Source organism: Burkholderia ubonensis subsp. mesacidophila (assembly GCF_002097715.1).
GTDB classification, from domain to species: Bacteria; Pseudomonadota; Gammaproteobacteria; order Burkholderiales; family Burkholderiaceae; genus Burkholderia; species Burkholderia mesacidophila.
Genome location: NZ_CP020737.1, coordinates 3563880 through 3678766, shown reverse-complemented (window position 1 = coordinate 3678766; position 114887 = coordinate 3563880). Strand labels below are relative to the sequence as shown.

103 protein-coding genes and 1 pseudogene (2 of these 104 cut by a window edge) are annotated in these 114887 nt (G+C 67.5%); 53 read left to right on the top strand and 51 right to left on the bottom strand.

Going from position 1 to position 114887, the window contains the following annotated elements; translation table 11 throughout:
* Both mreC and B7P44_RS17315 read right to left on the bottom strand, forming a co-directional pair.
* Window positions 1-266 carry the 5' portion of a rod shape-determining protein MreC gene (mreC, locus tag B7P44_RS17320; RefSeq protein ID WP_084906192.1) on the bottom strand. 820 nt of this gene lie to the left of the window's left edge, so the window shows 266 of its 1086 coding nt (coding positions 1-266); the start codon lies at window positions 264-266; its stop codon lies beyond the left edge, outside the window.
* Between the two features lie 126 nt (window positions 267-392).
* Window positions 393-1436, bottom strand: coding sequence for a rod shape-determining protein (locus B7P44_RS17315; protein WP_004189550.1), 1044 nt, complete (start codon window positions 1434-1436; stop codon window positions 393-395).
* Between the two features lie 362 nt (window positions 1437-1798).
* Between B7P44_RS17315 and gatC the strand changes: the two genes are divergently transcribed.
* The 5 genes from gatC (at window position 1799) to B7P44_RS17290 (ending at window position 6930) form a co-directional block, all read left to right on the top strand.
* Entirely contained in the window at window positions 1799-2098 is a 300-nt protein-coding gene (gene gatC, locus B7P44_RS17310) for an Asp-tRNA(Asn)/Glu-tRNA(Gln) amidotransferase subunit GatC (protein WP_042586579.1), read from the top strand.
* 69 nt (window positions 2099-2167) lie between these two features.
* Entirely contained in the window at window positions 2168-3658 is a 1491-nt protein-coding gene (gene gatA / locus B7P44_RS17305) for an Asp-tRNA(Asn)/Glu-tRNA(Gln) amidotransferase subunit GatA (RefSeq protein ID WP_084906190.1), read from the top strand.
* A 3-nt stretch (window positions 3659-3661) separates the two neighbouring features.
* Window positions 3662-5134 (top strand): Asp-tRNA(Asn)/Glu-tRNA(Gln) amidotransferase subunit GatB, encoded by a 1473-nt coding sequence (gene gatB, locus B7P44_RS17300; protein ID WP_084906188.1) that lies wholly within the window; start codon window positions 3662-3664, stop codon window positions 5132-5134.
* Window positions 5135-5246: 112 nt separating this feature from the next.
* On the top strand, window positions 5247-6086 hold the full coding sequence (locus B7P44_RS17295) for a polyphosphate kinase 2 family protein (protein WP_084906771.1): 840 nt from the start codon (window positions 5247-5249) through the stop codon (window positions 6084-6086).
* A 70-nt stretch (window positions 6087-6156) separates the two neighbouring features.
* Window positions 6157-6930, top strand: a complete 774-nt coding sequence (locus B7P44_RS17290; RefSeq protein ID WP_084906186.1) for an exodeoxyribonuclease III — start codon at window positions 6157-6159, stop codon at window positions 6928-6930.
* A gap of 109 nt (window positions 6931-7039) precedes the next feature.
* On the opposite strand, the gene B7P44_RS17285 is transcribed toward B7P44_RS17290, so the two are convergent.
* Window positions 7040-8092: an NAD(P)-dependent alcohol dehydrogenase gene (locus B7P44_RS17285; RefSeq protein ID WP_084906183.1), complete on the bottom strand. Its 1053-nt coding sequence runs from the start codon at window positions 8090-8092 to the stop codon at window positions 7040-7042.
* A gap of 214 nt (window positions 8093-8306) precedes the next feature.
* On the opposite strand from B7P44_RS17285, the gene B7P44_RS17280 reads away from it, so the two are divergent.
* A complete protein-coding gene (locus B7P44_RS17280) occupies window positions 8307-9281 on the top strand; it encodes an AraC family transcriptional regulator (protein ID WP_084906181.1) in 975 nt (324 codons plus the stop codon).
* 36 nt (window positions 9282-9317) lie between these two features.
* Here B7P44_RS17280 and B7P44_RS17275 read toward each other — a convergent pair whose 3' ends face one another.
* The 7 genes and pseudogenes from B7P44_RS17275 to metX (B7P44_RS36380) all read right to left on the bottom strand — a co-directional run.
* A complete protein-coding gene (locus tag B7P44_RS17275; protein ID WP_084906768.1) occupies window positions 9318-10349 on the bottom strand; it encodes a M48 family metallopeptidase in 1032 nt (343 codons plus the stop codon).
* The gene (locus B7P44_RS17270) at window positions 10339-11652 is read right to left on the bottom strand and encodes an AmpG family muropeptide MFS transporter (protein ID WP_084906179.1); all 1314 of its coding nucleotides are present in this window, start codon (window positions 11650-11652) and stop codon (window positions 10339-10341) included. Before B7P44_RS17270 ends, B7P44_RS17275 begins: the two co-directional genes overlap by 11 nt.
* A 119-nt stretch (window positions 11653-11771) precedes the next feature.
* The gene (gene metW, locus B7P44_RS17265) at window positions 11772-12380 is read right to left on the bottom strand and encodes a methionine biosynthesis protein MetW (RefSeq protein ID WP_084906177.1); all 609 of its coding nucleotides are present in this window, start codon (window positions 12378-12380) and stop codon (window positions 11772-11774) included.
* On the bottom strand, window positions 12377-13522 hold the full coding sequence (gene metX / locus B7P44_RS17260) for a homoserine O-succinyltransferase MetX (protein ID WP_084906175.1): 1146 nt from the start codon (window positions 13520-13522) through the stop codon (window positions 12377-12379). The genes metW and metX (B7P44_RS17260) overlap by 4 nt, the downstream gene beginning before the upstream one ends.
* A gap of 272 nt (window positions 13523-13794) precedes the next feature.
* Window positions 13795-16728 carry an autotransporter family protein gene (locus B7P44_RS17250; RefSeq protein WP_084906171.1) on the bottom strand — a complete coding sequence of 978 codons (2934 nt, stop codon included), beginning with the start codon at window positions 16726-16728 and terminating at the stop codon, window positions 13795-13797.
* A 181-nt stretch (window positions 16729-16909) separates the two neighbouring features.
* Window positions 16910-17347 (bottom strand): ISAs1 family transposase, encoded by a 438-nt coding sequence (locus B7P44_RS36385; protein ID WP_231716692.1) that lies wholly within the window; start codon window positions 17345-17347, stop codon window positions 16910-16912.
* 49 nt (window positions 17348-17396) lie between these two features.
* Window positions 17397-17540: pseudogene (gene metX / locus B7P44_RS36380) on the bottom strand (homoserine O-acetyltransferase); the annotation flags it as partial.
* Window positions 17541-17973: 433 nt separating this feature from the next.
* Here metX (B7P44_RS36380) and B7P44_RS17230 point away from each other — a divergent pair.
* The 19 genes from B7P44_RS17230 to B7P44_RS17140 all read left to right on the top strand — a co-directional run bounded on the left by B7P44_RS17230 (window position 17974) and on the right by B7P44_RS17140 (window position 45792).
* Window positions 17974-19881: a hypothetical protein gene (locus B7P44_RS17230; RefSeq protein ID WP_133117974.1), complete on the top strand. Its 1908-nt coding sequence runs from the start codon at window positions 17974-17976 to the stop codon at window positions 19879-19881.
* A 537-nt stretch (window positions 19882-20418) separates the two neighbouring features.
* Window positions 20419-20997 carry a fimbrial protein gene (locus B7P44_RS17225; RefSeq protein WP_084906164.1) on the top strand — a complete coding sequence of 193 codons (579 nt, stop codon included), beginning with the start codon at window positions 20419-20421 and terminating at the stop codon, window positions 20995-20997.
* Window positions 20998-21086: 89 nt separating this feature from the next.
* A complete protein-coding gene (locus B7P44_RS17220) occupies window positions 21087-21815 on the top strand; it encodes a fimbria/pilus periplasmic chaperone (RefSeq protein WP_407923994.1) in 729 nt (242 codons plus the stop codon).
* A gap of 36 nt (window positions 21816-21851) precedes the next feature.
* Window positions 21852-24641 (top strand): fimbria/pilus outer membrane usher protein, encoded by a 2790-nt coding sequence (locus tag B7P44_RS17215; RefSeq protein WP_088511460.1) that lies wholly within the window; start codon window positions 21852-21854, stop codon window positions 24639-24641.
* 38 nt (window positions 24642-24679) lie between these two features.
* Window positions 24680-25243: a fimbrial protein gene (locus tag B7P44_RS17210; protein WP_084906160.1), complete on the top strand. Its 564-nt coding sequence runs from the start codon at window positions 24680-24682 to the stop codon at window positions 25241-25243.
* Window positions 25244-25277: 34 nt separating this feature from the next.
* Window positions 25278-25982: a DotU family type IV/VI secretion system protein gene (locus B7P44_RS17205; protein ID WP_084906158.1), complete on the top strand. Its 705-nt coding sequence runs from the start codon at window positions 25278-25280 to the stop codon at window positions 25980-25982.
* Window positions 25983-25993: 11 nt separating this feature from the next.
* Complete coding sequence (locus B7P44_RS17200) at window positions 25994-27628, top strand: OmpA family protein (protein ID WP_231716631.1); 1635 nt, start codon at window positions 25994-25996, stop codon at window positions 27626-27628.
* 361 nt (window positions 27629-27989) lie between these two features.
* Complete coding sequence (gene tssB / locus B7P44_RS17195; RefSeq protein WP_084906154.1) at window positions 27990-28529, top strand: type VI secretion system contractile sheath small subunit; 540 nt, start codon at window positions 27990-27992, stop codon at window positions 28527-28529.
* A gap of 45 nt (window positions 28530-28574) precedes the next feature.
* Window positions 28575-30074, top strand: coding sequence for a type VI secretion system contractile sheath large subunit (gene tssC / locus B7P44_RS17190; protein WP_084906152.1), 1500 nt, complete (start codon window positions 28575-28577; stop codon window positions 30072-30074).
* Between the two features lie 204 nt (window positions 30075-30278).
* Window positions 30279-30761 (top strand): Hcp family type VI secretion system effector, encoded by a 483-nt coding sequence (locus B7P44_RS17185; RefSeq protein WP_084906150.1) that lies wholly within the window; start codon window positions 30279-30281, stop codon window positions 30759-30761.
* Window positions 30762-30890: 129 nt separating this feature from the next.
* Window positions 30891-31430 (top strand): type VI secretion system lipoprotein TssJ, encoded by a 540-nt coding sequence (tssJ, locus tag B7P44_RS17180; protein ID WP_084906148.1) that lies wholly within the window; start codon window positions 30891-30893, stop codon window positions 31428-31430.
* A gap of 1 nt (window position 31431) precedes the next feature.
* Window positions 31432-32781 (top strand): type VI secretion system baseplate subunit TssK, encoded by a 1350-nt coding sequence (tssK, locus tag B7P44_RS17175; RefSeq protein ID WP_084906146.1) that lies wholly within the window; start codon window positions 31432-31434, stop codon window positions 32779-32781.
* Entirely contained in the window at window positions 32778-34082 is a 1305-nt protein-coding gene (tssL, locus tag B7P44_RS17170; RefSeq protein WP_084906144.1) for a type VI secretion system protein TssL, long form, read from the top strand. The genes tssK and tssL overlap by 4 nt, the downstream gene beginning before the upstream one ends.
* 14 nt (window positions 34083-34096) lie before the next feature.
* Complete coding sequence (tssM, locus tag B7P44_RS17165; protein ID WP_084906142.1) at window positions 34097-37984, top strand: type VI secretion system membrane subunit TssM; 3888 nt, start codon at window positions 34097-34099, stop codon at window positions 37982-37984.
* Window positions 37981-38793 (top strand): type VI secretion system-associated protein TagF, encoded by an 813-nt coding sequence (gene tagF / locus B7P44_RS17160; protein ID WP_084906140.1) that lies wholly within the window; start codon window positions 37981-37983, stop codon window positions 38791-38793. Before tssM ends, tagF begins: the two co-directional genes overlap by 4 nt.
* Window positions 38774-39337 (top strand): hypothetical protein, encoded by a 564-nt coding sequence (locus B7P44_RS17155; protein WP_084906138.1) that lies wholly within the window; start codon window positions 38774-38776, stop codon window positions 39335-39337. Before tagF ends, B7P44_RS17155 begins: the two co-directional genes overlap by 20 nt.
* 99 nt (window positions 39338-39436) lie before the next feature.
* Window positions 39437-41962, top strand: a complete 2526-nt coding sequence (locus B7P44_RS17150) for a type VI secretion system Vgr family protein (RefSeq protein ID WP_084906136.1) — start codon at window positions 39437-39439, stop codon at window positions 41960-41962.
* An 87-nt stretch (window positions 41963-42049) separates the two neighbouring features.
* Window positions 42050-42316: a PAAR domain-containing protein gene (locus B7P44_RS17145; protein ID WP_084906134.1), complete on the top strand. Its 267-nt coding sequence runs from the start codon at window positions 42050-42052 to the stop codon at window positions 42314-42316.
* Between the two features lie 20 nt (window positions 42317-42336).
* Window positions 42337-45792 carry an RHS repeat-associated core domain-containing protein gene (locus tag B7P44_RS17140; protein ID WP_084906133.1) on the top strand — a complete coding sequence of 1152 codons (3456 nt, stop codon included), beginning with the start codon at window positions 42337-42339 and terminating at the stop codon, window positions 45790-45792.
* A 93-nt stretch (window positions 45793-45885) separates the two neighbouring features.
* Here the strand turns inward: B7P44_RS17140 and B7P44_RS17135 are convergent, their stop codons facing one another.
* Genes B7P44_RS17135 through B7P44_RS17100 form a run of 8 tightly spaced genes read right to left on the bottom strand, consistent with a single transcriptional unit; the run spans window position 45886 to window position 54710 of the window.
* On the bottom strand, window positions 45886-47238 hold the full coding sequence (locus B7P44_RS17135; protein WP_084906131.1) for a GlcNAc-transferase family protein: 1353 nt from the start codon (window positions 47236-47238) through the stop codon (window positions 45886-45888).
* Between the two features lie 30 nt (window positions 47239-47268).
* The gene (locus B7P44_RS17130; RefSeq protein ID WP_084906129.1) at window positions 47269-48303 is read right to left on the bottom strand and encodes a fimbrial protein; all 1035 of its coding nucleotides are present in this window, start codon (window positions 48301-48303) and stop codon (window positions 47269-47271) included.
* A gap of 42 nt (window positions 48304-48345) precedes the next feature.
* Window positions 48346-49404, bottom strand: coding sequence for a type VI secretion system protein TssA (locus B7P44_RS17125; protein ID WP_084906127.1), 1059 nt, complete (start codon window positions 49402-49404; stop codon window positions 48346-48348).
* On the bottom strand, window positions 49401-50462 hold the full coding sequence (tssG, locus tag B7P44_RS17120; protein ID WP_084906125.1) for a type VI secretion system baseplate subunit TssG: 1062 nt from the start codon (window positions 50460-50462) through the stop codon (window positions 49401-49403). The genes B7P44_RS17125 and tssG overlap by 4 nt, the downstream gene beginning before the upstream one ends.
* A 3-nt stretch (window positions 50463-50465) precedes the next feature.
* Window positions 50466-52346: a type VI secretion system baseplate subunit TssF gene (gene tssF, locus B7P44_RS17115; protein ID WP_084906123.1), complete on the bottom strand. Its 1881-nt coding sequence runs from the start codon at window positions 52344-52346 to the stop codon at window positions 50466-50468.
* Window position 52347: 1 nt separating this feature from the next.
* Window positions 52348-52869 carry a type VI secretion system baseplate subunit TssE gene (gene tssE, locus B7P44_RS17110; protein WP_084906765.1) on the bottom strand — a complete coding sequence of 174 codons (522 nt, stop codon included), beginning with the start codon at window positions 52867-52869 and terminating at the stop codon, window positions 52348-52350.
* Entirely contained in the window at window positions 52853-53710 is an 858-nt protein-coding gene (locus B7P44_RS17105) for a type VI secretion system accessory protein TagJ (RefSeq protein WP_084906121.1), read from the bottom strand. Before B7P44_RS17105 ends, tssE begins: the two co-directional genes overlap by 17 nt.
* Window positions 53691-54710, bottom strand: a complete 1020-nt coding sequence (locus B7P44_RS17100; RefSeq protein ID WP_084906119.1) for a TagK domain-containing protein — start codon at window positions 54708-54710, stop codon at window positions 53691-53693. Before B7P44_RS17100 ends, B7P44_RS17105 begins: the two co-directional genes overlap by 20 nt.
* A gap of 538 nt (window positions 54711-55248) precedes the next feature.
* Between B7P44_RS17100 and tssH the strand changes: the two genes are divergently transcribed.
* Complete coding sequence (tssH, locus tag B7P44_RS17095; RefSeq protein WP_084906117.1) at window positions 55249-57918, top strand: type VI secretion system ATPase TssH; 2670 nt, start codon at window positions 55249-55251, stop codon at window positions 57916-57918.
* A gap of 77 nt (window positions 57919-57995) precedes the next feature.
* Here the strand turns inward: tssH and slmA are convergent, their stop codons facing one another.
* From slmA to argB, 3 genes are read right to left on the bottom strand one after another with little or no spacing between them, the layout of a single operon-like run.
* Entirely contained in the window at window positions 57996-58673 is a 678-nt protein-coding gene (gene slmA / locus B7P44_RS17090; RefSeq protein ID WP_084906115.1) for a nucleoid occlusion factor SlmA, read from the bottom strand.
* A complete protein-coding gene (locus B7P44_RS17085; protein ID WP_084906113.1) occupies window positions 58640-59431 on the bottom strand; it encodes a pyrimidine 5'-nucleotidase in 792 nt (263 codons plus the stop codon). The genes slmA and B7P44_RS17085 overlap by 34 nt, the downstream gene beginning before the upstream one ends.
* Entirely contained in the window at window positions 59428-60327 is a 900-nt protein-coding gene (argB, locus tag B7P44_RS17080) for an acetylglutamate kinase (RefSeq protein WP_084906111.1), read from the bottom strand. Before argB ends, B7P44_RS17085 begins: the two co-directional genes overlap by 4 nt.
* A 318-nt stretch (window positions 60328-60645) precedes the next feature.
* Here argB and B7P44_RS36375 point away from each other — a divergent pair, with 318 nt between their 5' ends.
* From B7P44_RS36375 to B7P44_RS17060, 3 genes are all read left to right on the top strand, one after another.
* Window positions 60646-60870, top strand: coding sequence for a cysteine-rich CWC family protein (locus B7P44_RS36375; RefSeq protein ID WP_084906107.1), 225 nt, complete (start codon window positions 60646-60648; stop codon window positions 60868-60870).
* Between the two features lie 110 nt (window positions 60871-60980).
* Window positions 60981-62351, top strand: a complete 1371-nt coding sequence (locus B7P44_RS17065) for an ATP-binding protein (protein WP_084906105.1) — start codon at window positions 60981-60983, stop codon at window positions 62349-62351.
* A 36-nt stretch (window positions 62352-62387) separates the two neighbouring features.
* Entirely contained in the window at window positions 62388-62930 is a 543-nt protein-coding gene (locus B7P44_RS17060; RefSeq protein WP_059611872.1) for a response regulator transcription factor, read from the top strand.
* Window positions 62931-62963: 33 nt separating this feature from the next.
* Here B7P44_RS17060 and B7P44_RS17055 read toward each other — a convergent pair whose 3' ends face one another.
* The 9 genes from B7P44_RS17055 to dapF all read right to left on the bottom strand — a co-directional run bounded on the left by B7P44_RS17055 (window position 62964) and on the right by dapF (window position 71577).
* A complete protein-coding gene (locus B7P44_RS17055; RefSeq protein ID WP_084906103.1) occupies window positions 62964-63326 on the bottom strand; it encodes a hypothetical protein in 363 nt (120 codons plus the stop codon).
* Window positions 63327-63508: 182 nt separating this feature from the next.
* A complete protein-coding gene (gene hslU, locus B7P44_RS17050; protein ID WP_084906101.1) occupies window positions 63509-64852 on the bottom strand; it encodes an ATP-dependent protease ATPase subunit HslU in 1344 nt (447 codons plus the stop codon).
* A 10-nt stretch (window positions 64853-64862) separates the two neighbouring features.
* A complete protein-coding gene (hslV, locus tag B7P44_RS17045) occupies window positions 64863-65399 on the bottom strand; it encodes an ATP-dependent protease subunit HslV (RefSeq protein ID WP_006760749.1) in 537 nt (178 codons plus the stop codon).
* Window positions 65400-65619: 220 nt separating this feature from the next.
* Window positions 65620-66036 carry an RNA polymerase-binding protein DksA gene (dksA, locus tag B7P44_RS17040; RefSeq protein WP_010090354.1) on the bottom strand — a complete coding sequence of 139 codons (417 nt, stop codon included), beginning with the start codon at window positions 66034-66036 and terminating at the stop codon, window positions 65620-65622.
* Window positions 66037-66512: 476 nt separating this feature from the next.
* Entirely contained in the window at window positions 66513-67658 is a 1146-nt protein-coding gene (locus B7P44_RS17030; protein WP_084906099.1) for a CobW family GTP-binding protein, read from the bottom strand.
* A 75-nt stretch (window positions 67659-67733) separates the two neighbouring features.
* A complete protein-coding gene (locus B7P44_RS17025) occupies window positions 67734-68942 on the bottom strand; it encodes a class I SAM-dependent rRNA methyltransferase (RefSeq protein ID WP_084906097.1) in 1209 nt (402 codons plus the stop codon).
* A gap of 79 nt (window positions 68943-69021) precedes the next feature.
* Window positions 69022-69942, bottom strand: a complete 921-nt coding sequence (gene xerC, locus B7P44_RS17020; protein WP_084906095.1) for a tyrosine recombinase XerC — start codon at window positions 69940-69942, stop codon at window positions 69022-69024.
* Window positions 69943-69950: 8 nt separating this feature from the next.
* Entirely contained in the window at window positions 69951-70673 is a 723-nt protein-coding gene (locus B7P44_RS17015; protein WP_084906093.1) for a DUF484 family protein, read from the bottom strand.
* 34 nt (window positions 70674-70707) lie between these two features.
* Entirely contained in the window at window positions 70708-71577 is an 870-nt protein-coding gene (gene dapF / locus B7P44_RS17010; RefSeq protein ID WP_084906092.1) for a diaminopimelate epimerase, read from the bottom strand.
* Window positions 71578-71946: 369 nt separating this feature from the next.
* Between dapF and B7P44_RS17005 the strand changes: the two genes are divergently transcribed.
* On the top strand, window positions 71947-72225 hold the full coding sequence (locus B7P44_RS17005; protein WP_084906090.1) for a type II toxin-antitoxin system RelE/ParE family toxin: 279 nt from the start codon (window positions 71947-71949) through the stop codon (window positions 72223-72225).
* A 14-nt stretch (window positions 72226-72239) separates the two neighbouring features.
* Window positions 72240-72542: a HigA family addiction module antitoxin gene (locus tag B7P44_RS17000; RefSeq protein WP_059587760.1), complete on the top strand. Its 303-nt coding sequence runs from the start codon at window positions 72240-72242 to the stop codon at window positions 72540-72542.
* 21 nt (window positions 72543-72563) lie between these two features.
* On the opposite strand, the gene B7P44_RS16995 is transcribed toward B7P44_RS17000, so the two are convergent.
* On the bottom strand, window positions 72564-73448 hold the full coding sequence (locus B7P44_RS16995) for a lipid A biosynthesis lauroyl acyltransferase (RefSeq protein WP_084906088.1): 885 nt from the start codon (window positions 73446-73448) through the stop codon (window positions 72564-72566).
* A gap of 266 nt (window positions 73449-73714) precedes the next feature.
* Between B7P44_RS16995 and metK the strand changes: the two genes are divergently transcribed.
* Entirely contained in the window at window positions 73715-74902 is a 1188-nt protein-coding gene (metK, locus tag B7P44_RS16990) for a methionine adenosyltransferase (protein WP_084906086.1), read from the top strand.
* 101 nt (window positions 74903-75003) lie between these two features.
* On the opposite strand, the gene B7P44_RS16985 is transcribed toward metK, so the two are convergent.
* Complete coding sequence (locus B7P44_RS16985) at window positions 75004-75345, bottom strand: hypothetical protein (protein WP_084906085.1); 342 nt, start codon at window positions 75343-75345, stop codon at window positions 75004-75006.
* Between the two features lie 357 nt (window positions 75346-75702).
* Here B7P44_RS16985 and B7P44_RS16980 point away from each other — a divergent pair, with 357 nt between their 5' ends.
* Window positions 75703-76473 (top strand): phytanoyl-CoA dioxygenase family protein, encoded by a 771-nt coding sequence (locus B7P44_RS16980; RefSeq protein ID WP_084906082.1) that lies wholly within the window; start codon window positions 75703-75705, stop codon window positions 76471-76473.
* A 162-nt stretch (window positions 76474-76635) separates the two neighbouring features.
* Here B7P44_RS16980 and B7P44_RS16975 read toward each other — a convergent pair whose 3' ends face one another.
* Window positions 76636-76842: a DUF3185 family protein gene (locus B7P44_RS16975; RefSeq protein WP_059634526.1), complete on the bottom strand. Its 207-nt coding sequence runs from the start codon at window positions 76840-76842 to the stop codon at window positions 76636-76638.
* Window positions 76843-77025: 183 nt separating this feature from the next.
* Here B7P44_RS16975 and mgrA point away from each other — a divergent pair, with 183 nt between their 5' ends.
* Window positions 77026-78069 carry an L-glyceraldehyde 3-phosphate reductase gene (gene mgrA / locus B7P44_RS16970; protein WP_084906080.1) on the top strand — a complete coding sequence of 348 codons (1044 nt, stop codon included), beginning with the start codon at window positions 77026-77028 and terminating at the stop codon, window positions 78067-78069.
* 90 nt (window positions 78070-78159) lie between these two features.
* On the opposite strand, the gene B7P44_RS16965 is transcribed toward mgrA, so the two are convergent.
* Both B7P44_RS16965 and B7P44_RS16960 read right to left on the bottom strand, forming a co-directional pair.
* The gene (locus tag B7P44_RS16965; protein ID WP_010090370.1) at window positions 78160-78345 is read right to left on the bottom strand and encodes a hypothetical protein; all 186 of its coding nucleotides are present in this window, start codon (window positions 78343-78345) and stop codon (window positions 78160-78162) included.
* Between the two features lie 262 nt (window positions 78346-78607).
* On the bottom strand, window positions 78608-79474 hold the full coding sequence (locus tag B7P44_RS16960) for a DMT family transporter (RefSeq protein WP_084906763.1): 867 nt from the start codon (window positions 79472-79474) through the stop codon (window positions 78608-78610).
* 610 nt (window positions 79475-80084) lie between these two features.
* On the opposite strand from B7P44_RS16960, the gene B7P44_RS16950 reads away from it, so the two are divergent.
* Together B7P44_RS16950 and B7P44_RS16945 are read left to right on the top strand one after the other, a co-directional pair.
* Window positions 80085-80297, top strand: coding sequence for a hypothetical protein (locus B7P44_RS16950; protein ID WP_029226305.1), 213 nt, complete (start codon window positions 80085-80087; stop codon window positions 80295-80297).
* Between the two features lie 49 nt (window positions 80298-80346).
* On the top strand, window positions 80347-81378 hold the full coding sequence (locus B7P44_RS16945) for a serine/threonine protein kinase (RefSeq protein ID WP_084906078.1): 1032 nt from the start codon (window positions 80347-80349) through the stop codon (window positions 81376-81378).
* A 36-nt stretch (window positions 81379-81414) separates the two neighbouring features.
* Here the strand turns inward: B7P44_RS16945 and B7P44_RS16940 are convergent, their stop codons facing one another.
* Both B7P44_RS16940 and B7P44_RS36370 read right to left on the bottom strand, forming a co-directional pair.
* Entirely contained in the window at window positions 81415-82833 is a 1419-nt protein-coding gene (locus tag B7P44_RS16940) for a coniferyl aldehyde dehydrogenase (RefSeq protein WP_084906761.1), read from the bottom strand.
* Window positions 82830-83306, bottom strand: a complete 477-nt coding sequence (locus B7P44_RS36370) for a hypothetical protein (RefSeq protein ID WP_133117970.1) — start codon at window positions 83304-83306, stop codon at window positions 82830-82832. Before B7P44_RS36370 ends, B7P44_RS16940 begins: the two co-directional genes overlap by 4 nt.
* Before the next feature lie 212 nt (window positions 83307-83518).
* Here B7P44_RS36370 and B7P44_RS16930 point away from each other — a divergent pair, with 212 nt between their 5' ends.
* Complete coding sequence (locus B7P44_RS16930) at window positions 83519-85156, top strand: GMC family oxidoreductase (protein WP_084906076.1); 1638 nt, start codon at window positions 83519-83521, stop codon at window positions 85154-85156.
* Between the two features lie 17 nt (window positions 85157-85173).
* Here the strand turns inward: B7P44_RS16930 and B7P44_RS16925 are convergent, their stop codons facing one another.
* Genes B7P44_RS16925 through fliF form a run of 6 tightly spaced genes read right to left on the bottom strand, consistent with a single transcriptional unit; the run spans window position 85174 to window position 91979 of the window.
* A complete protein-coding gene (locus tag B7P44_RS16925) occupies window positions 85174-86532 on the bottom strand; it encodes a flagellar hook-length control protein FliK (RefSeq protein ID WP_084906074.1) in 1359 nt (452 codons plus the stop codon).
* A gap of 31 nt (window positions 86533-86563) precedes the next feature.
* A complete protein-coding gene (fliJ, locus tag B7P44_RS16920; RefSeq protein WP_084906072.1) occupies window positions 86564-87022 on the bottom strand; it encodes a flagellar export protein FliJ in 459 nt (152 codons plus the stop codon).
* Window positions 87023-87028: 6 nt separating this feature from the next.
* The gene (gene fliI / locus B7P44_RS16915; protein ID WP_084906070.1) at window positions 87029-88552 is read right to left on the bottom strand and encodes a flagellar protein export ATPase FliI; all 1524 of its coding nucleotides are present in this window, start codon (window positions 88550-88552) and stop codon (window positions 87029-87031) included.
* Window positions 88546-89229, bottom strand: a complete 684-nt coding sequence (gene fliH / locus B7P44_RS16910; protein ID WP_084906068.1) for a flagellar assembly protein FliH — start codon at window positions 89227-89229, stop codon at window positions 88546-88548. The genes fliI and fliH overlap by 7 nt, the downstream gene beginning before the upstream one ends.
* Complete coding sequence (gene fliG / locus B7P44_RS16905) at window positions 89222-90217, bottom strand: flagellar motor switch protein FliG (RefSeq protein WP_084906066.1); 996 nt, start codon at window positions 90215-90217, stop codon at window positions 89222-89224. The genes fliH and fliG overlap by 8 nt, the downstream gene beginning before the upstream one ends.
* Window positions 90207-91979, bottom strand: a complete 1773-nt coding sequence (gene fliF, locus B7P44_RS16900; RefSeq protein WP_084906064.1) for a flagellar basal-body MS-ring/collar protein FliF — start codon at window positions 91977-91979, stop codon at window positions 90207-90209. Before fliF ends, fliG begins: the two co-directional genes overlap by 11 nt.
* Before the next feature lie 255 nt (window positions 91980-92234).
* On the opposite strand from fliF, the gene fliE reads away from it, so the two are divergent.
* The 6 genes from fliE (at window position 92235) to B7P44_RS16865 (ending at window position 96133) form a co-directional block, all read left to right on the top strand.
* Window positions 92235-92579 (top strand): flagellar hook-basal body complex protein FliE, encoded by a 345-nt coding sequence (fliE, locus tag B7P44_RS16890; RefSeq protein ID WP_084906062.1) that lies wholly within the window; start codon window positions 92235-92237, stop codon window positions 92577-92579.
* Window positions 92580-92751: 172 nt separating this feature from the next.
* Window positions 92752-93186: a flagellar export chaperone FliS gene (fliS, locus tag B7P44_RS16885; RefSeq protein WP_084906060.1), complete on the top strand. Its 435-nt coding sequence runs from the start codon at window positions 92752-92754 to the stop codon at window positions 93184-93186.
* A complete protein-coding gene (locus tag B7P44_RS16880; protein WP_084906058.1) occupies window positions 93183-93515 on the top strand; it encodes a flagellar protein FliT in 333 nt (110 codons plus the stop codon). Before fliS ends, B7P44_RS16880 begins: the two co-directional genes overlap by 4 nt.
* Window positions 93516-93601: 86 nt before the next feature.
* Window positions 93602-94939 carry a flagellar hook-length control protein FliK gene (gene fliK, locus B7P44_RS16875; protein WP_084906056.1) on the top strand — a complete coding sequence of 446 codons (1338 nt, stop codon included), beginning with the start codon at window positions 93602-93604 and terminating at the stop codon, window positions 94937-94939.
* Complete coding sequence (locus B7P44_RS16870) at window positions 94936-95253, top strand: EscU/YscU/HrcU family type III secretion system export apparatus switch protein (RefSeq protein ID WP_084906054.1); 318 nt, start codon at window positions 94936-94938, stop codon at window positions 95251-95253. The genes fliK and B7P44_RS16870 overlap by 4 nt, the downstream gene beginning before the upstream one ends.
* Before the next feature lie 139 nt (window positions 95254-95392).
* Window positions 95393-96133 (top strand): PepSY-associated TM helix domain-containing protein, encoded by a 741-nt coding sequence (locus tag B7P44_RS16865; protein WP_084906052.1) that lies wholly within the window; start codon window positions 95393-95395, stop codon window positions 96131-96133.
* Between the two features lie 21 nt (window positions 96134-96154).
* Here B7P44_RS16865 and B7P44_RS16860 read toward each other — a convergent pair whose 3' ends face one another.
* From B7P44_RS16860 to B7P44_RS16825, 8 genes are all read right to left on the bottom strand, one after another.
* Window positions 96155-97180, bottom strand: a complete 1026-nt coding sequence (locus B7P44_RS16860; RefSeq protein WP_084906759.1) for an XdhC family protein — start codon at window positions 97178-97180, stop codon at window positions 96155-96157.
* Window positions 97181-97481: 301 nt separating this feature from the next.
* Entirely contained in the window at window positions 97482-98885 is a 1404-nt protein-coding gene (locus B7P44_RS16855) for a branched-chain amino acid transporter BcaP (protein WP_084906050.1), read from the bottom strand.
* A gap of 157 nt (window positions 98886-99042) precedes the next feature.
* The gene (gene rqpR / locus B7P44_RS16850) at window positions 99043-99699 is read right to left on the bottom strand and encodes a response regulator transcription factor RqpR (RefSeq protein ID WP_084906048.1); all 657 of its coding nucleotides are present in this window, start codon (window positions 99697-99699) and stop codon (window positions 99043-99045) included.
* 7 nt (window positions 99700-99706) lie between these two features.
* Entirely contained in the window at window positions 99707-100483 is a 777-nt protein-coding gene (gene rqpS, locus B7P44_RS16845; RefSeq protein WP_084906046.1) for a quorum system sensor histidine kinase RqpS, read from the bottom strand.
* Between the two features lie 416 nt (window positions 100484-100899).
* Window positions 100900-101670 (bottom strand): ferredoxin--NADP reductase, encoded by a 771-nt coding sequence (locus B7P44_RS16840; protein ID WP_084906044.1) that lies wholly within the window; start codon window positions 101668-101670, stop codon window positions 100900-100902.
* Window positions 101671-101884: 214 nt separating this feature from the next.
* The gene (locus tag B7P44_RS16835; RefSeq protein WP_084906042.1) at window positions 101885-102532 is read right to left on the bottom strand and encodes a LysE family translocator; all 648 of its coding nucleotides are present in this window, start codon (window positions 102530-102532) and stop codon (window positions 101885-101887) included.
* Between the two features lie 61 nt (window positions 102533-102593).
* Window positions 102594-103418 (bottom strand): endonuclease/exonuclease/phosphatase family protein, encoded by an 825-nt coding sequence (locus B7P44_RS16830; protein WP_084906040.1) that lies wholly within the window; start codon window positions 103416-103418, stop codon window positions 102594-102596.
* A 6-nt stretch (window positions 103419-103424) separates the two neighbouring features.
* Window positions 103425-103907 carry a hypothetical protein gene (locus B7P44_RS16825; RefSeq protein WP_084906038.1) on the bottom strand — a complete coding sequence of 161 codons (483 nt, stop codon included), beginning with the start codon at window positions 103905-103907 and terminating at the stop codon, window positions 103425-103427.
* 325 nt (window positions 103908-104232) lie between these two features.
* Here B7P44_RS16825 and B7P44_RS16820 point away from each other — a divergent pair, with 325 nt between their 5' ends.
* The 10 genes from B7P44_RS16820 to B7P44_RS16775 all read left to right on the top strand — a co-directional run.
* A complete protein-coding gene (locus tag B7P44_RS16820) occupies window positions 104233-105213 on the top strand; it encodes an AAA family ATPase (protein ID WP_084906036.1) in 981 nt (326 codons plus the stop codon).
* A 142-nt stretch (window positions 105214-105355) separates the two neighbouring features.
* Window positions 105356-106465: an NAD(P)/FAD-dependent oxidoreductase gene (locus B7P44_RS16815; protein WP_084906034.1), complete on the top strand. Its 1110-nt coding sequence runs from the start codon at window positions 105356-105358 to the stop codon at window positions 106463-106465.
* Between the two features lie 163 nt (window positions 106466-106628).
* The gene (locus tag B7P44_RS16810) at window positions 106629-106943 is read left to right on the top strand and encodes a high-potential iron-sulfur protein (protein ID WP_084906032.1); all 315 of its coding nucleotides are present in this window, start codon (window positions 106629-106631) and stop codon (window positions 106941-106943) included.
* Window positions 106944-107134: 191 nt separating this feature from the next.
* A complete protein-coding gene (locus B7P44_RS16805; RefSeq protein WP_084906030.1) occupies window positions 107135-108442 on the top strand; it encodes an MFS transporter in 1308 nt (435 codons plus the stop codon).
* Window positions 108443-108686: 244 nt separating this feature from the next.
* Window positions 108687-110315, top strand: coding sequence for an ABC transporter substrate-binding protein (locus B7P44_RS16800; protein WP_084906029.1), 1629 nt, complete (start codon window positions 108687-108689; stop codon window positions 110313-110315).
* A gap of 118 nt (window positions 110316-110433) precedes the next feature.
* Complete coding sequence (locus B7P44_RS16795) at window positions 110434-111444, top strand: ABC transporter permease subunit (RefSeq protein ID WP_084906027.1); 1011 nt, start codon at window positions 110434-110436, stop codon at window positions 111442-111444.
* Between the two features lie 3 nt (window positions 111445-111447).
* The gene (locus B7P44_RS16790) at window positions 111448-112365 is read left to right on the top strand and encodes an ABC transporter permease subunit (RefSeq protein WP_084906025.1); all 918 of its coding nucleotides are present in this window, start codon (window positions 111448-111450) and stop codon (window positions 112363-112365) included.
* A gap of 1 nt (window position 112366) precedes the next feature.
* Window positions 112367-113365 carry an ABC transporter ATP-binding protein gene (locus B7P44_RS16785; protein WP_084906023.1) on the top strand — a complete coding sequence of 333 codons (999 nt, stop codon included), beginning with the start codon at window positions 112367-112369 and terminating at the stop codon, window positions 113363-113365.
* Window positions 113362-114378 (top strand): peptide ABC transporter ATP-binding protein, encoded by a 1017-nt coding sequence (locus B7P44_RS16780; protein WP_084906021.1) that lies wholly within the window; start codon window positions 113362-113364, stop codon window positions 114376-114378. The genes B7P44_RS16785 and B7P44_RS16780 overlap by 4 nt, the downstream gene beginning before the upstream one ends.
* Window positions 114371-114887, top strand: partial view of a TraB/GumN family protein gene (locus B7P44_RS16775; RefSeq protein WP_084906018.1) — the 5' portion only. The gene runs 632 nt beyond the window's last position; the window shows 517 of its 1149 coding nt (coding positions 1-517); it begins with the start codon at window positions 114371-114373; its stop codon lies off the right edge, out of view. The genes B7P44_RS16780 and B7P44_RS16775 overlap by 8 nt, the downstream gene beginning before the upstream one ends.

Here is a 114887-nt window from a genome sequence, read left to right as displayed (position 1 = left end):
AGGTTGCGCGCGCGCAGCTGGTCGTTCTCGTGGCGCAGCGTGGCGCCGCTGGTCGCGATTTCGGCCGCGCCCATGAACAGGTCGCGCGGCACGAGCGCCGCGCGCTGCAGCGGATACAGCACGGTGCCGAGCACCCCGCGGACGATTTCGAGCGTGTTGAAGCGCGCGTCCGACACGAGGAGGGCGATCGCGACCGTCACGAAGAAAATGAGCCGCGCGAGGGCGGGCGGACCTTGCTTGAAGAGGGGCGGCGGACTGTATTCCATGGTCGGCGCCGGGCGCGAATGATCGGTTAAATGATGCTCAGACGCGCAAACGGCGCGGCGGTTCGTTCTAAACGAGCGAGCCGGCCACGCCGCGGGTGCGTCATGTCAACGAAACAGCCTAGACGATCACTCGTACGAGAAGATGCTGCCCAGCTTGTCCATGCGCTCGAGCGCCATGCCCGAACCGCGCACGACGCAGGTGAGCGGATCTTCGGCGACGAGCACCGGCAGGCCGGTCTCTTCCGCGAGCAGGCGGTCGAGGTCGCGCAACAGCGCGCCGCCGCCCGTCAGCATCATCCCGCGTTCGGCGATGTCCGCGCCGAGTTCCGGCGGGGTCTGCTCGAGCGCGATCTTCACCGACGAGACGATCTGGTTCAGCGGATCGGTGAGCGCCTCGAGGATTTCGTTGCTGGAGATCGTGAAGCTGCGCGGGATGCCTTCCGACAGGTTGCGGCCCTTCACTTCCATTTCCTTGACTTCGGAGCCCGGGAACGCGGAGCCGATTTCCTTCTTGATCGCCTCGGCCGTCTGTTCGCCGATCAGCATCCCGTAGTTGCGGCGGATGTAGTTGACGATCGCCTCGTCGAACTTGTCGCCGCCGACGCGCACCGAACCCTTGTAGACGATGCCGCCGAGCGAGATCACGCCGACTTCGGTCGTGCCGCCGCCGATGTCGACGACCATCGAGCCCGTCGCTTCCGACACCGGCAGGCCGGCGCCGATCGCGGCCGCCATCGGCTCCTCGATCAGGTAGACCTGCGACGCGCCGGCGCCGTGGGCCGCTTCCTTGATCGCGCGGCGCTCGACCTGGGTCGAGCCGCACGGCACGCAGATGATGATGCGCGGCGACGGCGAGAACATGCGCGACTCGTGGGCCGTCTTGATGAACTGCTTGATCATCTGCTCGGTGACGGTGAAGTCGGCGATCACGCCGTCCTTCATCGGGCGGATCGCCTCGATGTTGCCGGGCACCTTGCCGAGCATCTGCTTGGCTTCCTTGCCGACCGCCTGGATCGTCTTCTTGCCGTTGGGGCCGCCTTCCTGGCGGATCGACACGACGGACGGCTCATCGAGCACGATGCCCTTGCCGCGCATGTAGATCAGGGTGTTTGCGGTGCCGAGGTCGATCGCGAGATCGTTGGAGAAGTAGCTGCGCAAAAAACCGAACATTCAGAATCCTGTTTCGCTCTGGGCCGGCCCTGCATAGCGAGCGCTGAGGGCGGCAGCGGAAAAAATAACAGCCTCGGATCGTGGCGGAAGCGGCCGCCGCGGCGCTCGAAGCTGCGATTGAAATCTACCGGGCGTCGCTCGAAGCCCGTACGGCCTGCCGACATGGGCTCAACGGTACGGGAAAAGGCTGCCGGGTTTGGGTCGAACGCGTAATGATACCTTATAATTTCGCGGTATTTGAATCGAAACGGACGGTATTTTTCCCGCTTCGTACCCGATTTTTGAGGGTGGGATCGCACCCTCCAACCCCCGCCGCAGCGCCGCATTTCGTGCGCTGCGCCGCCTTGTTTTCCGGTGATTGCATGGCTCTGACCCTGACCGATGTGAAACGCATCGCGCACCTTGCGCGCCTCGAAATGGCCGACGCCGACGCCGAGCATACGCTCGGCCAGCTCAATGAATTCTTCGGCCTCGTCGAGCAGATGCAGGCGGTCGACACCGCCGGCATCGCGCCGCTCGCCCACCCGATCGAACAGATCCAGGAAGTCGCGCAGCGCCTGCGCGACGACGCCGTCACGGAAACGGTGAACCGCGACGACAACCAGCGTCCGGCGCCGGCCGTGCAGGACGGCCTGTATCTCGTGCCGAAGGTGATCGAGTAAGCGTTCGATGACAAGCGTGCGCGCCGTTGCGCGCCGCACGCGCCCCAGAATTCCCAGGAAAACCACTCAATGCACGCAAAAAGCCTGACCGAACTGCGCGCCGCGCTCGCCGCCAAGGAATGCTCGGCCGTCGAGCTGGCGCAGCACTATCTGAAACGGATCGACGCCGCGCAGGACCTGAACGCGTTCGTCCACGTCGACGCCGACCTCACGCTCGCGCAGGCGAAGGCCGCCGACGCCGAGCTCGCGCGCGGCGCGGCCGGCCCGCTCGCCGGCCTGCCGATCGCCCACAAGGACGTGTTCGTCACGCGCGGCTGGCGCTCGACCGCCGGCTCGAAGATGCTCGCGAACTACGCGAGCCCGTTCGACGCGACCGTCGTCGCCCGCCTGTCGGCGGCCGGCATGGTCACGCTCGGCAAGACCAACATGGACGAGTTCGCGATGGGCTCGTCGAACGAGAACTCCGCGTTCGGCCCGGTGAAGAACCCGTGGGACACGAACGCGGTGCCGGGCGGCAGCTCGGGCGGCAGCTCGGCCGCCGTCGCCGCGCGCCTCGCGCCGGCCGCGACCGGCACCGACACCGGCGGCTCGATCCGCCAGCCGGCGTCGTTTGCCGGCGTGACCGGCATCAAGCCGACCTACGGCCGCGTGTCGCGCTACGGGATGATCGCGTTCGCGTCGTCGCTCGACCAGGGCGGCCCGATGGCGCAGAGCGCCGCCGACTGCGCGCTGCTGCTCAACGCGATGGCGGGCTTCGACGAGCGCGACTCGACGAGCCTCGAGCGCGACGACGAGGACTTCACGCGCCACCTCGGCCAGCCGTGGGCGCCGGGCAACGATGCGGGCAAGCCGCTCGCGGGCCTGCGCATCGGCCTGCCGGCCGAATATTTCGGCGACGGCCTCGCCGACGACGTGCGCGCGGCGGTCGACGCGGCGCTCAAGGCTTATGAAGCGCTCGGCGCGACGCTCGTGCCGGTGTCGCTGCCGAAGACCGAGCTGTCGATCCCCGTCTATTACGTGATCGCGCCGGCCGAGGCATCGTCGAACCTGTCGCGCTTCGACGGCGTGCGCTACGGCCACCGCGCCGCCGAATACGGCGACCTGCTCGACATGTACAAGAAGTCGCGCGCCGAAGGCTTCGGCCCCGAGGTGAAGCGCCGCATCCTGATCGGCACCTACGTGCTGTCGCACGGCTACTACGACGCGTACTACCTGCAGGCGCAGAAGATCCGCCGCATCATCGCGCAGGATTTCCAGGAAGCGTTCAAGTCCTGCGACGTGATCATGGGCCCGGCGTCGCCGACGGTCGCCTGGGACCTCGGCGCGAAGGGCGACGATCCGGTGCAGATGTATCTCGCGGATATCTATACGCTGTCGGTGAGCCTCGCGGGCCTGCCCGGCATGAGCGTGCCGTGCGGTTTCGGCGCGGGCGCGAACGCGAAGCGCCCGGTCGGCCTGCAGATCATCGGCAACTATTTCAACGAAGCCCGGATGCTGCAGGTCGCCGACGCGTTCCAGCGCGCGACCGACTGGCACAAGCAAGTTCCGGCGGGGGTGTAAGCAATGACTCAATGGGAAGTCGTCATCGGTCTCGAGACGCACGCGCAGCTGTCGACCGTCTCGAAGATTTTCTCCGGCGCGCCGACGCAGTTCGGCGCGGAGCCGAACACGCAGGCCTGCCCGGTCGACCTGGCGCTGCCGGGCGTGCTGCCGGTGCTGAACCGCGGCGCGGTCGAGCGGGCGATCCGCTTCGGCCTCGCGATCGGCTCGACCATCGCGCCGCGCAGCATCTTCGCGCGCAAGAATTACTTCTATCCGGACCTGCCGAAGGGCTATCAGATCAGCCAGTACGAGATCCCGGTCGTTCAGGGCGGCACGATCACGATCCAGGTGCCCGCGAATGAAAAGGCCGGCAAGGACGCGTATTCGAAGACGATCAACCTGACCCGCGCGCATCTGGAGGAAGATGCGGGCAAGTCGCTGCACGAGGACTACGCGGGGATGACGGGTATCGACCTGAACCGCGCGGGCACGCCGCTGCTCGAGATCGTCACCGAGCCGGAAATGCGCAGCGCGGCCGAGGCGGTCGCCTACGCGAAGGCGCTGCACGGCCTCGTCGTGTGGCTCGGCATCTGCGACGGCAACATGCAGGAAGGTTCGTTCCGCTGCGACGCGAACGTGTCGGTGCGCCCGGTCGGCCAGGAGAAGTTCGGCACGCGCGCCGAGATCAAGAACCTGAACTCGTTCCGTTTCCTCGAGGAAGCGATCAACTATGAAGTGCGCCGCCAGATCGAGCTGATCGAGGACGGCGGCGAAGTCGTGCAGGAAACCCGCCTGTACGACCCGGACGCGCGCGTGACGAAGTCGATGCGCAGCAAGGAAGACGCGCACGACTACCGCTACTTCCCCGATCCGGACCTGATGCCGCTCGTGATCGGCGCGGACTGGGTCGAGCGCGTGAAGGCCGGCATGCCCGAGCTGCCGGTTGCGATGCAGCAGCGCTTCGTCGAGCAGTACGGCGTGTCCGCCTATGACGCGGGCGTGCTGACGTCGAGCAAGGCAATGGCCGCGTACTTCGAGGCGGTCGTCGCGAAGGCGGGCGCCGCGAATGCGAAGATCGCCGCTAACTGGCTGATGGGCGACGTATCGTCGCAGATGAACCGCGACGGCATCGAGATCGATGCGATTCCCGTGTCGGCCGCGCAGCTCGCGCTCGTGCTGCAGCGAATTGCGGACGGCACGATCTCGAACAAGATCGCGAAGGAAATTTTTGCGACGATCTGGGAAGAGAAGGCGACCGACGAAGCCGCGGCCGACCGCATCATCGACGCGAAGGGCCTGAAGCAGATCTCCGACACCGGCGCGCTCGAGGCGATCATCGACGAGGTGCTCGCGGCGAACGCGAAGTCGGTCGAGGAATTCCGCGCGGGCAAGGAAAAGGCGTTCAACGCGCTGATCGGCCAGGCGATGAAGGCGACGAAGGGCAAGGCGAACCCGCAGCAGGTCAACGAGCTGCTGAAGAAGAAGCTCGGGTAAGCGGCGCACGCGCCTGAACCGCGCTTGATAACGGGCCGCCGCCGAACCTGTTCGGGGCGGCCCGTTGCAACTGGTGCGCACGCCGCGTGCGCGCCGTCACACGGAGGAACGCATGGCGAAACAACCGTCGCTCGACGATTACCGGGTGCCGTACCACACGCGCGAGAAGGACGCGGCAGCGTTCTCGCTGGGCGCATACGATCCGTCCGCAAAGCCGTTCTCGTCGGGCGCGAAGGAGGCCGACCGCGAGCGGCTTTCGTCGGTCTCGATGGAGCTCGACGTGCAGCAGGAGCGGCTGCACACGCAGCAGAAGAAGCGCGTGCTGCTCGTGCTGCAGGGGATGGACACGAGCGGCAAGGACGGCACCGTGCGCGCGGTGTTCCGCGAGGTCGACCCGCTCGGCCTGCGCGTCGTGCCGTTCAAGGCGCCGACGCCGATCGAGGCCGCGCACGACTTCCTGTGGCGCGTGCATGCGCAGGTGCCGGCGGCCGGCGAGCTCGCGATCTTCAACCGCAGCCACTATGAAGACGTGCTCGTGCCGCGCGTGCTGGGCGCGATCGACGAGAAGGAGTGCGAGCGCCGCTACCGGCAGATCCGCGACTTCGAGACGATGCTCGTCGAGAACGGCACGACGATCGTCAAGTGCTTCCTGCACATCTCGAAGGACGAGCAGCGCGACCGGCTGCAGGCGCGTATCGACGATCCGGTCAAGCACTGGAAATTCGACATTTCGGATCTCGATGCCCGCAAGCATTGGGATGCGTACCAGGACGCGTACCGCGACGCGCTCGCCGCGACGTCGGCCGAGCATGCGCCGTGGTATGTGATTCCGGCGAACTCGAAGACGCACCGCAACGTGATGATCGCCGAGCTGCTGCTGCGCACGCTGACCGACATGAAGCTGGAATTCCCGCCGGCGAAGCCCGAGCTGGAAGGCGTGAAGATCCGGTAAGCGCGGCCGGCGAGGTGCGGCCGGCGAGGCGCTACGATCCAAACCTGAGAATACTGAACGGAAACCCGACATGATGCGTGTGATTACCGCCAACCTGAACGGCATCCGCTCCGCCGCGAAGAAAGGCTTCTTCGAATGGCTCGGCGAGCAGAACGCCGATTGCGTGTGCGTGCAGGAGATCAAGGTGTCGGCCGACGACCTGCCGGCCGAATTCGTCGAGCCGCACGGCTTCAAGAGCTATTTCCACCACGCCGAGAAGAAGGGCTACAGCGGCGCGGGGCTGTACAGCCGCCACGAGCCCGATGACGTGATCATCGGCTTCGGCAGCAGCGAATTCGATTCCGAGGGGCGCTACGTCGAGGCCCGCTACGGCAAGCTGTCGGTCGTGTCGGTGTACGTGCCGTCCGGCTCGAGCGGCGACGACCGCCAGCAGGCGAAGTACCGCTTCATGGACGAATTCATGCCGCACCTTGCCGACCTGAAGAAGAAGCGCGAAGTGATCCTGTGCGGCGACGTGAACATCGTCCACAAGGAAATCGACATCAAGAACTGGAAGAGCAACCAGAAGAATTCCGGCTGCCTGCCGGAAGAGCGCGCGTGGCTCACGAAGCTGTTCGACGACGTCGGCTACGTCGACGTGTTCCGCACGCTCGATCCGCGCGCCGAGCAGTACACGTGGTGGAGCAACCGCGGCCAGGCGTATGCGAAGAACGTCGGGTGGCGGATCGATTACCAGATCGCGACGCCGGGTATTGCGGGCACCGCGAAAAGCACGTCGATCTTCCGCGACGTCAAGTTCAGCGATCATGCGCCGCTGACGGTGGATTACGACTACAAGAAGTGACGTGCGCCGCGCGTGGCGCGGGTGTCGGAGGCAAAACGGGCTGCGACATGCAGCCCGTTTTGTTTGGCGCGCGGCGGCATGCATGGCGCGCCGCGCGAGGTATGACCGCTTACGCCTTGATCGACGCCATATCGATCACGAACCGATACTTCACATCGCTCTTCAACATCCGCTCGTAAGCCGCATTGATCTGCTGCATCGGGATCGTCTCGATATCCGACGTGATCCCGTGCTCCGCGCAGAAATCGAGCATTTCCTGCGTCTCGGCGATCCCGCCGATCAGCGAGCCCGCAAGACGGCGGCGCTTGAAGATCAGGTTGAACACCTGCGGCGACGGATGGTCGTGCTCCGGCGCGCCGACCAGCGTCATCGTGCCGTCGCGCTTCAGCAGGTGCAGGAACGGGTTCAGGTCGTGCTGCGCGGCGACCGTGTTCAGGATGAAGTCGAAGCTGTTCAGGTGCGCGTTCATCTGCGCGTCGTCCTTCGAGATCACCACTTCGTGCGCGCCGAGCCGCTTGCCGTCCTCGACCTTCGACGGCGACGTCGTGAACAGCACGACGTGCGCGCCCATCGCGCGCGCAAGCTTCACGCCCATATGGCCGAGGCCGCCCAGGCCGACGATGCCGACCTTCTTGCCCGGGCCGACGTTCCACTGGCGCAGCGGCGAATACGTGGTGATCCCCGCGCACAGGAGCGGCGCGGCGCCGGCCGGATCGAGCGTGTCCGGCACGCGCAGCACGAACGCCTCGTCGACGACGATCTGCGTCGAATAGCCGCCGTACGTCACGTCGCCGCTCACGCGGTCGCGGCCGTTGTAGGTGCCGACGAAACCGTTCTCGCAATACTGCTCGAGCCCTTCCGCGCAGCTCGGGCAGGTGCGGCACGAATCGACGAGACAGCCGACGCCGACCAGCTCGCCGACCTTGAAGCGCGACACCTGCGGGCCGGTCGCGCTCACGCGGCCGACGATCTCGTGACCGGGAACGACCGGATAGGTCGTGTTGCGCCATTCGTTGCGGGCCTGATGGAGATCCGAATGGCAGACGCCGCAATACAGGATCTCGATCTGCACGTCGAGGTCGCGCAGCGCGCGCGGCTGGAATTCGAACGGGGCGAGCGGCGACTGGGCATCGGTCGCGGCAAAGGCATAGGTTGTGCTCATGCGGGGCTCCTTGTTCGGCAAAAGTCGCTGCCGTCGCGCCATGTGGCGGCGCGGCGAGACAGGACGCCATCGTACGGAGCATGGTGTCGACGCGAAATACCTGAAGGTCTCGAAGATTTGCCTATTTCTCTCGAAGTGCGGCCAACACCCCGCTAAAACAGCGCCAAAGTGCTACATTGCAAGCCTGATTCTCTTGCCGTCCAGGATTGCGCCGATGAGCTTCCAGCCCCTTTTCGCCGATGCCGGCGACCGTGTGCAGCGCCGCATGATCGACCTGCTCGCGCGTCTCGCGCCGAACGAGGGCTTTACGTATGCGGATATGGAAGGCGTGCGCTTCATCCGCGCGAACCGGCCGGTGCCGCGCATGCCGGTGCTGTACGAGCCGAGCATCGTCGTCGTCTGCCAGGGGCGCAAGCACGGCTATCTCGGCAACCAGTCGTTCATCTACGACGCGCAGCAGTATCTCGTGCTGTCGGTGCCGCTGCCGTTCGAATGCGAGACGTTCGCGAGCGCGGACGAGCCGTTTCTCGCGATCTCGATCCGCGTCGATCTCGCGGTGATCGCCGAATTGTCGATCCTGCTCGACGAAACCCGCGGCGTCGCCGTCAGCGAGCCGCGCGGCGTGTATTCGACGCCGCTCGACGTGCCGCTCGCCGATGCGGTGCTGCGGCTGCTCGAGGCGCTCGCGTCTCCGCACGACACGCGCGTGCTCGGGCCGTCGATCATGCGCGAGATCGCGTATCGCGTGCTGACCGGCGCGCAGGGCGACGCGATCCGCGCGGCGCTCGTTCAGCAGCATCAGTTCGGCCGCATTGCGAAGGCGCTGCGTCGCATTCACGCGGACCTGACCAGCGACCTCGACGTCGACACGCTCGCGCGCGAGGCCGGCATGAGCGTCGCGGTGTTCCATGCGCAGTTCAAGAGCGTCACGGCGACGTCGCCGATGCAGTACGTGAAGACGACACGCCTGCATCAGGCGCGGCTGATGATGGTGCAGGACGGTATGGGCGCGGGCGCGGCGGCCGCGCGGGTCGGCTACGCGAGCGCGTCGCAGTTCAGCCGCGAGTTCAAGCGATTGTTCGGCCGCAGCCCCGGCGACGAGGTGCGCTGGATGCGCGAGACGGGCAGCCGGACGATCGGCGGCGGGGCGGTCGTCGACTGGACGGACGAGCGGGAGGTCGGCGCGTAGCGCGGCGGGCGCCGGCGCGCACGCCACGCGATCCGGTCAGCGTCGCGCGACCTTGCGCCGCTGCGAGCCGATGCCTGCGTAGTCGGGCAGCGCGTCGACGCGCCTGGCCGTAGCCTTCGCGTACAGCGGCAGCAGGTCCGGCAGGCGGTTCAGCAGGTCCTGGCGGCGCGCGGCGCTATACGGGTGCGTGTAGATGAAGCCCGATGCCTTGTTCGCGCGCGTCGCGGCGGCGAGCTTGTCCCACAGCGTGATCGCGGCACGCGGATCGAAGCCGGCGCGGGCGGCGATGTCGCCGCCGATCACGTCGGCCTCGGTTTCGTCGGTCGGGTCGTAGTGCATCGTCTGCAGACGCTCGTCGAGGTTCAGCGGCTGCGGCAGCGGATCGCCGACGCCGAACAGCGGCGGCAGCGCCGCCGCGCGCAGCGATGTCTGCGATGTATCGCTGAAGCTGCTGCGCGCGTGTTCGCGCAGCGCATGCGCGACGCCGTGCGCGAGCAGCACGCCGAGCTCGTCGTCGTTCAGGCGGACGCGGTCGAGCATCCCGCCGTAGACGAGGATCTTGCCGCCGGGCAGGCACGACACGCGGATGTCGCGCGAGCGGATCACGTTGACGTCCCACGCCCACGTCTTGACCCGGTCGTTCCATTTCACCGAATACGGCGCGAGCTTCGCGACGATCGCGCGCAGGCGCTTCACGCGCGGCTGGCTCGCGGGGAGCAGGCGGTTGTCCTGCGCCGCCGCCTGCACGATCTGCGCATATTCGTTCGCGGTCAGCTGCTCGAGGAGCGGCGACGGAATCAGCGTGCGGAACGCCACCGCATTGCCGAAGCGGACTTGCTGCGGCGTCGGCGTGTAGGCTTTCGCGGACGCGGCGGCGCCCGTCGGCTGCGCCGGCTCGGCGGTCGCGGACGGGTTGGACGACGGCGCGGGCGTCGCCGACGGCGCCGAACCGGGCGCCGCCGCGGAACCCGCAGAACCCGTGTCGCCTGCGTGCGCGCCGAGCGCCGCGACGCCGACGCTCAGCGACGCGGCCAGGCGCGCGATGCGGCGCAATCGGTCACTGCGCACGGGCAACCCCGTTGTCGCGCGCGTCGCCGCCCCACGGCGCGACCTTGAACAGCAGCAGCATCCCCGGAATGCCGAGCGCGGCGCACACGAGGAAGTAGTCGAACCAGCCGATCTTCGCGACGATGAAGCCGCTCGCGGCGGACGCGAGCGTGCGCGGCACCGACGCGAGGCTCGTAAACAGCGCGAACTGCGTCGCGGTGTAGCGCGGGTCGGTGGTGCTGGCGATGTAGGCGGTGAACGCGGCGAGCGTGAGGCCGGTCGAGAACGTCTCGAAGCCGTAGACGGCCGCCATCAGCACCGGCTGCGCGCCTGCCTTCGCGAGCCACGCGAAGCCGAGCGTCGACACGATCTGCAGGATGCCGAAGATCCACAGCCCGCGCGCGATGCCGATCTTCACGAGCCAGATGCCGCCGATGATGCCGCCCGCGAGGCTCGCCCAGAATGCGGTCGTCTTCGCGATCACGCCGATCTGCGTCTTGTTGAAGCCGATGTCGAGGAAGAACGACGTCGACAGCGTCGTCGCCATCGTGTCGCCGAGCTTGAACAGGAAGATGAACGCGATCACGAGCAGCGCGCCGGCCCAGCCGTCGCGCAGGATGAATTCGCGGAACGGCAGCACGACCGCGTCGCGCAGGCTGCGCGGCGGCGCGCCGATCACTTCCGGCTCGCGCACGAGCAGCGTCATCACGATGCCCGGCAGCATGAACGCGCCGGTGAATGCGAACACGGCGTCCCACGGCAGGTGATCGGACAGGATCAGCGACAGCGAACCCGGAATCAGCGCGGCGATCTTGTACGCGTTCACGTGCACCGCATTGCCGAGGCCCTGCTCGGTATCGCGCAGCAGCTCGCGGCGGTATGCGTCGATTACGATGTCCGAGCTCGCGCCGAAGAACGCGACGAGCGTGGTGAGCGCGGCGACCGTCCAGATCGAGTCGCGCGGCGACACGAAGCCGAGCGCGGCGATCGCGCCCGCGACGAGCACCTGCGTGAGCAGCATCCAGCCGCGCCGGCGGCCCGGCCGCCAGCCGGGCAGGCGCGGGAGATAGCGGTCCATCAGCGGCGCCCACAGGAACTTCCACGTGTACGGAAACTGGATCAGCGCGAACAGGCCGATTTCCTTCAGCTCGACGCCTTCCGAGCGCAGCCATGCCTGCACGAGGTAGACGAGCGTGAAGAGCGGCAGGCCGGACGTGAAGCCGAGAAACACGCAGATCAGCATGTGCGTGTTCAGGAATGCTCGCCAGCCGGGGTGATCCTCGTGAGCGGTGAGCGCGGGCGCCTCGTGTGGCGTTTTCGACATGGAGTGGAACTGGGTAGCGTTGACGTTATGGCGGCGGCGGCAGCGCGCGGCGGCCGCCCGCGCGATGCGGGCCGGGCCTTGCCTTGCCTGGCAGGGCCGTTCGTCAACGGCGCCCCGGCTCAGCTGCGCTTGACACGGTAGACAGCAAGACTACCACGCCAGTTCGCTCCCCAACGAATCGGCTGCCCTTCGTGCAGCACGACGCGGTCGAGGATCGTGACGCCGACCTCGGGCGCGAGCGCCTCGAAATCCTTGATCGTCAGCACCCGCACGTTCGGCGTGTTGTGCCACTGGTAAGGCAGCGATTTCGACACCGGCATCCGGCCGCGCAGCACCGACAGCCGGTGCGCCCAGTAGCCGAAATTCGGGAACGACACGATGCATTCGCGGCCGACGCGCGCGGTCTCGCGCAGGATCGCGGCGGTCTGGTGGATCGTCTGCAGCGTTTGCGACAGGATCGCGATATCGAAGCTGTGGTCCTCGAACAGGCGCAGGCCGTCCTCGAGGTTCTGCTGGATCACGTTGATGCCGTTCTTCGCGCTCGCGAGCACGCCCGCGTCGTTCAGTTCGATGCCGTAGCCGGAGACTTCCAGCTCTTCCGTCAGCAGCGCCAGCAGCGAGCCGTCGCCGCAGCCGAGATCGAGCACGGTCGAGCGCGGCTCGACCCAGCGGGCGATCGTGCGGAAGTCGGCGCGTGCGGACAGGGAGTTCAGCGCTTGCTGGTTCATGCACCCACCTCGTTGGCGATTCGTTCGTAATACGCGCGGATCAGGTTGTGATAGCGCGCGTCGTCGAGCAGGAACGCGTCGTGACCGTGCGGCGCGTCGATCTCCGCGTAGCTGACGGTGCGCTTGTTGTCGAGCAGCGCCTTGACGATCTCGCGCGAGCGCGCCGGCGCGAAGCGCCAGTCGGTCGTGAAGCTCGCGATCAGGTATTTCGCCTTGGTGTGCGCGAGCGCGGCGCTCAGGTTGCCGTCGAACGCCTTGGCCGGGTCGAAGTAGTCGAGCGCGCGCGTGATCAGCAGGTAGGTGTTCGCGTCGAAGTAGTCGGCGAACTTGTCGCCCTGGTAGCGCAGGTACGACTCGACCTCGAACTCGACGTCGAAGCTGAAGTTGTACGCGTCGAGCGCGCCGTCGGCGCGGCGCAGCGCGCGGCCGAATTTCTCGGCCATGTCGTCGTCCGAAAGATACGTGATGTGGCCGATCATCCGCGCGACGCGCAGGCCGCGCTTCGGCTTCACGCCGTGCGCGTAGTAGTCGCCGCCGTGGAAATCCGGGTCGGACAGGATCGCCGAGCGCGCGACCTCGTTGAACGCGATGTTCTGCGCGGACAGCTTCGGCGTCGACGCGATGTCGATGCAGTGCGCGACGCGCTCCGGATACATCAGGCTCCACGCGAGCGCCTGCATTCCGCCGAGGCTGCCGCCCATCACCGCGGCGAAGCGCTCGATGCCGAACGCGTCGGCGACGCGCGCCTGCGCGTGCACCCAGTCCTCGACGGTGACGACCGGAAAGCGCGCACCGTACGGTTGGCCGGTCGACGGATCGATGCTCATCGGGCCGGTCGAGCCGAAGCACGAGCCGAGGTTGTTCACGCCGATCACGAAGAAGCGGTTGGTGTCGAGCGGCTTCCCGGGCCCGACCATGTTGTCCCACCAGCCGGTGCTGCGCGGATCGTCCGCGTAGACGCCGGCGACGTGATGCGACGCGTTGAGCGCGTGGCAGACGAGCACCGCGTTCGAGCGCGCGGCGTTGAGCTCGCCGTACGTCTCGACGACGAGCTGATAGTTGCCGATCACGCTGCCGCTTTGCAAGCGCAGCGGTTCGGCGAAGTGCATGGTCTGTGGAGCGACGATGCCGATCGATTCCATTCGTTCCGCCTTATGACTGGGCGGCTAAACGGTGTCGGCGATGCGCGGAGTCGAAGAAGCGCGGCTGACGACCTCTTTAGCCGCATTTGTAGTGAACCGCCGGGACAAAGACGAATCAAGGCCCCGGTCGGTTCGCGCGCCCGCAATCGAGTCAGCAAATCGGCGCGCTTCCGACACGCCGCCCAGGTGGCGGCAGTCGGCAGAGTATAGCCGAAGTTCGGGCGGCGGGGCGCGGCGGGCTGCGCGCGCCCCGCCGCGGTGTCCGGGTGCCTTCACCACCGGTACTTCGCTGCGAGCTGCCCCTTCACCGTCGCGTAGTCGCCGAAGTCCGTATCGACACCGATGCTCGCCGACACGCTCATGCGCTTCGTGAATTGCCCGGTCGCGCCGGCCGCGAGCGCGGCGCGATCGCGCGGCACGCCGTAGTCGAACGTGTTGCCGTCGATCGTCAGCGAGCGCGAGCCGGGGCCGTGCCACCAGTTCGCTTCGACGAACGGCCGCAGTTCGCGTCCCGCCGGCATCGCGGTCACGCCATGCACGCGCACGCCGAGCCGCGTCAGCACGTCGTTCGCGCTTTGCGTGCCGACGCGGCCGGACGGCGCATCGTGCGCCGATGCGCGGTAGTGCGAATAGACGAGCTGCGCCTGCGGCTCGACGAAGAAGCGCGATACACCTTGCTCGTAGAGCGGCAGCGAATAGCCTGCCTCGACTGAGCCCGTCACCGTGCTCGACCGGTACGAATCGCCGGCGAGGCTGCCGCCGATCGTGTTCTGGTAGACCCCGTACAGCCACCACGTATCGACGTACGGCCCCGACAGGATGTCCCGATTGCCGTACCACGTGCCGTACAGGCCGGCGTTGTAGCCGTCGACGCTGCCGCGCGCGGTCGCCGGCGCTTCGCGTCGCTCGGCGGCGTTCCACAGCGTGCGCGTCGACCAGCTCGTGAAACTGCCGTACATTCCCATCGCACCGAGGCGGAAACTGCCGCCGCGGCCGTCGTCGAAGCGCAGCAGGTCGGCGCCCGCGTGCACGCGCCGGCCGTTGCCGCGCACGCTGCGCTCGCCGCCCGAGCGCGACGCGAGTTCGCCTTCCGCGCGTACCCAGACTGCGCCGTCGATCGCGCCCGTGCGCGGGCTGTCGGCACGCAGCGAGCGGTCCTCGCGCTGGTGCAGCGAGTGGACCGCCATCATTGCGGCCGCGTCGGCGTTCGCGAGATAGGCGTCCGGCTCCGGAGCGACGGCGGTGGGGCCGGGCGGATCGACGGTTTCCGGATGCAGGGCCGTGTCGTCTTCGCCTGGTTCGGGCGTCGGCGGCGGCTCGACGGGTTTCGCGGCGGACACCAGATACCAGTCTTCTGCACGGCCGCCCTTGCCGCCGCGCGCGAGCATGTAGTCGTAGCCACCCGCGGACAGCGTGCCGAAGCCATTCCGATAGCCGTCCGACGCGGCGTCGAGCGCGAATGCGGCGGCGTCCGTCGTGCCGCCGTTGCGCGTTTCGACGATTGGAATGCCGATCGTCGTCTGCGCGCCTTCCCCGCCGGTGCGCTTCACGACGATGCCCGTATTGCCCGACGCGTGCCCGCCGTCGATCACGAGCCTGTCGGTGGGCGACGAATCGTCGCCCAGCAGCGTATGCATGACCAGCCTGCCGTCGTTCGCCGCATAGTCGCCCGTCACGACGAGCGTGCGCGGCGTGCTGGCATCCGGCGGCGCGAACGCGATCGTCGAATTGTTCAGCGCAACGGAGCCGACCCACGAATCCGCGGTGACGGTCCAGCGGCTGCCCGTGTCGAGCGACAGCGCGCGGATCGCGTCCGTCGCACCGGTCCATGCGGACGCGCGGGACAGCGCGACGTCGGTTACGGCGGGCGTTGGGTTTCCGTCGCCGCTCGGCCGATTGGCGATGTCGCCGGCCGCCTGCGCGCCGGTGTCGAGCGCCAGACGCACGGTTGCGCCGGATTGCGCGTCGACGGACAGCAGTGCGCCGTTGCCACCGACGGCGCGCGCGCCGTTCCGCAGCGTGATGACCGCATCGGACGCGTCGATCGCGCCGTGCCGCTCGCTGACGAGCGAGCCGCCGTCGACGGTCAGCGAGCCGCCGTAGGCCGCAGCGGCCGGCGCGCCGTCGCCGGACGTGCGCACGTCCGTGCGCAGCAGGTCGATCGAGCTGCCTTTGCCCGCATAGAGTGCGGCCGCGTTCCGGCCGACCGTCGTGACGGCGCCATCCGTGATCGAAGCGATCGAGCCTGCGCCGCTCGACAGCAGGCCGTACGCACGCTGGCCGCTCGTCGCGATGCTGCCGCCCGTCATCGCGACCCGGCCGCCGAGCCGCGCGACGACACCGATCGAATAGGCGCCGCTCGTGGCCACGTCCGTACCGGTTGTCCGGATAACGGGTGTCTCGTCGTACTCCTTCGACGCGTACAGCCCATGCGCGCTTTCGCCATGCGTGAAGACGCGCGTGCGCGCGAGTTCGACGTTGCCCTTGCGCGTGTCCACGCCGAGCGCGGTGTAGCCGTCGGTTTCCAGGCGCGTGTCGTTGAAGATGGCCGTGGAGGCCCCCGGCATGAACAGCGCCGATGCATAGTCGCCGGTAGTGCGGACGTCGACGCGATCCAGCGTCGCGCGTATGTCGTCGTAGCTGAGGAATACGCCATAGGCGAAGGTGCCGCCGGTACGGATGAGCGTATCGGCGGCGTTTACGACCGCGCCGGGAGCGTAGTTGACGGCGATGCCGTACGATTCCCGGCCGCGCGTGACGATCGCGCTGCCGGCAATATCGACGCCGTTGCCGCTCACGTCGACGTAGACGCCGTGCGCACTGTTGCCGTCGGTGTCGATGGCGATGTCGTTGGCAAGCACGGTGCCGCCGAAACGGGCGTCGAGGCCGTAGCCGAGCGGGCCTCGGGTCCGGATTTCGGCATTGCGCAGCACGATGCGCGAGCCGGTATGCCAAGCGGAAGCGCCTGCCGCCGAGAACCCCGACGAGAACAGACGCGTCTTGCCGGTGGTGGTCAGCACGCCCCCGTTGACGGCGGAAAGCACCGGTCTGGTGTTGCCGGTTGTCGAATAGTCGCCTGGCGCGACTTCGAGCGCGACGCCATCCGCGCGCTGGGCGCCGCCGTCGGTGACCGCGGCATCCGACGGCCAGGGAATCACCGCGCCAGCGAGCAGCGCGGAACGCGCGAACCGTGCGGCGCGTGGCACAGTCGGCGATACGTGAGACGGTTCTGCGCAGGAGAATGCCTCGCTCGCCCGCGTCCGCAAATGGAAAAGACAAAAATTCACTCGCTCACCTCATTTTATCTCCAATGAGGCAAAAATAAACCGAATGAGTGGTCCGGCGAAAGCGGACGAGTTCGAAATTTGCCGCTCGTCGAAGATGGATTCAGGGCAATCGCACGAACTGTCGCAAACGGAGAACAGCGGCGCGGCAGCCGTCGCTGGCCCCCGCTTTGAGCCGTCGATTCTTGATGCCGGCCTTCATGGTCGTATCCGCTTTGAGCAGGTTCAGGCAGATGCGCCGCGCGATCGCAAAGTTCTGGGTGGCGTTGTTGACGCGAACCCTGCATTGGTCTTCACCGAAGGCCGTGTCCAGCACCCGGTGCATGCTGTTCTCGATACGCCAATGCACCCGCACGGCCTGCGCAATCCGTGCGGCGTCGGGAGGCCGGCTCGACACGTAGTAACGCCGCTCGGTCGTCTTGGTATCACCGATTTCCCGAGTGGCCTCGACCATCACGATCGAACGCAGGCCGGACCATAAGTCCGGATCAGGCTCCCTGCGCGCCAGGACATCGCTGGCGATACACCGGCGCGTTTCGATACGGCCGTGATCCTTGTCGATTTCCTGGTGCTCGGCGGTATGGTCCCGATAGCACCGCGTTCGAGCGCGCGGCGTTGAGCTCGCCGTACGTCTCGACGACGAGCTGATAGTTGCCGATCACGCTGCCGCTTTGCAAGCGCAGCGGTTCGGCGAGGTGCATGGTCTGTGGAGCGACGATGCCGATCGATTCCATTCGTTCCGCCTTATGACTGGGCGGCTAAACGGTGTCGGCGATGCGCGGAGTCGAAGAAGCGCGGCTGACGACCTCTTTAGCCGCATTTGTAGTGAACCGCCGGGACAAAGACGAATCAAGGCCCCGGTCGGTTCGCGCGCCCGCAATCGAGTCAGCAAATCGGCGCGCTTCCGACATGCCGACAAGGAGGCGGCAGAGCATAGCGGAAGATCGGCCGCGGCTCGCGCCCTGCCGGCATCGTGGCCGGACTTCACGCGAACGCTCCGGGAGGACGACCTCCTATGCCGATAAATCAGACATGTACCAGTATTTTGATGCTGATTTGAAATACCCGTCTCATTGTCGATGTCGGCAGGCTTCGCTAGATTTTCGGCTGACATAAAACAGGACAAGTGGGGCGCGCACCGTGGGGCGGTGCGTGGCCGATACGAGCATGATGAACGGAACGGGCAAGACAGGCCGGCGCACGGGAGCCGCAACGATGGAACGGGCGAAGCGAAGCGCGGGCGGCACGGGCGTCGTGACGGCCGCGTTGATGATAACTGCGCCGTATCTCGGTTCGTGCGCGCCGGACGATTCCGGAACGACGCAGACACCGGCGCCTGCGTCACTCGCGTCTCCGGTGCCCGCGTCGTCGGCGAGACCGGCAACGGGTGCGCGGAATGTCGCAGAACGGGCCGAGCCGCCGGTGCGGCCGCCTTTCGACGGGGAGAAGGTGGCCGCTCCCCTCCCGGCCCGGTCCGCGTTTCGCGCGCCGCCGTTCACGCTGGCGCGGCGTTCGGCTATCGCCGTGTGGCTCGACGACCGGCAGCTCGGCGGCTCGTTTCCGGCTGGCACGCTGGCCGACCGGCCGCCGCTGCCGAATGGTCCGCTGCCGGACGAGCGCTTCGATTTTTTCCAGCCGCATCGCGACGGTCCCGTGCTCAGCTATGCGGGCGTCGCCGCGTCGTTGGGCGCGCGGGCGATCGACGGTGCGCGCCTAGCCCGCGTCGCGGCCTCGGATCTGCCGCCGTTGCCGGGCCCGGCTGCCGTCCGGTGGGCTGGGCCGGCGGATTCCCCGTTCTATGCCGATCAGGTGGCCGACGCGCTCGCGCGCCATGCCGAGTTCGGCGGCGCGCCGGCGCAGGGCGAGGCCGGCGCGGTTCGCACAGCGAGCTTCGACGCTGGCGACGCGGCGGGCGCCGGCTTGGCCGGAGCGCCGTTTTACGCGGATCAGATCGCGGAAGCGCGGATGCGCCCGCTGCCCGATGACGCGTTGCCGCAGCTCACGGCCTGGGCTGCCGACGTCGTCGCGCCGCTCGTTTCGCGGTTCTCGTTCGACATTCCCGATCCCAAGCCCGCCGCGTCGCCGAGCATCGCGTTGTCCACGCTGGGCGGGGAGATCGCTTATCACGCGTTGTCCGAGCGACGAGCCGCGTTCACCGAGCCGCGGGTGCTGGCGGGCCTGCTCGATACGCTGAAGCCGACCTTGGCCGCGTTGCCGATGCCGGTGCCGGCGGCGGGTGCCGTCTCTACGGTCGTTCGCGGTGACGCATTGCCGGCCGAAGCGAGGGGGGGCGAGGCCGCCTTCGCGTCCCGCCCGTTGCCGACGATGCACATTGCCGGGCTGAGGCAGTCGCTTGATGGCCAGTGGCCGGTCGGGCCGCCGATGTCGGCGAGCCTCGACGAGCTTGCGGCACAGGTCGCCAGCATCGGCGGCCACCGTCAGGCGCCGGCGGTGGCCGGCGCGCGCGCGGAGCGCATGGCGGCGCTCGCTTCACCAGAGTGGCGCGTGGCGATGCGGGTTCGCACGGACGCGGTGCCCGGCGCGAGTTCGGGCGAACGCAGCCAGTTCGGCCGTGGCGCGCGCGCCAAGGCGAACGGGCGCGTCACCGAGGGGCTTCCGACGATCGTGGCCGATACGCGGAGCGCGCCGCCGTCGTACGAGGCGCGCGCGACGGAGCGTCCGTCCGTCGTCTCCGGCTTGCCGAGTGCGGTGGAGATCGCCGCGGCGCTGGTTCGGCCCAAGGCGGGCGGGCGTGCGTCCGTGGCGTCGCAGAAGTCGTACCGGATGGCGCGCGACGCGGTGCATGCCGTCGACGCCGGGTACGACACCGGCTGGCGCGCGGCAACCTTGACGACGGTGGGACGCGAACGGTACGGCAGCCCGCACCGGGGCGGCGCGATCTACGACAACATCATGGCCCCGGTTGCGGCCGCGCAGGACCGCACCATCAAGGTCGATATGCCGCCGCGCCGCGCATACGGCGACGTCGTGACGAACGTGGCGGTCCTGGCGTCGAACGGGCCGTCTTCCGAAGCCGATCAAAAGCGCGCGACGACGATCGGCTACGTGTTTTGACGCGCGGAACGGGGCCATACCGATTGCCGGCATGGCGATCAGAAGATGGACGATCGAGTAATGGCGCAGCAGGAAGCGCGGGAAATCCCGGCGTCGCCGCCGGCCACGAATCGACGGCATGCTCCGATAGCCGTTCGGCCGTGTTCGCGTTTCGGCAGCGCTGGGAAGCATTTGCCATCGAGAGCGACCGGCTTCATCGACCAGTGCCGGACAGAGTCCTCGCATCCGGCAAACGAAACAGGCTTCGAATTCCAGCTTTTCTCATGGAAAAGCCGTGATGGCCTCTTGCTTCGGTTCGGTTCTTAAACAAGTCGCAGCTTTTTTAACAAATTACACATTTCGTTCGGATTTCATGGGGTAGTCGATCTAGAACTTCCTGAAGGTTTGAACTTGTCCTATATCCCCGATGAAGTTGGATTGATAGTATTTTTCGCGGGTTCGATTAATACGAGATAAACATGGCGTATATGGGCGGCATGACGGCTCGTGAACCTGGCTGATATGTTCGGTGTACTTTTATTTGAGTAGGAGTGTTAAATGAAAAAGAAAGTATTGGGTATTTCCGCTGCGATGCTGCTGGGTTCGTGGGCGGCATCGCCTGCATTCGCAGCGACCACGGGAGAGCCCACGGAGCCCACGGTGCCCGCGGTGACGCAAGGCAAGGTGACATTCGACGGCGAGCTGACCGCGAGCACGTGTTCGCTCAAGGCAGGGGATGAGGACAAGAAAGTGATTCTGCCGAAGATCTCGACGGTCAATCTGGCGAAGCGTGGCGATACGGCCGGCTCGACATCGTTCGATATCACCGCGACGAGTTGCGCGGCTGACGTGAACAAGGTCGCTGCCCACTTCGAGATGACCAACATGGATCCGGATACCGGCAACCTCAAGAACCTGCTCACGGATGCCACGGCAGCAAAGAACGTCGTCGTTCAACTGGTGAACAGCGACGGTACGGGGATTCGCGCTGGTTCGACCGGCCGGTACCACGACGTGGCGGGTAAGGGTACCGACCGTGGCGTGACGATGACCTACGGCGGCCAGTACTTCGCGACCGGCGAGACCACCGCGGGTAAGGTGAATACCTTCGCTCGCTTCACGCTCGCCTATCAGTGATTCCGAGTCGCAAGTAGTCCTCAAGCGGGCTCCGGAGGCTTCGCTGCGAAGCATCCGGAGCCCGCGCGACGATCGATCAAGGAGGTTGCGTGAGGTCATGGAAATGGAAGGGCGCGGCAGCTTTTGCGTTAGGCATGGCGGCGCTGTCGGCCCAGGCGGCGATCGTGATCACGGGTACGCGGGTCGTGTACCCGGAGCAGAGTCGCGAAGTCAATGTGCGGTTGACGAACATCGAGACGGCGCCCGTGCTGGTGCAGTCGTGGATTGACGACGGTGATTCGGATGCCAATCCTGATCAGATCACGGTGCCGTTCGTGCTGACGCCGCCGGTGTTTCGCGTCGAGCCGAAAAAGGGGCAGACGTTGCGCGTCATGTACACGGGCACGAATCTGCCGACGGATCGCGAGTCGCTGTTCTGGCTCAACGTGCAGGAAATTCCTCCACAGCCGGCGAATGCCGAAGACACGAATCTGCTGCAGCTTGCCTTTCGCACGCGCATCAAGCTGTTTTTCCGGCCGGCCGCGCTTCAGGACGGGCCTTCGGGCGAGTTGCTGAAGTGGAAGGTCGTGCACGACGGCAAAGGGCAGAGCGTCCTGCGCGTCGACAATCCGTCGCCCTATTACGTGTCGTTCAGCCGTGTGGAATTGAAGGCCGGTGACAAGGAAATCCGGTTCGACCCGTCCATGGTGGCGCCGTTCGGCCACCTGTCGTTTATGCAGCAGCAGGGTACGCGTAGCACGCTCGCGCGAGGCACAGTTTCTTACAAGCTACTCAACGATTACGGCGCGGAGGTCGCAGGTTCGGCCACGGCGGAATAACCAGCCGACTGTGTCGGAAACGATGAGGATCGAAGAGTGGTTCGAGCAGCAAAAAAAATCGCGCCTGGCGGTGGTCACGATGTTGATCTGAGCGTCTTTCGCCGCCGGCGGGTGGCTTTGGCGGTCAGTCTGGCGTTTGGTATGGGCTTGCTTGGCGACGACGCTTGCGCGGCAGAGCTGGACTGGCGCGATACCGAGCAGCAGGCGGGTGCGGAGCCGGTGATGCACATGGCGGCTCGCGCAACGACGGAGCCGGCGATGTACATGGCGGCTCGCACCATGACAGAGCCGGTGATGCACGTGGCGGCTCGTACGGCGACGGAGCCCGCTGTGGTGGCGTTCAACCCCCGGCTGTTCGCCGGCAGTGGCGTCGATCTGTCGCGTTTCGCGAAAGGCAATCCGGTCGAGCCGGGGAATTACGCTGTCGATGTGAGCGTCAACGGCAAAGGGCGCGGGCGTTACGACGTGCTGTTCCGCGCGGTGCCCGGCAGCGACGTCGCCGTGCCATGCTTCCCGCTCACGATGCTGGAGCAGTTCGGTGTCGACGGCGACAAGGTCGCGAGCCGGCTTCGGCAACCGAAGCCGGAAGGCGATGACGGCGCCCCGGCCGCGCATGAGCCTGGGCCGGACGCCTGCCTGGCGCTCCGCGAAACGATACCCGACGCGACCTATACGTTCGATAGCGCGGATCTGAAGATCGACCTGACGATTCCGCAGGTCGAGATGAGCAAGACGGCCCAAGGCTACGTTGATCCGTCGCGCTGGGACGAGGGGATCAACGTCGGGCTGCTGCAGTACAACGTCAACGGGTACACGAGCGAGAGCAACTTCTACGGGCACAACTCCAGCAGCCTGTATACCGGCTTGCAGTCGGGCGTGAATGTCGGCCCGTGGCGTTTTCGCCACCGCTCGAACCTGAACTGGGCGAGCCGCGGGCCGGGCGTATCCTGGCGTAGCCTCGAAACCTTCGTTCAGCGGGACATCACGGCGTTGCGCAGCCAGATCGTGCTCGGCGACAGCTTCACGAGCGGCGATATCTTCGATTCTTTCAGCGTGCGCGGTGCCCAGTTGTCGAGCGACGACCGCATGCTGCCGAATTCGCTGCAGGCTTACGCGCCGACGATCCGCGGTGTTGCGGACACCAATGCGCGGGTGGTCGTGCGGCAGGGCGGCAACACGGTCTATGAAGAGACCGTTTCACCGGGGCCATTCGAGTTCAACGATCTGCCCGCCACCGGCTACGGCGGGGACCTCGAGGTGACGGTTACCGAATCGGACGGGCGCGTGCGGCGCTTCTCGGTGCCGTTCGCCGCCGTTCCGCAACTGTTGCGGCCCGGTCAGCACCGCTTCAATGTCACTGTCGGGCAGTACCGGGACGGTTTTTCCGATGCGAAGCCTTGGGTCGCCCAGTTGACTTACCAGCGCGGCATCACGAACCTCGTCACCGCCTATGCCGGTGTGTTGTCGTCGGCCGGCTATGGTTCCGGCCTGTTCGGCATGGCGTTCAATACGTCGGTCGGCGCGTTTGCTTTCGACGTCACGTCCGCCCACACGAGTGTGCCCGGCAGTCGCACGTACCATGGCGTCAGCTCCCGTGTGACCTACGGCAAGATGATGACGTCGACCGGCACCAATTTTTCGGTGGCCGCGTACCGCTATTCGACGTCGAACTTCTTCAATCTCCAGGACGCGGTGAATGCGCGCAAAGATTGGAATGGTTCAATTGGTCAGTATAACTATCGGGCCCGTACGCGCTTGCAGATCAATGTCAACCAGCGCCTGGGCGATCGCAGTGCGATCTACATTACCGGTAGTTCGCAGGACTACTGGGGAGGCGAGCGGGGGCGGGATCTGCAGTATCAGGTCGGCTTCAACAGCACATTCCGGCGCATGTCGTATTCGGTGTATGCGCAGCGCGCACGTAACGGCGGCGACCGGACGGTCACCCAGGTCGGCGTCAACCTGACGATTCCGCTCGGCAAGCAGACGTATACGCAGAGCAGCATCTTCAATTCGTTGACCACCTCGGCTTCGCGCGATTCGCGTGGCAACAGTGCCGTTCAGATGGATCTGTCCGGCAGCAAGGGAACCATTGCGCCGTTCAGCTACGGGGTCACCGCATCACACATCGTCGGCGACGCCAACCGTCTCTCTTCGTTCGGTGGCTACGGTACTTACCGGTCGTCTGTCGGCACCTACAGAGCGAACGCGTCGCTCAGCAACCAGATGCGTCAGGCGTCGTTCGGCGCGAACGGTGCGATGGTCGTGCATCGGGGCGGGGTCACACTGAGTCCGCCGCTCGGTCAGGCGGCGGCGCTGATCGAGGCGAAGGGCGCGACCGGCGGACAGATCGTCAACGGGCAAGGCGCATCGATCGATCGTTTCGGCTACGCGGTGATTCCATCGTTGACGCCGTATCGCGTCAACACGGTCGAGATCGACCCGTCCCGTATCCCTGACGACGTCGAACTCGGGAACACCAGCGAGGAAGTGGTGCCGCGCTATAACTCGGTCGTATTCGTGAAGATGAGCACGGTGCGCGGCCGGCCGGTGTTCGCGACGATGGAGAGGCAGAACGGCTCGCCGCTGCCGATGGGCACCCAGTTGTTCGATGGCGCGGGCAAGTCGATCGGCGGCGTCGGCCAGGGCGGCATGGCATTCCTGCGCGGGCTGGAAGGCTCCGGCGAGCTGACCGCGAAGTGGGGAGTTGGAGCCGCCGACCAGTGCAGCCTGCCCTATGCGGTGCCTGCCGCACCAGCGGACGCGGGGAAGATCAAGATGGCGGCGCGCGTGCGCTTGCGCTGCGGCACGACGGCGATGCAATGACGCGCCTGCGTCAAAGTGAGGCAGAGCTCATGGACAGAATGATACGAACGCATGCATTGAAGTGGATCGGGGGCATCGCATTGGGCACAGCGGCCGCGATGTTCGCTTGGCCGGGGGGCATCGCGTGGGGGGCGGGCAATCCCACAGTCAAGGTCACGTTTGCGGGTTCCTATCACTCGGTGACCTGTACCGTTGTGGGCGGCCAGGAGAAGCAGACGGTCAAATTGCCGCGCGTTTCGACGACATCGCTGACGTCGACGGGGCAGACGGCGGGTTCGACGGCCTTCACCATTCCGTTGCGTTGCGACGGCAGCATCGAGGCGGTCCGCGTCTACTTTCAGCGGGGCGCCACGACGAACGCGAACGGCAATCTCGACGTCGAGAATCCGAACGACCCGGCGAGCGCCAAAAATGTCCAGATCCAGTTGATGAACGGCGACGGATCGCCAATTCACGTGGGCGACGCGGCGACGATGAAGACGGTGAACCTCGCCGCGTCGACCACGATGCCGGTTCCCTTCGGTGCGCAGTATTACGCGACCGGTGCGACGAGCGCCGGCTCGGTGCGCACGTATGCGACCTTCGTGATTCAGATGCCGTAACGGCTTTCCGCAGACAGGTTTTTTCGTTATCCGCATGACATTCGATAGTTCAGGTGCCGCGTTGCGCGCGTCGCTTCAAGAGACCGTACTTCATATCGCGCTGCTTGCGCAGGGTGCGTCGATACCGGAAATCCACGTATGGCGCGCGCGCTGCATCGGGCTCGTCGAGCGGCTCGACCAGGCAATGCGCGACGACGGTTGTGCAAGCGACGCCGTGCGAGACGTCGGCATCGCGCAATGCGCGCTGCTGGACGAGGTGACGTTGTGTCATCTGCCGGCGGGCAGGCGGGACGAATGGATGCGCGAGACGATGCTGTTCCGGTTTCATCGCGTGCGCAGCGGCGCGGACCGGATTCGGGCGCGAGTCGAGGCGCTGCTGAGCGGGCCGCATTCGGACTCGCAGGAAGCGCAGTGGCTGAGCATGGTTGCGACGCTGCTTGAGCTCGAACCATCGCGCGAGCACGACGCTTTTCGCGCGCGTCTGAACGCGGTGTATCCCGTTGCGTTGCCAGTCGAGCCGGACGCGTCCCAGGCGGCGGGCGCGCCGGCACTGCCGCGCCCGCGGACCGTTGTCGCGGTCGCGGCGCGCGCACGGGCGGCGCTTCGGCAGGTATTGCTCGCGGCGGCGGTGCTGGCGGCAGTGTGGATCACCTGCGACGTCTCGTTGCGGCGTGCGGTGGAGCGTTTGCCCGACTCGGGGCCGCGCGTCGCGCAGAACGGCGAGGAGGCACGGCAGTGAGCATGCGATCGATGAAGGGGGCCGCGCTGGTCTGGATCGCGATGCCGGTCATCGTGTTTGGTGGCGCGTGGGCGCTTGCCGGGCTGGCGGATTGGCAGAGCGCGACATGCATTGCACTGGCTATCGCGTTGGCCGTGTGTGTCGCCGCGTGGCATGAACGCCTGCGCCAGGTTGCGGCTGCCGCCGAATCTGCTGAAACGATCGGCAGCGCCGCGCGCGAACTCGCGGTGATCGTCGTCGTCGGGCCGTATGCCGCCGGACTGTTTCCGCGCGATGGGGGACGGACGACGCTCAGGCGCGACGATCGGGCGGTGTGGCTGCTGGCCGATACGCCGGAGCGCCTGAACGACGTGATGGCGCAGGTCAAGGCGTCGCGGGGGCGCTTCCCGGACGCCGCGCTGCTGCCCGTGGTGCCGGAGGGCGACGACGAAAGCATGCTGCGCCGTGCGTTTGCGCAATGGCGCATCGCGCTGCAGGCGTCGTACTGCCATCCCGAATGCGTGTTGCCTTGTCATGTCGCGGTTTATGCGTGTTTGGGGCCCGGCGAGGACGGCGTACCGCAGACGCGATGGTTCGGCGATCCGCTCGAGGCCGGCGTCCCGCGCATCGAGGATGCGATCCGGCTTTACGACCGGCTGCCGGCGATCCGTCGTCAGCTTGCCGCGTCGCGGCAAGCGGGGGCGGTCGTCCGGAGCGCACTGGGGCTCTCGGTGTTCGAGTGGCTCGACGAGGCGGCGCTGCTATCGTCGATCTCCGCGTTGGCGAATACCCCGCCGTTTGTGCTTCAGGGCGCATCGCTGGCGGACGTCGGCCATACGCCGGTTCGGCCGGGTGCCTGGACGCGCTGGCTGATTGCCAGAACCGGCCTGCAGCCGCGCGTCACGAAGCCGGTGGCAGGGCCGCTCCCGCTGCCGCTCGTCCACGTGCCGACGTGCGTCGCCGGGCGGCCCGCCGCGCAGTCGCCGGTCGACCGGGGATGGCCGCTCGCGTCGCACGTCTTGCTGTCGAGCGTGGCGGCCGCGACCGTCGCGGTGGCGATATCGGGCGGGGTGAATTACCGGATTGTCGAGCGGATCGCGGGGGACTTGTCCGCCTACTGGAACACGCCAGGCAACCGGATCACCGCGACGATCGACTCGTTCGAGCGGTTGCGCGCGACGCGCGACGAAGTGGCGCGCAATCTGCGCGACGGCGCGCCGTTCGGCGCGGGCTGGGGGCTGTATCCGGGACGCGCGCTGTTGAACCGTCTCGACGCTGCGCTGGCGGTCTACCGACCGCCGCTCACGACCGTGCGGATCGACAGCCTTTCGCTGTTTGCGAGCGGCAAGGCGACCTTTTCCCCGACGCACGCGCGTCGCGAACTGGCACATGTGCTTCGGCTGATCCAGGAGAACCCCGATCAGCGTGTGCTGATCGAGGGGCATGCGGACAGCGAAGGATCGCCTGAGGCGAATCTTCAGCTATCCGATGCGCGGGCGCGGGCGATTCGCGATTGGCTGGTCGCCGAAGGCGGGTTGCCGGTCACGCGTTTCGCGCTCCAGGGAATGGGCGACGTCCGCCCAATCGCGGACAACCACAGTGAGGCAGGCCGGGCGCTGAACAGGCGCGTCGACATTTCCCTGATTCCGGATGGCGTGCGTCATTGACGACGTTGGAATGCGCTTGGCGGAGCGCATCGTTTCGTCTCTGTGGCCGCCCATTCGTTTTTCGCGGCCGCCCCGGTTGCATGACAACGATTCGCCTGCGCAAGCAGCGCAGTCTTCCTGAACATAAATTCATCCAGATCGGGGCGGTGGACCATGCATTTAAATGCATGACTTAATTGAGATTAGGTTTTTTTGTTAAATCAAATTATATCTCTTAATTTTTAGTGAATAAGTTAGTACGGGTCCTATATAAGGGCGGCAACGAGTGCCGTAATATGGCCCAGGTTTACGCTGACAAGGGCGAGACAGACGAGCGTTCGCTCATTGATTTTTACCCAATCCGAATCAATCCGGAGAGCTTATGGCCATATCCAACAGTGCACAGAAATTCATTGCGCGAAATCGTGCTCCACGTGTCCAGATCGAGTACGACGTCGAGATCTACGGCTCGGAAAAGAAGGTTGAGCTGCCGTTCGTGATGGGCGTACTCGCCGATCTGTCCGGAAAGCCGCTGGAGTCGCTGCCGGCGGTTGGCGATCGCAAGTTCTACAACATCGACATCGACAACTTCGACGAGCGGATGAAGGCGATGAAGCCCCGCGTCGCGTTTTCGGTGCCGAATACGCTGTCCGGCGACGGTCAGCTGATGGTCGACATCACGTTCGAGAGCATGGACGATTTTTCGCCGGCGGCGATTGCGAAAAATGTCGACGCGCTGTCGCAGTTGCTCGACGCGCGGACGCAGCTCGCGAACCTGCAGACCTACATGGATGGCAAGTCGGGCGCGGAGAACCTCGTCAGCAAGGTGCTGAAGGACCCGGCGCTGCTGAACGCGCTTGCCAAGGCGCCTAAGCCTGAAGCGCGGAAGACGGACGCTCGGGAATCGCAAGAGCAGCAATGAGGCCCTGGCGGCAAACCAAGATCTAACACAGGTACAAGGGAAAAAATGGCTGTACGTGAATCGCAGGCGCGCGCTGCCGAGGCGCAGCTCGGAGCCCAATCGGATTTCAACGCGCTGTTGTCGCGCGAGTTCAAGCCCAAGACGGAGCAGGCGCGCGAAGCGGTGGAGTCCGCCGTCAAGACGCTGGCCGAGCAGGCGCTGGCAAATTCGGCGACGATGTCGGACGACGCCTACAAGAGCATCGCGGCGATCATCGGCGAGATCGATCGCAAGCTGTCGGAGCAGATCAACCTGATCCTGCATCACGAGGATTTCCAGAAGCTGGAAAGCGCGTGGCGCGGATTGCATCACCTCGTGACGAACACGGAAACCGACGAGAAGCTGAAGATCCGCTTCATGGACGTGTCCAAGGAGGATCTGCGTCGCACGATGAAGCGCTACAAGGGCGTGGCTTGGGATCAGAGCCCGTTCTTCAAGCAGATCTACGAAGAGGAATACGGCCAGTTGGGCGGCGAGCCGTACGGCTGTCTCGTGGCCGACTACTATTTCGACCACACGCCGCCCGACGTGGATCTGCTGGCGTCGATCGGCAAGGTCGCCGCGGCAGCGCACGCGCCGTTCATCACGGGTGCGTCGCCGTCTGTGCTGCAGATGGATTCGTGGCAGGAACTGGCGAACCCGCGCGACCTGACCAAGATCTTCACGCAGAACCTCGAGTACGCCCCCTGGAATTCGCTGCGAAATTCGGAAGATTCGCGCTACATCGGCCTCGCGATGCCGCGCTTCCTTGCGCGGCTGCCGTACGGAATTCACACCAATCCGGTGGACGAATTCGATTTCGAGGAATCGACCGACGGATCGGATCACCTCAAATACACGTGGGCGAACGCGGCTTACGCGATGGCGGTCAACATCAATCGCTCGTTCAAGCACTACGGCTGGTGCACGCTGATTCGCGGCGTCGAGAGCGGCGGCGTCGTCGAGAATCTACCGTGCCACACGTTCCCGACCGATGACGGCGGTATCGACATGAAGTGCCCGACCGAGATCGCGATTTCGGATCGGCGCGAGGCGGAGCTTTCGAAGAACGGTTTCATTCCGCTGATCCACCGCAAGAATACCGACTATGCGGCGTTCATCGGCGCGCAGTCGCTGCAAAAGCCTGCCGAGTACTACGATCCGGACGCGACCGCAAACGCGAACCTTTCCGCGCGTCTGCCCTATCTGTTCGCATGCTCGCGTTTCGCGCACTACCTGAAATGCATCGTGCGCGACAAGATCGGCTCGTTCAAGGAACGCGACGAAATGCAGCAATGGCTCAACGAATGGATCATGTACTACGTTGACGCCGACCCCGCGAACTCGTCTCAGGAAACCAAGGCGCGTCGTCCGCTTGCCGCTGCCGAGGTGGTCGTGGAAGAAGTCGAGGGCAATCCCGGCTACTACCAGGCCAAGTTCTTCCTGCGCCCGCATTTCCAGCTGGAAGGTCTGACAGTGTCGCTGCGTCTCGTCGCGAAGCTTCCGTCGGTCAAGGCTGCTGCCTGACCGCACGGCGCGCGACCGCGGTGGCCGGCTGCTGATCGGGGAATCCCGTCAGCCGCGCCATACATCGCGTCGATGAGGCCGGCGCTCCCGGATATCCCGGCGTGGCGCACTACCCGGGGGAGTGGTGATCAGGCGCTCCATAAATATTTCTGATCATCCGATTAGCTGTACTAAAAACTCAACCAAGACGTAAGGAGTGATGCAATGGCACACGACATTTTCCTCAAGATCAACGGAATCGACGGCGAATCCAAGGATGCCACTCACCAGAACGAAATCGAGGTCTTGAGCTGGTCGTGGAACGTATCGCAGCAATCGAACATGCACCTTGGCTCGGGCGGTGGCGCGGGCCGGGCTACCGTGGACGATCTGCAATTCGAGCATTTCATCGACCGGGCGAGCCCGAACCTGATCCAGTACTGTCTGCTGGGCAAGCACATCGACGAAGCGAAGCTCACGGTGCGTAAGGCGGGCGGGAATCCGCTCGAATACATCCTGCTGACGATGAATGACGTGCTGGTGACGCAGGTGAGCCCGTCGGGCGTCGCGGCCGACGAGTCGCGTCCTAGCGAGATCGTCCGTCTGTCGTTCTCGCGCCTCAAGCAGGAATACGTCGTGCAGAACGCGCAGGGCGGCAGCGGCGGTGCGATTACGGCGACGTTCGATATCAAGCGGAACGCGGCTTAAGCGTCAACGCCCGTAGTTTCAGGGCGGTTCCGCCGGCGCCGGCGGAACCGCGGGCCGTTGACCCGGGTGTCTGCGCGATGCGCGGGGGCCCCGGTCAACGGCTGCCCGGGGTACGACAGGATCTTCCATATGTTTTCTCGATTTTCGCCTGGCACGGCGACGCGCCGCGATGCGATCAAACGCATCGCGGTCGGACTGTCATTTCTGTCGCTGGCTGCGTGCGGAGGCATGCCGGCCCGAATCGAACGGGCCTCCCTGGATCTGAAGATCAAGGTGAGCGACGGCGTCAATCCGGACGAGCTGGGGCGCCCTGCGCCGATCATGGTGAGGATCTATGAGTTGAAGTCGGCTTATACGTTCGACAACGCCGACTTCTTCTCGCTGCAAAGCGACAGCAAGAAGGTGTTGGGCGAAGACGCGCTCGTGATCGACGAGTTCGTGCTTCGCCCGGGAGACGTCCGGGACGTTCGCCGGCGCCTGAATGTCGCGACGACGGCGATCGGCGTGTTGGCGGGATATCGCGAGCTCGGCAAGTCGGTGTGGCGCGGGGCCTACCGCTTGCCGCCTCCGCCGGACGAAGCGTGGCTCCGGATGCTGACGGCGCATACGAAAATCAAATTGAACGTGGATATCGGCCAGCGGGCCGTTCTGGTTACTGAATTGGATTGATATGAGTTGGCATAACAAGGTCGTGTGGAGTGAAGGGCTTTTCCTGCTGCCACAGCTGTTCCAGCAGCAAGAGCGCTATTTCGAACATTTCGCGCACAAGCGCTCCGCACCGCTCAGTCCGTTCTTCTGGGGATTCAGTCAGTTCGAGATCGACCAGGAGTCGCTGGCGTTTGGCAAGCTGGTGTTCAAGAGCGGGGCGGGCGTGTTTCCTGACGGTACGCCGTTCGACGTGCCGGCGCATGCACCGCCGCCGCCGCCGCTGACGATCGCGCCCGAGCATCAGAACCAGGTGATCTATCTGGCGGTCCCGTTGCGCCTGCCCAATACCGAGGAGACCGTGTTTCGCGACGAGACGGCCTCGCTCGCCCGCTATCTGGCGTTCGAAAACGAGCTGCGGGACAGCAACACGATCGGTCAGGGGCCCAAGCCCGTGCAACTGGCGAACCTGCGCCTGCGGCTTCTGCCCGAGAAGGAATTGACGCAGTCGTGGATCGGCATCGCGCTGACGCGCATCAAGACCTTGCGGGCGGACGGCTCGGTGTCGCTGCACGATACCGATCACATTCCACCCGTCAGCCAATATGGCGCCGACCCGCTGCTGCGGGAATGGGCGACGCAGTTGCATGGCCTCGCGAAGCTGCGCGCCGATGCGCTGGCCACCCGCCTGTCGGGCAGCGATGGACGCGCGGGCGCGGCGGCGGAAGTGGCCGATTACCTGCTGCTGCAGGTGCTGAATCGCTATGAGCCGCTGCTCGAGCATATCTGCCGAATTCGCGAGACGCCGCCTCTGGAGTTCTATCGGGAACTCGCGATGATGGCTGGCGAACTGGCGACATTCGTGCGTCCGCAGACGCGTCGTCCACTGCCGACGCCGGGCTACGATCACGCGCAACTGTATGCGAGCATTCGGCCGCTCGTCGAGGAAGTCCACTACCTGCTCAACCAGGTGCTGATACGCGGCGCGCAGCCGATTCCGCTCACCGAGCAGCCGCACGGCATCCGCGTCGCCGCGGTGATGCCGGCCGAACTCTCGGGCTACTCGAGCCTCGTGCTCGCGGTCGGCGCGCAGATGTCGCCGGACGTGCTCCAGCAGCAATTCGCTGCGCAGACGAAGATCAGCCAGCCGCAGCGCCTGCCCGAGCTGATTCGTTCGCACCTGCCGGGCCTCACGATGGTGCCGCTGCCGGTACCGCCGCGACAGATTCCGTTCAATTCGAGCTACATCTACTACGAGTTGTCGCGCAGTGGGCCGTTCTGGGAGCAGATCGCGCAACAGGGCGGACTCGCGATGCACATCGCCGGCCACTTCCCCGAGTTGAAGCTCGAACTGTGGGGAGTTCGCCATAAATGAGTTCCGGTACGTTCGACAAAGACGCGTTCGACTTTCTCGCGAGCGATTCCGGGACGTTGCTCGAGCCGCAGAAGGAGCGCACCGGCGATGAAAGGGGCGCATCGAGTGCGCAGATCGACCCCGGCGAGTTCGATGCGGTCGTGGATATCCAGCAACGTCTCGACGAGGTGCTGGCGGCAGCCAATCCGCTGCTCGAGGCGGCGCGGCCGCTGCTCAGAATGCTCGCCGACATGCCGGCGATGCTCGATACGTCGGAGGCGGTGGCCGGACTGCGGACGCTGCTCGTGCGCGAGGTCAGCCTGTTCCAGAAGGTATGCGACAAGGCCGATCTGCCATGGAAGCACATGGCGGTCGTCCGCTACTGTCTGTGCACCGCGCTCGACGAGGCGGCGAACCGCACGAGTTGGGGCGGGGGCGGCGTATGGGCGGCGCGAAGCCTGCTGATCACGTTCGAGGGCGAAGTCGACGGCGGCGAGAAGTTTTTCCTGCTGATCGGCCGGATGGCAACCGATCCCCAGGAGTACGTCGATATCCTCGAAATCCTCTATCGCGTGCTCGGTCTCGGATTCGAGGGGCGCTACAGCGTGACGGCCGACGGACGCCGTTATCTCGAACAGATTCGCCAGCGTCTGTGGACGCTCATCACCGGCGCGCACGATGCGCTTCAGCCCGAGCTGTCGCCGCACTGGCGTGGCGCTACGCCCGGCAGGCTGCCGTTGTTGCGCAGCGTGCCGGTCTGGGCCTCCGCCGCTTGCGCCGTGCTCGCGCTGTTCGCACTGTTCGTGTTCTACCAGTACCACCTGCTGACCGAGCGCCATGCACTGGAAGCGCGAATTCTCGAGATCGGCAAGGAGCGGCTGGCGTCCGCGCCGCAGCGTCTGCGTCTGTCGCAACTGTTGAGGAACGAGATCGCGCGCGGCCTGCTGACCGTCGACGAGGACGATCGGCGCAGTCTCGTCGTGTTCAAGGGCGATTCGATGTTCGCGTCGGGCCAGAGCGCGGTGTTGCCGGAGATCGTGCCGATCCTGGACAAGGTCGCGCACGAGGTGGCGCGCGTGGGCGGCAACGTGCTCGTGAGCGGACATACCGACAATCAGCCGATCCGCAGCGCGGCTTTCGCGAACAACCTCGTGCTGTCGGAAAAGCGCGCGGCGTATGTCGCACAAATCCTGCAGCGGGACGGTACGCCGGCGGATCGGATCCGTGCGGTCGGCAAGGGTGACACCCAGCCGGCGGGCGACAACGCGACGGCGGCCGGCAGGGCGCTCAATCGCCGCGTCGAAATCATGGTCACCCTGTAGCACCGGAATTCAGCATGTCTTATTTAAAACGTCTTTTCGGATGGTTGTTCTCGTGGCGGATGCTGGCGTGCGTGGCGGTCTGGTTTCTGGGGCCGCTGTTCGTGTTCGGCGAATTGCATCCGTTCGCTGGGGTCGTGATCCGAGCAATCGTGATCGCGCTGCTGGTGGGCCTGCTCGTCCTGTGGCTGATGAGATGGCCGCTGAGCCCGATCTGGGTGATCGGGCTTTGCGTCGCACTCTGGCACGTGGGGCCGTTGTTCGGGCTGGGAGAGCATCATCCGGTCGAGCCGATCTGGGTGCGCGTCCTGCTCATCGCGACGATCGTTTTCTGCTATGCCGTCTATGGCCTGTACAGGTTGTGGCAGGCGCTGCGGTCGAACGACGCGCTGCTGAAGCGTTTCCTCGAGCCGAAGGGGGACCGGCCGGCCGAAGCCGGTCGCGACGAGGTGCGCGCGGTCGCCATGGTGGTGTCCAAGGCCATCGCGCAATTGAAGCGCCTGCGCGGCGGCACGCTGGGATGGCGTCGCCTGCTCGAGGTCGACCGGCACCTGTACGGTTTGCCGTGGTACATGATGCTCGGCACGCCGGGAGCCGGGAAGACGACCGCGATCCTGGGTTCGGGCCTGCAATTCCCGCTGACGGAGCAGATGGGCGTGTGGTCCGCGCATGGCATCGAGCGCACCGCGAACTGTGAGTGGTGGTTCGCGAACGAGGCGGTGCTGATCGACACCGCGGGTCGCTACGCCGAGCAGGACGATGCGCAGGACGAAGCGGTAACGGCCGTCAACGCGGCGGAATGGAAGGAGTTGCTCGGCCAGTTGCGCAAGCATCGGCCGCGCGCGCCGCTCAACGGCGCGATCCTGACGGTTAGCGTGGCGGACCTGGTCAACCGGTCGGACGCGGAACGCACCGCGCTCGCCGCGAGCTTGCGTGCGCGGCTTGGCGAACTGCGCCAGCAACTCGGGATTCGTTTCCCGGTATACGTGTTCGTGACGAAGCTGGATCTGTTGCCGGGCTTCACGGAGTATTTCCAGTCGCTGACGGCGGACGGGCGTACGCAGATCTGGGGATTCACGCTGCCTTGCGACGAGTCGGGCGCGGGGAGCGTCGACGGGCTGCGGCGTCACTGTGTGCGCGAGCTTGCGCTGCTCGAAGCGCGGGTCGACGCCGGCTTGAACAACCGCTTGCTGGAGGAATACGAGGGGGATCGTCGCAAGCGGATGTACCCGCTGGCACAGGAATTCCGCAGTCTGTCGACGCTGCTCGCGGATCTGCTCGAGCTGGTGTTCCTCGATTCCCGTTACGACGACGCGCAGTTGCAGAACATGCTGCGAGGCGTGTATCTCACGAGCGCCGAGCAGACGGATCAGGTGATGGCCGCCGATCGCGAGACGGTGCTGCAGCGTCTGAGACGCAAGCTGGCGCGCCTGCGCACGAACAGCGACGCGGCGGCGCAGGTGCGTGGCGACGGCGCGATATCCGGGCATCGCAGCTTCTTCCTGCGCAACGTGTTCCTGCACGTGATCGTGCCGGAGGCACATCTGGTCCGCGCGGACCTGAAGTGGGAGATCCGCTTCAGAATGATGCGCTGGGCCGGCCATCTGCTGAGCGCGGCCCTGTTCGTCTGGCTCGCGTTCTCGCTCACGGTGAGCTACGAAAACAACCGCGACTATCTGAGCGCGATTTCCGGCAAGACGTCGGCGCTCGCCGCGCGGGCCGCGGCGTACTACAAGTCGCCGAAGGCGGCGGCGATCGGCAGCCTGCTGGACAGCTCGCGGGACCTGCCGCGCCACGGCGATCTCGATCTCGACGCGCCGGGCGGCGCGTACCGCTACGGCCTCTATGTCGTTCCGGCCATCGTCATGGCGTCGGACACGACCTATCTGAGCTTGCTGAAGCAGACCTTGCTGCCCCAGATCGTGAGGCGCGCCGAAAGCGAGTTGAACGCGCAAATCAATGCGCAAAACGCGGACGATGTCTACCGGACGCTGACCATCTACCTGATGTTGTACGACGATGATCGCTACGACGCAAAGGCGGTGAAAACGTGGGTGCTGCGCGACTGGGAGCGCTCCGACAGCGCGGCGGCGATGGGCGGCCGCAACGCGATGGCGCGGCATCTGGATGCACTGTTCGTCGACGGTCGCCCCGTCAAGCCGACCATGGGGCAGGATGCCATGCTCGTGCAGCGGGCGCGACTCTTCCTGAGCCAGAATCCGGCGCCGAAGCGGCTTTACGAGCGGGCAATCGGCGCGATGGAGAAAGAGGCGCCCGACAATTTCACGCTCGCGCAGGCGCTCGGGCTGCAGGGCGCGTCGCTCTTCAAGCTGGTGGATGGCTCGCGCTTCGAGCAGGGCGTGCCGGGGCTCTACACGTACGACGGCTACCACACGCTGTTCAGCCAGCGCCTGCCTGAATTTCTCGCGCGTGCGCAGGACGACGACGGTTGGGTCATGGGGCGCGCCGGCAAGCGTTCCGACTTGACGGTGTCGATACAGGGCATGCGTGTCGTGGGGGCGAGATCGTCGCTCGCCGATGACATTCGTCGCCAGTACCTGATCGATTACGGAAACTACTGGCAGCAGTTTCTCGCGGACATCCGGCCGGCCACGAGCGGCGAGAACGGCCGGGACGGCACGCTGGCGCTCGATCAGGCGACGCTGCGCGCACTCGCCGCGCCCGATTCTCCGCTGGTGCGGCTGGCGCGCGCGGTGGTCCGGGAAACGTCGCTGTCGGTCGTCGATGCGCAGGAGCCATCGTCGCTGAACGATCTCGCGCTGACGGCGGTCGGCCGCAAATCCTCCACGGCGAGGAGCGCGGCGCTCGAGGCGCGGAAGATCGCCGCGCAGCGGCCGGAACAGCGGTTCGAGAAAGAATTCGTCGACAACCGTTTCGCGGCGCTGCGCGAGGTCACGACGGGGCAGGCCGACACCGGCAGCGGTCCGGCGATGACGGATACGCCCGTCGCGGCGGGCGGCAAGGCATTGCAGCTCGACGCGATCCTGACGCTGATCAACGAGCAGTACACGCGCCTCGTCGTCGCGAGCAACGCGTTGTCGGCCAACAGCATGCCGCCCGCGCTCGATATCGGCACGACGTTGCAGACGGAGGCCGAAAAGCTGCCGGCGCCGCTGAGGCTCGTGCTCGGCGGCATCGCGACGCAGGTCGCGGACAAGGTCGGGCAGGAGGTCGGCGGGCTGCTCGCCATGCAGGTCGATACGAGCGTCGGGCAAAGCTGCCGGCGCACGATCGACGGGAAATATCCGTTCGTGCGCAGCAGTCAGGAAGTCGACGTCGAGGACTTCAACAGGATGTTCGCGGCGGGCGGCGTATTCGACGAATTCTTCCAAAAATCGCTGGCGAGCTACGTCGACACGAACGCCAGGCCGTGGCGCTACAAGTCGCTGAGTCCCGGCATGCCGCCGATCAAGGGGCCGAGCCTCGAGCCGTTCGAACGCGCGTCCGCGATCCGCGAAGTGTTCTTCCGCGAACAGGGCGCCAAGCGGATGGCCTGGAAGATGGATGCCAAGGTGGCGGCCATCGATCCCGAGATCACCGAATTGCTGATCGACGTCGACGGTCAGACGCAACGTTACGTGCATGGCCCCGTCACGCCGTTCGCGCTGAGCTGGCCCGGGCCGCGCGGCGGTGCGATGGCCGAAGTCGCGGCCAAGCCGGCGATCCGCCCGGATACGTCGACGATTGTCGCGACGGGGCCGTGGGCGTTGTTCCGCTTGATCGAGCGCGGCCGGCTGACCGGCACGGCGTCGGCCAGCCGCCTGACATTGGCTTTCGATTTCGATGGCCGGCATGCGGCGCTCGAGTTGATGACGAGCGGTCAGTTGAATCCGCTGACGAGCAACCTGTTGACGGGCTTTCATTGTCCTGGGGGGCTCGCGTGACGCGTGGCCTGCCTGCGCTATGGGGGCGGCTCCCCGCATTCGGCGAGCAGGTTCGCCACCGGACGACCGTCGTGCAGGTGCTTCAATGGCAGCACTGGCTCGCGCGCCATCCCGAATTGGTCGCGCGATTGTCCGGCGAACGGGCGACGCATGCGTTGCCGTGGAGTTTCGTGCTGGCGCCCGCCTGTTCGCCGTTCGACGACGGATGTCATGTCGTCGGCGTCATTGCCGCTTCGTGCGACCGGGCCGGACGGCGGCATCCGTGCATCGTTTGCTGCACCGTGTCGCGCCGCTGGCTGCAACGCCGGCTGCGCGAGCCTCGCGGCGTGCTGTTCCGGATGGCGCGGTTGCTGGCGATGCACGTACCGCCGCGTGCGCGGCATGCGGACGCGGATACGTCCGCGGCGTCGTTGCATGCACAACTGGACGAAATGTGGGATGCGGCTCACGCGTTCGCATGGCCTCGCCCGAGCGGCCGCGGCCGGAAGGCGGCCGTGCTGCCGACGACCGGGGACTCGCGACTGGCGGAACGCGGCGACGACCCGGCGCGCATGCTGACGGGCGTGCCCGACGCGCCATGGATGGAGTGGCCGCAATGCGCGGCACGGGGTGATGGCGGATGGTTCTGGCAACAGGACGACCGCGGCGGTTACGTCGATCACTTGTGGATCGCCGGCGTGCCGGCAGATGGCGAGCCGGCATGCGAAGCGGGTGCCGGGCTTGCCGCCGACGAACGGGAATCCGATATGGGCGGGTGTCGCACCGTCGATGTCGAGCAGGGACAGATTCATGAACATACGGGACGCTGATACGTACACGTTCGACAAGCTGCCGAGCGAGCACGAAAGGTGCACGCAGGCACTCGAACGGGCCATTGCTTCGAATTGCACGACCTTGCGCAGCCGGCATCGCGAATACCGCGAGCTGGTCGCCTTTCGCCGCATGCCGCACATCAGGAAGCTCGAACGCGCGTTGTGGCTGGCCGCATGGCAGTTGCGGGGCGTGGACGACGCGCAGGTGGCGGCGCTATGCGGCAGCGGCAATTTGGCGACGATCGCGAGCATGCTCGGCGAGTGGCTGGGCGTGCATGCCATGCCGGTTGGCTGGATCGTGGGCATCGATCCCGCGGACGGAGTGCCGCCGGTTCCGGATGCTCGCGCGGTCTACTGCATGCGGCGTGTCGTTGCATTCGGGCGGAAGGTCATCGATGCGCGCGAGGCGAGCGATCTCGACCTGGCCGCGAGCTATTTGGGCGATGCGGCGACGAGTATCGGCGCCGACTTGCTGATCGACGTGCTGCTCAAGCGCGCGACGGTGCGCGTCCAGTATCCGACACGCGCGGCCGGCACATGATGCCGACCGATTGCGTCACGACGGCGCCGTACGGCGCACATATGGGGCGATGCGCGCGGGCGCATGTTTGTTTTGGGTGAGTGGGAGCGAAAAGACCGCATGTCAATGAACTCTTCGGAAGGACTGATCAATCAAGCGCGCACGGTGGCGATCCGCAGCGATGCGATGCCGCGGCTGCTTGGCCAGCCCGCGCTCCGATTCCTGTCGCTTCGCGGTGAAGAACACCTCGGGAAGCTTTACGCGTACGAGCTGCTGTTGCGCACGCCGGACGATTTTCACGTTCCATTGTCGACCAGCGCGAATCTCGATCTGAAGGCGATGATCGGAACGGAGATGACCGTCAGCGTGCAACTGGAAGGTATCGGTACGGGAGCGGAAGGCGGCGTCGGCGCCGGTGGGCGGGAAATCAGCGGCCTCGTCGTGAAAGCGGGCTTCCTGCGCACGGAGGGACGCTACAACGTCTACCGGATCCTGATGCGGCCGTGGCTATGGCTTGCGACGCTGACGAGCGACTACAAGATCTTTCAGGACAAGACGGTGGTCGAGATCATCGATACCGTGCTGAGCGATTATCCGTACCCGGTCGACAAGCGGCTCGATGTCGACAAGTACACGGTGCAAGGCGAGAGCACGCGCAACGAGCCGCGGGCGTTTCAGGTGCAATACGGCGAGACGGATTTCGATTTCATCCAGCGCCTGATGGAGGAGTGGGGGATCTACTGGTTCTTCGAGCACTCCGACGGCAAGCACCGGCTCGTGCTGTGCGATCACATTGGCGCTCATCGTCGCTCACCCAGCGCCGCCTATCACGAAATCCGGCATCACCCGGAAGGCGGCAAGATCGACATCGAGTATCTCAATTATTTCTCGACGGACGAATCGCTGCGGCCGGGGCGCGTGGTGGTCGACGACTTCGATTTCACGCGGCCCAGGGCATTGCTCGTCACGTCGAACCATCAGCCGCGCGAAACGAACTGGGGCGAGGGCGAGCTGTTCGAGTGGCCGGGCGACTATACGGACAGCAAGCATGGCGACCTCATCAGCCGGGTCCGAATGGAAGAGCGCCGCGCGCCTGGCACGCGTGCGTTCGGCAAGGGCAACGTGCGGGGGGTGGCGTGCGGTCAGACCTTCACGCTGACGAAACACAAGCACGAGGAGGCCAATCGCGAGTACTTGGTCGTCGAAGCGGCGTTGATGCTGACCGAAATCGCCGACGAGTCCGGTAGTGGTTACCGCTACGAATGCAACAACGAGCTGATCGTGCAGCCGACGAGCGAAGTGTTCCGGATGCCGCGCGAGACGCCGAAGCCGACCACGAGCGGCCCGCAGTCGGCGATCGTCGTCGGCCCGCCCGGACACGAAGTGTGGACCGACGAATTCGGCCGCGTGAAGGTGCGCTTCCTGTGGGACCGGTATGCACGCAACGATGCGACGGATTCATGCTGGGTGCGAGTCAGCCAAGCGTGGGCTGGCGTGAACTTCGGCGGCATCTACATCCCGCGGATCGGGCAGGAAGTGATCGTCGGCTTCATGAACGGCGACCCGGATCGCCCGCTGATCCTCGGCAGCCTGTACAACACCGTGACGCCGCCGCCGTGGGATCTGCCTGGCGAGGCGACGAAGAGCGGCTTCAAGAGCAAGACGATCACGGGCGGCCGCGAAAACTACAGCGGCATCCGCTTCGAAGACAAGCTGGGCGCCGAGGAATTCCACATGCAGGCGGAGCGGGACATGAACCGCCTGACGAAGAACAACGAGTCGCATACCGTCGGCGTGGATTTTTCGATCGGCGTGGGCCTGACACATACCCGTGCGGTGGGCGGCATGTTCAGCAGTATCGTGGGCGGTGCCGCCAGCTACGCGGTGGGCGGTGCCGAGTCGACGATGATCGGCGGCGCTTGCGCGCTGAACGTCGGCGGTGCTTATGCGATCGCGGTGGGCGGCGCCATGTCGACGTCGGTTGGCGGCGCCTATGCGCTGAACGTCGGTGGGGCGCTCTCCATCGTGTGCGGCGCATCGGCCATCAATATGACGGCCGACGGCACGATCAAGCTGGTCGGCACGAAGATCCGGATTGTCGGCAGTAATGAGGTCGTGGTTCAGGGTTCGCCGCTGCAGTTGAATCCGGGATGCGGTGATGGCGCAGGTGCGGGCGGCGGTGGCGGTGGAGGGGCAATTCCGCCGATTCCGTTGCCGTCTTTCTTCTTGAGGGTAACCAAGCCGATTTTGCCGCCGCTACCGCCGCCGCCGACCGTTGCGCCGCCGCCGCCGAGTGAGGCGCCACCGCCGAGCGAAACGCCGCCGCCGAGCGAAACGCCGCCGCCGAGCGAAACGCCGCCGCCGAGCGAAACGCCGCCGCCGAGCGAAACGCCGCCGCCGAGCGAAACGCCGCCGCCGAGCGAAACGCCGCCGCCGAGCGAAACGCCGCCGCCGAGCGAGACGCCGCCGCCGAGCGAAACGCCGCCGCCGAGCGAAACGCCGCCGCCGAGCGAAACGCCGCCGCCGAGCGAAACGCCGCCGCCGAGCGAGACGCCGCCGCCGAGCGAAACGCCGCCGCCGAGCGAAACGCCGCCGCCGAGCGAAACGCCGCCGCCGAGCGAAGAGCCACCGGAGTCGGAGTTTTAAATTCCGTGGCCGTAAGTTGTGTGCCGCCGCGCCCCGCACGGATGCGGCGGCAGCAGAGTGATGGGTTTTACTGGGAGAGAAATCACCATGAGCAATCCGGCAGCCAGAGTTGGTGACGCGATAGGCCATGGCGGAGCGATCGTGACCGGTTCGGGTGACGTCTTCACCAACGGGATATCGGCCGCCTATGTCGGCAGCGTCGCGGTATGCGGCGTTCACTGTTCGGCCCAAGCGGTCGCCGTCGGTTCGGGATCCGTCTTCATCAACGGCTCGCCGGCGGCTTTCGTTGCGTGCTGTACGTCCTGCGGCGCCCCGATTGCAACGGGATCGGGCGACGTGTTCATCGGCGGGTAACGGGAGTTCAGGGAGTTCACATGAGTGGAATTGGAGGATTGGGCGGCGTGCTGGCCGGGTTGCAGGGAACGGTGCTGGAATCGCTCGACATCGCGCCGCGCCTCGATCGTCATTGGGGGCAGCCGGGCGATTTGGCTGGCCGCCATGGGGTCGGGCGGGCGTTGTCGGGCCTCCTCTGCGAGTCGGTCGACATGGTCTCGGGAAACAAGGTCTGCCTGTCGCGAAACGAGGTTGATTTCAGGCTGCCCGGCCGCCTGCCGATGGACTGGGCACGGTTCTATTCGAGTGCGCTGTCCGTGGACGGCATGCTCGGGATCGGCTGGCGAACCGGCTGGGAGGCCACGTTGCGACGCCGGGACGACAACCGGCTCGACTACGTCGACGAGCAGGGCCGGATCGTGTCGCTGCCGATGCCCGAACGCGGCAGCCAGGTCATCGTTTCGTCCGAGCAGCTTCACGTGGCCCGCTTGGCGGACGACCGGATCGTGGTCGCCGATCTGACGCCGCGTTACACCGTGTTCGGGGAATTCGACGAGCACGGCGTCGCACGCATCAAGTACGTCGAGGATCTGGGACGCCGCCGGATCGGCTGCATCTGGGACGATGCGGGTCGTCTGCTGCGCATGCGCGGGGGGACGTGCGGACATGAATTGCGGCTGCACTACGAGCGCGACGGGACGCACTTGTCCGGCATCGAATGCGTGGACGGCGGACCGGCCGGCTTTCTCGTTCGCTACGCCTACGACGAGCACGGCCGGCTGGCCGAGGTGCGCAACCGGCTCGGCAACGTCGTGCGCGGCTTTGCCTACGACGAGAGCGGTCGCATGGTCGAGGAGATCGGTCCGCTTCGGCAGACCGTGCGCTACATGTGGCAGACGATCGGCGGAGCGTCGCGCGTCGTCGAGCGCTCGACCTGTCGCGGGGCACGCGAGCGCTGCACGTACGCACTGGCCGAACGCGGTGCGCAGGCGACCGACGTGTTCGGCCATACGGCCCACTGGCAATACGACGCACGGGGCAATGTGCTCGCTTATGTCGATTTCGACGGACGGCGGCATGCGTTCCAGTACGACGGTGCGGGATGGCCGATCGAGCTGACGTTGCCGGGGGAGCGACAGGTGCGCGCCGTCAACGACAATCTGGGCCGGCCGACTCGTGAGGAGGCGCCGTTGAGCGGCGAGCGGTCGACGGTCTACGCGTTCGCGACACGCGAGCTGCTGAGCATTCGCCTGCAAGACGGCCGGACGTGGCTCTGGCAGCGCGATGATGAGTTGCGGCCGACCCAGTTTCAGTCGCCGTCCGATGGCATCACGCAGACGACGTATGCGGAACAGGACGGCGTACAGGTTCGGACCGACACGCACGAGCAGCGCGGCGCTGTCGCGCTCGAATGCGACGCGCGCGGGCTCGTGTCGAAACGGACGGATGCCGCGAGTCGCACGGTGACCTATCGGCGCGATGCCAACGGGCATGTCGTGGCCATCACCGATCCGCTCGGGGCCGTGACGCAGATCGAGCCGGACCTGCTCGGGCAGCCGTTGGTCGTCACGCTGCCGGACGGCAGGCAGGAGCGGCGGATCTGGAACGCCGCGGGTCAGTTGACCACGTCGATCGGCCCTGACGGGCAGGCGCGGCATTGGCATCGCGACCAGTACGGATGCGTGGTGCGCGCGGTGGACGAGGAGGGGAACGTCACTGCACACGAGTTCGATGCACACGGCCGCAGGATTCGCACCGTCGCCGGCAACGGCGGGAATCAGCGCCTGACCTGGGATCCGGTCGAGCGGTTGACGTCGATCGTCGACGCGGACGGCGTGACCCGCTCGTTCAGCTATGCCGCATCGGGCGATTTACTGCAGATCACATCGACGTCGGACGAGCAGACGCGCATCGAAACCTTCGCCAACGATGCACTCGGACGGATGGTCGGCCGCGACACCGAACATGCGCGCTATCGCTACACGTATGTACGCGACGGCCGGCTGGGGATGATCAACTGCCTGCCGACCGAAGCGGGCGCTGCGATCGGCGTCGAACCCGACACCATTCGCTTCGAATACGATTCAGCCGGGCATCTGACGGCGGAGCACGACATGCACGGTGCGCTGCGATACGCGTATGACGACGCGGGGCGGCTCGTCGCGATGACGCTGCCGGACGGTCACATCGTGAAGACAGAGCGTGACGAGGCCGGCGCAGCCGTGCTCACGGGGGTGGGCATCGGCGACGAAATGCGCGGCGTCGCCGCGTTCAGTTACGATGCGGCAACGCGTCAACTGTTGCGCTCCCAAGGGGAACTGTATCTGCGTTCCGTTTATGCGGGTTCGTGGCTCGAGCGCTGGTTTGCGATGACGGTGATTCGGACGCCCGACAACGAGATGCAGCCCGGCAGCGCTGAATTCTGGCGGGAGTTCCACTACAGTCCGGCCGACAATCTCGTGCAGGTCGACGATCGCTTCAACGGCCGCACCCATTACGATTACGATCGCCGCGGCTGCCTGCTGCGCGCCGTCTCGGACGAGCTCGGCATCGAATACTTCACGTGGGACGCAGCGGGCAACCTGCTCGATACGCCGCGCGTCGGATGGCAGCGTGCCGTCTATCCCGATCATCGGCTACGCGAATGCCGAGGATATCGCTATGAATACGACGCCTGGGGGCAGGTCGTCGCCAAGCGTGGCGCGGCGGACGAACAGACCTTCACGTGGGACGCGGATGGCCGGCTGATGAGCGTACAGAGCCGGCGTTGCGTGGTGCGTTACCGCTACGATGCGCTGGGCCGCCGCGTCGGTAAATCGGTCGGGCAACCCCAAACGGGAGGGGCGCCGCGCCCGGAGGAGAACGCCGAGGTCACGCGTTTCGTCTGGCATGGCGAGCGCCTCGTACAGGAAACGACGGACGAGAGCGTGCGGATCTATCTGTATCAGCCGGCACGGGACGGTGTCGTCGGTTATGCGCCGCTTGCGTGCGTGAATCGGCAACGCAAGGAAGACGGTTCGTTTTACGCGATGCACATCTATTACTACCAGACCGATCTCGCCGGCACGGCCGTTGCGTTGACCGACGAGGCGGGCAAACTTGTCTGGAGCGGTCGCTACAAGGCATGGGGGCAGGTGATACCGTGGACCCAGCTGGCAACGCCGGTGCGGCAGCCGTTGAGGTTTGCGGGGCAGTACCTGGACGACGAGACCGGACTTCACCTGAACGGCCGGCGCTACTACGATCCGGACGCAAGCCGCTATCTTAGTCCGGACCGTTCCGCGCCTGCGGGCGTGAGCCCGTATCGCTATGTATCGAGTCCGTTGAGCGTCGCGAACCCGACAGGTTGCGCCGTTTCGCTGAGGCGACCGAAGGGCGACGTTGACGGCGCGTCATGCAAAGACGGCCCGATCGAGTTGTCGAGGCGGTTGACGGGCGACATTGACGAGCACGATGTCGTGCCGGGCAGCGAATGGATGGCGTTGCTGGACCGCTAGGCCGCACAAAGCGTTGAAGGGGGCGAGTCACCCCCTTCGATTTCGGCTAAGCGGGCGGTGCTTTCCTGAAGCCGCAGGCCGCTCGCGCCAGCGTCAGATCGCTCGCTCGAGTTCGCGCAGCAGTGTTCCGTCGCGGTCGAACAATTCGATCGTGTTGCGGGCGGGGACTTGTTCGAATTCAGTTGCGAAGTACAGGTGCATGTCGAACCACTCGCTCTTGATGTTCTTGTGAAACTGGGCGGCATCGAGCGTTTTGACGTACATCACCGTCCCGTCCTGCGCATGGGTGCGCATTCGAAAATGATCGAGTTGCGGCAGGATATCCGTGAACCGGCTCCGATGCACCCAGACGCGAAAGTCATGTGCGCGTAGCAGCATGGCCTTGCATTCTTCCTCTGAGGCCCACGCATGCGCATCGGGCATCGGCGGCTGGCCGTCGTGCGTTTCCCGGCGCACGCCACGGTGGGCGAAGCTGATGCCCGCATAGGCTTCGTATTGTGCGAGCGTGCGTTCGGCGCCAAGACCGAAGGGCCCGAAATCGATACCGTCGCATGACGTGCTGTCGACCCCGAGCAGCGCGCGGTTCCGTTCATACGAACGGGCGTTGCGCACTTCCCAGTTCTCGGTGACGAGGCCGCTGGCTTGCGCTTCGGGCGTGTGGTCATTCCAGATCTTGACGCGGCTGGCACGCGTGTATTCGTGCCAGGCGAGCACGCGATGCGGCAAATACAGATCGTAGCCATGCGTGAACGCGCGAACGGCAATCGAGATTTCCTCGCCCAGAAAGAAGTAGTCCGGATCGTGCCGGACGTCGACGGCGAAATGCCCATCCGCAAAAGCGAAGTGGGCGCTGTAGAACGCGGTCGGAACAGGCTCCTCCAACGCTTGCCAGTTGTCGAGCAGACCCGAACGAATCGTGACTACGCCATCTGGCGTAAAGCGTTGGAAATACAGGCCGGTCGGCGCATTCGTGAGCGTTTCGCGCGGGCTGCCGGGCTGGAATCCAGGCAGGTAGGTGGTGAGCAGCGGCTTCGCGCTGCGCGAGCGCAGCGATTCGAGCATCGAGATGGCCAGCTCGTCCCACGCGTCGGCGAAGTAGTGGTGAGAGTCGAGTTGCAGCGTGTAGCGCTCGTCGCGGTACTGTTGCTGGATCAGGTTGCGCGCCCAGCAGGCGCCTTGGGATTGCTGATGAGGCACATCGATCAGCTCGATCGTGGCGCCTCGATAGGCGAGCGTATGCGTGGCGAACGCGCCATCGTAGCATGCGTGCCAACGCGAGAAACCGTAAGCGAAAAAGGCGCCGACGGTCTCGTCCAGCGCATGCTGCCAGCACACGACGATGCGCAGCCGGTCGGGGTGGGTGGCGCGCTCGATCAGGTCGAGCAGCGTCGGAATCAACTGCGGATCGCGATAGCTGGCGATCTGGACGAAAATGGTGCGTTCCATGGTGTCGATGGGGCGGGTGTCGCGGATGCGTTAGAGGATGCTGAGCGTGATGACCGAGGTCGCGTCGATCTTGCCCGTGGTGGGCGGCTGGTTGCCGACCCGCAGCACGGTGGCTTCGAGATCGAAGCCGGATTCCATCGCACCGTTCGGCTTCTGCACGAGCGTGCTGCTCGCGTCGCCGGGCTTCAGCAGCGCGCCGGTCGTTTTGTCCCGCAGGCGGATCGCGAGGTGCCGGGCGCCGGTGTTCTGGATCAGCGCGGGATCTTCCGTGTCCCGAGGTGCGCTCAGCGTGGCGGTGATCGACGCGGGGGGCGTCGGGCCCGAGCAGAGCACCCGGAAGTTCACGGCGCGTGTCGGGCCTGTCGTCTGTGAAACGTCATAGGGGCCGAACTGGCCGAAGTCGATGTTCAGCGTGCTGCTGTCGACGCGGCAACTCGGCAACACCCGGAGCGACACGTTGCCGGAGTAGATGTTGGTGACGGCTACACCGGGATTGCCGTCGCCGTAGGTTCGCGCGAGATGGCCGAAGGTGATCGTCGAGAAGCTCGGAATATCGTTGCTGGTTTTAATCAGATCGACCCGGTATTTCGCGCCGTCGCCGTAGTTGACCGGCTGCGTGCCGGGGGTCTCCGGGTGTTCCGTCCAGTTGTTCGTATAAGGCACGACGCTGGTGCTGCCGCTGGCGCGCACGTAATTGAGCCGGAAACCAATGCCCGGCACGTTGGTTGCGTAAATCTTGTTGCCGAGCGGAGAAGGGGGGGGAGCGGTCATGAAGTCTACGATGATTGCTCCGCTCGGTGGATCGCAGGCGATGAAACTCATGGAGGGCGTGGGCGCGGACTCGCCGCTGACGAGCGGGCTGCCGATCGGCAGATCGGGGTCGACGTCGACGACGCCGGACGGAAAGGCGATGTTGAACGTCGTCATTATCTGGTTGGGTATGGGGCGCGTCTCGGTCCACCTGGCAGACTCTTCCGGGGTAATGGGCCGACACGCCGCCAGCACGGCCGGCGACGCGGCCAGCAGGAAGGCAGTGGTGAGAAAAGCTCGGGTTCTTTTCATCATGTGACTCTGTGATGAAGATGATGAAATGGGGGAGGGCGGCGCTCAGATGTCGATCGCGTCCCACTGCGCGAGAAGCTCGGCGGGGATCACGCCCGCAAGCTCCGAAAAGCGCTTGCCGACCATGCGTTCGGATTGCCGGAGCAGCACGATGACAGGACTGCTCGGCTCGTTTTGCTCGAACCACAGACGCGTTTCCTGAATCGCCGCGAGCGCGCTCCAGCGATCCGTCGGCCGCGCGTCGGGCGCCGTCCGGGCCGGGGCGCCGGCTTCGCGCGGCGCCGTTTCGGCGGGCGCGCCCGCGTCTGCATCCGGCGCCGATGCCGGCTCCGGCGGCGCATCGGACGGACTGGCGGCGGCCGGCGTGCGGCCCGCGTCGAGGGCCGTTGGCGCGAAAGGCTGCAGCAGTTTCACGATGCCGTCGAGATCCGGCGCATCGGCCTGCAACGCGTCGCGCATCCGCGCGGCAATCTCGGCGACAGCGCGCTGCGCGTCCGCCAGCGCGACGACCACGGAGTCGCGCCGATTCCACAGTTCGCTGAGCAGCCGGCTCGCCGATTCCGGCGCGAGCGCGTCCTTGGCGCGCGGGACCGCGAACGCTTTCTCGATGTCGCGCAACTGCAACTGCAAGCCGGCGGTCTTCGGCAGCCGGATGTCGCGGGCATCCGCCAGCGTCGCGTCGGCATCGGCCAGCGCGGCGATCGCGTTCGAGTAGACGAGCGGATCGCGCTCGCCATCGAGCGTCGGCGTCGGATGCAAGGCCTCGCCGTAGCGCTCGAGCATCTGCTGCAGCAGCGCGACGCCGTCGCGCAGGCCCTCGGCGCCGCTTTGGCGGATACGGCAGCGGGTCAGGATCGTGAGCAGCCGGAGGTCCTTCGTGCGTAGCAGCAGCGCGCGACAGTCGCGCTCGGCTTCGGCCCAGTTCGCCTGTGGCGGGGCATCGACGAAATCGCCGTACTGCGCGTCCGTTCTCGGCGCGACGGCCGCTTGCAGCATGACGAAGGCCGGATCGTATTCGAGATCGGGGCCGCACGGCGCATCGGGCGAAACGGGCTCGAGGAGGTCGGCATAGCGCAGCGCCGCGCCGTGCGTGTTGGCATTCATGCTGCATTCTCCAGTTGATCGCAGTATTTCTCGGGCTCGAACACCATGCCGACGACAGGCTTGTCGTCCATGGATTCGCCGAGCCAGGTCGAGTAGCCGAGCCGGTGCGAGCTGTCGGCGCGCGCGGGCGGCGCGGCGCGCGGCTTGACCAGCAGCTTGATTTCCCAGTCGTACTCGAGACCGACGAATGCGCGGACCCAGTCGACCAGCGTGGGCAGGTCGTCGCCATGGGGCGTGAGGCGCAGGTACTGGTCGAGATCGAGCGGCCCGACCACGAGACGGAACTTGTGCTGGCAATCGGGGATCGTGTCGCCCAGCAGGGCGCCCTCGCCCATGATGGTCGACGGCGCACGCGCGCCGAGCAGGCAGCGTTCCGGGCCGGTAATCCGAATCCAGTGCGGCACGTATTCGTCGACCGCCACGGGCACGCCGAAGTAATGGGACAGCGTCGCGGCCAGACCGTCCGGATTGCGCGCCTCGCGCACCAGGTGTGCGGAGGCCGCATAACGCGCATGCGGCGGCGGGTGCGTGCATGCCGCTTCAGCGGGGTCGGTGCCCATCAGACTGCCGACGTAGAACGAAAAGGTCTCGTCCTCCGGCCGGTCGAGCGAGACGGTCGCCTGCGCTGACGCCCATGCCCGGTAGAACAGCGTGAGCGCCCGGTGATGAAACAGGTTGGCGAACGCGATGAGCGTCTGGTCCTGATGGCTCTCCGCACGGCTGTACGCCAGCTCCGTCATATGGAGCGGCAGCGGGCCCTGCGGCCCCCAGAGCCCGAGCCCGAAGAGCCGGACGTCGAGCCGGCCGCCTCGCACGTCGAGTGCCGCGATCTCGCGCGGCGCGAACGCCATCGACGGCTGCTGACCGACGCGGAACGGCTCCTCCCTTGGCAGGCGGGCCGTGCCGGGCAGCGGCTGGGTCGCGTCGCGCGCGCTGATCGTGCGCAGCAGGCTGAGGAAGCCCGCCTGCCACGGCGTGCGCTCGTCGAACCACATGCGCAGCGAATCGGGGTGCAGCGGCGAGCCGTCCTTGACCGGCATTGAATCGATTCTGTCCATGGGCTACACCGCTCCCCGTCCGCCCATGCGCGGCTTCCAGCGCGTCACGAGGCCACGCTGCATCGAGCGCAGCTCCGTCTCGGTAAAGACGTTGATCGACACGTGCCGCGACAGGTATTGCTCGAGCACGAGACCGAACAGATAGGGGCTCACGCCCGAGAAGCCCGTCTCGTCGACCGTCAGTTCGCAGCGTACGCCGCGCCCGTATACGAGCAGGCCGTGATCGGGCAGGCGCCGCACGACGGGTTCGGTGCGCGCGCCGACGAGGCTTTCGATCTGCGTGCGCTGCTCGTGCTCGCTCGTCCCGACGAAGAGCCGCAGCATGTTGCGCAGCGCCTGGCCGCCGTCGCGATGGTCGAGCTCCGCGAGCGGCATGTAGTTGAAGCTCAACTGGCGAATCAGCCGCCATGCGGTCTCGCCCGTCGCGTACGGCTCGCGCGGCGTGCTCGGGGGATGCACGAGACTCACGCCCTCGATCGGCACCGAGTCCTGCATCGTGAGGTCGTTGAACCCGTTGCGGGGGATCAGGCGCGGCAGGTCGCGATTGGTCAGCCATGCATCGACGGACAGATAGCGGATCGTGTCGGCGTACGGCGCTTCGGCCTGGTCGACGAGCGAGACGAACACCTCGGTGCCGACGTATTGGCTGCGCGTGCCGTACTTGCGCGCATTGGCCGACATCGTGCGAGGCTCGCGCAGAATGGAGAAGTAGCGTCCGTAATTGCCTATATCGCTGTGCAGCGTCTGGTACAGCGGATTGAACGTCACTTCGGTCGAGGTCTCGGCCTTCTGGCCGAACACGCGAGACACCGAGAAGACCTCGTAGTCGAGCGGACGGCTGCGATCCGGAATCAGGTGGAACGCGGTCAGCGCCCGGTTGATCTCGATCCGGTCGGTGCGCCGGGGAAACAGGTTGATGATCGGCGTGCAGAACAACTGGAAGCTCGACGCATCGACATGCGTCGCCAGTTCGTCCGGTAGCCGGTCGAGCAGCAGCACGATTTCCGCTTCCTTGCCGTCGATCGTGGACAGGCCGGCCTGCAGCTGCGTCAGCACGAAGAAATGGAAGCGCTGCCTGCAGGTGAAGTACTCATGCAGCAGGTTGTGTCCGTGGAACGTATTCCACACCTGCGGCAGCAGGCTCTGATCGGGACGGAGACCTTCGAAATCGACCGGATGCTTCGCGACGACCGTGCAATCGCCTCGGGCGGCGCCGTGCGCGCGGACGACCGAGGCGACGCTGCCTGCATGGATCAGTTCGAACAGATGCGAGGCGATCCGTTCGTCGCCGCCGATATAGAGCGACAGCCGGTCGAGCCCGGTGATCTGCGAGAACTTGATCTCGCCGACCGTGCGCAACCGCAGCCGGAGCGCGCCGCGCAGCCGCATGTGCGGCAGCAGGCTGCGCTCCAGGTCGGGAAGATCCGGCGGTACGGCGGTCAGCTTCGCGTCGACGATCTCGATCGGCCAAAGCGTGATTTCATGACCACTGCGGAATTCGCAGGCCGTCTGCTCGCCCGGCGGGATCGACGAGCGCAGCACGCTGTGGCGCGGCACCGTGAAGCCCTTGCTGAAATTGCCTTCGCGCAGGCTCGGGCGCAGCCGCGCCACCGCCATCGACGGCGTCGGCGCGACGTAGTTCGGATACACGACCTCGAGCAGGCGTTGTGTGAAGCGCGGGAATTCGGCGTCGAGCTTGAGCTGGGTACGGGCCGACATGAAGCAGAACGCCTCGATCATCCGTTCCACGTAGGGATCGGCCGTTTCGATGCCCTGCATGCCGAGCCGGCGGGCGATCTTCGGGTGCTGCGCGGCGAACTCCGCGGATAGCTCCCGCATGTAGGTCAGTTCGCGATTGTAGTGGTCGAGAAATCTGGGGTCCATATCAGTGTTCGATGCGAGCGCCCGGATCGAGCGTCACCTTGTTCGATTCGATATCGAAGGTGCTTTGGATCAGGAATTCGAGGGGGTACGGCGACCATTGCATCAGCCCGCGAATCTCGAACGTCAGCTTGTTGTAGCTGGAGGCCTCGCGTCCTGCGACTGGCCGGATTGCGATCGAATCCGGGAGCAGGCGCGGTTCGAAACGGACGATCGCGGTGCGAACGAGCTTCTCGATCGTTTCCCAGTTCCGGTCGCTCAGGTAGCTTCCCGACAGCGGTGGCACACCGTAGTTGACGACCGAGGCGGCGGCCTGCGGGTAGCGGACGGTGTCCAGTTCGCCGTCGAGGTTGGTGGCGTTGAGCAGCAGCGCGAGATCGCGCTGAATGATGCGGCGCATGCCTTCGCCGTTCGGCGCATACGCGCCGGGCGCCTCGTGGCGTGCGTGCGGCGCGTCGTCCTGCAGCCGGTCGAGCAAGGACGGCAGGTAGGCGGGCCGGTGCAGGTCGTCAGGACGCCGTGCCATCTGCGTCTTCATCCGTGAAGCGGCAGCCGCTGATATCCAGCAGGCCCCAGTCGCCGCGGTCGGTCGTCCAGGTCTTTTGTCCAAGCGCGATCACGTTGGTTTCGCCGACGTCCTGCCAGTGGGTTTCGCGCGCGAGCCGAAGCGCGGCGGGGCCGTGTTCCGAGCCCGGGTAGCGGGTCGGCACGTAGCCCCTGAGGACCGTGGCGTCGCGCAGGACGAGCGTGGCCGGCCGCCAGACGAGATCGGTCAGCGTGCCGATCGGGGTCAGCGCCAGCGACTTGATCCGGGCGAATGGAATCCACCGGTAGCCACCTGCCACCGCCATTTCGCAGACGGGGCCGAGTCGTGTGTCGCTGTCGGTCAGCCAGTCGAAGCCGCCCATTTCGGGGCTTTCGCCGCGACTGGCCGGCGCCTCGTCGAGCGCGGTCCGGCGCAGCGCGTCGGCGCCCGCCACGTCTCCGGCGCCGAGGCGCGCATTCGCCTGCAGCAACTGGTCGACCCAGACGGGTGTGGCCTCGTCGACGAAGCCGGGCGTGCGCGTGCCGGCGAATACCTCGGTACGGAACAGCTCGCTCTGGATGAGCCCGCGATGCAGTTGCGCGCGCGACGCGCCCTCGGGCTCGAGGGTCGCCCAGGTCTGCAACTGCTTGAGCGCGCGTTCCCAGTCGCCGTCGATGCACAGCAACTGGAACAGCAGCCAGCGCTCCGACGTGTCGGAGGGCCGCTGACGAACTGCTTCGATGGTTTGCTCTTTCAGGGTGTCGAGCGACCGGGCGTGCAGCAGGTTCTGCGGCGCCGGGCGGTCGGTGGCGGGCGCGGGATCAGGGGCGTTCGTCGTCATGTCGTTCGGTCGTTGAAGTGTCGGTGATGGTATTCAGCATCGGGAGGTGGCTGTCGACGCTGATCAGGTGGTGCTCGCGGCGCGCGAGCAGCGCCGCCGACGAGAAGTGCGGACGCTGCCGCTGCGCCGGCGCGAGCAGGTGGAGGACGTCGTGCCGCGCGTCGTCGACGAAAAGCTGCTCGGCGAGGAACGGATTCATGCCCTCGAGCACGAAATCGATCCGCTGGCGCGTGTCGAGCAGATCGCTCAACAGCGAGCCCGTCCAATAGCGGCCGGAGTCGAGGAATGGATCGGGAGGCAGCGGGACGGCGATCTGCGGCGGCTCGATTTCCTTCAGTGCGTGCGCAGGGTCCCGCTCTCGGTGGATCAGCGCCCGTCGGTATTCGGCGAGCAGCGTCTCGAGCGGATCGCCGCTGTCGGTATCGGGCGAGACCGGCGCGACGACGCCGAGCGGCTCGTCGTCGAATACGGCGAGCCGCTCGGTGTCCGATTCCGCGCCCGCCAGCGCGGTCAGGTCGACGAACCCGGCCGGCTCGCTGCGGGGCAGCGCATTGCCCAGCGCGATCAGGTCGACGGGCGTCGGGGCGTCGTCCTGCGGAACGGCGGCGGACGGCAAGCCGACGGTCAGCTCGTCCACGCCGACCGTGATCGTCGCGCCGAACGGAATCGCACACGTTCCGTGCCGCGGCACCAGGGTGGCGCCGACGCGGCAGGCGAGTGCTTCGCAGTGGTTTTCCAGCCGGATGTCGCCGTTGACGTCGATGGAGAAGACGACGTGATCGGCGAGCACGTTCGCGTTGTCCTGCCACGGAGCGAATGCGCCGGACGACGCCGAATACGCGCAGCGGGCCGGGCCGAGCGCGTGTTGCAGCGGCGTGCGTGGCGCGCGGCCGCCCCGCCGGACGAGCTTCGCGAACGGCGTCGGCGCGGGATCGGCAGGCAGGCTGTCGAGCGGTGCGTAGTCAGGCGCGCAAGCCGCGTTCTCGCTGATTTTCGACATAACGGTTGGCCAGTAAAAAGCGGAAGTCTTTGCGGTGCGGCGGCATCGCGAATTCGCTGAATTAATTCGAGATAAATGAAGGGGCTGCATCGGATTAATTCTGGATAAGCCGCGGATGTCGATGGGGCTGAAAATCTCGACCGATGGTTTAAACGGGAATCTTATCGTGCATTAATTTTGAGGTATATGGGAATTGTTCTAAATATGCGAGGCAGGGTTTCGGGCGCCGCGGCGCTGCCGGTGCGCCAATCAGGGTGGGGGGGCGGCCGCGTTCGCGGTACGGAGCGCATGGCGGCGGGGCTGCGCGCTGGGGCGCGGCGCGCGCGGAGGCCGGCGCGGCGATGCCGGCATGGGGCGGCGCCAGCGGGTTTTCCGCGGAAGGGAGAATGGAAAAATAATACTTGTCCGATTGATTTGTGGGTTGTGTGGAGGTTAATGTCGACCGTTTTTCGTTTGTGTTTGCGACGACGGAATGGGGCGTGACGACATTCGTCCCGTCCTTCATGCGCGGCGCCACTTATATTTCCAGATCGAGCTTATGACAATTTCAAGGCAAGCCCTGTTCGGCAAACTCGGGCATTCGCTATTCCGGAGCGTTGAATCCGCCACGACTTTCTGCAAGCTGCGCGGCAACCCTTACGTCGAGCTGGTGCATTGGCTGCATCAACTGCTGCAGGCCCCCGACGGCGATCTGCAGCGGATCATCCGGCACTGCGACATCGACGCCGAGGCGCTCGACCAGGATGTGCTGCGCGCGCTGGCCGCGCTGCCGGCCGGCGCGAGTTCGATCAGCGATTTCTCGCACCATATCGAGACGGCCGTCGAGCGCGCGTGGGTGCTGGCCTCGCTGGATTTCGGCGACCGGCGGATCCGCGGTGCGTGGCTCGTCGCCGCGCTCGTCAAGACGCCCGAGTTGCGCCGTGTGCTGCTGTCGGTCTCGCCTGCGTTCGGCAAGATCCCGCTCGACAGCCTGAGCGAGATGCTGCCCGCGTGGATCGACGGCTCGCCGGAGGCCGCGGATGCGCCGTACGACGGCACCGACTTCGGTGGCGCGGTACCCGGCGAGTCGGCCGGCGCACTCGCGCCGGCGGCGGCCGGCGGCTCGCCGCTGGAGCAGTACTGCAGCGATCTCACCGCGCGCGCGCGGGCAGGCGAGATCGATCCGGTCGTCGGCCGCGAGCTCGAGATCCGCACGATGATCGATGTGCTGTTGCGCCGGCGTCAAAACAATCCGCTGCTGACCGGCGAGGCGGGCGTCGGCAAGACGGCCGTGGTCGAGGGGCTCGCGCGCGCGATCGTCGACGGCGACGTGCCGCCGAAGCTGGCCGACGTGCGCCTGCTGAGTCTCGACGTCGGCGCGCTGCTCGCCGGCGCGAGCATGAAGGGCGAATTCGAGGCGCGCCTCAAGGGCGTGCTCGAGGCGGCAACGAAATCGGTCGTGCCCGTCATCCTGTTCGTCGACGAGATCCACACGCTGATCGGCGCGGGCGGCCAGGCCGGCACCGGCGACGCTGCAAACCTGCTGAAGCCGGCGCTGGCGCGCGGCACGCTGCGGACGATTGGCGCGACGACCTGGGCCGAATACAAGCGCCATATCGAAAAGGACCCGGCACTGACGCGGCGTTTCCAGGTGCTCCAGGTGCCGGAGCCGGAGGAGGCGGCGGCGATCGACATGGTGCGCGGGCTCACGCGTACCTTCTCGCAGCATCACGGCGTGGTCGTGCTCGACGAGGCGATTCGCGCGGCGGTCACGCTGTCGCATCGGTACATTCCGTCGCGGCAACTGCCGGACAAGGCGATCAGCCTGCTCGACACCGCTTGTGCGCGCGTGGCGCTGTCGCAGCACGCGCCGCCGCGCGAACTGCAGGATGTGCGCCAGCGCTTGCAGGCCGCGCAAGTCGAATGCGATCTGCTCGATCATGAGCGGCGCATCGGTCTGGGCGACGCGGACGCGCTGGCCCGCGCGCAGGCGCGCATCGTCGAGCTGGAGCGGGAGGCGGCGCATGTGGAGGCGCGCTGGCGGGCGCAGGCCGCCGCCGCACAGGCGCTGTTGAGCGCGCGCGAGGCCGCGCGGGAGGCCGGTGACGGCGTGCCGGACGACGGGCTGCAAGCGCTCGAGCGGGCGCTCGCGGAGCAGCAGGGCGAGACCGCGTTCGTGTTCCCGGAAGTGAACGAGGCGATCGTCGCGGCCATCGTGTCCGATTGGACCGGCATTCCGGTGCGCCGGATGGTCACCGACGAGGTCGCCGCGGTGCGCACGCTGCCCGACACGCTCGCGGCCCGCGTGATCGGGCAGCCGGATGCGCTGCTGCAGATCGGCGAGCGCGTGCAGACCGCGCGCGCAGGGCTGACGGACCCGAAGAAGCCGCTGGGCGTGTTTCTGCTGGCGGGCCCGTCCGGCGTGGGCAAGACCGAGACGGCGCTGGCGCTGGCCGAGGCGCTGTACGGCGGCGAGCAGAACCTGATCACGATCAACATGAGCGAGTATCAGGAGGCCCACACGGTGTCCGGGCTAAAGGGCGCGCCGCCCGGCTACGTCGGTTATGGCGAGGGCGGCGTCCTGACCGAGGCGGTGCGGCGCCGGCCGTATTCGGTGGTCCTGCTCGACGAGATCGAGAAGGCGCACGGCGACGTGCACGAGATGTTCTTCCAGGTGTTCGACAAGGGCTACATGGAGGACGGCGACGGGCGCTACATCGACTTCCGCAACACCACGATCCTGCTGACGAGCAACGCCGGTTCCGACCTGATCGCAAGCCTGTGTTCGGACGAGACGCTTGCGCCCCGCGCGGACGCGCTGTGCGCGGCGCTCGGGCCGGCCTTGCTGAAGACGTTCCCGGCCGCGTTCCTCGGCCGCGTCACCGTGGTGCCGTACCGGCCGCTCGCGCAGGCGACGCTCTCGCAAATCGTGCGTCTGCATCTGGACCGCGTGGTCGCCCGCATGGCCGATGGACACGGCGTGGCGTTCAGCTATGCGCCGACGGTGCTTGACTACATCGTCGAACGCTGCCTCGTGCAGGAAACGGGGGCGCGTCTGCTGATCGGCTTCATCGAGCAACATGTGCTGCCGCGGCTCGCCGCGCAGTGGCTCGACGCGCTGGCGTCGAAGCGGACGCTGGCGCGCGTCGAACTCGAGCTGGTTGACGCGGGCGCGGCGCCCGCAGAGGCATTCATGTTCCGCGCGTCGTACCCTCAAGCGGGCGACTGACGAGGGCCGGGGCCGCGCGGCGCGGCGGGTTCACGCGCGGCGGCGGGCCGCGGATGGTTCGCTCGCGGCCTCGTCGCCTACTGCAGGATCAGACGCAGTTGGGCGTCCGCGTGTTCGGTCGGCGGTTTCGCGAAGCCGCTTTTCGCGTAGCGGTGCCAGCGCCCGAGCACGTAGCTGACGACGAGGCTCGCGCGCACCGCCGGGTCGTAACCGGCGGGCAGCGCCGCCGCGCCCGTCGCGGGCGATTCATCGCGCGCGTTCGCATCGAGCAGCGCGAGCCGCAAGCATTGCCTGATCGACGCTTCAATCCGCTCGAGCATTTGCTCGACCCGCTCGGCCAACCGCTCATGCTCGCCGACGAGCGCCTCGCCGGTCAGCACCCGCGTCATGCCGGGGTTCTTCGCCGCGAAATTGAGCAGCATCAGCGCGATCGCGCGCGCCTGCAGCACGCCGTCGGGCTCCTTCGCCGCGATCTGGTTGATCAGGCCGAAGAACGTGTTCTCGATGAATTCGATCAGGCCCTCGAACATCTGGGCCTTGCTCGCGAAGTGCCGGTACAGCGCGGCCTCCGACACGTCGAGCCGGGCCGCGAGCGCGGCCGTCGTGATCTTCTCGCGCTTCGGCGCCTCGAGCATCGCGGCGAGCGTCTGCAGGATGTGCATGCGGCGCTCGCCCGGCTTCGGGCGCACGCGGGTGCGGGTGGGTGTCGCCTGGTCGTCCGTTACCGCTTGGTCCTGCGGGTGAGTCGGCTGCATTTTTGTCGCCCCGATCGAGTGCCCAGTCGGAGCGATTTTAGCGAACGAATCCGCTGGTCGACATAATGCGGGCGGCCGGTGCCCGGCAGGTGGCCCGGCAGATGGCCGGTGATCCACACCGTGCCGATCCCGAGGCGCTTGTAGCGCTTCAGGTGGCTGCGCGTGTCCTCGACGAGGATCGCGTCGGCCGGCCGCGCGTGCGCGGCGCGCAGCGTCCGGCGCAGCATCGTGTGATCGGGCTTCGCGCGCCACGTGCGGCGGTCGCGCATGTGCTCGATCGCGATCACGCGCTCGAACAGCCGCTCGATGCGCAGCTCGCGCAGCACCGCGCGCGCATAGTTTTCCGGCGCATTGGTCAGCACGAACTTGCGGCCGGGCAGCGCGGCGACGATCCGGGCGAGGCCGCGCTCGGCGCGCAGCATCGCAGGGAGATCGGCGAACGTGTGGACGACGCGCAGGAAGTCGTGCGGATCGATCGGGTGGTGGCGGGCGAGGCCGAGGAGCGCCGCCCCGTAGCGCACGGTGTAGTCGGTGCGCAGGCGGTCGGCTTCGGCGCGCTCGACCTGGAGCGCGTCGATGATGTACTGCGTCATCGCGCGGTTGATCTCGGGGAAGATCGCGTGCGATGCGTGGTGCAGGGTGTTGTCGAGATCGAACAGCCACACCGGCGCGCCGGCGCGGGGCCGGCTGCGCGAGATGCGCCGGCGCCGCAGGGCGGCCGGCAGGTCGGGGGAAGGGGGCTGGCGGCGCGCGCTCAATGCGAGCGGATCATCGTGCCGAACGGCTGCTCGGTGAGGATTTCCAGCAGCACCGAGTGCTCGATCCGGCCGTCGACGATGTGCACCGATTTCACGCCGCTCTTCGCGGCGTCGAGCGCCGACGAGATCTTCGGCAGCATGCCGCCGGAGATCGTGCCGTCCTCGAACAGCGCGTCGATCTCGCGCGCCGACAGGTCGGTCAGCAGGTTGCCGTCCTTGTCCATCACGCCCGGGATGTTGGTCATCATCAGCAGCTTCTCGGCGTTGAGCACCGTCGCGAGCTTGCCGGCGACCAGGTCGGCGTTGATGTTGTACGAGAGACCGTCCTCACCGAAGCCGATCGGCGAGATCACCGGGATGAACGCGTCGTCCTGCAGCGCCTTCACGACCGCCGGGTTGATCGCCTCGACTTCGCCGACCTGGCCGATGTCGACGTACTGGCCCGGATGGTCGCGGTCCGGCATCAGCAGCTTGCGCGCGTGGATCAGGCCGCCGTCCTTGCCCGTCAGGCCGACTGCGTGGCCGCCGAAGTGGTTGATCAGCATCACGATGTCCTGCTGCACTTCGCCGCCCAGCACCCACTCGACGACTTCCATCGTCTCCTCGTCGGTGACGCGCATGCCCTGGATGAAGGTGCCTTGCTTGCCGATCTTCTTCAGCGCCTGGTCGATCTGCGGGCCGCCGCCGTGGACGATCACCGGGTTGATGCCGACCAGTTTCAGCAGGATCACGTCGCGCGCGAAGCCTTGCTTGAGCCGTTCTTCCGTCATCGCGTTGCCGCCGTATTTGATGACCACGGTCTTGCCGTGATAGCGGCGGATGTACGGCAGCGCCTCCGCGAGGATTTCAGCTTTCAGCGTGGGGGCGATCTGCGAGAGGTCGATGGGCTCGGACATGGCGGCGGCTCTGGCTGGGAACGGTTGAAACAGGGCGAATTGTACAGGAGTGGCGCAGCGCAGCATCGGGATTTTGGGCGGGCGGGGACGGGCGGCGGCAGCGGGGCGGCGCATCGGGCGATCGGGCTGCGCGGCCCGGCCGGCGCGGGAGAGCCGAGGGTGGATGCAGCGCCGGGGAGGGCGCGCGACGCGGCCGTTTTCGCGTTGGATCGTCGTTGTCGGCCCTCGACGTTGGCGGTTCGGCCGACCCGCAAAATCCGGCCGCCGCGTTATGCTTGTTTCGTTGGGCGCCGTCACGCCCGTTCTCTGCCGCCCGTCATGACCGAAACCGCCGACGATCGCCGCTCCGCCCCGCGAAGCGCGCGCTGCCCGCGCTGCGGCCGCAGCTTCGACTGCGGCGCGCGGACGCAACCGTTCGACTGCTGGTGCAAGTCGATGCCCGGGCTGCCCGACGGCGCGCAGCCGGCCAGCGGCGCGCGTTGCCTGTGTCCGGAATGCCTTGCCGACGAGATCGCCCGGCGCGTCGCGGGAAAGCCGGCATAGCGGCGGATCGTCAGGGGGCTGATCGGGGGCGGGCATGGACACGCGATGTTGTGTGCCCGTGTTCTGGCCCCCGCTAGAGTCACCCCCGGTTAAACGGGTAAACTGGGCGGATGCAACGAATTACCACCACCGGCCGCGTCAATCTCAGCCACTTGTTCTGGCTGCGCAACCTCGCGATCATCGGCCAGCTCGCGACGATCGGCGTCGTCCAGACCTATTTCGGCGTGCATCTGCCGCTGCCGGCGATGCTGATGGTCATCGCGCTCGAAATCGTCTTCAACGCGCTGACCTGGGTGCGCGTGCTGCGCGCGCGGCCCGAGACCAATTTCGAGCTGCTCGGCCAGCTGTGGGTGGATCTCGGCGCGCTGTCGGCGCTGCTGTTCCTGTCGGGCGGCACGACCAACCCGTTCGTGTCGCTGTACCTGCCGTCGCTCGCGATCGCGGCGGCCGTGCTGCCGTGGCACCTGATGATCTGGCTCGCGGCGTTCGCGGTCGCCTGCTATGCGGCGCTCGGCTTCGATTCGGTGCCGCTCAACATGGACAATCCGGCGAACCTGTTCGACTACTACCGCACCGGGATGTGGGTGAACTTCATGGTCAGCGTGGGCCTGATCGCGTGGTTCGTCGCGCGCATGTCGAACGCGCTGCGCCAGCGCGACTCGGCGCTCGGCGAGGCGCAGCAGCGGCTCTTGCGCGACGAGCGGGCCGTTGCGCTCGGCGTGCAGGCGGCGACGGTCGCGCACGAGATGGGCACGCCGCTGTCGACGATCGCGATGCTGACCGAGGAGCTGCGCGACGCCGCGCGCACCGATGCCGGCCTCGCGCGTTACGACGCCGACCTGAAGGTGCTCGATGAGCAGATGACGCTCTGCACGTCGGCGCTCGCGCGCCTGCGCAGCCGCGCGAGCGCGCCGGCGAGCCGCCAGCCCGTCGACGACTGGCTCGACACGTTCGTCGAGCACTGGCGGCTGCGGCATCCGCATGTGCAGTTCGAGCTGCTCGGCGCGCGGCCGGCGGGCGTCGCGCTCGACGACCCCGTCGCGGCCGGCCAAATTCTGACGATCCTGCTCGACAACGCCGCGCGCGCGAGCCCGCAGCACGTGACGCTCGCGGCGAAGGTCGCGCACGACGGTAATACGGACGAGATCGAATTCGAAGTATGCGACGAAGGCCCGGGCATTCCGGCCTTGCTGCGCGAGTCGCTCGGCGCGATGCCGGTCGACAGCACGCAGGGCGGGCACGGGGTCGGCCTGTACCTCGCGTTCAGCGCGGCGGCGCGGCTCGGCGGCCAGATCGAGCTGTCCGATGCGAAGCCGCGCATGGCGGCCGCCGCCGCGGGCGTGCCGGGCGGCGCGTTCGACGGTCACGTGCCGGACGCGGCCAACGGAGCCGGGCGCTCCGGCGGCCGCCCGGGCGGTGCTTCCCCGGGCCGCGGCACGCGGGCCGTGCTGCGCCTGCCGGCGACGCGCCATGCGGCGTAGTTCGCCGCCCAACCAACATGTAGACGGAGAAACCACATGAGCGACAACAACTTCCTGGTGATCGACGACAACGAGGTGTTCGCGGGCACGCTCGCGCGCGGCCTCGAGCGCCGCGGCTATGCGGTCCAGCAGGCGCACGACAAGGAGACGGCGCTCAAGCTCGCCGCGGCGGGCAAGTTCCAGTTCATTACCGTCGACCTGCATCTCGGCGACGATTCGGGGCTGAGCCTGATCGCGCCGCTGTGCGACCTGCAGCCCGACGCGCGGATTCTCGTGCTGACGGGCTACGCGAGCATCGCGACCGCGGTGCAGGCCGTGAAGGAAGGCGCCGACAACTACCTCGCGAAGCCGGCGAACATCGAGTCGATCCTGGCCGCGCTGCAGACCAACGCGAGCGAAGTGCAGGCGGACGAAGCGCTCGAGCACCCGGTCGTGCTGTCGGTCGACCGGCTCGAATGGGAGCACATCCAGCGCGTGCTCGCGGAGAACAACAACAACATCTCGGCGACGGCGCGCGCGCTGAACATGCACCGCCGCACGCTGCAGCGCAAGCTCGCGAAGAAGCCGGTACGGCAGTAAGCCGGGCCGGGATCGGCCGGATCGCCCGGCGATTCATCCGGGCGGGTGCCGGTCCCGCGCCATGCAGGCGACGACTTCGCGCTTCAGCAGAAGCGCGATCAGCGCCGAGTAGAACACGTTTCCGAGCAGCGGCGCGATCGCGCCGATCACGACGGCGATGGCGATTGGCCACGGCTTGCCCGACGCGCAGCGCACGACAAAGTGGATTCCGGCATAAATCGGCACGGCCGTGAGTGCCGCACCCGCGAGCGAGCCCAGCCACGCGAACGCAAACGCGACGTTGTAGCGGCGCAGCGAATCCTGCTTGATCCGCCGCATGACCGACAGGATGTCGGCACGCGAAAGTGCGCGCAATGCCGGCACGAATCGGCCGGCGACGGATGGGTAGATGATCATGGGATGGTGGCGAGGGTGGCGCCGGTTCGTGGATGAGGGCATCCCGATTCTAGGGAATCCCTCGTGGACTGGCTATCGGCCGCGTTCCAGTTTGCAGGTGCCGACACGGCATCGCGCGCGCCCATGAAAAAACGGGCGACCCCGCCGGAGCCGCCCGTTTGCCGTTCGATGCCGCATGGCGCTTACAGCACGTAGCGCGACAGATCCTCGTCCTGCGACACCTCACCGAGCGCGCGCTCGACGTATTTCGCGTCGATCGTCACGCATTCGCCGGCGTGGTTGCCGGCCGCGAACGACACTTCCTCGAGCAGCTTCTCGATCACCGTGTACAGGCGCCGCGCGCCGATGTTCTCGGTCTTCTCGTTGACCGCGTACGCGATCTCCGCGAGGCGGCGGATGCCGTCTTCCGCGAATTCGAGCTGCACGTCCTCGGTCGCGAGCAGCGCCTGGTACTGCTTGACGAGGCTCGCGTCGGTCGCGACGAGAATGGCTTCGAAGTCCTTCACCGACAGCGATTCCAGTTCGACGCGGATCGGGAAGCGGCCCTGCAGCTCCGGAATCAGGTCGCTCGGTTTCGCGAGATGGAACGCGCCGCTCGCGATGAACAGGATGTGATCGGTCTTCACCATCCCGTACTTCGTGTTGATCGTCGTGCCTTCGACGAGCGGCAGCAGGTCGCGCTGCACGCCCTGGCGCGACACTTCGCCGCCGCTGCCTTCGTTGTTGCGCGACGTGATCTTGTCGATCTCGTCGAGGAACACGATGCCGTTCTGCTCGACGTTCTGCACGGCCTTCGTCTTCACTTCCTCTTCGTTCAGCATCTTCGCCGCTTCCTCGTCGGTCAGCAGCTTCAGCGCTTCGCTGATCATCACCTTGCGGCGCGTCTTCTTGCCGGAACCGAGGTTCGAGAACATCGAGCGGATCTGCTCGGTCATCTCCTCCATCCCCGGCGGCGCCATGATGTCCATGCCGATCGTCGGCTGCTCGAGGTCGAGCTCGATTTCCTTGTCGTCGAGCTGGCCTTCGCGCAGGCGCTTGCGGAACGTCTGGCGCGTCGCGTTGTTGTCGTCGTTCGCATGCTCGGCGCTCGCGCCGAAGCCCACCGCGCGCGGTTGCGGCAGCAGGATGTCGAGGATGCGGTCCTCGGCCTGGTCGGTCGCCTTGCTGCGCACCTTGCGCATCTCGGCTTCGCGCGTCTGCTTGACCGAGATATCGATCAGGTCGCGCACGATGCTGTCGACGTCGCGGCCGACGTAGCCGACTTCGGTGAACTTGGTCGCTTCGATCTTGATGAACGGCGCGTCGGCGAGCTTGGCCAGGCGCCGCGCGATTTCGGTCTTGCCGACGCCCGTCGGCCCGATCATCAGGATGTTCTTCGGCGTGATTTCCGTGCGCAGCGGATCGGCGACCTGCTGGCGGCGCCAGCGGTTGCGCAGCGCGACGGCCACCGCCTTCTTCGCCTTGTCCTGGCCGATGATGTGCTTGTCGAGTTCCGAGACGATCTCGGCAGGGGTCATGGTGCTCATGGTGCTGTCCTTACTCGATCGTTTCGATGATGCGGTTGTGGTTCGTATAGATGCACATGTCGCCGGCGATCTCGAGCGACTTCTCGACGATCTCGCGCGGCGACAGCTCCGTGTTCTCGGCGAGCGCGCGGGCCGCGGCCTGCGCGTACGCGCCGCCCGAGCCGATCGCGCAGATCCCGCCTTCCGGGTCGAGCACGTCGCCGTTGCCCGTGATCACGAGGGTCGTCGTCGCGTCGGCCGTGATCAGCATCGCCTCGAGGCGGCGCAGCATCCGGTCGGTGCGCCAGTCCTTCGCGAGCTCGACGGCCGCGCGGGTCAGGTTGCCCTGGTGCTTCTCGAGCTTCGCCTCGAAGCGGTCGAGCAGCGAGAACGCATCGGCGGTGCCGCCCGCAAAGCCGACCAGCACCTGGTTGTTGTAGATCCGCCGCACTTTCCGCGCGCCACCCTTCATGACGATGTTGCCAAGCGTCACCTGGCCGTCGCCGCCGAGGGCGACCTTGTCGCCGCGCCGGACCGAAACGATGGTCGTGCCGTGAAATTGCTCCATCTGCGTTCCTTGAGAAAAACGGGGAAGAGGCGACGGCGCGCCGCGCCGCCGCGTGAATCGCGGTGCGCCGGGGAGCGGCCCGGCGCGCATGCGTTTCATTTTAGGGCGTGCGCCGGGATATCAAGAGCGGGGGCGGAATTCGCCTGGCCGGAAAAACAAAAAGCGCGCGGGAGGCCGCGCGCTTTCGTGAAGCAGCGTGTCTGGGCGGAACGCCGCCTGCTCAGTCGCCGAACAGCTTCTGGCGCAGCTCGCGGCGCTCCTGCGCCTCGAGCGACAGCGTGGCCGTCGGCCGCGCGAGCAGGCGCGGAATGCCGATCGGCTCGCCGGTTTCCTCGCACCAGCCGTAATCGCCGGATTCGATGCGGGCGAGCGACTGCTGAACCTTCTTGAGCAGCTTGCGCTCGCGATCGCGCGTGCGCAGCTCGAGCGCGTGCTCTTCCTCGATCGTCGCGCGATCGGCAGGATCGGGCACGATCACCGTCTCGCGGAGGTTCTCGGTCGTCTGGCCCGCATTGTGGAGGATTTCCGCCTGCAATTGTTCGAGCCGAGCTTTGAAGAAGGCGAGCTGATCCTCATTCATGTAATCCTTGTCGCTCATCTTCAGGATTTCGGCTTCGGTCAAGAGTTTCTTCGTCATCTGCTTGCTTCTTCAATGTGCGGCAAACGAAACATATTGCCTGCACTTTGGGATTACCCGCAACTGCGCTTGCAATCATTTGCGTTTGGCGACTGCGGGGCCGAAAGCCTCTGGAAAAACCGGTCCTCAAATACCAGGACAGGCCTGGCGCTGACTTGCACACGCGGCGAACCGGTTTGCTGCGCGGCAGATCGCATCGGTCGCGGCCCGGCCGGATGCGGAGCTGTTGCGATGCCCGGCAATGTGCTTCTGCAAGAACCGGGCCTGTCTTTTACCGTACTCCAGCGGGCACGTATTGTAACTGAATCGCAAGTCTGCGCCGTATCGGGTCGATCCCCGTCGGCAACGCCGATATCTTTAAAATATAACCTGCAAACCGCGAAAAAGCGATGACGGCAAAACCCTTGCAGGAAGCGGCTCCCGGCCCGCCGCCGGCGGTTGTTGGCGAGCGGCGGCGGAACGGGGCGCGGGCGCCGTCAGGCGAGGCAGGCGTCGAGGCCGTCGGTGATCAGGTCCTGCGGCAGATCGACGCCGATGAACACCATCTTGTTGGTCTTCTTCTCGATCGGCAGCCATTTCGCGGCGAGGTCGCTGCCCATCATCTGGTGCACGCCCTGGAACACGACCTTGCGGTCGACGCCCTTCATGTACAGCACGCCCTTGTAGCGCAGCATGCGCTCGCCGTAGATCTGCAGGATCCCGCCGAGGAAGTCCTCGAGCTTGTTCGGATCGAACGGGCGGTCGTTGCGGTATACGAACGACTTGATCTTGTCGTCGTGGTGCGCATGGTGGTGGTGATGGCCGTGCGCGTGATCGTGGTCGCAATGGCCGTGATCGTGGTCGCAATGCGCGTGATCGTGGTCATGGCCGTGGTGCGCGTGCTCGTCTTCCGCGAGGAAGTCCGGATCGATCTCGAGCTTCGCGTTCAGGTTGAAGCCGCGCAGGTCGAAGATTTCCTTGATGTCCGCGTCGCCGAAGTTCACGACCTTGATCGCCGCCCGCGGGTTCATGTGCACGAGGCGGTGCTTGAGCTCGGCAAGCGTCTCGTCGTCGACGAGGTCCGACTTCGTGATGAACAGGCGGTCGCCGAAGCCGACCTGGCGCTGCACGACTTCGTGCTCGTCGAGCTGCGCGTCGGCATGCTTCGCGTCGACGAGCGTGATGATCGCGTCGAGCAGGAAGTCGTCGGCGATCTCGCTGTCGATGAAGAACGTCTGCGCGACCGGGCCCGGGTTCGCGAGGCCGGTCGTCTCGATCACGATGCGGTCGAAGTCGAGCTTGCCGTCGCGCTTCTTCGCGGCCAGATCGCCGAGCGCGCGCGCGAGGTCGCCGCGGATCGTGCAGCAGATGCAGCCGTTGCTCATCTGGATGATCTGCTCGTTCGTATCCTGCACGAGGATTTCGTTGTCGATGTTCTCTTCGCCGAACTCGTTTTCGATCACGGCGATCTTCATGCCGTGCTGTTCGTTCAGGATGCGCTTGAGCAGCGTCGTCTTGCCGCTGCCGAGGAAGCCGGTGAGGATGGTGACGGGAGTGGCCATGTCGGTCGCCTGTGGTTCGTGAATCGGGGTCAAAACCAGGATGTGCGTCGCGCCCGGCAATCCGGGCGCACAACCATTCATTGAAACATATCTGTCAAGCCCCCGCCGTTCGGCCAACCGGCCGGCGGGAGCGGCTGCGCGTGAAGATCGGGGCGATCAGACGATTTGCAACAGCAGGCCCTTCAGATATTCGCCTTCCGGGAACGCGGACAGCAGCGGGTGATCGACGCCCGCGCCGAGGCGCTTCAGGATGCGCGCGTCGACTTTCGCGTCGGCGGCCGCGCCCGCGACGATCTTCTGGAACAGGTCCATGTCGATCGCGCCGGAGCACGAGTAGGTGAACAGCAGGCCGCCCGGACGCAGCAGCTTGAAGCCGCTCAGGTTGATGTCCTTGTATGCGCGCGCGGCGCGGTCGACGCTGTCGCGGGTCGGTGCGAACTTCGGCGGGTCGAGCACGATCAGGTCGAAACGCTCGCCTTCGTCGACGAGGCGGCGCAGCGTCTTGAACGCGTCGGCGTCGAGCCAGCTCGCGCGCGCCGGGTCGAAGCCGTTCGCGACGACGTTCTGCTGCGCGAGCGCGAGCGCGTCGCCGGACGAATCGATCGACACGACGCGCTTCGCGCCGCCTTTCAGTGCGGCGAGCGAGAAGCCGCCCGTGTAGCAGAAGCAGTTCAGGACGTCGCGCTCGTTCGCGTACTGCGTGACCAGCGCGCGGTTGTCGCGCTGGTCGACGTAGAAGCCGGTCTTGTGGCCGTTCGGCACGTCGACGTGGTAGCGCACGCCGTTCTCGTTCGTGATCAGCGTCGCGGGCGGCGGGTCGCCGGCGAGCACGCCGGTCGTCTGCTCGAGGCCTTCCTTCTCGCGGATCGACACGTCCGAGCGCTCGTACACGTTCGGGCAGCCGGTCGCGCCGACGAGCGCCGCGACGATCGCCTCCTTCCAGCCCTCGACGCCGGCCGCCATGAACTGGCAGACGAGCTGGCCGCGCGGCGACGCGGCGCCCGAGTCTTCCACGTAGTAATCGACGATCAGGCCCGGCAGCCCGTCCGCCTCGCCGAACACGAGCCGCACCGCGCCGGTGCCGGAGACCATCGTGTTGCGATGCGCGACCGCGCGCTGCACGCGGCGCTTGAAGAACGCGTGGTCGATCGGCTCGTTCTCGTCGAAGCTCCACACGCGCACGCGGATCTGCGAATGCGGGCTGTATGCGCCGCGCGCGAGAAAGCGGCCGTCGTGCGCGCGCACGATGACGGTCGCGCCGGGCGAGGGCTTGCCGTCGACGCGGTCGATCGCGTTGGCGTAGATCCACGGATGGCGGCGCAGCAGCGACTTGTCCTTGGACGGTTTGAGTGTGACGGTTTGCATGGCTGGATCGGATTGGGCCGCGCCCCGCGGGGACTTCGTCCGGTCGTCGGGCGCGGCGGGTAAAAACGGAAAGCGTGGGTCAGTCGCGCTTCTTCGCGCGCGGATGCGCGCTGTCGTAAATCTTCGCGAGGTGCTGGAAGTCGAGCGACGTATACACCTGCGTGGCGGCGACGCTCGCGTGGCCGAGCAGCTCCTGCACCGCGCGCAGGTCGCCGCTCGACTGCAGCACGTGCGTCGCGAACGAGTGGCGCAGCACGTGCGGATGGACGTGCGCCGGAATGCCCGCGGCGAGCGCCGCGCGCTTCACGCGCTCGCGCACCACGCCGGGCGACATCCGGTTGCCGCGCACCGACAGGAACAGCGGATGCGGATCGTGCTTCACGAACTCGCCGCGCACCGCGAGCCACGCGTTCAGCGCGTCGATCGCCTTGCGGCCGACCGGCACCTTGCGCTCCTTGTTGCCCTTGCCGCGCACGGTCACCTCGGCCTCGGCGAGATCGAGCCAGCCGGCCGAGCGGTAGCCGTCCGCCTGCGCGTACCTGACGTCGAGCCCGATCAACTCGGCCAGGCGCAGGCCGGACGAGTAGAACAGCTCGAGGATCGCGTGGTCGCGCAGGCCTTCGGTCGTGCCGGGCAGCGGCGCGTCCATCAGCGCCGTCGCGTCGTCGACCGACAGCGCCTTCGGCAGCGTCTTCGCGCGCTTCGGCGCGCGCACCGCGGCGACCGGGTTCGCGGGCATCTCGATGCGCTGCGCGAGCCAGCGGTAGAACGCGCGCCACGCGGACAGCCGGTGCGAGATCGAGCGCGCGGACAGCCCGGCCGCATGCGCGCGGGCGACCGCGCCGCGCATGTCGACGGCGCTCAGCGCTTCGAGCGGCCGGCCGGCGGCGAGCTTCTTCAGCTCGCCGAGCTCGTGCGTGTACGCGCGCAGCGTGTGATCCGACAGCTGCCTGACGTGCTTCAGGTTCGACAGGTAGGCGGCGATCGGATCGTCGGACATCGCGGGAATCAGTGCGGCAGCAGGCGCGTCAGCGCGGCGCTTGCGAGCGTCGCGATCTGCGCGAGGAAGTCGGTGGCCATGCCTTCGTGGAAGCGGCGCGAGTCCGGCGAGCCGAGCACCAGCAGCCCGAATGCGGGCGCGTCGGCGCCGGCCTGCGGCGCGCGCAGCGCGAGCAGCGCGACCGACGCGGCCGCGCCGTCGCCGGCCGGGGCCGTGTCGCCGCCGTCCGTTGCGTTCGCGGACGCGGCGACCGCGGGCGCGAGCCACTGCGCGGCCTCGAAGCCCGTGTTCGCGCCGCAGTAAGGCGTCGCGAGCCCGTTCGTGAAGAGGCGCACTTCCTCGCCGACCTGGCGCGCGAAGTCGGCCTGCGCGTAGGTGTCGGCGACGTCCCACACGCGCAGCGCGGTCTGCGGCACGTCGAACACGTCGGCGAGGCCGTTGGCGATCGTGCGCGGCAGCGCGTACGGATCGCGCTCGGCGATCACGCGCGCGGTCCAGCGGCTGAACTTCGCGGACAGGCTGTCGTTTTCGTGGCCGTACCGCACGAGTTCCGCGAGCCGGCGCTCGAGATGCTTGTTCTTGTCGCGCAGCATTTCCATCTGCCGCTCCTGCAGCGAGATCGCCGCCTTGCCGTGCGGGTTCGCAAGGCGGATCGTGGCGAGCAGTTCGGCGTGCTGCGCGAAGAATTCGGGGTTGGCGAGCAGGTAGTCAGCGACTTCGCGATCGTTCATGGGACGGGAGCGTTCAATCAGGACAGTGAATGGGTCAGGCGGCCAGGTCGATCTCGCCGTCGAAGACGGTCGCTGCGGGGCCCGCCATCATCAGCGGCGCGGCTTCGTCGCGCGCGCCGTCCCAGCTGATCGTGAGGGTGCCGCCGTGGGTGTGCACGGTGACGGGCGAATCGAGCAGGCCGCGCCGGATGCCGGCCGCGACCGCCGCGCATGCGCCGGTGCCGCACGCGAGCGTCTCGCCCGCGCCGCGCTCGTAGACGCGCAGGTTCACTTCCGAGCGCGACACGATCTGCATGAAGCCGGCGTTGACCCGTTGCGGGAAGCGCGCGTGGCGCTCGATCAGCGGGCCTTCGGCGAGCACCGGATACGCTTCGGCGTCGTCGACGATCTGCACCGCGTGCGGGTTGCCCATCGACACGGTCGAGATCCAGCGCGTGGCGCCGTCCACGTCGAGCGGCCAGAGCGTGTCGCGGCCTTCCGGGCGCCCCGCGAGGCCGGATGCCTCGAACGGCACCTGCGCCGGCTCGAACACGGGCGCGCCCATGTCGACGACGACCTCGCCGTTCTCCTGCATCGTCAGCGTGATCAGGCCCTTCATCACTTCGACGCGCACGCTGCGCTTGTCGGTCAGGCGCTTGTCGAGCACGAACTTGACGAAGCAGCGCGCGCCGTTGCCGCAGTGTTCGACCTCGCCGCCGTCGCAGTTGAAGATCCGATACTTGAAGTCCGCGCCGTCGATAGTCGGTTTCTCGACGAGCAGCAGCTGGTCGGCGCCGACGCCGAAGTGGCGGTTGGCGAGCGCGCGTACCTGCGCTTCGGTGAGCGGCGGCAGCGCGCGGGAGTAGCCGTCGAGCACGACGAAGTCGTTGCCGGCGCCATGCATCTTGGTGAACGAAAGCTTCACGGGTCCCGGGATTCCATTGCAAACAGGGTGCTCAGCGCGGCAGGCCCGTCGCGGCGCGGTGCCGGAAGGCCGTTTGCGTCACGCTGATCTCAAGCGCGAATGATACATGCAGCCGTCATGGCCGTCCCGTGCGGCCGGGGTGCGACGCGGTTCGTGCGGGCGGCCGGAGCGTGTCGCGATGGCCGATCGGCCGTCTTGTCGGGGGGCGGACGGCGGTTTTAGGCTGGCTGGGCGTGGCGTGCTTGTGCGTGCGGCAAGTGATTCATCGATCCCGGCGCGTTTGACATGTCAGGCGGACGGTGCGTATAGTGAGGCTATACGCTATACAGGCGAGGCCGGCGGCCATCGCGACTCGAGTGTAGGAGGTCCATGATCAAGTCATGGCAACACAAGGGGCTGGAAGCGTTTTTTCTCAGCGGGAGCAAGGCGGGCATCCGGCCCGATCATGCGCCCAGGCTGGGGCGGCAGCTTGCCCGGCTCGACCTGGCGAGCGCGCCGCTGGACATGAACGTGCCGGGATGGCGGTTCCACCGGCTCGAGGGTTCGCTCGTCAGCCACTACGCGGTCAGCGTCAACGGCAACTGGCGATTGACCTTCAGGTTCGACGGGCCGGACGCCGTCCTGGTCGATTACCAGGACTACCACTGAGGTTGCTCAAAGGCATGACACGCATTTTCAATCCGCCGCATCCGGGCGAAGCGCTGCGCGAGGATGTGCTTCCGGCGCTCGGCCTGACCGTTACCGAGGCCGCGGCCCAGCTCGGCGTGACGCGCGCGGCGCTGTCCCGCGTGCTGAACGGTCACGCGGGCATTTCGCCGGAAATGGCGCTGCGCATCGAAGGGTGGCTCGGCGTGGAGAACGGCGGGCGCGCGGATCTCTGGCTGGCCCAGCAGGCCGCTTACGACCTCTGGCAGGCGCGCGCGAAAGGCATGCCGAAGGTGGTGCGGGCGCACGCGCGGACGTGACAGTCGGGCGTGCGCGCCGGATCAGTACAGGCTCGGCTCGCCGGGCGGACGGGTCTTGAAGCGCTTGTGGACCCAGTAGTACTGCTCGGGCATCAGCGGAATCTGCTCTTCGAGGAATGCGTTCATCCGGCGCGCGTCGAGATCGTCGTCGCCGGTCGGATAGTGGTCCCACGGCTTGAACACCTTCAGCCGGTAGCCCTGGTAGTTCGGCAGCACCTCGCCGATGAACGGCACCACCTGCGCGCGGCCCGTCTTCGCGAGCCGGCCGACCGCCGTCAGCGTGCACGCGGGCACGCCGAAGAACGGCACGAACGTCGAATTGCGCAGCCCGTAATCCATGTCGGCGCCGAGCATCACCGGCTTGCGGTCGCGCAGCCAGCGCAGCACGACGCGCGCGCTGTCGGCCCGGCCCGCCAGTTCCGCGCCGAAGCGGCTGCGACCGGCTTTGGCTGCGGCATCGATTTCCGGGTTCTTCATCGGCGTGTAGAGCGAGCCGCACATGCGGCCGAGAGCGAGATTGATCGCCATTGAGCCGGCTTCGATGCCGACGAAATGGAAACCGAGCAGCAGGGTCGGCGGCATGTCCGGATCGCTGAGGTCGATCTCGCTCTCGACCGTGAACAGCTTGCGGTAGGCCTGTTCCGACGCGAACCACTGGTAGCTGCGCTCCACGTAGCTGCGGATCGCGTGGCGGAAGTGCTGCCCGGCGACTTCCTCGCGGCGTGCGTCGCTCCACTCAGGAAAGCAGAGGGCCAGATTGGTGTGCACGATGCGCTTTCGCTGGCTGGGAATCTGGTAGAGCAGCCAGCCGAGGCCGTCGCCGAGCCGCGCGGTCAAGCCGTACGGCAGCAGCGCGAGCAGCTTCAGGAAGCCGATGGTGAGATGCGTGCCGAGGCGGCCTAGCATACGAAACCTCCGTGATTCCGGCGGGCCGGCGCATTGAGAACAGGGTTGAAAGACAGCGGAACATGCGGCACGGGCGACGCTCTGTGACAATTCTGGAAAGCCGCTATAATACGGGCTTCGCCGAGTTAACTGACAACTTGCGGGGCGAAGCCGGCTGGCGCTAAGCGCGCTGCCCGGTACTGGTAATCCGCTAAAGCGTCGCCACTTCAGGCTGCTAGAAGCTGGCTACGTGAAGCCAACCGTAACCACACAAGGAGCCTCAAAAAGTGGCAAACGATTATCTCTTTACGTCCGAATCCGTCTCCGAAGGCCATCCGGACAAGGTCGCGGACCAAATCTCGGACGCGATTCTCGACGCCATCCTCGCTCAAGACAAATACTCGCGCGTTGCAGCCGAAACGCTGTGCAACACGGGTCTTGTCGTCCTGGCCGGTGAAATCACCACGACGGCCAACATCGATTACATCCAGATCGCGCGCGACACGATCAAGCGTATCGGCTACGACAACACCGACTACGGCATCGACTACAAGGGCTGCGCGGTGCTCGTCGCGTACGACAAGCAGTCGCCGGACATCGCGCAGGGCGTCGACCGTGCGCACGACGACAACCTCGACCAGGGCGCGGGCGACCAGGGTCTGATGTTCGGTTACGCGTGCGACGAAACGCCGGAACTGATGCCGCTGCCGATCCACCTGTCGCACCGCCTGGTCGAGCGCCAGGCGAGCCTGCGCCGCGACGGCCGCCTGCCGTGGCTGCGCCCGGATGCGAAGTCGCAGGTCACGATCCGCTACGTCGACGGCAAGCCGGATTCGATCGATACCGTCGTGCTGTCGACCCAGCACGCGCCGGACATCGAGCTGCCCGCGCTGCGCGAGGCCGTGATCGAGGAAATCATCAAGCCGACGCTGCCGGCCGACCTGATCAAGGGCGACATCAAGTTCCTCGTGAACCCGACCGGCCGGTTCGTGATCGGCGGCCCGCAGGGCGACTGCGGCCTGACGGGCCGCAAGATCATCGTCGACACGTACGGCGGTGCAGCACCGCACGGCGGCGGCGCGTTCTCGGGCAAGGATCCGTCGAAGGTCGACCGTTCGGCTGCCTATGCAGGCCGCTACGTCGCGAAGAACATCGTCGCGGCCGGCCTCGCGTCGCGCGCGCTGATCCAGGTGTCGTACGCGATCGGCGTTGCCGAGCCGACCTCGGTGATGGTCAACACGTTCGGCACGGGCCGCGTGTCGGATGCGACGATCACGAAGCTCGTGCGCGAGCACTTCGACCTGCGTCCGAAGGGCATCATCAAGATGCTCGACCTGCTGCGCCCGATCTACGAGAAGACCGCCGCCTACGGCCACTTCGGCCGCGAAGAGCCGGAATTCTCGTGGGAAGCGACCGACAAGGCGCTCGCGCTCGCGGAAGCGGCCGGCGTCGAGCCGGCGGTGCGCGTCGCGTAAGCGTTAGCCGCCCGTCCCAAACGAAAAACCCCGGCCTGGCCGGGGTTTTTTATTGCTGCCGTCGCGGCGACGTTGGCGTGCGGCGGCTTGCCGCGCGGCGATCAGCGCGCCGCGAACGCGAACCAGCCGGTGCTGGCGGCCAGGCGGCGCGGACGGTTGACCCGGCGCTGCGGGCCGCCGGCGCGGCGCAGCGCGAGCGCGCGCAGCGACGACGGCTTCTGCAGCAGCGAGCGCAGCCCGGTGCGGCGCGCGAGCGCCTGCGTGCTCATCAGCGAGAAGAACGCGTGGAACCACGCGCGGATGCCGTCGAGCCGCGCGGGCTGTTGCGTGCGCACGGCGAGCGCCTGCGCGCGCGCGCGGTGATGGCGCAGCGGGCGAAGGGGAACGGACGGCACGACGTGCTTCGCAGCGCGGCTGAGACGGGAAGTCAGACGGAATGGCATGTAGATTGTGATGCTTTGCTCGAATGGATGGCGCCCTTGACGAACGCACTGGTATGTAACGGCCTCGGATGGCGCAGCGCATCGTATCCGAAGCGGCTGCGCGCCGCGCCCGCCAGAACTGACAGGCTGCGTCAGGCTACAGGGGATTCATGACGGGCAAAAGTCGCGGATAACCCTTGTGCCGCAAGGCCGGCATTACATACCGCCTGTCGCTGAGGCCATCGCGGACGCGCACAGTTCCCTTGCTCTGGATCAAATTGCCGAATGGCAATTCCCTGCGCACGACAATGGTGCTGCGCGACTCATCCGGCGCCGATTTACAATCGAAACATTCACAAGAAATATTTCGAGCGTCCCATGTCTTCATTGCAGTCGGATTCGATTCGCGCGCAGGTGGCGGAACTGCGCGAGCAAGGCTTCGTCGTCGCCCGCGGGCTCGTGAGCGCCGAGCAGTGCGCAGTGCTGAAGCGTGTCGCCGAGCGTCAATTGCAGGAGGCCGCGCAGCCGATCGAATTCGAGGCCGACCTGCGCTATCCGGGCGCGCCCGAGTCGAAGCATGCGCCCGGCGGCCACACGGTGCGGCGGCTGCTCGATGCGTACACGCGCGATCCGGCGTTCGCCGAGCGCGCGATCGCGCCGGAGATCGGCGCGTGGATGCGGGAGTATTTCGGCGAGCGGCCCGTGCTGTCGCGCGCGCATCACAATTGCATGATGACGAAGCATCCCGCGTACGGCAGCCTCACCGGCTGGCACCGCGATTTCCGCTACTGGTCGTTCGAACGCGCGGACATGGTGTCGGTATGGCTGGCGCTGGGGGCGGAAACGAACGAGAACGGCGCGCTGTGGCTGGTGCCGGGTTCGCATACCGCCGAATTCGGCGCGCAAGCGTTCGACGACGCGAAATTCTTCCGCAGCGACCTGCCGGAGAACCGGAGGCTGATCGACGCGGCCGTGTGTCCGCCGCTGAACGCCGGCGACGTCGTGTTCTTCCACTGCAACACGCTGCATTCGGCGGGACAGAACCGCTCGGACCAGGTCAAGTTCTCGCTCGTGTACACCTATCACGGCGAGAGCAACCGGCCGATTCCGGGTACGCGTTCGGCGGCGAAGCCGGAAGTGCAGTTCTAGGCGCGTCGCGGGCGTCGACGGCGCAGCCGTCAGCCGCGCATGCGCGGTGGGCGGAGTGGAAAACGGGCGGCCCGGCCGCCCGTTTCGCTGTGGCGCCGGCGGATTGCGCGCCGCCGGCCGTGCGGCCGCTGCAAGGAACGGTACGTCGCCGCGGCGAACGCGTCAGCGCTTGCCGCCCGGCATCGCCAGGCCGATCAGGCCGATCAGCGACGCGACGGCGCCGCCCGCGATCAGCAGGATCGTCTTCGTCGCCGGCGAACCGGTGAAGAAGCGCGATACGTCGTCGTTGATCGAGTGGAACGACTGCCCGCCGAAATACAGCAGCACGACGCCGCCGACGAGCAGCGCAACCGAGATGACCCGGGTCATACAAACCTCGCTGGAACGGTGATTCGAGACGCCGCAGTGTAGGCGAGCGTCGCGGCCGCGTCCATCGCCGTGCGCGCATCGGCCGCGTTCGCTACCATACCCGTCGTACGTTTCCTTCGCCGCCGGCGTGCCTCGCACGGTGCCGGCGCGCGTCCGCCCTCCGACGTCCTGACGGGAATACCCATGGCCTACGAAGCAGCTTCCGAACGTTATGCCGACATGCAATACCGCACGTGCGGCCGATCCGGGCTCAAACTGCCCGCCCTGTCGCTTGGCCTGTGGCACAACTTCGGCGATGCGACGCCGATCGCGACGCAACGCGAGATCCTGCGCACCGCGTTCGATTTCGGCATCAACCACTTCGATCTCGCGAACAACTACGGGCCGCCGTACGGCAGCGCCGAAATCAACTTCGGGCGGCTCCTGAAGGAGGATTTCCGGCCGTATCGCGACGAGCTGCTGATCTCGACGAAGGCCGGCTGGGACATGTGGCCGGGGCCGTACGGCAGCGGCGGCGGCTCGCGCAAGTACGTGCTCGCGAGCCTCGACCAGAGCCTCGCGCGGATGGGGCTCGACTACGTCGACATCTTCTATTCGCACCGCTTCGACGCGCATACGCCGCTCGAGGAAACGGCCGGCGCGCTCGCGTCCGCGGTGCAGCAGGGCAAGGCGCTGTACATCGGCATTTCATCGTATTCGGCGGCGAAGACGCGTGAAATGGCCGCGCTGCTCGCGCAGTACAAGGTGCCGCTGCTGATCCATCAGCCGGCCTACAACCTGCTGAACCGCTGGGTCGAGCACGAACTGCTCGACACGCTCGACGAGACCGGCACGGGCAGCATCGCGTTTACGCCGCTGGCGCAAGGGCTGCTGACGTCGAAGTACCTGAAAGGCGTGCCGGCCGACGCGCGCGTCAACCGACCGGGCGGCGGCTCACTGAAGGAAGACCACCTGAGCGCGGAAAACCTCGAGCACGTGCGCAAGCTGAATGCGATCGCCGAACGGCGTGGGCAAAGCCTCGCGCAGATGGCGCTCGCGTGGGTGCTGCGCAACGGGCGCGTGACGTCCGCGCTGATCGGCGCAAGCCGCGCGGAACAGGTGCGGGAAAACGTCGGAGCACTGAAGAATCTCGCGTTCTCGGCAGACGAACTCGCAGAGATCGATCGCTACGCGACGGAAGGCGGCATCAATCTGTGGGAAAAGCCGTCCACCGATCAGGCGATCTGACCGGTATGCGATGCGGCGCGCGACGCAGCCGCCGCATCGTGCGGACAGTCCGTTCCGCCGATGCGGCGGAACGGCGTTCACGCAGCGCCGCTAGATCAGCGCAGGCAGCCCTTCGACCAGCAGCACCGCGACGCCGACGCCGAGCATCGCGCCCAGCACGCGCAGCAGGTTGTGACGGAAGTTGGTTGCGCATGGCACCGCGCCGAGGAACAGCGCGCCGGCGAGCGCCATCGGGATCAGCAGGATGAAGTCACCAATCGTGAAGTAGGTGGTCATATGCGTGTCTCCTTGTCGACCGGAGCGGGTGCTTCGGCACTTGCTCCGGACCCATGCATGGGCAGTCTCGTTTTGCTCCGACCCGATTGCGAGAGGGGTGGTCAGTACGAGTATAGGAAACGCCGCACGCTTTTCGCTATCCGAACCATTAAAAAAGCAGCAGAAATCTCAAGAAAACACCGATTCGAACGCGAATTCGACGGTTGTCCTGCGAATATCTTTCCGTTTCCTTTCTGTGTCGCCGGGCGGGCAGCCCGTCGGATCACGCGCGGCGTGCAGGCGAACGAAACACGAGCACGAGCCCCGCAATGATCGCGCCCATCCCGGCCAGCGCGAGCGGCTCGGGGCGATTGCCGAGCCAGACGGCATCCATCAGCGCGGTGACGACCGGCACGAGATAGAACAGGCTCGTCACGTTGACGAGATCGCCGCGCTGCATCAGCCGGTAGAACAGCAACTGCGCGACCACCGAGATCACGATGCCGAGCCACACGAGCGGCACGACGAACGCCCAGGTCGCGTCGAATGCGATCGGCCGGAACGGCACGATCGCCGCGCACAGCGCGAGCCCGATCGCGTTCTGCAGCGGCAGCACGTCGACGGGCGCCGAGCGCACGCGCTTTTGCAGCAGCGCGCCGACGGTCAGCGCGACGAGCGCGGTGAGCGCGCAGGCGATTCCCGCGACCGGCACGTCGGCGCCGCCGACGCCGCGACAGACCACCAGCGCGAGCCCGGCAAGGGCAAGTGCGAGCCCGGCGATGCGGGTGGCCTGCCAGCGCCGTTCGACCCACGCGAGCGTGAGGATCGGCTGTACGCCGAGGATCGTCGCGAGCACGCCGGGCGCGATCCCGCGTTCGAGCGCGAGCAGATAGAAGATCGAATAGCCGCCCATCAGCAGCACTCCGGTCACGGCCGCAATGCGCCGCTCGCCCGGCGCGGGCAGCCAGCGCCCGCGCGCGGCGGACAACGCGAGCAGCACGAGCGACGCGAGCGCGAAGCGCGCGGTGAGGAAGACGAATGCGGACGCGTGCCGCAGACCGAGTTCGGCGAAGATCGCGCCGCTGCTCCAGAGCAGGACGAAGAGCGACGTCGCCCCATGCGCGGCGAGCGCGCGTTTGAACGAAACCATGTGAATCCACCTGTCGAACGGATGAGAACGTTCCACGCGCACGCGCGCCGCGCCGTGCGTCACGACGCACGAACGGCAGGCAGGCGAATGGAAGACGGAACGGCGCCGGCGGTCAGCCGGCGAACGCCGCCGGAGGAGGCGGCGCCGCGCCGACGAGCGGCGGTGCGACAGGGGGAGGAGGCGCCGCAGGATGCGCGCACGCCCGCGGTCGCGCGTCGAGCGGCGACCGTGAAATCGGCAGGGCGGACGGTTGCGAAGGCATCGTGGGCGAAATGCGCAGGAAAGCGGATGAACGTCGAAGGTACCGCAACAACGGCCTGCGTGGCAATCGGTGCGCGGGCGTCACGCGCCGCCCGGATCGCCGGCCGGTCACACTCGACAGGGTATGATGGGGGCGGCGCCCGTGCAAGCGCGCGGCCGCCGCAGTGGTTGATTGGAGACATGCGACGAAATCGCGGCGCTTTGCCCGCCACTTCCGCTTTTCGCGCTTCGATAAACCGTGAACAATGGGATACGCGCGGCCGCCATCGTAGCGGCGGCGCGTGTCGTGCATTTGCCGGCCGCGCAGGTTGGCCGGATCTCAAGATTCAAGAACGAGTGGGGAAACATCATGCATGTCGGGTCGATTGTCTGCACTACCCATATCGCGGTGCCGAAGGGCGCGCGCGGCATCGTCCAGCGCATCCTGGGCGACATGGCGATGGTGACCTGGTACGCGGGCGTGCCGGGCGAGTCGAAGGAACTCAACACCGAGCCGTTCTTTCTCGAGGACCTGATCGACACCGGCGAATCCGTGCTGCCGGCCGGCGCGGCCGTCCATTGAGCGGGCACGCCGCACCGAACGCTCGTCATTCGGCCCGGCTGGCGGCACAATGCGGGGGATGAACGAAGTCACTCCCGCTCCTTCCGCCCCAGCCGGGCCGCCGTTTGCCGGCCTCACGCCCGAGTGCGTGCTCGACGCGCTCGACAGCGTGCTGATGCCGGCCGGCCTGCGCACCGACGGGCGCCTGCTCGCCCTCAACAGTTACGAAAACCGCGTCTACCAGGTCGGCATCGAAGATGGCCCGCCGATCGTCGCGAAGTTCTATCGCCCGGCGCGCTGGTCGGACGACGCGATCCTCGAGGAACACGCATTCGTCGCCGAGCTCGCCGCGCGCGAGATTCCGGCGGTGCCCGCGCGCGCGTTCGATGGCCGCACGCTGCATGCGTTCGACGGCTTCCGCTTCTCGATCTTCGAGCGGCGCGGCGGCCGCGCGCCCGAACTCGATCGCGCCGACACGCTCGAATGGCTCGGCCGCTTCATCGGCCGCATCCACGCGGTCGGCGCGACCCAGCCGTACGTCGCGCGTCCCACGCTCGACATCCGCACGTTCGGCTACGAACCGCGCGACTATCTGCTCGCGCACGATTTCATTCCGGATGACGTGCGGCCGGCCTACGAGACGGCGGTCACGCTCGCGCTCGAGGGCGTCGAGGCCGCGTTCGAGCGCGCGGGCGAGCTCCGCCTGCTGCGCACGCACGGCGATTGCCATCCGAGCAACGTGCTGTGGACCGACGCGGGGCCGCACTTCGTCGACTTCGACGACAGCCGGATGGCACCCGCGATCCAGGATCTGTGGCTGCTGCTGCCCGGCGACCGCGCGGGCGCGTCGCGCGCGCTCGCCGACCTGCTCGCCGGCTACGAGGACTTCTGCGAATTCGAGCCGCGCGAGCTGCATCTGGTCGAGGCGCTGCGTACGCTGCGCCTGATCCACTACGCCGCGTGGCTCGCGCGGCGCTGGGACGATCCGGCGTTTCCGGCCGCGTTCCCGTGGTTCAACACGCATCGTTACTGGGAAGCGCGCGTGCTCGAACTGCGCGAGCAGATCGGCGCGATGCAGGAAGGGCCGCTCTGGCCCGTGTGACGGACGTCCCCGACGCGCTCGCGCGGCCCGCGTCGCTCAGAACCTCAGCATCAGCTTGATCAGCGCGGCGAAGCGCGTGCCGTACGGCGGCGCGAGCAGGCTGCGCGCGTTCAGGCGCGCCTGCGTCAGCACCGGCTTCATCTTCGAGAACGTCACGAAGCCGTCGTAGCCGTGATACGCGCCCATCCCGCTTGCACCGACGCCGCCGAACGGCAGGCTGCCGCACGCGATGTGCATCAGCGTTTCGTTGACCGAGACGCCGCCCGAGATCGTTTCTCGCATCACGCGCTCGACCGTGCCGGCGTCGTCGTCGAACAGGTACAGCGCGAGCGGCCGCGGCCGCGCGTTCACGTAGGCGATCGCCTCGTCGAGCCGCTCGTACGGCACGAGCGGCAGCAGCGGGCCGAAGATCTCTTCCTGCATCAGCTGCGATGCGGCCGGCACCTGCGTGACCGCGCACGGCACGAAGCGGCGCGACGCGGAATCGGACGACGCGTCCGCGAGCGGGTGCAACTGCGCGCCGGCCGCCTGCGCGTCGCTCGCGAGCTGCTGCAGCCGCGCGAAATGGCGGTCCGACACGATCGTCGTGTAATCGGCGTTGCGGGAGAAATCCGGATACATCTTCGCGAGCCGCGTGCGCGCGCGCTCGATGAACGCGGCTTCCATCCCGCGCGGCAGCAGCACGTAGTCGGGCGCGATGCAGGTCTGGCCGGCGTTCAGCGTCTTGCCCGCGACGATCGCGTCGACCGCCGCGTCGAAGCGCGCGTTCGGCCCGACGATCGCCGGCGACTTGCCGCCGAGCTCGAGCGTGACGGGCGTGAGGTTTTCGGCCGCCGCGCGCATCACGTGCCGGCCGACCTGCGTCGAGCCGGTGAACAGCAGGTGGTCGAACGGCAGCGCGCTGAACGCGGCGCCGATTTCCGCGTCGCCGTTCACGACCGCGACGTGGTCGCGCGAGAAGGTCTTCGCGATCAGCTGCTCGAACAGCGCGGACGTGCGCGGCGTCAGTTCGGACATCTTGACGATCGCGCGGTTGCCGGCCGCGAGCGCGCAGATCAGCGGGCCGGCCGCGAGCAGCACCGGGTAGTTCCACGGCACGACGATGCCGACCACGCCGAGCGGCTGCGGAATCACCTTCGCGCGCGCGGGCCGCAGCCATTTGTTCATCGGCTTGCGCAGCGGCTTCATCCAGCGCTTGCCGTGCTTCAATGCCTCGTCGATCTCTTCCTTCGCCATCCAGATTTCCGACAGCAGCACCTCCTGCTTCGCGCGATGGCCGAAGTCCGCGCTGATCGCGTCGGCAAGCGCGTCGGCATGGTCGATCAGCAGCGTGCGCAGCGCGCGCAGATGCTTCGCACGGGTCTCCCAGTCGGGATACGGCGCACGCAGGTAGGCGGCGCGCTGGTCGTGCAGCAGCGACGTCAGTGCGGCGAATTCGGGCAGGTCGTTCTTCATGTCGTCTCCTCCGGTGGGGCGTGGCGCGTCGGCCGGCAGTCGGACCGCAGGCGCTCGCTCGACGCGTGCGGCGTGGCGGATCGGGGTGGGGGCGCGGCTGCGAGCGTCGCATCCGCGCGACGCTCGGCGGGCATCGACAGGCGGTTGGCGGCGACGCGTGCCGCCTGTTTGCGCTGCGTTGCAGCGCGCGAAACGGACCTGCAAAACACTGCGTGCGGCGTCGCCGCATGCACCGGCGCGATGCATCGCGAGATCGTTGCCGGCAGCTTCAAGCGCTTGCCGGGCGGCGCCGCCGATCCGCGTTCCAAACACGCCGGCGCGACCCGTTCCGTTCGATCGTCGCGCGTCGTCCGCATCGCGGCGCATGCGCGCGCACCGGGCGCCGTTTGAATTGAAATGCCGGGCAGGGGCGGCGCGGCCGGACCACCCGGTCGGCGCACGGCCTGCAGAACGTGTCGCTGCATGACGGTCACTCCCATTTCGCGACAGATCGGCTTCTGGAGGCCGGGGGCGTCGCGCCAAGCGAATCCACTAATCTTAAATTTAGTTCACGCACGCGTTTAGAGGAATCGCTCTTGAATCCGCGCGTCGCGTGCGCGGCGGCGATTCCTACAATGCCCGAACACTACAAGATCAGGACCGCGCGGCCGCGCCGGGCGCCATTCGTGACACGAAGGAGACGTGCATGCAATACGACTACCTCATCGTCGGGGCGGGTTCCGGCGGCGCGAGCCTCGCGGGCCGGCTCGCAGACGCCTGCCCCGACGCGACGATCGCGCTGATCGAAGCGGGCGCGCACACCGAGCGCAACCTGCTCGTGAACATGCCGGTCGGCATCGCGGCGCTCGTGCCGTTCAAGCTCGGCACCAACTACGGCTACGAGACCGTGCCGCAGCCGGGCCTCGGCGGGCGCCGCGGCTACCAGCCGCGCGGGCGCGGGATGGGCGGCTCGAGCGCGATCAACGCGATGATCTATACGCGCGGCCATCCGCTCGACTACGACGAATGGGCGCAGCTCGGCGCGACGGGCTGGGGCTGGCAGGACGTGCTGCCGTACTTCCGGCGCGCGGAAGGCAACCAGCGCGGCGCGAACGCATGGCACGGCGCGGACGGCCCGCTCACGGTGTCCGACCTGCGCTTTCGCAATCCGTTCTCCGAACGATTCATCCAGGCCGCGCACGCGGCCGGCTATCCGCTCAACGACGATTTCAACGGGGCGACGCAGGAAGGCGTCGGCTTCTACCAAGTCACGCATCGCGACGGCTCGCGCTGCAGCGTCGCGCGTGCATATATCTACGGCCGCAACCGTCCGAACCTGCATGTGATCACCGATGCGACGGTGCTGCGCGTCGGCTTCGACGGCAAGCGCGCGGTCGGCGTCACGATCGCGCGCAACGGGCGCGTGGAAACGCTCGGCGCGCGCGCGGAAGTGATCCTGTCGGCCGGCGCGTTCAACTCGCCGCAGCTCCTGATGTGCTCGGGCATCGGCCCGGCCGACCAGTTGCGCCGGCACGGCATCGAGGTCGTGCAGGATGCGCCGGATGTCGGCGCGAACCTGATCGACCACATCGACTTCATCATCAACACGCGCGTGAATTCGTCGGAGCTGGTCGGCGTGTGCGTGCGCGGGCTCGCGAAGATGACGCCCGCGCTCGCGCGCTACTTCTCGAGCCGCACCGGGATGATGACGAGCAACGTCGCGGAGGCGGGCGGCTTCATCAAGAGCGATCCATCGCTCGAGCGGCCCGACCTGCAGCTGCATTTCTGCACAGCGCTCGTCGACGATCACAATCGCAAGATGCACTGGGGTTTCGGCTATTCGCTGCACGTGTGCGCGCTGCGGCCGAAGAGCCGCGGCACGGTGACGCTCGCGAGCGGCGACGCGCGCGACGCGCCGCTGATCGATCCGCGCTTCTTCAGCGATGCGCGCGATCTCGACCTGCTGGTGCGCGGCGCGCAGGCGATGCGGCGGATCCTGTCGCAGGCGCCGCTCGCGTCGCAGGGCGGGCGAGAGCTGTACACGCGGGCGGACCAGACGGAAGCCGAGCTGCGCGCGACGATCGTTCAGCATGCCGACACGATCTATCACCCGGTCGGCACCTGCCGGATGGGCACGGACGCGCGCGCGGTCGTCGATACGGAGCTGCGCGTGCGCGGCGTCGAGGGGCTGCGGGTGGTGGATGCGTCGGTGATGCCGACGCTGATCGGCGGGAATACGAATGCGCCGTCGGTGATGATCGGCGAGCGCGCGGTGGACTTCATCGTCGCCGCGCGCCGGGCGGGTGCGCCACGCGCGGCTGCGGCGGCGCTGCACGGCCGCTGAGCGGCGCGCGCGGATGCTCAGGCAAACGTATCGACGAGGCTGGCGCGGCTTGCGGTCGCGACCGTCGCCGCGGGTTGCGCGGCGTCGAGCGTCGCATCGGCGCCTGACGGTGCGCCGCCGCCGCGCCGCGCCGCTTGCCCGCCGGCGAACGACTGCTGCGGGTTCTGCTGCTGCGAAGCGAAGCCGCCGTCGCTGACGGTCGTGCTGCCCAGGCCGAGGCCGCCGGCTTCCATCGCGTCGCGCAGCTTCGGCAGCGCGGCTTCGACCGCGTCGCGCACCTGCGCGTGCTCCGACACGAACAGCGCGTGCGCATGATTGTCCGCGACCCGCAGCACGACCTGTAGCGGGCCGAGATCCGGCGGATTGAGCGTCAGCTCGGCGCTCTGCTGGTGCGCGTTCGACAGGAACACGACCTTCTGGCTCAGCGCTTCCGTCCAGTCGGCAGTGCCGACGTGCGGCGCGAGCACGTGCGTGTTCGCGGCGGCGATGCCGTTCGCGGCCGCCGCCACCGGCGCGTTCGCTTGCGCGGCGGCCGTCGCGGCGGCCAGCGCCGCACCGGCCGGAGCGGAGGCGTCCTGCGTCGCCGCGAGCGCATGTGCCGCATCGGGCTTGGCCGCATCGGCCTGGGCCGACTGCGTGGGCGACGGCTGGGCCGGTGCCTGCTGCGCGGCGACCGCGCCCTTCGCGTCGGTCAGCGTCTTGTCGAACGTCGGTGCTTTCGGCGCCAGCGGCACGGCGGCCGCGGTTGCCGTCGCCGGCTGCGCCGCGCCCGCGGCCGCGCCTGTGGCCGTGGCCGTTGCAGCGGCGGCGTTCGCGTCGCCGGTGAGCTTCGCGAGCGCGGCATGCAGCGCGTCGCGACTCGTCGCCGGTTCGTCGGTCGCGGCTGCCGGTTGCGCGCTGCCCTTCGTCGCGTTCGCGGCTGCCGCGAGGGCCGCCGATGCCGCGTCGCCGGCGCGCGACAGCGGGTCGGCGGACGGCGCGTCGGTCGCGGCAGGCGCGCTGTCGGGACGCGCCTGCAATTGCGCCTGCACGGCGGCCGCGGCGGCGAGTGCGGCCGCATCCGGGTTGACGGCCGCGGTGGCGTCGTCGTGGGTCTTGTCGTCGGACGAGCCGGACGGCTTCGCGTTACCGGTGACGGTCGACGGCGAGGTCGATGACGTCGACGGCGAACTCGGCGTCGACGACGCGTCGGCCTGCGCCGACGACGTGCGCTGCGATGCGACGCTTTGCTGCAGCGTCTGCGCGAACGGCAGCGCCGACGGGGTTGCATCGGCCGAATTGCCGGCCGCGGACGCGTCCGCGGCGGCCTTGCGGCCGGCCTTGAGGGCGGAGCCGGCAGTATCGATCAGTGCGCCGAGCAGGGACAGGGAGGGCATGGCGTATCTCTCGTTCGATTGCGTTGGACGGTTACGTCGACTTTGCCGCGTCGGCCCGCATCCGCAGGATCTTCGCGGCATGCTCGTCGGCCTCGCGCTGCTCGCGCTTCGCGGTGCGGACCGCTTCCTGCGCGACGCCGCGCGCCTGCAGGATTTCGTACGAGCCGACGGTGCGTTTCTTCAGCTGCCAGTGGGGGCGGGCTTCGTCGATGCGCGCGTCGGCGGCGGCCAGCACGTTGCGCTGCTGGGCGATCGCCGTGTCGAGCGTGTCGAGGAAGGCCTGGAAATTCCGCCAGTTGCCGGCGGGCATCCCGTGTTGCGCGGATTGCGAGAAGCGCGCGTGATATTCGTCGCGGTAGCGCAGCAGCGAGTCGAGCTGGTTGGCCGCGTCGGTGCGTTCGCGCTGCGCGACGCCGAGCTGGCGGGTCGCCGCGTCGAGATCCTCGTTGGCGCGATCGAGCAGGATCTGCAGGGGAAAGCTTTGTGCCATTTAGCGTCAGCCTCCGTGGTTGAACAGCGCATCGAGTCCGGCCAGGCTCGCGTCGTACGGCGCGCATTCGCGGAAGCCCTGCTGCAGGAACGCTTCGATGTGCGGGTAAAGCGCGATCGCATGGTCGAGCTGCGCGTCGCGGCCGGGCGCGTAGGCGCCCACCGCGATCAGGTCGCGGTTGCGCTGGTAGCGCGACAGCATCTGCTTGAACTGGCGCACGTGGTCGAGGTGCGACTCGTCGATCAGCGCGGTCATCGCGCGGCTGATCGACGCCTCGATGTCGATCGCCGGATAGTGGCCGGCCTCGGCGAGTGCGCGCGACAGCACGATGTGGCCGTCGAGGATCGCGCGCGCCGAATCGGCGATCGGGTCCTGCTGGTCGTCGCCTTCCGTCAGCACCGTGTAGAACGCGGTGATCGAGCCGCCGCCTTCGGGCCCGTTGCCGGTGCGCTCGACGAGCGCGGGCAGCTTCGCGAATACCGACGGCGGATAGCCCTTGGTCGCGGGCGGCTCGCCGATCGCGAGCGCGATCTCGCGCTGCGCCATCGCGTAGCGGGTCAGCGAATCCATCAGCAGCAGCACGTGCTTGCCCTGGTCGCGGAACCATTCGGCGAGCGCCGTCGCGTACGCGGCGCCCTGCATCCGCAACAGCGGCGACACGTCGGCGGGCGCCGCGACCACGACCGAGCGCGCGAGCCCGTCCTCGCCGAGGATCTGCTCGATGAATTCCTTCACTTCGCGGCCCCGTTCGCCGATCAGGCCGATCACGATCACCTCGGCGCTCGTGTAGCGCGCCATCGTGCCGAGCAGCACCGACTTGCCGACGCCGGAGCCGGCGAACAAGCCCATCCGCTGGCCGCGCCCGACGGTGAGCAGCGCGTTGATCGCGCGCACGCCGACGTCGAGCACGTGGTGGATCGGCTCGCGGTCGAGCGGGTTGATCGACGCCGCGGTGAGCGGTGCGTCGACCTTCGACGTGAGCGGGCCGAGGTTGTCGAGCGGGCGGCCCGACGCGTCGACGACGCGCCCGAGCATTTCCCAGCCGACCGGCAGGCGCTTGGCGCCCGCGAGCGGATCGGCGACCGGCGCGCGTTCGAGCGGCCACACGCGCGCGCCGGGCAGCACGCCCGCGACGTCGGTGGTCGGCATCAGGAACAGGCGGTCGCCGGCGAAGCCGACCACTTCCGCCTCCGCCAACGGCAGCGTGCTGCCGGGCGGCAATTCGATCGTGCATTCGGCGCCGACCGACAGGCGCAGCCCGATCGCCTCGAGCACGAGGCCGGCCGCGCGGGTGAGGCGGCCGCACGGGCGCAGCGGCAGCGCGTGGTGGCTGCGCGCCGCCAGGCCGTTCAGGTGGGTGCGCCAGTGCGCGAGGTGCGGGTTGTGCGGCGCGCGCGGTGCGGCGTCGGCGGCCGCCGAGGCCGGCGCGGGGTCGCGCGGCGTGTCCGGGCCGAACGACGCGAGCGCGAGTTCGCGCTCGAGCGGCGTCATGCCGTCATGCGCGAACGATTCGGGCGTGGGCGTCACCATGCGCTGACCTTGCCGATCGCGGCGGCGACGCGCTGCCAGCGGGTCGGCAGCGTCGCGTCGACTTCGCCCGTCGCGGCGTGCGCGCGACAGCCGCCGCGCTCGATCGTCGCATCGGTGCGCACGCTCCAGCCGAGCGCGTCGAGTTCTTCCTGCAGGTATGCCTCGACAACCGGCAGGTCGGCGGGATGCACCGCGAGGTGCGGCGCGCCCGCCAGCGCCGGCTCGGCCGCGAGCACGTCGCGCACCGCGGCGACGAGGGCGGCCGGGTCATGCTTCACGTGCTGGCGCACGACCTGCTGCGCGATGTCGAGCGCGAGTTGCGCGACATCGGACGCGAGATCGTGCTCGGCGGTGGCCAGTGCTTCCCGGAACGACGCGGCGAGCGCCGCAAGCTGCGCGGCCTGCTCGCGCGCCTCGGCCTGGCCGGCCTCGAAACCCTGCTGGTGGCCCTGCTCGTAGCCGGCCTGGTAGCCGTGCGCCTGGCCCTCGACGTGACCGGTCGACAGGCCTTCCGCGTGCGCGGCGTCGCGCACGCGCTGCAATTCCTCGGCGAGCGCGGCCGCCGCCGCGGCTGCGGTGTCGGGCGGCGGCGGGGGAGGCGGCGGGTCGAACGACGCCATCTCCCAGCGCTGGTAGGCGCTGACGTCGCCCACGCGGTCGCTCGCCGGATCAGACATATGCGTCTTCCGCCTTGCCGCCGATCACGATCTGGCCGCCCTCGGCGAGGTTGCGCACGATCTGCAGGATGCGGCGCTGCTGCGTCTCGACTTCGGACACGCGCACCGGGCCGCGTGCGTCGAGATCCTCGGCGAGCAGTTCGGCCGCGCGCTGCGACATGTTCGCCAGGAACTTCTGGCGCAGCGCGGGCGGCGCGCCCTTCAGCGCGATGATCAGCGTTTCCGACTCGACTTCCTTCAGCAGCAGCTGGATCGCGCGGTCCTCGAGGTCGAGCAGGTTCTCGAACACGAACATCTGGTCGATGATCTTCTGCGCGAGGTCCGGATCGTACTGGCGGACGTTCTCGAGCACGCCTTCCTCGTGCACCGACGTCATGAAGTTCAGGATCTCGGCCGCGGTGCCGATGCCGCCCATCGGGCTGCGCTTCAGGTTGTCGCTGCCGGACAGGAGGCCCGACAGCACGTCGTCGAGCTCGCGCAGCGCGGCCGGCTGGATGCCGTCGAGCGTCGCGATCCGCAGCAGCACGTCATTGCGCAGCCGCTCGGTGAAGCACGACGCGATCTCGGACGCCTGGTCGCGGTCGAGATGCACGAGGATCGTCGCGACGATTTGCGGATGCTCGTTCTTGATCAGCTCGGCCACCGCGCTCGAATCCATCCACTTCAGGCCTTCGATGCCGCTCGTGTCGCTGCCCTGCAGGATGCGGTCGATCAGCACGCCGGCCTTGTCCTCGCCGAGCGCCTTCGTCAGCACCGAGCGGATGTAGTCGTTCGAATCGAGCGACAGCGCGGTGTGCTGTTCGGCTTCCTTCGCGAACTCGTTCAGCACGTTCTCGACCTGCTCGCGCGTGACGTTGCGCAGCGCGGCCATCGTGGCGCCGATCTTCTGCACCTCGCGCGGCGCGAGGAATTTGAATACCTGCGCGGCCTCTTCCTCGCCGATCGACATCAGCAGGAGCGCGCTCTTGGTCAAGCCTTCAGCGTTCATCGTTCACCCAGCTCTTCACGACGGTTGCGACGATCTTCGGATCCTGACGGGCGATCGTGCGTGCGTAGTCGAGGTTGCGCTCGTAGCGGTGTTTCTCGTTTTCGAAACCGAGCAGCAGCGCGTCGGCGTCGTCGTTCGCGGCGGCCTTCTCCGGCGCGGGCAGGCCGTCCAGCGCGACCGCGTCTTCCGGCGCCGGCAGCGCGGGCGCGGCCGGCTCGGGCGGCGGGAACGCGCGGCGCATCGCCGGGCGCACCACCGCGAAGTACAGCGCCGCCGCGACCGCCGCGATGCCGAGCCACTTCGCGGCTTCCTTCGCCATGTCGATCATGTCCGGCTGGCGGTACCACGGCAGGTCGGCGTACGGGTCGCCGGCGGTCGAGAACGTGCTGTTGACGACGTTCACCGAGTCGCCGCGCTTCGCGTCGTAGCCCATCGCGTCCTTCACGAGCTGCTCGACCTGCGCGAGCTTCGCGGGCGGCAGCGGCTGCATCGTCACGTGGCCCTTCGAATCGGCGACCGGCTGGTAGTTGACGACGACCGCGACCGACAGCCGCTTCACGTTGCCCATCGGCTGCTCGACGTGGCGGATCGTCTTGTCGAGCTCGTAGTTGGTCGTCGAATCCTTGCGGTCGCTCACCGGCGTCGTCTGCGGGCCGTTCTGGCCGTTGCCCGCGACGATCGGCGCGGAGGCCGGCTGCGGCGGCGTGTTCGACAGCGCGCCCGGCACGCCCGACGCGCCGCTCTGCGCGAGCTCGGTCGCGGTGCTGGTCTGCTGGCTGCGGATCGCGCTCTGCTGCGGCGAGCCGTTCGGGCCGTAGCTTTCCGAGGTCTGCTCGAGCCGCGAGAAGTCGATGTCGGCGCTCACCTGCGAACGCGCGTTGCCGGTGCCGAAGATCGGCGCGAGGATCGCGTCGATGCGCTTCTGCGTGTTGCGCTCGACCTGCTGCACGTACTTGAGCTGGCTCGCGTCGAGGCCGCTCGCCGACGCCGGCTGCGTCAGCAGGTTGCCGTCCTGGTCGACGATCGTGACGTTCTTCGCGGGCATGTCGGGCACGCCCGACGACACCATCCGCGTGATCGCCAGCACCTGGCCCTCGTCGAGCACGCGGCCCGGATAGAGGTCGACGAACACGGACGCGCTCGGCGCCTCCTTGTCGCGCACGAACACCGACGGCTTCGGGATCGCGAGATGCACGCGCGCGGCGCGCACCGCGTTGATCGATTCGATCGTGCGCTGCAGCTCGCCTTCAAGCGCACGCTGGTAGTTGATCTGCTCGGCGAACTGGCTGATGCCGAATTTCTGGTTGTCCATCAGCTCGAAGCCGACCGAGCCGCCCTTCGGCAGCCCGAGCGCCGCGAGCTTCAGGCGCGTTTCGTGGACCTGGTTGGCCGGCACGAGGATCGCGCCGCCGGCGTCGGCGAACTTGTATGGAACGTTTGCCTGCTGGAGCGCAGCAATGATCGCACCGCCGTCGCGGTCCGACAGGTTGCTGTACAGCACGCGGTAGTCGGGCGCGCGGCTCCACAGCACGAGGGCGACGAGCACGGCGACCGCGAAGGCGGCGGCGATGATGAACGGCAGCTTCGGGTTGCCGCGCATCCGCGCGATGCCCGGAATCCGTTCAGCGAAGCCGCCGAGCCCGAAGTCCACGCCTGCGCCGCCAGCCCCCGGCAGCGCCGCGGCCGCGGCGGCGCCGGGCGCCGGGCTGGCAAGGCCAGTGCGGGCGTCGGGATTGATCAGCGAATTGGCCTGCGAATCCATGCGTCGAGGTTCTCCGGAGCGGGACGACTGAGCCGCTCGGACGAGCGGGCGGACAATGACACGATGCGATTATCGTGATGCCGGCCCCGATCCGATCGCCCGAAAAGAGCCGGGTTTCCCCCGTACTTTCGCGGCTTTGCCGGACGGTGCGCTGCTATGCTTTTTCGCGATCCGGTATGGCGGGCGCGCGCGGGTCGCGCCGACGGCCCGCCCGGCCCGGCCCGAACGGGCCCTCTTTTTTGATGGTGAGACAGCATGACGGCGAACGTCGGCGGAATCGGTTCGGTATTGCAACAGATGCAGGCGATGGCGGCGCAGGCGGCGAACGGCACGGCCAGCCCGACCGCGGCGGTCGCCGGGTCCGGCGCGGCGACCGCCGGAACCTTCGCGAGCGCGATGAAGGCGTCGCTCGACAAGATCAGCGGCGATCAGCAGCACGCGCTCGGCGAGGCGCACGCGTTCGAGGTCGGCGCGCCGAACATCTCGCTGAACGACGTGATGGTCGACATGCAGAAGGCGAACATCGGCTTCCAGTTCGGGCTGCAGGTCCGCAACAAGCTCGTGACCGCGTACAACGAAGTCATGCAGATGCCGGTCTGACGGGCCGGCCACCCGGCGGCCGGCGCTCCGGCGGCCGGCGATCCCGGAGGGCGGCCATCCGGCGGCCCTCGGTTCTGCCTAAAGCTTTTAACTTCCTTTCCGATAACTCCGGGAGTCAGCCGCGCTGCGGGCGCAGGCTATCCAGATCCAACGCATCAACAAGGAGAAGCGCATGTTTTCCCCAGGACACGCTGGAGCCAATGCGTACGCGCGCGTCGGCGTCGAGACGGGGGTGATGGGCGCGTCCCCGCATCGCCTGATCGCGATGCTCTACCAGGGCGCGCGGAAGGCCATCGCGCTCGCGCGCATGCATCTGCAGCAGGGCAACATCCCGGCGCGCGGCGAGGCGATCGGCAAGGCGATCAGCATCGTCGAGAGCGGCCTGCAGACGTCGCTGAACCGCGAAGCGGGCGGCGAGATCGCGGCGCGCCTCGATGCGCTGTACACCTACATCGGCAAGCGCCTGCTCCAGGCGAACGCGCAGGGCAGCGAGGCCATGCTGGTCGAGGTCGACGGGCTGCTCGCGACGCTCGAGGAAGCGTGGATCGGCATCGGCCCGGAAGTCGCGCGGATGGCCGCACAACAGGCCGCGGACCAGCAAAGATGAACCGGAAGGACGAGTACTTCGCGCGCTACGAGGCGATCGCGGCCGTGTCCGGCCGGATGCTGCACGCTGCGCGCGACGCCGACTGGAACGCGCTGTCGGGGCTGCAGGAGGAATACCTGCGGCTCGTCGACGGGCTGAAGGAGGCCGGGCAGGGCATCGCGCTCGGCGAGGACGAACTCGCCCGCAAGCTCGACCTGATTCGCCGCATTCTGGCCGACGACGCCGCGATCCGCGATCTCGCGAGCCCGGAGATCGCACGGCTGTCCGCGCTGTTCGAGACGCAGCGCTCGACCAAAGTGCTGACCGACCTGTACCGCGCGCGGGGCTGACGGCGCGGATCGCGCGCGCCCGGCGCCGCCGGTTTGCGCGTTTTCCGCATTCGCATCGATGTTGCATAGGTGAGCAGGTTCCGATCATGACCGGTATCGACACCGTAGCCGCCGCGTTGCTGGCCAGTCGCCTCGACAGCCTGCTGACCGGCGTCGTGTCGCCGCCGTCCGGCGGCGGGGCGGCCGCGCAGGTCGGCGCGCAGGCCGCCGGCGCTTCCCTGGCGGCTCAGGTGCCGGCGCCGCCCGCGGCGTCGATCCCGCCAGCGTCTGCGCAGACGGCGCTGTCCGAAGTCGGGCTCGTGCTCGACGCGATCTCCCGTTTCGGCGGCGACGCGACGCCGGCAGTCGTCGGCCAGGCGCCGCTGCTGGCCGATCCGACCATGCTGCTGGCCGATCCGGCCGCGCAGGCGCCGGGCGGCGCGCGCGCGGCCGCGCCGCAGGACGCGGCGCGCCAGGCGGCGTTCCCGTCCGGCCAGGCCGCATCGGCCGCGCAGGCGGCGCACGACGCGTCGGCCACGCCGCCGGTCGTGGCGCTGCGCGCCGCGCTCGCGCAGGCCGTGAGCGAAAGCGGCCTGTTCTACGAATCCCATCTCGCACAATGGCTGGCCGGACAGCGGCCGCTCGCGGCGCTCGCGCGCGAGCCGCAGGCGCGCCTGCTCGCGCCCGCCGACGCGCATCCGCCGGCGGCCGACAGGGCGCTCGACGACCTGCTCGACGCGCGCCTGCCGCTGCCGTCGCCCGCGCCTCGCGCGGCGGCCCAGCAGGCGCCGGGGCAGGGCGCGCCGGCCGGGGTGCCGCCGCGCCCAACCGCGCATGACTTCCTCGGGCCCGACACGGCGCAGGCTCGCCTCGCCGCCGACGCGCGCCCCGAAGCCGCCGAGTCCCGCTGGCCCCCCGCGCGCGCCGCGCTGGCCGACGCGGCATCGTCCGACGCGCAGGGCGCGGCGCCCGCGACCGTGCATCCGGCCGCCGTGCCGCTCGTGCGCCAGCAGCTCGACGTGCTTGCGACCGACCAGTTCCGCTGGATCGGCGAAGCGTGGCCGGGCGCGCGGCTCGACTGGACGATCGAGCCCGACGACTCGGGCGGGCACGCGGCGCGCGGCGACGACGCCGGCGACGGCATCGCGTGGCGCACGCGGCTCACGCTCACGCTGCCGTCGCTCGGCATGGTCGATGCGGAACTGGTGCTGAACGGCGAGCAGCTCGTCGCACGGCTGCGCGCGAACGAGGCCGGCGCCGGCCGGCTCGCGCGGCACGAGGGCGCGCTGCGGCAGCGGCTGGAGGCGTCGGGGCTGCAGGTCGGCGGGCTGTCGATCCGCGCGGTCGACGGCGCACCGGACGGCTTCGACGCGATCGCCGCGAAGGCGGCCGCGGCGGCCTATGCGCGCGGCGGCGGCAGCGGCGACGACGGAGGCGCGCGATGAGCGGGTCGTCCCGCAAGCGCGCGGCCGCGCTCGTCTACGACGCGAAGGGCGGCGACGCCGCGCCGCGCGTGATCGCGAAGGGCTACGGGGCGGTCGCCGAGATGATCGTCGCCCGCGCCCGCGATGCGGGGCTCTACGTGCACACCGCGCCGGAGATGGTGTCGCTGCTGATGCAGGTCGATCTCGACGACCGGATCCCGCCGCAGCTGTATCAGGCGGTCGCTGACCTGCTCGCGTGGCTGTACGCGCTCGAGCGCGCCGACGCAGCGGAAGGCGGCACGCCGCCGGACTTTCCGCTGCCGCGGCTGCGCTGACGCGGCCGGACCTGCGCGGGCCCGCCGATTGAGCCCGGCTGCAATTTATGTAATGATATCCATTCTCATTTTCATGCCTCGCGGGCGGCGCGCTTGACCGGCGCGCCGCCCGTCGTTTTGAACGAATGGAATTCCCTGCGTGAACGCGCCCGAAACGATCGATACGCCCCAGGCGGGTATGCCCCGAGCGGGCGTCAACGTGCTGCCCCATCCTGCGGCGGCGCGCCCGCTGACCGGCGACGAGCTCGCCGCGCGCCGCCAGCGTTCGCGCCGCGCGACCTTCATCAAGTGGCTGCGCAAGGTGCACGGCTGGGTCGGCCTGTGGGGCGCGGTGCTGGGGCTGCTGTTCGGCGTGACGGGCATCGTGCTCAATCACCGCGCGCCGCCGCTGAAGATCCCGACCGGCGAGCCGCAGGTCGAGGAGATGCAGCTCGCGCTGCCGAACCCGGCGCCCGCGACGCCCGCCGCGATGACGAAGTGGCTGGCGCGCGAGCTGCGCTTCGACGGCCGCCCGGGCCGGGTGCGCAAGGACCCGGCGCAGCCCGTCGCATGGGGCGACCGGCGCGTGATGCAGCCCGAGCACTGGCAGTTCGGGCTGTTCGGGCCGCACCAGAACCTGCAGGCCGAATACTGGGTCGGCAACGGCTACGTCTCGGTGAAGCGCACGGGCAACTCGTTCCTGACGACGCTGAACAACCTGCATCGCGGCGTCGGGATGAACCTCGGCTGGGTGCTGCTGATGGATACGATCGCGGGCTCGCTGATCCTGCTGTCGCTGACCGGCGTGCTGCTGTGGACCGAGCTGAACAAACGCCGCACGGTCGGCGTCGTGCTGGTGGCCGGCTCGGTCGCGGCGGCGCTCGCCGCGGGGCTCGTCTAGCGGCCGCCGCAGGGCCGCGGCTCAGATGCCGCAGGCCTCGCCGCCGCGCGCCGCGATCTCGCGCGCGGCCTTCGCGCCTTCGACCTGCAGGATCGTCGGCAGCGACACATGGTTCTTCGCGGCCGTGATCTCGGCGAGGATCGAGATCGCGATTTCCGGCGGCGTCCGGCTGCCGATGTAGATGCCGGCCGGCCCGTGCAGCCGCGCCAGTTCCGTATCGCTCAGGTCGAATTCGCGCAGCCGCTCGCGCCGCGCCGCGTTGTTGCGCCGCGAGCCGAGCGCGCCGACGTAGAACGCGGGCGTCTTCAGCGCCTCCATCAGCGCGAGATCGTCGAGCTTCGGATCGTGCGTGAGCGCGATCACCGCCGAGCGCGCGTCGAGCTGCATCTCGAGCACGGTGTCGTCGGGCATCGTGTGCACGACGCGGGTGCCCGGCACGTCCCAGGCGTCCGTGTATTCGTCGCGCGGATCGCACACCGTCACCTGGTAGTCGAGCCCGACCGCGATCTGGCACAGATAACGCGACAGCTGTCCTGCGCCGATCACGAGCATCCGGTAGCGCGGGCCGTGGATCGTCACGAGCCGTTCGCCGTCGAACGCGACGCCGTCGGTCGCCTGCGCGGGCGACAGCGACGCGCGGCCCGTCGCGAGCGTCATCGTGCGGGTGACGAGGCGGCCCGCCTCGACCGCCGCGCACAGCGCGGCAATCCCGCTGTCGCGCGTCAGCGGCTCCAGCACGAGCTGGATCGTGCCGCCGCACGGCAGCCCGAAGCGGTGCGCCTCCTCGGCCGTCACGCCGTACTTCACCGCTTCCGGCCGCGCGTCGGCCGCGATGCCGCTCGCATGCACGCGGGCGATCAGGTCGTCCTCGATGCAGCCGCCCGACACCGAGCCGACGACGAGCCCGTCGTCGCGCACCGCGAGCATCGCGCCTTCGGGGCGCGGCGACGAGCCCCACGTCTTCACGACCGTCACGAGCAGCACGCGGCGGCCTTCTTCGATCCAGCGCGCGCTGGTTTTCAATACATCGAGATCGACGCTTTCCATCATCCGTTTCCTGTTGCTGGACGGTCCCGCCGGTGCGGGCCGCCGTTCGATGGCGGGATTATGAACCGCGCGGCGAGCGCGTGCAGGCGCCACGCGGCTCGGCCGGGCGAATCCGGAGGAATGGGCAAAACTTCACGACGATCGGATAGAAATCGAGCGCGGGAACGACGCGGCGGGGTGTGATGTGCCGCGGGCGCGGCAGCGGATTGCGGCGGGGAAGGGAGAGCCGCGCGCAGGGCCGGCATCCGGCTCTGGGGGGCGTCGCACCGATGCGCGCGGCGGGCGCGCGCATCGGCGGCGTTCAGTGCACTTCGTGACCGTGTCCGAGCTTCGAATGACGGCGCGAATACGCGAAGTAGATCACGAGGCCGATCACGAGCCACACGCCGAACGCGATCCACGTGACAGGCTCCAGGTTCAGCATCAGGAACAGGCACGACGCGACCGCGAGGATCGGCACGACCGGCACGCCGGGGCAGCGGAACGCGCGCGGCAGCTCCGGATGGGTGCGGCGCAGCACCAGCACCGCGACCGACACCATCGAGAACGCGGCGAGCGTGCCGATGTTGATCAGCTCGGCGAGCACGTTGAGCGGCACCAGCGCGGCGATCAGCCCGAAGAACAGGCCGACGAGCCAGGTCGTCAGGAACGGCGTCGCGAAGCGCGGATGCACGCGCGACAGCATCGCCGGCAGCAGGCCGTCGCGCGACATCGCGAAGATGATGCGGGTCTGGCCGTAGCTCATCACAAGGATCACGGTCAGCATGCCGAGCACGGCGCCGAGATCGATGAAGCCCGCGACCCACTTCTGGCCGGCGACCTGCAGCGCGTACGAGATCGGGTGCGAGATGCTCGCGTACTGCGCGGACGGCACGATGCCGGTGGCGACCGCCGCGACCGAAACATACAGGATCGCGCAGACGGCGAGCGACGCGATGATGCCGATCGGCAGGTCGCGCTTCGGGTTCTTCACTTCCTCGGCCGCCGACGACACCGCGTCGAAGCCGATGAACGCGAAGAACATCACGGCAGCCGCGCCGAACACGCCGTTCCAGCCGTGCGGCATGAACGGCTGCCAGTTCGCCGGCGTCACGTGGAAGATGCCGACCGCGATCACGAGCAGCACCACCGACACCTTGATGAACACCATGACGTTGTTGATGCGGGTCGATTCGCGGATGCCGATCGACAGCAGCGTCGTGATCACGAGCATCACGAGGAACGCCGGCAGGTTGAACCACGTGGCCACGCCGGGCACCGCGCCGGGCGCGGCGGTCAGGACGGTCGGCAGCGTGACGCCGAAGCCCTGCAGCAGCGACTGCAGGTAGCCGGACCAGCCGACCGACACGGCGGACGCGGCGAGCCCGTATTCGAGCATCAGGTCCCAGCCGATGATCCACGCGACCAGCTCGCCGAGCGTCGCATACGAATACGTGTAGATCGAGCCGGCGACCGGAATCGTCGACGCGAACTCGGCGTACGACAGCGCCGCGAGGCCGCACGCGATCGCGGCGATCACGAACGACAGCATCAGCGCGGGGCCGGCCTGCACGGCGCCGGTGCCGGTCAGCACGAAGATGCCGGTGCCGATGATCGCGCCGATGCCGAGGAAGGTGAGGTCGATCGCGCCGAGCGCTTTCTTGAGCCCGGCGGCGTGCGCGCCGGCGATCATGCGATCGACGTTTTTCTTGCGGAAGAGAGACATTGCGGATGAGATCGCCGGCCCGCGCAAACGCGGGGGCGCTGAGTGAGTGAAAAACCGGGTATTTTAGCCGATTTGGCCGGGACGACCCGCCGCAGCGCAGCATCGCGCGGCGGAATCGCCCGCTAAAACAAGCGCTTGCACGCGGGGCGCGCGGGCGTCAGGCGCCGGAGGCGGGCGCCATGTCGACGAGCTGGTTGCTCATCACGTAGAAGGTCAGTTCCGCGTTGTTCGACAGCCGCATCTTCTCGAGCAGCCGCGTGCGGTAGACGCTCACCGTCTTCACCGACAGCGACAGCGTGTGGGCGATGTCGGTGAGCCGTTTGCCGGACGCGAGCATGCACAGCGTCTGGTACTCGCGGTCCGACAGCTTCTCGTGCGGCAGCGGCTCGTTCTCGAACGACACGTATTCGGCGAGCGCCTCGGCCATCGCCGGGCTCACGTACTTGCGGCCCGCGGCGACCTGCTGGATCGCGGAGATCATCTGCGCGGCGTTGACCGTCTTCGACAGGTAGCCGGCCGCGCCGGCCTTCAGCGCGCGCACCGCGTACTGGTCCTCGCGGTACATCGAGAACATCAGCACCGGCGTGCGCGGCAGCTTGCGCTTCACGCGCTTGAGCACCTCGATGCCGTTCATGTCGGTGAGCGAGATGTCGAGCAGGATCACGTCGAATTCGCGCTTGTCGACGGCCGCCATCGCTTCGCCGCCGGTTTCCGCCTCGGTGACTTCGCGGGCCACGCCGCGGTCGACCAGCAGGTGCCGGATGCCTTGCCGGACGATCGCGTGGTCGTCGACGAGCAGGATGTTCAGACTCATGGCGCCCTCACGAAATCGAGGCAGCGCGGCGCGCCGTTGCCGGCGCCGCGAGCAGCGCGTCCCACGCGAACCGCGCGGCGAGCCGGGTGCCGCGGCCGGCGGCCGGCGAGGCCAGCTCGAAGCCGCCGCCAAATGCCTCGCAGCGGGCGCGCATGCCGGCGAGGCCGTAGCCGTGGCGGTGCGCACGCGAGAAACCGGTCCCATCGTCGGCGACGATCAGCGACAGGTGCGTGCCGTCCGCTTCGACTCGCACGTCGACCGACGTCGCGCGCGCATGCTTCGTGACGTTCGACAGCGCTTCCTGCGCGACGCGGAAGATTGCCAGCGCGCCCGGGCCGGCGAGCTGCGGCAGGCGCGCGTCGGCGGCGCACACGAAGCTCGTGCGCAGGCCGGTGTGTTCCGCATGGCCGTCGATCCAGGCCGACAGCGCGCGCACGAGCCCCCCGTCGAGCGCCGGCGTGTCCTGTGCGTCGATCAGCCGGCGATTTGCGTCCGTCGCGGCGTCGAGCGCACGCTGCGCGAGCTCGAGCGCGCGACGGCAGCCTTCGGGCGCGTCGGCGGGCAGCCAGGTGTCGATGTTCGCGAGCGCGAAGCGCGCGGCGGTGAGTTCGGCGCCGAGCCCGTCGTGCAGCTCGCCGGCCAGATGGCGGCGGGCCGCTTCGTCGGCGGCGAACAATGCGGCGGACAGTTCGGTGATCCGCGCAGCGAGCGCATCGCGGCTGGCGGCGGTCGTGTAGGGCGACGGGGCGTGGGCGCTCTCGGGCGCGTTAAGCGACGTATCCATGACTCTCCCTGCTGTCAGAAGGCGATTCAGACACCGGTCGGCGGCGTGTGCCGGAAGCCGCCGAAAAGGCAGCTGCCGGACGGAAAATGTCGCCTGTCAGGGTAACAAAATTTACATCTTGTAACACCTTGATCCGACCCTTCAATGCGCATCCGAATTGCAACCGCGCGCCGCGCATAGTATCTCAAAACTTCGTCGGAAGGCATGACGGACGGGACATTTCAGGGTAAATGTGAACAAACCTGATGAAACTGTTGTAGGAAAAACACTGACACACGATCCGCCGCAAGCGCCGCGTCCAAATGTAACTATTTGAGATAGATGGTCGTCGATTGTTACGAATTCGCCAAGCGCGGACGAAAAAAAACCGGAGCGAAAGCTCCGGTCTTTGATGGTGCGCAAGTTTCGGGGGTAGATCAGTCGACGAACGCGCGCTCGATCACGTAGTGGCCCGGCGCGCTGTTCTTGCCTTCGACGAGGCCGGCCTGCTTCAGCAGGTCGGTCGTGTCCTTCAGCATCGCGGTGCTGCCGCACAGCATCACGCGGTCGTGTTCCGGCGAGAACGGCGGGACGTCGAGGTCGGTGAACAGCTTGCCCGTCGAGATCAGGTCGGTGATCCGGCCTTCGTTCTCGAATTCCTCGCGGGTGACCGTCGGGTAGTAGACGAGCTTTTCCTTGATGATGTCGCCCAGGTACTCGTGGCCCGGCAGGTCGTGCTTGATGTAGTCCATGTACGCGAGCTCGCCCTTCAGGCGGCACGTGTGCGTCAGGATGACCTTGTCGAAGCGTTCGTAGATGTCCGGATCGCGGATGATCGACATGAACGGCGCGAGGCCCGTGCCGGTCGACAGCATCCACAGCGTCTTGCCGGGCAGCAGGTTGTCGGCGACGAGCGTGCCGGTCGGCTTCTTGCCGATCAGCACCGTGTCGCCCACCTTCAGGTGCTGCAGGCGCGACGTCAGCGGGCCGTTCTGGACCTTGATGCTGAAGAACTCGAGGTGCTCCTCGTAGTTCGGGCTGACGATGCTGTAGGCGCGCGCGAGCGGCTTGCCGTCGACCTCGAGGCCGACCATCGTGAATTCGCCGTTGTTGAAGCGCAGGCTCGCCTCACGGGTGCAGGTGAAGCTGAAAAGCGTATCGGTCCAGTGGTGGACGGATTGGACGGTGGCGGTGTCGTATTTGCTCATGACTGTAAAAACTGACGCGCGTAGCTAACGCGTGCAATGGGCGAAAAACGAGGGCGTCGACCCGATCCGGGGATCGGCCGGCCGGCGCGCCGAACACGCGCCTTCTCGATGACAGACGTTTGAAGAACTATTTATTTTACCTTGACTGCGCCAATCGCGCGCTTGCCCCCGGCGGATGCGCGGATTTGGCGCAACGTTGCCTTTCGATATGCTTTCATCGCTCGGCGGCGAGCTTCGCGCCGAGGCCGACGAGCGCGGCGCCGCACAGCGCGTCGAGCGGGCGGCGCACGCGCCGGTAGCCGCGCTGCGCGCGGGGGCTCGCGAACAGGTACGCGACGCTGCAGTACCAGCCGACCGACATCGTGCCGATCGTCAGCAGCGCCGCGCCGTCGAACCACAGCGGCACGTGCGCGGGCAGCATCGCCGCGAACACGCTGGTCCAGAACGCGCACGACTTCGGGTTCGTCAGGCACGTGACGAGGCCGGTGCGATATGCACGCAGATGGGCGCGCGCATCCGGCGGCGGCAGCGTCGCGGAGGCGGCTGTCGCAGCGTCCGGGGCCGGATCGCGCCGCGTGCTCGCGCGCAGCAGCTTGAAGCCGAAATAGACGAGGTACACGGCGCCGCCGATCCGGATCGTGTCGTACAGCCACTCGACCTGGTGCAGCACGGCCGCGAGGCCGAGCATCGCGAGCGTCGCCCAGGTCACCGACGCGGTGCCGACGCCGAGCGCCGACACGGCGCCGAGACTGCGCCGGCCCGACATCGACAGCTGCGAGATCATGAAGATGTTCGGGCCCGGCGTGACGAGCGCGACGAGGTAGACGGCGGCGATTTGCAGCAGGATCGGCAGGTAGGTCATGGCGGCGCGGGCTTGGGCACGGAGACGAGCCGCTACTGTAGCGCGGGCGCCGCCGCGTCGGTCAGGTCTGCGGCGGATCGAGGCGCAGGCGGGCGATGTACGGCAGGTGGTCGGACAGCCACGCGGTCTCGCCGGACGGCGCGTTCCATTCGAGCGGCGTCATCCCGCGCACGAACATCTTGTCGAGCGCGAGCGCCGGCGAAAACGCCGGGAACGTGCGTCCCGACTCGCCGAGCAGCGTCGCGACCTCGGTCAGGCCGATCTCGCCGAACAGCGGGATCGAATCGTTGCGCCAGTCGTTGAAGTCCCCCGCCAGCACGAGCGGGCCGTCCTTCGCGTGGCGCATGATCCAGTGCGCGATCCAGTGCATCTGGCGCAGCCGCGCGGCGCGCGTGAGCGCGAGATGCGCGCACAGCAGCGTGACGGGGCGCGCGCCGGCGAGCGTCGCGCGCGCGACCAGCAGGCCGCGCCGCTCGAAGCGGTGCGCGGAGATGTCCCAGCGTCCGCCGAGGTCGAGCGGATGCGGCGACAGGATCGCGTTGCCGTGCCGCCACGACGGCTTGAACACGTTCGGGCCGAGCGCGATCTGCCAGTCGAGCGCATGCGCGATCTCGGTGGCCTGGCAATGCCAGACGTCGTCGTACGCATCGTTCATCGGCGCGCCGAAGCCGGGCGCGAGCACGGGCCGCGGCAGCCGCCGCGCCATGGCTTCCTGCAGGAAATACACGTCGGCGTGCGTCGACTGCATCCAGTCGCGCATCGCATTCCACGCGGTGAAGCCGAGCGGCGAGCGGCCCTTGTGCAGGTTCCAGCTCACCGCGGTGAGTTCGTCGGGTGCGGCGTGCGGCTCGGCGAACGGGACGGACAGGGCATCGGGCGCGTGCATGTCGGCTCAGTCCTTGCTGACGTGCGCGCGCACGCGGTACACGAGCTGCGGACGCTGCTCGACGAGCGTCCAGTCGGTCCAGTTGTCGCCGCCGACCGACAGCCCCGGATGGCTCGCGACGATTTGCCGCGGCGAGCTCGGCAGGCATGGGTCGCTCGGCTTTGCGCCCGGGTCGTCGAGCGTTTCCTGCACGTCGAGCGCGAGCGAGATCGCATTCGTGTCGAGCGCGAGCGGCGCGACGGTGACGGAGCGCGAGCGCTCGGTCGGCACGACGCGCGCCTTGTCGCCGCAGCCGACGGGCACGGCGGACGGATAACGATGGGTGTCGGTGCGGGTCTGACCCACGGTGGTCTTCTGCTGGAACGTGTCGATCGTCTGACCGTCGCGCACCACCTGGATCTCCCATGCGACGACGGCGGGCGCGGGGCTCTGCGCATGGGCGGCGAGCGCGGCGCTCGCCAGCAGGACGGCCAGGCCGTGTTTCAGCATGAAGCCTCTCCGGAATCGCGGTGTAGCGGGAAACGGACGCACATCTTACGCCCGATCGGCATCGACGGCGATGCGACCGGATGTGGCGCGACGCGTGTGTCGTGCGATGCGGTCCTGCTTGAAAGGTAAGTGCGCATTGCGCGTTTTCAAGCAAAAAACGCGTGGAGTTCGCGACCGGCGCGCGCACCGAAGAAGCGGAAGTTGCGCGCCCGCCCGCTGTTAGCAGCACACGCGCGCGGCTGCTTGCTTGCACCGGGATGCTGGACCGCTACACTGAAATCGAAGGGGTCTGATGGGGCGGCAAGCAAGCGGGTGCGAGGTTGGTATGACGACGGCGATGGTGAAACAGGAACTGGCGGTGGCGTCCTTCAGCACGGTGTACGACCTCGAGCAGGTCGAGACGGCGCTGAACGACCTGAACGACGGCGCGAGCGACGCACTGCGCGCCACCTACGAGAGGATGCTCAAGACCGGCAACCTGCGCTTTTGCGTGAAGCCGAACCGCATGCCGTCGTTCGACGCGCTGGGCGAGGCGCTGCCCAATTTCACGGAGCCGCTCGGCGACGTTCGCAAGCAGGTCGCGCTGTGCCTCGAAACGGACGACCGGCTCGAACTGATGCCGATCCTGCTGCTCGGCCCGCCGGGCATCGGCAAGACGTATTTCGCGAAGGCGCTCGCGCAGTTGCTCGGCACGTCGTATCACTACGTGCCGATGAGTTCGCTGACGGCGGGCTGGATCCTGTCGGGCGCGTCGTCGCAGTGGAAGAACGCGAAGCCGGGCAGGGTGTTCGATGCGCTCGTCAACGGCAGCTACGCGAACCCGGTGATCGCGGTCGACGAGATCGACAAGGCGGGCAGCGACGCGCAATACGATCCGCTCGGCGCGCTGTATGCGCTGCTCGAGCATGACACCGCGCGCGCGTTCGTCGACGAATTCGCCGAGGTGCCGATCGATGCGGGCAACGTGATCTGGGTCGCGACCGCGAACGATGCGCAGGCGATTCCGGAGCCGCTGTTGAACCGGATGAACGTGTACGAGATCGCGCCGCCCGACGCGGCCGGCGCGCGCCGCATCGCGCAGACGATTTACGACGAGATCCGCTCGTCGCACGCATGGGGCCGGCGGTTTCCGGACACGCTCGGAGACGACGCGCTCGACGTGCTCGCCGCGACGCCGCCGCGCACGATGCGGCGTGCGTTGCTGCACGCGTTCGGCGCCGCGCGCCTCGACGGGCGCGATGCGATCGAGGCGCGCGACATCCGCGCGGACGAAGGCGCGACGAAGCGCCGCCCGATCGGGTTCTGACAATCGGGATACAGGGAGAGACGTTGTTGTCGGCGACGCGGGATCGGCGAGATACATCCGGCTACACATGTGTCCTGCATGCGTACGGGCCGGGACGTACAATCGTCTTCTCTCCCTCGACGCGATAACGACGCGAAAAGCCATGGAGCAGACGGACTGTGTGGTGATCGGCGCGGGCGTCGTCGGGCTCGCGATCGCCCGCGAGCTCGCCGCGCGCGGCCGCGAGACGCTGGTGCTCGAGGCGGCCGATGCGATCGGCACCGGCACGAGCGCGCGCAACAGCGAGGTGATTCACGCGGGCCTCTACTATCCGCGCGGCTCGCTGAAGGCGATGGCGTGCGTGCACGGCCGCGACCTGCTGTACGAATTCTGCGAAACCCATCACGTCTCGCATCGCCGCGTCGGCAAGCTGCTCGTCGCGACGTCCGCCGCGCAGGTGAAACAGCTGAAGGCGATCGCCGCGCGCGCCGAGGAGAACGGCGTGCTCGACCTGATGCCGCTCACGCGCAGCGAGGCGCAGACGCTCGAGCCCGCGCTCGAATGCGTCGAGGCGCTGTTCTCGCCGAGCACGGGCATCGTCGACAGCCATCAGCTGATGCTTGCGCTGCTCGGCGACGCCGAACGCAACGGCGCCGTGTGCGCGCTGAAGTCGCCGGTCGAATCGATCGACGTGCTGCGCGGCGCGCGCTTCGTCGTGCGCACCGGCGGCGACACGCCGGCCGAGATCGAGGCGGCGTGCGTGATCAACAGCGCGGGGCTCGGCGCGCAGGCGCTCGCGCGCCGCACGCGCGGACTCGATCCGCGCTGGGTGCCGCCGCTCTATCTCGCGCGCGGCAACTACTTCAGCCTGTCCGGGCGCGCGCCGTTCTCGCATTTGATCTACCCGGTGCCCGACCGCGCCGGGCTCGGCATCCACCTGACGCTGGACCTCGCCGGGCAGGCGCGCTTCGGGCCGGACGTCGAGTGGATCGACACGCTGCGCTACGACGTCGATCCGGCGCGCGCGGAGGCGTTCTACGCACCGATTCGCGCGTACTGGCCGGCGTTGCCCGACGATGCGCTGCAGCCGGCCTATGCGGGCGTCCGCCCGAAGATCGCAGGGCCGGGCGAAGCGCCCGCCGACTTCATCGTGCAGGGCGTGGCGCAGCATGGCGTGCGCGGCCTCGTGAACCTGTTCGGCATCGAGTCGCCGGGGCTGACCGCGGCGCTCGCGCTCGCGCAGCGGGTTGGCGAGATGACGGCGCGCGGATGATTTCGCGCGGCTGATGGCGGCGGTGTGGCGGCCGTGTGGAGCGACTTTGCGAAATTTCTTATCTCCGGCATTTCGGGCCGCACATTCGTGTGCGCGAGCGTTATGCTGTTGAACGGCTGTCGCTAGAGCAGCTTTCAAATCGATAACATTGGAGCGAGTCCCCATGAAAACTTCCCGTCGGAGTTTCCTGATCACGAGCGTCGGCGTCGTCTCGGCCATGGCGCTGTCGCGCGAAGCGCTGGCTGCCGATCTGCCGATGCTGTCCGAGAGCGACCCGACCGCGCAGGCGCTCGGCTACAAGACGGACGCCACGAAGGTCGACAAGGCGAAGTATCCGAAATACGCAGCGGGCCAGGACTGCGCGGCCTGCATGCTGTACCAGGGCAAGAAGGGCTCGGCATCCGGCCCGTGCGGCGCATTCCCCGGCAAGCAGGTGGTGGCCAAGGGCTGGTGCAGCGCGTTCACGAAGATGGCATAACGCCCGCGCGGCATCGTGCGGTGCCGCAATTCCGCGCGATCCGGGACACGCCCGCCATCGTTCGATGGCGGGCGTTTTTTATTGCTTGAAATCGGTTCCGCGCCTTTCTACACTCGCTGCAAACCGGCGCGTCGCAGCGGCACCCCGCGTCGCACATCCGCACAGAACCATTTCACGAGGGCGAGACACGCATGGCGACGATTGCGGGTTCAACGAAAACGGTCGGGCCCGAGCGTGCGCTGAACCGGCGCGCGGTGGCGGCGGCGGTCATCGGCAACGCGCTCGAGTGGTACGACTTCACGGTCTTCAGCTTCATGGTGGTCGTGATCGCCGACCTGTTCTTTCCGACGACCAGCGAATATTCGTCGCTGCTGCTGGCCACCGCGACGTTCGGCGTCGCGTTCTTCATGCGGCCGATCGGCGGCGTGGTGCTCGGGCTGTATGCCGACCGCGCCGGCCGCAAGGCCGCGCTGTCGCTCGTGATTCTGCTGATGACGGCCGGCATCTTCCTGCTCGCGGTCGCGCCGCCGTATGCGGCGATCGGCGTCGGCGGCCCGCTGCTGATCGTGTTCGGCCGCCTGCTGCAGGGCTTTTCCGCCGGCGGCGAGTTCGGCAGCGCGACCGCGCTGCTGATCGAGGCGGCGCCGTTCTCGAAGCGCGGCTTCTACGGCAGCTGGCAGATGTCGAGCCAGGCCGCGGCGCTCCTGATCGGCGCGCTCGTCGGCGCGGCCGTCACGCGCGGCCTGACGCCGGACGCGCTGCGCGCGTGGGGCTGGCGCGTGCCGTTCATCATCGGGCTCGTGATCGGCCCGATCGGCTTCTACATCCGCCGCCATCTCGCCGATTCGGAAGCGTTCCTGCATGCGCAGCAGAGCGCGCGGCGCGCGACGCTCGGCGAGGTGTTCACGCGCCATTCGCGCGAAGTGCTGTGCGGGCTCGGTGCGGTGATCGCGCTGACGGTGACGATCTACGTGCTGATCATCTATCTGCCGACCTTCGCGGTGAAGCAGCTGAAGCTGCCGTATGCGCAGTCGTTCTACGCGGTGATCGTCGGCAACCTGCTGCTTACCGTGCTGTCGCCGCTCGCGGGCGCGTGGTCGGACCGCATCGGCCGCAAGGGGCTGTCGCTGTGGTCGCTCGTGATCACGTTCGCGCTGATGTATCCGCTGTTCGCATGGCTCGACGCCGCGCCGAGCATCGCGCGGCTGATCGCCGTGCAGGCCGTGCTGTCGGTAGCGCTTGCGGGCTACTACGGCCCGTTCGGTGCGATGATCGCCGAGTTGTTTCCGGCCAACGTGCGCTCGACCGGGCTGTCGATCGCCTACAACATCGCGGTGATGCTGTTCGGCGGCTTCGGGCAGTTCATCGTCACGTGGCTCATCAAGGCCACCGGCTCGCCGCTCGCGCCGACCTGGTACGTGATGGCAGGGCTCGCGCTGTCGATCGTCGCGGTCGCGTTCGTGCCGGCGCGCAGCGCGGATCTGGACGCGCGCCGCTGAGCCGCCGTCCGCCGCAGCGCGGATGCTGTTTAGTTGCCGAAGGAAACACGCGCTGCATCGCCGGAACCGCCGCTCGCGCGTGCCCGTGCCGTTGTCACACGCCGGAAACATCCATGAAAACCCGCACCGGCGCGGCCGGACGAGTTTTTTCTCCAGCTTGTTGCAGAATCGCTAGCTCAAGTAATATCCGCGTACGCCGGCCCCTACTGGAGGGTCGGTTCCGATCTGGAGACCTGGAGGAAACATGGAATATAACCGTCTGTTGCACACCCTGCGTGTTACCGCCATTGCAGGCGTGGCAGCGGCATCGTTCGGCGTCGCGGGCTCTGCATTCGCACAGATCCCGAACAAAACGCTCGTCTACTGCTCAGAAGGCAGCCCGGCGGGCTTCGATTCCGCGCAATACACGACCGGCGTCGATTTCACGGCGTCCACGTTCACCGTCTACAACCGCCTCGTCGAATTCGAGCGCGGCGGCACCAAGGTCGAGCCCGGCCTCGCCGAGAAGTGGGACGTGTCGCCGGATGGCAAGGTCTACACGTTCCACCTGCGCCACGGCATCAAGTTCCACACGACCGACTTCTTCAAGCCGACCCGCGAATTCAACGCGGACGACGTCGTGTTCTCGTTCCAGCGCATGCTCGATCCGAACCAGCCGTTCCGCAAGGCCTACCCGGTGTCGTTCCCGTACTTCACCGACATGGGCCTCGACAAGCTGATCACGAAGGTCGAGAAGGTCGATCCGTACACGGTGAAGTTCACGCTGTCGGAACCGAACGCGCCGTTCATCCAGAACATGGCGATGGAATTCGCGTCGATCCTGTCGTCCGAATACGCGGACCAGCTGATGAAGGCCGGCAAGGCCGCCGACATCAACCAGAAGCCGATCGGCACGGGCCCGTTCATCTTCCGCAGCTATACGAAGGACGCGACGATCCGCTTCGACGGCAATCCTGACTACTGGAAGAAGGGCGAAGTGAAGATCTCGAAGCTGATCTTCTCGATCACGCCCGATCCGGGCGTGCGCGTGCAGAAGATCAAGCGCAACGAGTGCCAGGTGATGACCTATCCGCGTCCGGCCGACATCGCGACGCTGAAGGCCGACGCGGGCGTCGACATGCCGTCGCAGGCGGGCTTCAACCTCGGCTACCTCGCGTACAACGTCGAGCACAAGCCGATGGACAAGCTCGAGGTGCGCGAAGCGCTCGACATGGCGATCAACAAGAAGGCGATCCTCGAATCGGTGTACCAGGGCGCGGGCCAGGCCGCGAGCGCGCCGATGCCGCCGACGCAATGGTCCTATGACAAGAGCCTGAAGATGCCCGCGTACGACACCGCGAAGGCGAAGGCGCTGCTGTCGAAGGCCGGCTTCCCGAACGGCTTCGAGATCACGCTGTGGGCGATGCCGGTGCAGCGCGCGTACAACCCGAACGCACGCCTGATGGCGGAGATGATCCAGGCCGACTGGGCGAAGATCGGCGTGAAGGCGAAGATCGTCACGTACGAGTGGGGCGAGTACATGAAGCGCGCGCACGCCGGCGAGCAGGACACGATGCTGATCGGCTGGACAGGCGACAACGGCGACCCCGACAACTGGCTCGGCACGCTGCTCGGCTGCGAGGCGGTGAAGGGCAACAACTTCTCGAAGTGGTGCTACAAGCCGTTCGACGACCTCGTGCAGAAGGGCCGCTCGACGACGGGCCAGGATGCGCGCACGAAGATCTACACGCAGGCGCAGCAGGTCTTCGCGCAGCAGGTGCCGTTCTCGCCGATCGCGAACTCGACCGTCTACCAGCCGGTGCGCAAGAACATCGTCGACATGCGCATCGAGCCGCTCGGCTACGCACGTTTCGACGGCGTGAGCGTGAAGTAACGCGACGGGCGTAAGCTGTCACGAAGACCGAGACCGGCTTGAACTCATCCGGCGGCGTGGGGCCACGAGCTCCTCGTCGCCGGTCGCACATTTCCCACAAGAAAATACGAGACGCATCATGCTCCGATTCGTATTGCGCCGCGTGGGCATGGTGATCCCGACCTTCATCGGCATCACCATCCTCGCGTTCGCGCTGATTCACCTGATACCGGGCGACCCCATCGAAGTGATGATGGGCGAGCGCGGCGTCGATCCCGCGATGCACGCAGAGGCGATGAAACGCCTCGGGCTCGACCAGCCGCTGCCCGTGCAGTATGTCCACTACATCGGCCGCGCGCTGTCGGGCGACCTCGGCACGTCGATCATCACCAACACGAGCGTCGCGGGCGAATTCTTCGCGCGCTTCCCGGCGACCGTCGAGCTGTCGCTGTGCGCGCTCGTCTTCGCGCTCGCCGTCGGCCTGCCGGCCGGCGTCGTCGCGGCGCTGCGGCGCGGCTCGATCGTCGACCACGGCGTGATGGGCACCGCGCTCACCGGCTATTCGATGCCGATCTTCTGGTGGGGGCTGATCCTCATCATGGTGTTTTCGTCGTACCTGGGCTGGACGCCCGTGTCCGGCCGCATCGCGGTCGAATATGAAATTCCGCACGTGACGGGCTTCATGCTGATCGACGCGCTGCTCGCGCCGGACGAAGGCTCGTTCAAGTCGGCGGTCAGCCACCTGATCCTGCCGGCGATCGTGCTCGGCACGATTCCGCTCGCGGTGATCGCGCGGATGACCCGTTCGTCGATGCTCGAAGTGCTGCGCGAGGACTACATCCGCACCGCGCGCGCGAAGGGGCTGTCGCCGGCGCGCGTCGTCGTCGTGCATGCGCTGCGCAACGCGCTGATCCCGGTCGTCACCGTGATCGGCCTGCAGATCGGCACGCTGCTCGCCGGCGCGGTGCTGACCGAGACGCTGTTTTCGTGGCCGGGCGTCGGCAAGTGGCTGATCGACGCGATCGGCCGCCGCGACTATCCGGTCGTGCAAGGCGGCATCCTGCTGATCGCGACCCTCGTGATCGTCGTGAACCTGGTCGTCGACCTGCTGTACGGCGTGCTGAACCCGCGCATCCGCCATACGAGGTAATCCATGAGCAACCTGCAAAACACCCTGCCGCGCGAAACCGCGCCGGTCGGCGGACGCATGCTCGCGCTGCGCGAGTTCTGGAGCAACTTCTCGCGCAACCGCGGCGCGGTCGGCGCGGGCATCGTCGTGCTCGTGCTGATCGTGGCCGCCGTGTTCGCGCCGCTGCTCGCGCCGCACAGCCCGGTCGAGCAATACCGCGACTACGTGAAGATCCCGCCCGCGTGGCTCGACGGCGGCAACTGGAAGTTCGTCCTCGGCACCGACGAAGCCGGCCGCGACATCCTGTCCCGGCTGATGTACGGCGCGCGGATGTCGTTCTGGATCGGCTTCGTGTCGGTCGTGCTCGCGCTGATCCCGGGCATCGTGCTCGGGCTCGTCGCCGCGTTCTTCCAGAAGTGGGCGGACACGGCCGTGATGCGCGTGATGGACGTGCTGCTCGCGCTGCCGTCGCTGCTGCTCGCGGTCGCGGTCGTCGCGATCATCGGCCCGGGCCTCACCAACACGATGTTCGCGATCGCGATCGTCGCGCTGCCCGCGTACGTGCGCCTGACGCGCGCGTCGGCGCTCGGCGAGCTGCAGAAGGAGTACGTGACGGCGTCGCGCGTGGCGGGCGCCGGCACGCTGCGCCTGATGTTCTCGCAAGTGCTGCCGAACTGCACGGCGCCGCTGATCGTGCAGGCGACGCTCGGCTTCTCGTCGGCGATCCTCGACGCGGCCGCGCTCGGCTTCCTCGGCCTCGGCGTGCAGCCGCCGACCGCCGAATGGGGCGCGATGCTGGCCTCCGCGCGCGACTACATCGACAACGCATGGTGGATCGTGACGATGCCGGGCCTGTCGATCCTGATCTCGGTGCTCGCGATCAACCTGCTCGGCGACGGGCTGCGCGATGCGCTCGATCCCAAACTGAAACGGATGGCCTGACATGAGCGAGAACCTTCTGACCATCCGCAATCTCGCGGTGAATTTCAACGGCCTGCCCGCCGTCGACCGGATCAACCTGTCGATCGCGCCGGGCGAGGTGGTGGGCGTCGTCGGCGAATCGGGCTCGGGCAAGAGCGTGACGATGATGGCGCTGATGGGCCTGATCGACGCGCCGGGCAAGGTGACGGCCGACGAAGTCACGTTCAATGGCGTGGACCTGCTGAAGGCGTCGCCGAAGGCGCGCCGTCGGATCATCGGCAAGGACATCGCGATGGTGTTCCAGGACGCGCTGACGAGCCTGAACCCGAGCTACACGGTCGGCTACCAGATCAAGGAAGTGCTGAAGCTGCACGAGGGGCTGCGCGGCGATGCGCTGAACCGCCGCGCGCTCGAGCTGCTCGACCAGGTCGGCATCCCCGACCCGAAGAGCCGCATCGATTCGTTCCCGCACCAGATGTCGGGCGGGATGAACCAGCGCGTGATGATCGCGATGGCCGTCGCGTGCAACCCGAAGCTGCTGATCGCCGACGAGCCGACCACCGCGCTCGACGTGACGATCCAGGCGCAGATCATGGATCTGCTCGTGAAGCTGCAGAAAGAGCGCGGCATGGCGCTCGTGCTGATCTCGCACGATCTCGCCGTGGTGTCCGAAGTCGCGCAGCGCGTCGCGGTGATGTACGCGGGCGAGGTCATCGAGACCAACCGCGTGCCGGACATCTTCGCGCAGCCGCACCATCCGTACACCGAAGCATTGCTCGCGGCGATTCCCGAGCACAACAAGGGGGCGCGGCGGCTTGCCGCATTGCCGGGGATGGTGCCGGGCCGCGATGATCGCCCGTCCGGGTGCCTGTTCGCGCCGCGCTGCAAGTACGTCGTCGACGATTGCCGCAAGGCGCGTCCGTCGCTCGATACGCTGGTGGCGGGCAACGACGCGATGCGCGCGCGCTGCATCAAGCCGCTCAATCTGACCAACCTCGACCTGACGGGAGGCGCACGATGAATGCTGTCAACGAAACGCGCCACGCTGCGCACGACGAGGATGCGGTGCTGGTCGCCGACCAGCTCGCGAAGCACTACCAGGTGAAGCGCGGGATGTTCGGCCAGGGCACCGTGAAGGCGCTCAACGGCGTGTCGTTCACGCTCAGGCGCGGCCGGACGCTCGCGGTCGTCGGCGAGTCCGGCTGCGGCAAGTCGACCCTCGCGCGCCAGCTGACGATGATCGAGACGCCGACCGCCGGGCACCTGACGATCGACGGCAAGGACGTCGCGGGCGCGGACCGCCAGACGATCGCCGAGCTGCGCCGCCGCGTGCAGATGGTGTTCCAGAACCCGTTCGCGTCGCTGAATCCGCGCAAGACCGTCGAGCAGACGTTGTCGGAGCCGCTCGAGATCAACACGAACCTCTCCGCGCAGGAGCGCGCGCAGCGCGTCGCGCAGATCATGCGCACGGTCGGCCTGCGGCCCGAGCATGCGAAGCGCTATCCGCACATGTTCTCGGGCGGCCAGCGGCAGCGCGTCGCGATCGCGCGCGCGATGATCCTCGATCCGCGGATCGTCGTCGCCGACGAGCCGGTGTCCGCGCTCGACGTGTCGATCCAGGCGCAGATCCTCAACCTGTTCATGGACCTGCAGGAGCAGTTCAAGACCAGCTACGTGTTCATCTCGCACAACCTCGCGGTGGTCGAGCACATTGCCGACGACGTGATGGTGATGTACTTCGGCAGCGTCGCGGAGCTCGGCGACAAGGCGACGATCTACGCGCGGCCGCGGCATCCGTACACGCGCGCGCTGATGTCGGCGACGCCGGCGATCTTCGAGGAAGACCGCCGCGTGCAGATCAAGCTGCAGGGCGAGCTGCCGTCGCCGCTCAATCCGCCGTCGGGCTGCGCGTTCCATCAGCGCTGCCCGTATGCGGTCGAGCGCTGCCGGGCCGAGGAACCGCAACTGCGCGACGTCGATGGCCGGCGCGTCGCCTGCCATCGCGCCGAGGAGGTGGGGGAGGCGAATGCCTGAAGGCCTGGCGGCGCGCGGAGCCACCGCGCGCCGTGTGCGCATCGGCGGTACGCGCGTGCGTCGCGCGTACCGCAACGCACGCCGCTGGAGCGTGCGCACCGTGACCGGCGCGGCGCTGGCCGGTGCGTGCGCGATGGCGGCAGGCCTCGCCGTGCCCGTCGAGCTCGCGCGGGCCGAGGCTCGCGCGCCGGCGACGGCGCCGCTCCATCCTTCGCAGGTGCCGCCGCCCGGCCTGACCCTGCCGGGCTTCCACCCGCCGCCGGTGTCGAACGGCTCGGTCGCGAGCGGCGCGGTGCGCGCGCAGCCGGCGCGGATGCCGTTTTACGTCGCGACCAAGGGCAAGGTCACGATCTACGTGCTCGGCACGCTGCACGTCGGCGATCCGTCCGACTATCCGCCCGCGCAGCCGTTCCGGCCGCGCGTCCTCGCGGCGCTCGCCGCATCGCCGACGCTCGCGCTCGAGCTGTCGCCGGACGACCTGCTCGAATCGCAGGACGATGTATCGAAGT

Coding starts and splice junctions, on each gene's coding strand:
- B7P44_RS17315 (WP_004189550.1), bottom strand. CDS start 1,436: ATGTTCGGTTTTTTGCGCAGCTACTTCTCCAACGATCTCGCGATCGAC.
- gatC (WP_042586579.1), top strand. CDS start 1,799: ATGGCTCTGACCCTGACCGATGTGAAACGCATCGCGCACCTTGCGCGC.
- gatA (WP_084906190.1), top strand. CDS start 2,168: ATGCACGCAAAAAGCCTGACCGAACTGCGCGCCGCGCTCGCCGCCAAG.
- gatB (WP_084906188.1), top strand. CDS start 3,662: ATGACTCAATGGGAAGTCGTCATCGGTCTCGAGACGCACGCGCAGCTG.
- B7P44_RS17295 (WP_084906771.1), top strand. CDS start 5,247: ATGGCGAAACAACCGTCGCTCGACGATTACCGGGTGCCGTACCACACG.
- B7P44_RS17290 (WP_084906186.1), top strand. CDS start 6,157: ATGATGCGTGTGATTACCGCCAACCTGAACGGCATCCGCTCCGCCGCG.
- B7P44_RS17285 (WP_084906183.1), bottom strand. CDS start 8,092: ATGAGCACAACCTATGCCTTTGCCGCGACCGATGCCCAGTCGCCGCTC.
- B7P44_RS17280 (WP_084906181.1), top strand. CDS start 8,307: ATGAGCTTCCAGCCCCTTTTCGCCGATGCCGGCGACCGTGTGCAGCGC.
- B7P44_RS17270 (WP_084906179.1), bottom strand. CDS start 11,652: ATGTCGAAAACGCCACACGAGGCGCCCGCGCTCACCGCTCACGAGGAT.
- metW (WP_084906177.1), bottom strand. CDS start 12,380: ATGAACCAGCAAGCGCTGAACTCCCTGTCCGCACGCGCCGACTTCCGC.
- metX (WP_084906175.1), bottom strand. CDS start 13,522: ATGGAATCGATCGGCATCGTCGCTCCACAGACCATGCACTTCGCCGAA.
- B7P44_RS17230 (WP_133117974.1), top strand. CDS start 17,974: ATGATGAACGGAACGGGCAAGACAGGCCGGCGCACGGGAGCCGCAACG.
- B7P44_RS17225 (WP_084906164.1), top strand. CDS start 20,419: ATGAAAAAGAAAGTATTGGGTATTTCCGCTGCGATGCTGCTGGGTTCG.
- B7P44_RS17210 (WP_084906160.1), top strand. CDS start 24,680: ATGATACGAACGCATGCATTGAAGTGGATCGGGGGCATCGCATTGGGC.
- B7P44_RS17205 (WP_084906158.1), top strand. CDS start 25,278: ATGACATTCGATAGTTCAGGTGCCGCGTTGCGCGCGTCGCTTCAAGAG.
- B7P44_RS17200 (WP_231716631.1), top strand. CDS start 25,994: ATGAAGGGGGCCGCGCTGGTCTGGATCGCGATGCCGGTCATCGTGTTT.
- tssB (WP_084906154.1), top strand. CDS start 27,990: ATGGCCATATCCAACAGTGCACAGAAATTCATTGCGCGAAATCGTGCT.
- tssC (WP_084906152.1), top strand. CDS start 28,575: ATGGCTGTACGTGAATCGCAGGCGCGCGCTGCCGAGGCGCAGCTCGGA.
- B7P44_RS17185 (WP_084906150.1), top strand. CDS start 30,279: ATGGCACACGACATTTTCCTCAAGATCAACGGAATCGACGGCGAATCC.
- tssJ (WP_084906148.1), top strand. CDS start 30,891: ATGTTTTCTCGATTTTCGCCTGGCACGGCGACGCGCCGCGATGCGATC.
- tssK (WP_084906146.1), top strand. CDS start 31,432: ATGAGTTGGCATAACAAGGTCGTGTGGAGTGAAGGGCTTTTCCTGCTG.
- tssL (WP_084906144.1), top strand. CDS start 32,778: ATGAGTTCCGGTACGTTCGACAAAGACGCGTTCGACTTTCTCGCGAGC.
- tssM (WP_084906142.1), top strand. CDS start 34,097: ATGTCTTATTTAAAACGTCTTTTCGGATGGTTGTTCTCGTGGCGGATG.
- B7P44_RS17155 (WP_084906138.1), top strand. CDS start 38,774: ATGAACATACGGGACGCTGATACGTACACGTTCGACAAGCTGCCGAGC.
- B7P44_RS17150 (WP_084906136.1), top strand. CDS start 39,437: ATGTCAATGAACTCTTCGGAAGGACTGATCAATCAAGCGCGCACGGTG.
- B7P44_RS17145 (WP_084906134.1), top strand. CDS start 42,050: ATGAGCAATCCGGCAGCCAGAGTTGGTGACGCGATAGGCCATGGCGGA.
- B7P44_RS17140 (WP_084906133.1), top strand. CDS start 42,337: ATGAGTGGAATTGGAGGATTGGGCGGCGTGCTGGCCGGGTTGCAGGGA.
- B7P44_RS17135 (WP_084906131.1), bottom strand. CDS start 47,238: ATGGAACGCACCATTTTCGTCCAGATCGCCAGCTATCGCGATCCGCAG.
- B7P44_RS17130 (WP_084906129.1), bottom strand. CDS start 48,303: ATGATGAAAAGAACCCGAGCTTTTCTCACCACTGCCTTCCTGCTGGCC.
- B7P44_RS17125 (WP_084906127.1), bottom strand. CDS start 49,404: ATGAATGCCAACACGCACGGCGCGGCGCTGCGCTATGCCGACCTCCTC.
- tssG (WP_084906125.1), bottom strand. CDS start 50,462: ATGGACAGAATCGATTCAATGCCGGTCAAGGACGGCTCGCCGCTGCAC.
- tssF (WP_084906123.1), bottom strand. CDS start 52,346: ATGGACCCCAGATTTCTCGACCACTACAATCGCGAACTGACCTACATG.
- tssE (WP_084906765.1), bottom strand. CDS start 52,869: ATGGCACGGCGTCCTGACGACCTGCACCGGCCCGCCTACCTGCCGTCC.
- B7P44_RS17105 (WP_084906121.1), bottom strand. CDS start 53,710: ATGACGACGAACGCCCCTGATCCCGCGCCCGCCACCGACCGCCCGGCG.
- B7P44_RS17100 (WP_084906119.1), bottom strand. CDS start 54,710: ATGTCGAAAATCAGCGAGAACGCGGCTTGCGCGCCTGACTACGCACCG.
- tssH (WP_084906117.1), top strand. CDS start 55,249: ATGACAATTTCAAGGCAAGCCCTGTTCGGCAAACTCGGGCATTCGCTA.
- slmA (WP_084906115.1), bottom strand. CDS start 58,673: ATGCAGCCGACTCACCCGCAGGACCAAGCGGTAACGGACGACCAGGCG.
- argB (WP_084906111.1), bottom strand. CDS start 60,327: ATGTCCGAGCCCATCGACCTCTCGCAGATCGCCCCCACGCTGAAAGCT.
- B7P44_RS36375 (WP_084906107.1), top strand. CDS start 60,646: ATGACCGAAACCGCCGACGATCGCCGCTCCGCCCCGCGAAGCGCGCGC.
- B7P44_RS17065 (WP_084906105.1), top strand. CDS start 60,981: ATGCAACGAATTACCACCACCGGCCGCGTCAATCTCAGCCACTTGTTC.
- B7P44_RS17060 (WP_059611872.1), top strand. CDS start 62,388: ATGAGCGACAACAACTTCCTGGTGATCGACGACAACGAGGTGTTCGCG.
- B7P44_RS17055 (WP_084906103.1), bottom strand. CDS start 63,326: ATGATCATCTACCCATCCGTCGCCGGCCGATTCGTGCCGGCATTGCGC.
- hslU (WP_084906101.1), bottom strand. CDS start 64,852: ATGAGCACCATGACCCCTGCCGAGATCGTCTCGGAACTCGACAAGCAC.
- hslV (WP_006760749.1), bottom strand. CDS start 65,399: ATGGAGCAATTTCACGGCACGACCATCGTTTCGGTCCGGCGCGGCGAC.
- dksA (WP_010090354.1), bottom strand. CDS start 66,036: ATGACGAAGAAACTCTTGACCGAAGCCGAAATCCTGAAGATGAGCGAC.
- B7P44_RS17030 (WP_084906099.1), bottom strand. CDS start 67,658: ATGAATGGTTGTGCGCCCGGATTGCCGGGCGCGACGCACATCCTGGTT.
- B7P44_RS17025 (WP_084906097.1), bottom strand. CDS start 68,942: ATGCAAACCGTCACACTCAAACCGTCCAAGGACAAGTCGCTGCTGCGC.
- xerC (WP_084906095.1), bottom strand. CDS start 69,942: ATGTCCGACGATCCGATCGCCGCCTACCTGTCGAACCTGAAGCACGTC.
- B7P44_RS17015 (WP_084906093.1), bottom strand. CDS start 70,673: ATGAACGATCGCGAAGTCGCTGACTACCTGCTCGCCAACCCCGAATTC.
- B7P44_RS17005 (WP_084906090.1), top strand. CDS start 71,947: ATGATCAAGTCATGGCAACACAAGGGGCTGGAAGCGTTTTTTCTCAGC.
- B7P44_RS17000 (WP_059587760.1), top strand. CDS start 72,240: ATGACACGCATTTTCAATCCGCCGCATCCGGGCGAAGCGCTGCGCGAG.
- B7P44_RS16995 (WP_084906088.1), bottom strand. CDS start 73,448: ATGCTAGGCCGCCTCGGCACGCATCTCACCATCGGCTTCCTGAAGCTG.
- B7P44_RS16985 (WP_084906085.1), bottom strand. CDS start 75,345: ATGCCATTCCGTCTGACTTCCCGTCTCAGCCGCGCTGCGAAGCACGTC.
- B7P44_RS16980 (WP_084906082.1), top strand. CDS start 75,703: ATGTCTTCATTGCAGTCGGATTCGATTCGCGCGCAGGTGGCGGAACTG.
- B7P44_RS16975 (WP_059634526.1), bottom strand. CDS start 76,842: ATGACCCGGGTCATCTCGGTTGCGCTGCTCGTCGGCGGCGTCGTGCTG.
- mgrA (WP_084906080.1), top strand. CDS start 77,026: ATGGCCTACGAAGCAGCTTCCGAACGTTATGCCGACATGCAATACCGC.
- B7P44_RS16965 (WP_010090370.1), bottom strand. CDS start 78,345: ATGACCACCTACTTCACGATTGGTGACTTCATCCTGCTGATCCCGATG.
- B7P44_RS16960 (WP_084906763.1), bottom strand. CDS start 79,474: ATGGTTTCGTTCAAACGCGCGCTCGCCGCGCATGGGGCGACGTCGCTC.
- B7P44_RS16950 (WP_029226305.1), top strand. CDS start 80,085: ATGCATGTCGGGTCGATTGTCTGCACTACCCATATCGCGGTGCCGAAG.
- B7P44_RS16945 (WP_084906078.1), top strand. CDS start 80,347: ATGCGGGGGATGAACGAAGTCACTCCCGCTCCTTCCGCCCCAGCCGGG.
- B7P44_RS16940 (WP_084906761.1), bottom strand. CDS start 82,833: ATGAAGAACGACCTGCCCGAATTCGCCGCACTGACGTCGCTGCTGCAC.
- B7P44_RS16930 (WP_084906076.1), top strand. CDS start 83,519: ATGCAATACGACTACCTCATCGTCGGGGCGGGTTCCGGCGGCGCGAGC.
- B7P44_RS16925 (WP_084906074.1), bottom strand. CDS start 86,532: ATGCCCTCCCTGTCCCTGCTCGGCGCACTGATCGATACTGCCGGCTCC.
- fliJ (WP_084906072.1), bottom strand. CDS start 87,022: ATGGCACAAAGCTTTCCCCTGCAGATCCTGCTCGATCGCGCCAACGAG.
- fliI (WP_084906070.1), bottom strand. CDS start 88,552: ATGGTGACGCCCACGCCCGAATCGTTCGCGCATGACGGCATGACGCCG.
- fliH (WP_084906068.1), bottom strand. CDS start 89,229: ATGTCTGATCCGGCGAGCGACCGCGTGGGCGACGTCAGCGCCTACCAG.
- fliG (WP_084906066.1), bottom strand. CDS start 90,217: ATGAACGCTGAAGGCTTGACCAAGAGCGCGCTCCTGCTGATGTCGATC.
- fliF (WP_084906064.1), bottom strand. CDS start 91,979: ATGGATTCGCAGGCCAATTCGCTGATCAATCCCGACGCCCGCACTGGC.
- fliE (WP_084906062.1), top strand. CDS start 92,235: ATGACGGCGAACGTCGGCGGAATCGGTTCGGTATTGCAACAGATGCAG.
- fliS (WP_084906060.1), top strand. CDS start 92,752: ATGTTTTCCCCAGGACACGCTGGAGCCAATGCGTACGCGCGCGTCGGC.
- B7P44_RS16880 (WP_084906058.1), top strand. CDS start 93,183: ATGAACCGGAAGGACGAGTACTTCGCGCGCTACGAGGCGATCGCGGCC.
- fliK (WP_084906056.1), top strand. CDS start 93,602: ATGACCGGTATCGACACCGTAGCCGCCGCGTTGCTGGCCAGTCGCCTC.
- B7P44_RS16870 (WP_084906054.1), top strand. CDS start 94,936: ATGAGCGGGTCGTCCCGCAAGCGCGCGGCCGCGCTCGTCTACGACGCG.
- B7P44_RS16860 (WP_084906759.1), bottom strand. CDS start 97,180: ATGGAAAGCGTCGATCTCGATGTATTGAAAACCAGCGCGCGCTGGATC.
- B7P44_RS16855 (WP_084906050.1), bottom strand. CDS start 98,885: ATGTCTCTCTTCCGCAAGAAAAACGTCGATCGCATGATCGCCGGCGCG.
- rqpR (WP_084906048.1), bottom strand. CDS start 99,699: ATGAGTCTGAACATCCTGCTCGTCGACGACCACGCGATCGTCCGGCAA.
- rqpS (WP_084906046.1), bottom strand. CDS start 100,483: ATGGATACGTCGCTTAACGCGCCCGAGAGCGCCCACGCCCCGTCGCCC.
- B7P44_RS16840 (WP_084906044.1), bottom strand. CDS start 101,670: ATGAGCAAATACGACACCGCCACCGTCCAATCCGTCCACCACTGGACC.
- B7P44_RS16835 (WP_084906042.1), bottom strand. CDS start 102,532: ATGACCTACCTGCCGATCCTGCTGCAAATCGCCGCCGTCTACCTCGTC.
- B7P44_RS16830 (WP_084906040.1), bottom strand. CDS start 103,418: ATGCACGCGCCCGATGCCCTGTCCGTCCCGTTCGCCGAGCCGCACGCC.
- B7P44_RS16825 (WP_084906038.1), bottom strand. CDS start 103,907: ATGCTGAAACACGGCCTGGCCGTCCTGCTGGCGAGCGCCGCGCTCGCC.
- B7P44_RS16820 (WP_084906036.1), top strand. CDS start 104,233: ATGACGACGGCGATGGTGAAACAGGAACTGGCGGTGGCGTCCTTCAGC.
- B7P44_RS16815 (WP_084906034.1), top strand. CDS start 105,356: ATGGAGCAGACGGACTGTGTGGTGATCGGCGCGGGCGTCGTCGGGCTC.
- B7P44_RS16810 (WP_084906032.1), top strand. CDS start 106,629: ATGAAAACTTCCCGTCGGAGTTTCCTGATCACGAGCGTCGGCGTCGTC.
- B7P44_RS16805 (WP_084906030.1), top strand. CDS start 107,135: ATGGCGACGATTGCGGGTTCAACGAAAACGGTCGGGCCCGAGCGTGCG.
- B7P44_RS16800 (WP_084906029.1), top strand. CDS start 108,687: ATGGAATATAACCGTCTGTTGCACACCCTGCGTGTTACCGCCATTGCA.
- B7P44_RS16795 (WP_084906027.1), top strand. CDS start 110,434: ATGCTCCGATTCGTATTGCGCCGCGTGGGCATGGTGATCCCGACCTTC.
- B7P44_RS16790 (WP_084906025.1), top strand. CDS start 111,448: ATGAGCAACCTGCAAAACACCCTGCCGCGCGAAACCGCGCCGGTCGGC.
- B7P44_RS16785 (WP_084906023.1), top strand. CDS start 112,367: ATGAGCGAGAACCTTCTGACCATCCGCAATCTCGCGGTGAATTTCAAC.
- B7P44_RS16780 (WP_084906021.1), top strand. CDS start 113,362: ATGAATGCTGTCAACGAAACGCGCCACGCTGCGCACGACGAGGATGCG.